The organism is Microbacterium abyssi (assembly GCF_015277895.1).
GTDB lineage: Bacteria > Actinomycetota > Actinomycetes > Actinomycetales > Microbacteriaceae > Microbacterium > Microbacterium abyssi.
In genome coordinates, this window is record NZ_CP063815.1 from 3,109,270 (window position 1) to 3,221,206 (window position 111,937).

General features: G+C 68.6%; 115 protein-coding genes, 1 tRNA gene and 1 pseudogene (2 of these 117 running past the window's edge). 44 read left to right on the plus strand and 73 right to left on the minus strand.

Translation table 11 applies throughout. The annotated features are described in order from the left end of the window. Nucleotides 1-307, minus strand: partial view of a molecular chaperone DnaK gene (gene dnaK / locus IM776_RS14965; protein ID WP_194420928.1) — the start only. The gene continues 1,553 nt to the left of window position 1, outside the view; only the first 307 of its 1,860 coding nucleotides appear in the window; it begins with the start codon at nucleotides 305-307; the stop codon falls past the left edge of the window. Nucleotides 308-490: 183 nt separating this feature from the next. On the opposite strand from dnaK, the gene IM776_RS14970 reads away from it, so the two are divergent. Continuing rightward, on the plus strand, nucleotides 491-1,108 hold the full coding sequence (locus tag IM776_RS14970) for a hypothetical protein (protein WP_194420929.1): 618 nt from the start codon (nucleotides 491-493) through the stop codon (nucleotides 1,106-1,108). Nucleotides 1,109-1,129: 21 nt separating this feature from the next. On the opposite strand, the gene IM776_RS14975 is transcribed toward IM776_RS14970, so the two are convergent. Genes IM776_RS14975 through IM776_RS14990 form a run of 4 tightly spaced genes read right to left on the minus strand, consistent with a single transcriptional unit; the run spans nucleotide 1,130 to nucleotide 3,751 of the window. Then, nucleotides 1,130-1,957 (minus strand): alpha/beta fold hydrolase, encoded by an 828-nt coding sequence (locus IM776_RS14975; protein ID WP_194420930.1) that lies wholly within the window; start codon nucleotides 1,955-1,957, stop codon nucleotides 1,130-1,132. A 17-nt stretch (nucleotides 1,958-1,974) separates the two neighbouring features. Next, entirely contained in the window at nucleotides 1,975-2,436 is a 462-nt protein-coding gene (locus IM776_RS14980) for a DUF3817 domain-containing protein (protein WP_194420931.1), read from the minus strand. 46 nt (nucleotides 2,437-2,482) lie between these two features. Beyond that, on the minus strand, nucleotides 2,483-3,055 hold the full coding sequence (locus tag IM776_RS14985) for an ATP-dependent endonuclease (RefSeq protein WP_194420932.1): 573 nt from the start codon (nucleotides 3,053-3,055) through the stop codon (nucleotides 2,483-2,485). A gap of 9 nt (nucleotides 3,056-3,064) precedes the next feature. Beyond that, nucleotides 3,065-3,751 carry a TetR family transcriptional regulator C-terminal domain-containing protein gene (locus IM776_RS14990; protein WP_194420933.1) on the minus strand — a complete coding sequence of 229 codons (687 nt, stop codon included), beginning with the start codon at nucleotides 3,749-3,751 and terminating at the stop codon, nucleotides 3,065-3,067. A 65-nt stretch (nucleotides 3,752-3,816) separates the two neighbouring features. Here IM776_RS14990 and IM776_RS14995 point away from each other — a divergent pair, with 65 nt between their 5' ends. Continuing rightward, nucleotides 3,817-4,620: an alpha/beta hydrolase gene (locus IM776_RS14995; protein ID WP_194420934.1), complete on the plus strand. Its 804-nt coding sequence runs from the start codon at nucleotides 3,817-3,819 to the stop codon at nucleotides 4,618-4,620. 75 nt (nucleotides 4,621-4,695) lie between these two features. After that, nucleotides 4,696-5,565, plus strand: coding sequence for a helix-turn-helix transcriptional regulator (locus IM776_RS15000; protein ID WP_194420935.1), 870 nt, complete (start codon nucleotides 4,696-4,698; stop codon nucleotides 5,563-5,565). Nucleotides 5,566-5,587: 22 nt separating this feature from the next. Here the strand turns inward: IM776_RS15000 and IM776_RS15005 are convergent, their stop codons facing one another. Then, nucleotides 5,588-6,778 carry an MFS transporter gene (locus IM776_RS15005; protein ID WP_194420936.1) on the minus strand — a complete coding sequence of 397 codons (1,191 nt, stop codon included), beginning with the start codon at nucleotides 6,776-6,778 and terminating at the stop codon, nucleotides 5,588-5,590. A 262-nt stretch (nucleotides 6,779-7,040) separates the two neighbouring features. Between IM776_RS15005 and IM776_RS15010 the strand changes: the two genes are divergently transcribed. Continuing rightward, complete coding sequence (locus IM776_RS15010; protein WP_194420937.1) at nucleotides 7,041-7,910, plus strand: serine protein kinase RIO; 870 nt, start codon at nucleotides 7,041-7,043, stop codon at nucleotides 7,908-7,910. Nucleotides 7,911-7,982: 72 nt separating this feature from the next. Further along, nucleotides 7,983-9,392 carry an MFS transporter gene (locus IM776_RS15015; RefSeq protein WP_194420938.1) on the plus strand — a complete coding sequence of 470 codons (1,410 nt, stop codon included), beginning with the start codon at nucleotides 7,983-7,985 and terminating at the stop codon, nucleotides 9,390-9,392. Nucleotides 9,393-9,399: 7 nt separating this feature from the next. Here IM776_RS15015 and IM776_RS15020 read toward each other — a convergent pair whose 3' ends face one another. Next, nucleotides 9,400-9,942 (minus strand): MarR family winged helix-turn-helix transcriptional regulator, encoded by a 543-nt coding sequence (locus IM776_RS15020; protein WP_228479795.1) that lies wholly within the window; start codon nucleotides 9,940-9,942, stop codon nucleotides 9,400-9,402. 89 nt (nucleotides 9,943-10,031) lie between these two features. On the opposite strand from IM776_RS15020, the gene IM776_RS15025 reads away from it, so the two are divergent. Next, complete coding sequence (locus IM776_RS15025) at nucleotides 10,032-10,787, plus strand: MarR family winged helix-turn-helix transcriptional regulator (RefSeq protein WP_194420939.1); 756 nt, start codon at nucleotides 10,032-10,034, stop codon at nucleotides 10,785-10,787. A gap of 94 nt (nucleotides 10,788-10,881) precedes the next feature. On the opposite strand, the gene IM776_RS15030 is transcribed toward IM776_RS15025, so the two are convergent. Continuing rightward, nucleotides 10,882-11,466 carry a hypothetical protein gene (locus tag IM776_RS15030; protein ID WP_194420940.1) on the minus strand — a complete coding sequence of 195 codons (585 nt, stop codon included), beginning with the start codon at nucleotides 11,464-11,466 and terminating at the stop codon, nucleotides 10,882-10,884. A gap of 40 nt (nucleotides 11,467-11,506) precedes the next feature. Next, entirely contained in the window at nucleotides 11,507-12,112 is a 606-nt protein-coding gene (gene dcd / locus IM776_RS15035) for a dCTP deaminase (protein WP_194420941.1), read from the minus strand. Between the two features lie 71 nt (nucleotides 12,113-12,183). Between dcd and IM776_RS15040 the strand changes: the two genes are divergently transcribed. After that, nucleotides 12,184-12,257 (plus strand) — tRNA-Gly (locus tag IM776_RS15040). 31 nt (nucleotides 12,258-12,288) lie between these two features. Then, nucleotides 12,289-13,902 (plus strand): acyl-CoA dehydrogenase family protein, encoded by a 1,614-nt coding sequence (locus IM776_RS15045; RefSeq protein ID WP_194420942.1) that lies wholly within the window; start codon nucleotides 12,289-12,291, stop codon nucleotides 13,900-13,902. Nucleotides 13,903-13,927: 25 nt separating this feature from the next. On the opposite strand, the gene IM776_RS15050 is transcribed toward IM776_RS15045, so the two are convergent. The 3 genes from IM776_RS15050 to IM776_RS15060 are packed head-to-tail and all read right to left on the minus strand — an operon-like array spanning nucleotide 13,928 to nucleotide 17,501. Continuing rightward, a complete protein-coding gene (locus tag IM776_RS15050; protein WP_194420943.1) occupies nucleotides 13,928-15,091 on the minus strand; it encodes a MalY/PatB family protein in 1,164 nt (387 codons plus the stop codon). Beyond that, nucleotides 15,088-15,888 (minus strand): alpha/beta fold hydrolase, encoded by an 801-nt coding sequence (locus tag IM776_RS15055; RefSeq protein ID WP_194420944.1) that lies wholly within the window; start codon nucleotides 15,886-15,888, stop codon nucleotides 15,088-15,090. Before IM776_RS15055 ends, IM776_RS15050 begins: the two co-directional genes overlap by 4 nt. A 59-nt stretch (nucleotides 15,889-15,947) precedes the next feature. Beyond that, nucleotides 15,948-17,501 (minus strand): MFS transporter, encoded by a 1,554-nt coding sequence (locus tag IM776_RS15060; RefSeq protein WP_194420945.1) that lies wholly within the window; start codon nucleotides 17,499-17,501, stop codon nucleotides 15,948-15,950. Between the two features lie 222 nt (nucleotides 17,502-17,723). On the opposite strand from IM776_RS15060, the gene IM776_RS15065 reads away from it, so the two are divergent. Further along, complete coding sequence (locus IM776_RS15065; protein ID WP_194420946.1) at nucleotides 17,724-17,888, plus strand: hypothetical protein; 165 nt, start codon at nucleotides 17,724-17,726, stop codon at nucleotides 17,886-17,888. A 62-nt stretch (nucleotides 17,889-17,950) separates the two neighbouring features. Here the strand turns inward: IM776_RS15065 and IM776_RS15070 are convergent, their stop codons facing one another. Continuing rightward, entirely contained in the window at nucleotides 17,951-18,883 is a 933-nt protein-coding gene (locus tag IM776_RS15070; protein ID WP_194420947.1) for a helix-turn-helix domain-containing protein, read from the minus strand. 186 nt (nucleotides 18,884-19,069) lie between these two features. Between IM776_RS15070 and IM776_RS15075 the strand changes: the two genes are divergently transcribed. From IM776_RS15075 to IM776_RS15120, 10 genes are all read left to right on the plus strand, one after another. Then, nucleotides 19,070-20,524 (plus strand): aldehyde dehydrogenase family protein, encoded by a 1,455-nt coding sequence (locus IM776_RS15075; protein WP_194420948.1) that lies wholly within the window; start codon nucleotides 19,070-19,072, stop codon nucleotides 20,522-20,524. Nucleotides 20,525-20,593: 69 nt separating this feature from the next. Further along, complete coding sequence (locus tag IM776_RS15080; protein ID WP_194420949.1) at nucleotides 20,594-21,733, plus strand: sugar ABC transporter substrate-binding protein; 1,140 nt, start codon at nucleotides 20,594-20,596, stop codon at nucleotides 21,731-21,733. A 27-nt stretch (nucleotides 21,734-21,760) separates the two neighbouring features. Further along, nucleotides 21,761-23,227, plus strand: a complete 1,467-nt coding sequence (locus tag IM776_RS15085; protein WP_194420950.1) for a sugar ABC transporter ATP-binding protein — start codon at nucleotides 21,761-21,763, stop codon at nucleotides 23,225-23,227. 61 nt (nucleotides 23,228-23,288) lie between these two features. Next, nucleotides 23,289-24,308: an ABC transporter permease gene (locus tag IM776_RS15090; RefSeq protein WP_194420951.1), complete on the plus strand. Its 1,020-nt coding sequence runs from the start codon at nucleotides 23,289-23,291 to the stop codon at nucleotides 24,306-24,308. 60 nt (nucleotides 24,309-24,368) lie between these two features. Beyond that, a complete protein-coding gene (locus tag IM776_RS15095; protein WP_194420952.1) occupies nucleotides 24,369-25,013 on the plus strand; it encodes a GntR family transcriptional regulator in 645 nt (214 codons plus the stop codon). 125 nt (nucleotides 25,014-25,138) lie between these two features. After that, a complete protein-coding gene (locus IM776_RS15100; protein ID WP_194420953.1) occupies nucleotides 25,139-26,113 on the plus strand; it encodes an ABC transporter substrate-binding protein in 975 nt (324 codons plus the stop codon). After that, nucleotides 26,110-26,937: an ABC transporter permease gene (locus IM776_RS15105; RefSeq protein WP_323740994.1), complete on the plus strand. Its 828-nt coding sequence runs from the start codon at nucleotides 26,110-26,112 to the stop codon at nucleotides 26,935-26,937. Before IM776_RS15100 ends, IM776_RS15105 begins: the two co-directional genes overlap by 4 nt. Next, nucleotides 26,934-27,707, plus strand: coding sequence for an ABC transporter permease (locus IM776_RS15110; protein WP_194420954.1), 774 nt, complete (start codon nucleotides 26,934-26,936; stop codon nucleotides 27,705-27,707). Before IM776_RS15105 ends, IM776_RS15110 begins: the two co-directional genes overlap by 4 nt. Further along, entirely contained in the window at nucleotides 27,697-28,530 is an 834-nt protein-coding gene (locus IM776_RS15115) for an ABC transporter ATP-binding protein (RefSeq protein ID WP_194420955.1), read from the plus strand. Before IM776_RS15110 ends, IM776_RS15115 begins: the two co-directional genes overlap by 11 nt. Before the next feature lie 95 nt (nucleotides 28,531-28,625). After that, the gene (locus IM776_RS15120) at nucleotides 28,626-29,828 is read left to right on the plus strand and encodes an MFS transporter (RefSeq protein WP_228479796.1); all 1,203 of its coding nucleotides are present in this window, start codon (nucleotides 28,626-28,628) and stop codon (nucleotides 29,826-29,828) included. 3 nt (nucleotides 29,829-29,831) lie between these two features. Here IM776_RS15120 and IM776_RS15125 read toward each other — a convergent pair whose 3' ends face one another. The 8 genes from IM776_RS15125 to IM776_RS15160 all read right to left on the minus strand — a co-directional run bounded on the left by IM776_RS15125 (nucleotide 29,832) and on the right by IM776_RS15160 (nucleotide 40,244). After that, the gene (locus tag IM776_RS15125; protein WP_194420956.1) at nucleotides 29,832-31,544 is read right to left on the minus strand and encodes a long-chain-fatty-acid--CoA ligase; all 1,713 of its coding nucleotides are present in this window, start codon (nucleotides 31,542-31,544) and stop codon (nucleotides 29,832-29,834) included. A gap of 61 nt (nucleotides 31,545-31,605) precedes the next feature. Continuing rightward, entirely contained in the window at nucleotides 31,606-33,402 is a 1,797-nt protein-coding gene (locus IM776_RS15130) for a CocE/NonD family hydrolase (protein WP_194420957.1), read from the minus strand. Continuing rightward, a complete protein-coding gene (locus tag IM776_RS15135) occupies nucleotides 33,399-34,355 on the minus strand; it encodes an MBL fold metallo-hydrolase (RefSeq protein ID WP_194420958.1) in 957 nt (318 codons plus the stop codon). Before IM776_RS15135 ends, IM776_RS15130 begins: the two co-directional genes overlap by 4 nt. Further along, a complete protein-coding gene (locus tag IM776_RS15140; RefSeq protein ID WP_194420959.1) occupies nucleotides 34,355-35,287 on the minus strand; it encodes an alpha/beta hydrolase in 933 nt (310 codons plus the stop codon). The genes IM776_RS15135 and IM776_RS15140 overlap by 1 nt, the downstream gene beginning before the upstream one ends. Before the next feature lie 12 nt (nucleotides 35,288-35,299). Next, a complete protein-coding gene (locus IM776_RS15145; protein ID WP_194420960.1) occupies nucleotides 35,300-36,436 on the minus strand; it encodes an FAD-dependent oxidoreductase in 1,137 nt (378 codons plus the stop codon). A gap of 3 nt (nucleotides 36,437-36,439) precedes the next feature. Then, a complete protein-coding gene (locus tag IM776_RS15150) occupies nucleotides 36,440-37,408 on the minus strand; it encodes a phosphotriesterase family protein (protein WP_194420961.1) in 969 nt (322 codons plus the stop codon). 1 nt (nucleotide 37,409) lies between these two features. Continuing rightward, entirely contained in the window at nucleotides 37,410-38,375 is a 966-nt protein-coding gene (locus IM776_RS15155; protein ID WP_228479797.1) for a phosphotriesterase family protein, read from the minus strand. A gap of 174 nt (nucleotides 38,376-38,549) precedes the next feature. Continuing rightward, nucleotides 38,550-40,244, minus strand: a complete 1,695-nt coding sequence (locus tag IM776_RS15160; protein WP_194420963.1) for an MFS transporter — start codon at nucleotides 40,242-40,244, stop codon at nucleotides 38,550-38,552. A 142-nt stretch (nucleotides 40,245-40,386) separates the two neighbouring features. On the opposite strand from IM776_RS15160, the gene IM776_RS15165 reads away from it, so the two are divergent. Then, entirely contained in the window at nucleotides 40,387-40,995 is a 609-nt protein-coding gene (locus IM776_RS15165; RefSeq protein ID WP_194420964.1) for a TetR/AcrR family transcriptional regulator, read from the plus strand. 42 nt (nucleotides 40,996-41,037) lie between these two features. Here IM776_RS15165 and IM776_RS15170 read toward each other — a convergent pair whose 3' ends face one another. The 11 genes from IM776_RS15170 to IM776_RS15220 all read right to left on the minus strand — a co-directional run bounded on the left by IM776_RS15170 (nucleotide 41,038) and on the right by IM776_RS15220 (nucleotide 51,326). Next, nucleotides 41,038-41,835 carry an IclR family transcriptional regulator domain-containing protein gene (locus tag IM776_RS15170; RefSeq protein ID WP_228479798.1) on the minus strand — a complete coding sequence of 266 codons (798 nt, stop codon included), beginning with the start codon at nucleotides 41,833-41,835 and terminating at the stop codon, nucleotides 41,038-41,040. Nucleotides 41,836-41,852: 17 nt separating this feature from the next. Then, nucleotides 41,853-43,022 carry a thiolase family protein gene (locus IM776_RS15175; RefSeq protein ID WP_194420965.1) on the minus strand — a complete coding sequence of 390 codons (1,170 nt, stop codon included), beginning with the start codon at nucleotides 43,020-43,022 and terminating at the stop codon, nucleotides 41,853-41,855. After that, nucleotides 43,019-43,654: a 3-oxoacid CoA-transferase subunit B gene (locus IM776_RS15180; RefSeq protein WP_323740995.1), complete on the minus strand. Its 636-nt coding sequence runs from the start codon at nucleotides 43,652-43,654 to the stop codon at nucleotides 43,019-43,021. Before IM776_RS15180 ends, IM776_RS15175 begins: the two co-directional genes overlap by 4 nt. Further along, nucleotides 43,651-44,403, minus strand: coding sequence for a 3-oxoacid CoA-transferase subunit A (locus tag IM776_RS15185; RefSeq protein WP_194420966.1), 753 nt, complete (start codon nucleotides 44,401-44,403; stop codon nucleotides 43,651-43,653). The genes IM776_RS15180 and IM776_RS15185 overlap by 4 nt, the downstream gene beginning before the upstream one ends. 155 nt (nucleotides 44,404-44,558) lie before the next feature. Further along, nucleotides 44,559-45,260 (minus strand): substrate-binding domain-containing protein, encoded by a 702-nt coding sequence (locus IM776_RS15190; RefSeq protein WP_228479799.1) that lies wholly within the window; start codon nucleotides 45,258-45,260, stop codon nucleotides 44,559-44,561. Next, the gene (locus IM776_RS15195; protein ID WP_228479800.1) at nucleotides 45,257-46,231 is read right to left on the minus strand and encodes an aldo/keto reductase; all 975 of its coding nucleotides are present in this window, start codon (nucleotides 46,229-46,231) and stop codon (nucleotides 45,257-45,259) included. Before IM776_RS15195 ends, IM776_RS15190 begins: the two co-directional genes overlap by 4 nt. Continuing rightward, nucleotides 46,228-47,181 (minus strand): Gfo/Idh/MocA family oxidoreductase, encoded by a 954-nt coding sequence (locus tag IM776_RS15200; RefSeq protein ID WP_194420967.1) that lies wholly within the window; start codon nucleotides 47,179-47,181, stop codon nucleotides 46,228-46,230. Before IM776_RS15200 ends, IM776_RS15195 begins: the two co-directional genes overlap by 4 nt. A 33-nt stretch (nucleotides 47,182-47,214) precedes the next feature. Next, nucleotides 47,215-48,621, minus strand: a complete 1,407-nt coding sequence (locus IM776_RS15205; RefSeq protein WP_194420968.1) for a protocatechuate 4,5-dioxygenase subunit alpha/beta — start codon at nucleotides 48,619-48,621, stop codon at nucleotides 47,215-47,217. A 2-nt stretch (nucleotides 48,622-48,623) separates the two neighbouring features. Continuing rightward, complete coding sequence (locus tag IM776_RS15210; RefSeq protein WP_194420969.1) at nucleotides 48,624-49,589, minus strand: amidohydrolase family protein; 966 nt, start codon at nucleotides 49,587-49,589, stop codon at nucleotides 48,624-48,626. A 2-nt stretch (nucleotides 49,590-49,591) separates the two neighbouring features. Then, nucleotides 49,592-50,284 carry a 4-carboxy-4-hydroxy-2-oxoadipate aldolase/oxaloacetate decarboxylase gene (gene ligK / locus IM776_RS15215; RefSeq protein WP_194420970.1) on the minus strand — a complete coding sequence of 231 codons (693 nt, stop codon included), beginning with the start codon at nucleotides 50,282-50,284 and terminating at the stop codon, nucleotides 49,592-49,594. A 10-nt stretch (nucleotides 50,285-50,294) separates the two neighbouring features. After that, complete coding sequence (locus IM776_RS15220) at nucleotides 50,295-51,326, minus strand: amidohydrolase family protein (protein ID WP_194420971.1); 1,032 nt, start codon at nucleotides 51,324-51,326, stop codon at nucleotides 50,295-50,297. Nucleotides 51,327-51,432: 106 nt separating this feature from the next. Here IM776_RS15220 and IM776_RS15225 point away from each other — a divergent pair, with 106 nt between their 5' ends. Then, entirely contained in the window at nucleotides 51,433-52,347 is a 915-nt protein-coding gene (locus IM776_RS15225; RefSeq protein WP_194420972.1) for a LysR family transcriptional regulator, read from the plus strand. Here IM776_RS15225 and IM776_RS15230 read toward each other — a convergent pair. The 3 genes from IM776_RS15230 to IM776_RS15240 all read right to left on the minus strand — a co-directional run bounded on the left by IM776_RS15230 (nucleotide 52,344) and on the right by IM776_RS15240 (nucleotide 55,465). Next, nucleotides 52,344-53,003 (minus strand): nucleotidyltransferase domain-containing protein, encoded by a 660-nt coding sequence (locus IM776_RS15230; protein WP_194420973.1) that lies wholly within the window; start codon nucleotides 53,001-53,003, stop codon nucleotides 52,344-52,346. The two genes, IM776_RS15225 and IM776_RS15230, sit on opposite strands and share 4 nt — an antisense overlap. 9 nt (nucleotides 53,004-53,012) lie before the next feature. Beyond that, nucleotides 53,013-53,441, minus strand: coding sequence for a MarR family winged helix-turn-helix transcriptional regulator (locus IM776_RS15235; RefSeq protein ID WP_194420974.1), 429 nt, complete (start codon nucleotides 53,439-53,441; stop codon nucleotides 53,013-53,015). Nucleotides 53,442-53,563: 122 nt separating this feature from the next. Beyond that, nucleotides 53,564-55,465 (minus strand): FAD-dependent monooxygenase, encoded by a 1,902-nt coding sequence (locus tag IM776_RS15240; RefSeq protein WP_194420975.1) that lies wholly within the window; start codon nucleotides 55,463-55,465, stop codon nucleotides 53,564-53,566. Between the two features lie 97 nt (nucleotides 55,466-55,562). Here IM776_RS15240 and IM776_RS15245 point away from each other — a divergent pair, with 97 nt between their 5' ends. The 3 genes from IM776_RS15245 (at nucleotide 55,563) to IM776_RS15255 (ending at nucleotide 58,466) form a co-directional block, all read left to right on the plus strand. Next, the gene (locus tag IM776_RS15245; RefSeq protein WP_194420976.1) at nucleotides 55,563-56,312 is read left to right on the plus strand and encodes an IclR family transcriptional regulator; all 750 of its coding nucleotides are present in this window, start codon (nucleotides 55,563-55,565) and stop codon (nucleotides 56,310-56,312) included. A gap of 95 nt (nucleotides 56,313-56,407) precedes the next feature. Then, nucleotides 56,408-57,595, plus strand: coding sequence for a 4-hydroxybenzoate 3-monooxygenase (locus IM776_RS15250; protein WP_194420977.1), 1,188 nt, complete (start codon nucleotides 56,408-56,410; stop codon nucleotides 57,593-57,595). A gap of 70 nt (nucleotides 57,596-57,665) precedes the next feature. Beyond that, nucleotides 57,666-58,466, plus strand: a complete 801-nt coding sequence (locus IM776_RS15255) for an endonuclease/exonuclease/phosphatase family protein (RefSeq protein ID WP_194420978.1) — start codon at nucleotides 57,666-57,668, stop codon at nucleotides 58,464-58,466. 15 nt (nucleotides 58,467-58,481) lie between these two features. Here the strand turns inward: IM776_RS15255 and IM776_RS15260 are convergent, their stop codons facing one another. From IM776_RS15260 to IM776_RS15280, 5 genes are read right to left on the minus strand one after another with little or no spacing between them, the layout of a single operon-like run. Continuing rightward, on the minus strand, nucleotides 58,482-59,333 hold the full coding sequence (locus IM776_RS15260) for a DUF72 domain-containing protein (protein ID WP_194420979.1): 852 nt from the start codon (nucleotides 59,331-59,333) through the stop codon (nucleotides 58,482-58,484). Next, nucleotides 59,318-60,115, minus strand: a complete 798-nt coding sequence (locus IM776_RS15265; RefSeq protein WP_194420980.1) for an SDR family oxidoreductase — start codon at nucleotides 60,113-60,115, stop codon at nucleotides 59,318-59,320. The genes IM776_RS15260 and IM776_RS15265 overlap by 16 nt, the downstream gene beginning before the upstream one ends. Before the next feature lie 4 nt (nucleotides 60,116-60,119). After that, nucleotides 60,120-60,674 (minus strand): Dps family protein, encoded by a 555-nt coding sequence (locus tag IM776_RS15270; protein ID WP_228479801.1) that lies wholly within the window; start codon nucleotides 60,672-60,674, stop codon nucleotides 60,120-60,122. After that, on the minus strand, nucleotides 60,674-61,525 hold the full coding sequence (locus IM776_RS15275; protein ID WP_194420982.1) for a tryptophan-rich sensory protein: 852 nt from the start codon (nucleotides 61,523-61,525) through the stop codon (nucleotides 60,674-60,676). Before IM776_RS15275 ends, IM776_RS15270 begins: the two co-directional genes overlap by 1 nt. A 30-nt stretch (nucleotides 61,526-61,555) precedes the next feature. Further along, on the minus strand, nucleotides 61,556-62,839 hold the full coding sequence (locus IM776_RS15280) for a serine hydrolase domain-containing protein (RefSeq protein WP_194420983.1): 1,284 nt from the start codon (nucleotides 62,837-62,839) through the stop codon (nucleotides 61,556-61,558). Nucleotides 62,840-62,935: 96 nt separating this feature from the next. On the opposite strand from IM776_RS15280, the gene IM776_RS15285 reads away from it, so the two are divergent. Both IM776_RS15285 and IM776_RS15290 read left to right on the plus strand, forming a co-directional pair. Continuing rightward, entirely contained in the window at nucleotides 62,936-63,250 is a 315-nt protein-coding gene (locus IM776_RS15285) for a DUF2470 domain-containing protein (RefSeq protein ID WP_194420984.1), read from the plus strand. A gap of 57 nt (nucleotides 63,251-63,307) precedes the next feature. Then, nucleotides 63,308-63,955 (plus strand): biliverdin-producing heme oxygenase, encoded by a 648-nt coding sequence (locus IM776_RS15290; RefSeq protein WP_194420985.1) that lies wholly within the window; start codon nucleotides 63,308-63,310, stop codon nucleotides 63,953-63,955. A gap of 3 nt (nucleotides 63,956-63,958) precedes the next feature. On the opposite strand, the gene IM776_RS15295 is transcribed toward IM776_RS15290, so the two are convergent. Beyond that, entirely contained in the window at nucleotides 63,959-65,359 is a 1,401-nt protein-coding gene (locus IM776_RS15295) for an ATP-dependent DNA helicase (RefSeq protein ID WP_422730920.1), read from the minus strand. A 63-nt stretch (nucleotides 65,360-65,422) separates the two neighbouring features. Between IM776_RS15295 and IM776_RS15300 the strand changes: the two genes are divergently transcribed. Next, nucleotides 65,423-66,481 (plus strand): hypothetical protein, encoded by a 1,059-nt coding sequence (locus IM776_RS15300; protein ID WP_194420987.1) that lies wholly within the window; start codon nucleotides 65,423-65,425, stop codon nucleotides 66,479-66,481. Nucleotide 66,482: 1 nt separating this feature from the next. On the opposite strand, the gene IM776_RS15305 is transcribed toward IM776_RS15300, so the two are convergent. The 17 genes from IM776_RS15305 to IM776_RS15385 all read right to left on the minus strand — a co-directional run bounded on the left by IM776_RS15305 (nucleotide 66,483) and on the right by IM776_RS15385 (nucleotide 82,322). Further along, nucleotides 66,483-68,423 carry a bifunctional copper resistance protein CopD/cytochrome c oxidase assembly protein gene (locus IM776_RS15305; RefSeq protein ID WP_228479998.1) on the minus strand — a complete coding sequence of 647 codons (1,941 nt, stop codon included), beginning with the start codon at nucleotides 68,421-68,423 and terminating at the stop codon, nucleotides 66,483-66,485. 168 nt (nucleotides 68,424-68,591) lie between these two features. Next, nucleotides 68,592-68,879: an HU family DNA-binding protein gene (locus IM776_RS15310; protein WP_194420988.1), complete on the minus strand. Its 288-nt coding sequence runs from the start codon at nucleotides 68,877-68,879 to the stop codon at nucleotides 68,592-68,594. A gap of 356 nt (nucleotides 68,880-69,235) precedes the next feature. Further along, nucleotides 69,236-69,541 carry a 30S ribosomal protein S14 gene (gene rpsN / locus IM776_RS15315; RefSeq protein WP_194420989.1) on the minus strand — a complete coding sequence of 102 codons (306 nt, stop codon included), beginning with the start codon at nucleotides 69,539-69,541 and terminating at the stop codon, nucleotides 69,236-69,238. Nucleotides 69,542-69,544: 3 nt separating this feature from the next. Further along, a complete protein-coding gene (rpmG, locus tag IM776_RS15320; protein ID WP_046014935.1) occupies nucleotides 69,545-69,715 on the minus strand; it encodes a 50S ribosomal protein L33 in 171 nt (56 codons plus the stop codon). Then, a complete protein-coding gene (rpmB, locus tag IM776_RS15325) occupies nucleotides 69,715-69,951 on the minus strand; it encodes a 50S ribosomal protein L28 (protein ID WP_071645079.1) in 237 nt (78 codons plus the stop codon). Before rpmB ends, rpmG begins: the two co-directional genes overlap by 1 nt. 129 nt (nucleotides 69,952-70,080) lie before the next feature. Beyond that, nucleotides 70,081-70,740: a DNA-3-methyladenine glycosylase gene (locus IM776_RS15330; protein ID WP_194422686.1), complete on the minus strand. Its 660-nt coding sequence runs from the start codon at nucleotides 70,738-70,740 to the stop codon at nucleotides 70,081-70,083. Nucleotides 70,741-70,742: 2 nt separating this feature from the next. After that, nucleotides 70,743-72,314: a hypothetical protein gene (locus tag IM776_RS15335; protein ID WP_228479802.1), complete on the minus strand. Its 1,572-nt coding sequence runs from the start codon at nucleotides 72,312-72,314 to the stop codon at nucleotides 70,743-70,745. A 127-nt stretch (nucleotides 72,315-72,441) separates the two neighbouring features. Beyond that, entirely contained in the window at nucleotides 72,442-73,224 is a 783-nt protein-coding gene (locus tag IM776_RS15340; RefSeq protein ID WP_194420990.1) for a TIGR03943 family putative permease subunit, read from the minus strand. Further along, nucleotides 73,217-74,254, minus strand: a complete 1,038-nt coding sequence (locus IM776_RS15345) for a permease (protein ID WP_194420991.1) — start codon at nucleotides 74,252-74,254, stop codon at nucleotides 73,217-73,219. The genes IM776_RS15340 and IM776_RS15345 overlap by 8 nt, the downstream gene beginning before the upstream one ends. Further along, on the minus strand, nucleotides 74,251-74,664 hold the full coding sequence (locus tag IM776_RS15350) for a Fur family transcriptional regulator (RefSeq protein WP_194420992.1): 414 nt from the start codon (nucleotides 74,662-74,664) through the stop codon (nucleotides 74,251-74,253). Before IM776_RS15350 ends, IM776_RS15345 begins: the two co-directional genes overlap by 4 nt. Nucleotides 74,665-74,673: 9 nt before the next feature. Beyond that, nucleotides 74,674-75,561 (minus strand): metal ABC transporter permease, encoded by an 888-nt coding sequence (locus IM776_RS15355; RefSeq protein ID WP_194422688.1) that lies wholly within the window; start codon nucleotides 75,559-75,561, stop codon nucleotides 74,674-74,676. Then, on the minus strand, nucleotides 75,561-76,406 hold the full coding sequence (locus IM776_RS15360; protein WP_194420993.1) for a metal ABC transporter ATP-binding protein: 846 nt from the start codon (nucleotides 76,404-76,406) through the stop codon (nucleotides 75,561-75,563). The genes IM776_RS15355 and IM776_RS15360 overlap by 1 nt, the downstream gene beginning before the upstream one ends. Further along, complete coding sequence (locus tag IM776_RS15365) at nucleotides 76,403-77,392, minus strand: metal ABC transporter solute-binding protein, Zn/Mn family (protein WP_194420994.1); 990 nt, start codon at nucleotides 77,390-77,392, stop codon at nucleotides 76,403-76,405. Before IM776_RS15365 ends, IM776_RS15360 begins: the two co-directional genes overlap by 4 nt. A gap of 223 nt (nucleotides 77,393-77,615) precedes the next feature. Further along, the gene (locus IM776_RS15370) at nucleotides 77,616-78,950 is read right to left on the minus strand and encodes a dihydrolipoamide acetyltransferase family protein (protein WP_194420995.1); all 1,335 of its coding nucleotides are present in this window, start codon (nucleotides 78,948-78,950) and stop codon (nucleotides 77,616-77,618) included. Nucleotides 78,951-79,044: 94 nt separating this feature from the next. Continuing rightward, nucleotides 79,045-80,010 carry an alpha-ketoacid dehydrogenase subunit beta gene (locus IM776_RS15375; RefSeq protein ID WP_194422689.1) on the minus strand — a complete coding sequence of 322 codons (966 nt, stop codon included), beginning with the start codon at nucleotides 80,008-80,010 and terminating at the stop codon, nucleotides 79,045-79,047. A gap of 11 nt (nucleotides 80,011-80,021) precedes the next feature. Beyond that, nucleotides 80,022-81,149 (minus strand): thiamine pyrophosphate-dependent dehydrogenase E1 component subunit alpha, encoded by a 1,128-nt coding sequence (locus IM776_RS15380; RefSeq protein WP_194420996.1) that lies wholly within the window; start codon nucleotides 81,147-81,149, stop codon nucleotides 80,022-80,024. An 84-nt stretch (nucleotides 81,150-81,233) separates the two neighbouring features. Next, nucleotides 81,234-82,322, minus strand: coding sequence for a histidinol-phosphate transaminase (locus tag IM776_RS15385; protein WP_194420997.1), 1,089 nt, complete (start codon nucleotides 82,320-82,322; stop codon nucleotides 81,234-81,236). Between the two features lie 65 nt (nucleotides 82,323-82,387). On the opposite strand from IM776_RS15385, the gene IM776_RS15390 reads away from it, so the two are divergent. Further along, nucleotides 82,388-82,789 (plus strand): phage holin family protein, encoded by a 402-nt coding sequence (locus tag IM776_RS15390; protein ID WP_194420998.1) that lies wholly within the window; start codon nucleotides 82,388-82,390, stop codon nucleotides 82,787-82,789. A 6-nt stretch (nucleotides 82,790-82,795) separates the two neighbouring features. Here the strand turns inward: IM776_RS15390 and IM776_RS15395 are convergent, their stop codons facing one another. Both IM776_RS15395 and IM776_RS15400 read right to left on the minus strand, forming a co-directional pair. Further along, entirely contained in the window at nucleotides 82,796-84,064 is a 1,269-nt protein-coding gene (locus IM776_RS15395) for a hypothetical protein (RefSeq protein ID WP_194420999.1), read from the minus strand. Then, nucleotides 84,061-84,324, minus strand: coding sequence for a hypothetical protein (locus tag IM776_RS15400; protein WP_194421000.1), 264 nt, complete (start codon nucleotides 84,322-84,324; stop codon nucleotides 84,061-84,063). The genes IM776_RS15395 and IM776_RS15400 overlap by 4 nt, the downstream gene beginning before the upstream one ends. Nucleotides 84,325-84,535: 211 nt before the next feature. Here IM776_RS15400 and IM776_RS15405 point away from each other — a divergent pair, with 211 nt between their 5' ends. Continuing rightward, the gene (locus tag IM776_RS15405) at nucleotides 84,536-85,000 is read left to right on the plus strand and encodes a low molecular weight protein-tyrosine-phosphatase (RefSeq protein WP_267237941.1); all 465 of its coding nucleotides are present in this window, start codon (nucleotides 84,536-84,538) and stop codon (nucleotides 84,998-85,000) included. Between the two features lie 24 nt (nucleotides 85,001-85,024). Continuing rightward, nucleotides 85,025-86,407, plus strand: coding sequence for an adenylosuccinate lyase (gene purB, locus IM776_RS15410; RefSeq protein ID WP_194422690.1), 1,383 nt, complete (start codon nucleotides 85,025-85,027; stop codon nucleotides 86,405-86,407). Nucleotides 86,408-86,414: 7 nt separating this feature from the next. Here purB and IM776_RS15415 read toward each other — a convergent pair whose 3' ends face one another. Further along, on the minus strand, nucleotides 86,415-86,789 hold the full coding sequence (locus IM776_RS15415; RefSeq protein WP_194421002.1) for a hypothetical protein: 375 nt from the start codon (nucleotides 86,787-86,789) through the stop codon (nucleotides 86,415-86,417). Continuing rightward, nucleotides 86,786-87,430: an acyl-CoA synthetase gene (locus IM776_RS15420; RefSeq protein ID WP_194421003.1), complete on the minus strand. Its 645-nt coding sequence runs from the start codon at nucleotides 87,428-87,430 to the stop codon at nucleotides 86,786-86,788. The genes IM776_RS15415 and IM776_RS15420 overlap by 4 nt, the downstream gene beginning before the upstream one ends. Nucleotides 87,431-87,724: 294 nt before the next feature. Between IM776_RS15420 and IM776_RS15425 the strand changes: the two genes are divergently transcribed. Further along, entirely contained in the window at nucleotides 87,725-88,636 is a 912-nt protein-coding gene (locus tag IM776_RS15425) for a hypothetical protein (RefSeq protein ID WP_194421004.1), read from the plus strand. Between the two features lie 84 nt (nucleotides 88,637-88,720). On the opposite strand, the gene IM776_RS15430 is transcribed toward IM776_RS15425, so the two are convergent. From IM776_RS15430 to IM776_RS15440, 4 genes and pseudogenes are all read right to left on the minus strand, one after another. Further along, nucleotides 88,721-89,284 carry a sulfurtransferase gene (locus IM776_RS15430; RefSeq protein ID WP_323741000.1) on the minus strand — a complete coding sequence of 188 codons (564 nt, stop codon included), beginning with the start codon at nucleotides 89,282-89,284 and terminating at the stop codon, nucleotides 88,721-88,723. A 133-nt stretch (nucleotides 89,285-89,417) separates the two neighbouring features. Further along, nucleotides 89,418-89,558: pseudogene (locus IM776_RS15930) on the minus strand (sulfurtransferase); the annotation flags it as partial. Nucleotides 89,559-89,586: 28 nt separating this feature from the next. Beyond that, a complete protein-coding gene (locus tag IM776_RS15435; RefSeq protein ID WP_323741002.1) occupies nucleotides 89,587-91,041 on the minus strand; it encodes a cell division initiation protein in 1,455 nt (484 codons plus the stop codon). Nucleotides 91,042-91,217: 176 nt separating this feature from the next. Next, a complete protein-coding gene (locus tag IM776_RS15440) occupies nucleotides 91,218-92,237 on the minus strand; it encodes a zinc-dependent alcohol dehydrogenase family protein (RefSeq protein ID WP_194421005.1) in 1,020 nt (339 codons plus the stop codon). A 201-nt stretch (nucleotides 92,238-92,438) separates the two neighbouring features. On the opposite strand from IM776_RS15440, the gene IM776_RS15445 reads away from it, so the two are divergent. Beyond that, nucleotides 92,439-92,792, plus strand: coding sequence for a helix-turn-helix domain-containing protein (locus IM776_RS15445; RefSeq protein ID WP_194421006.1), 354 nt, complete (start codon nucleotides 92,439-92,441; stop codon nucleotides 92,790-92,792). A gap of 146 nt (nucleotides 92,793-92,938) precedes the next feature. On the opposite strand, the gene IM776_RS15450 is transcribed toward IM776_RS15445, so the two are convergent. From IM776_RS15450 to IM776_RS15460, 3 genes are all read right to left on the minus strand, one after another. Next, the gene (locus IM776_RS15450; RefSeq protein WP_194421007.1) at nucleotides 92,939-93,532 is read right to left on the minus strand and encodes a ClpP family protease; all 594 of its coding nucleotides are present in this window, start codon (nucleotides 93,530-93,532) and stop codon (nucleotides 92,939-92,941) included. Next, nucleotides 93,529-94,173 (minus strand): ClpP family protease, encoded by a 645-nt coding sequence (locus IM776_RS15455; protein ID WP_194421008.1) that lies wholly within the window; start codon nucleotides 94,171-94,173, stop codon nucleotides 93,529-93,531. The genes IM776_RS15450 and IM776_RS15455 overlap by 4 nt, the downstream gene beginning before the upstream one ends. Before the next feature lie 133 nt (nucleotides 94,174-94,306). Beyond that, nucleotides 94,307-95,824, minus strand: a complete 1,518-nt coding sequence (locus tag IM776_RS15460; protein WP_194421009.1) for a hypothetical protein — start codon at nucleotides 95,822-95,824, stop codon at nucleotides 94,307-94,309. Between the two features lie 256 nt (nucleotides 95,825-96,080). Here IM776_RS15460 and IM776_RS15465 point away from each other — a divergent pair, with 256 nt between their 5' ends. From IM776_RS15465 to IM776_RS15475, 3 genes are read left to right on the plus strand one after another with little or no spacing between them, the layout of a single operon-like run. Continuing rightward, on the plus strand, nucleotides 96,081-97,013 hold the full coding sequence (locus tag IM776_RS15465) for a metal ABC transporter substrate-binding protein (protein WP_422730921.1): 933 nt from the start codon (nucleotides 96,081-96,083) through the stop codon (nucleotides 97,011-97,013). Further along, complete coding sequence (locus IM776_RS15470) at nucleotides 97,010-97,729, plus strand: metal ABC transporter ATP-binding protein (RefSeq protein WP_194421010.1); 720 nt, start codon at nucleotides 97,010-97,012, stop codon at nucleotides 97,727-97,729. The genes IM776_RS15465 and IM776_RS15470 overlap by 4 nt, the downstream gene beginning before the upstream one ends. Then, nucleotides 97,726-98,598, plus strand: coding sequence for a metal ABC transporter permease (locus tag IM776_RS15475; RefSeq protein ID WP_194421011.1), 873 nt, complete (start codon nucleotides 97,726-97,728; stop codon nucleotides 98,596-98,598). Before IM776_RS15470 ends, IM776_RS15475 begins: the two co-directional genes overlap by 4 nt. Nucleotides 98,599-98,658: 60 nt before the next feature. Here IM776_RS15475 and IM776_RS15480 read toward each other — a convergent pair whose 3' ends face one another. After that, nucleotides 98,659-99,849: a trans-sulfuration enzyme family protein gene (locus IM776_RS15480; RefSeq protein ID WP_194421012.1), complete on the minus strand. Its 1,191-nt coding sequence runs from the start codon at nucleotides 99,847-99,849 to the stop codon at nucleotides 98,659-98,661. 106 nt (nucleotides 99,850-99,955) lie between these two features. Between IM776_RS15480 and IM776_RS15485 the strand changes: the two genes are divergently transcribed. After that, nucleotides 99,956-100,429, plus strand: a complete 474-nt coding sequence (locus IM776_RS15485) for an Lrp/AsnC family transcriptional regulator (RefSeq protein WP_194421013.1) — start codon at nucleotides 99,956-99,958, stop codon at nucleotides 100,427-100,429. Nucleotides 100,430-100,456: 27 nt separating this feature from the next. Here IM776_RS15485 and IM776_RS15490 read toward each other — a convergent pair whose 3' ends face one another. Both IM776_RS15490 and IM776_RS15495 read right to left on the minus strand, forming a co-directional pair. Continuing rightward, nucleotides 100,457-101,929, minus strand: a complete 1,473-nt coding sequence (locus IM776_RS15490; RefSeq protein WP_194421014.1) for an MATE family efflux transporter — start codon at nucleotides 101,927-101,929, stop codon at nucleotides 100,457-100,459. A gap of 65 nt (nucleotides 101,930-101,994) precedes the next feature. Then, a complete protein-coding gene (locus IM776_RS15495; protein WP_194421015.1) occupies nucleotides 101,995-102,387 on the minus strand; it encodes a hypothetical protein in 393 nt (130 codons plus the stop codon). 133 nt (nucleotides 102,388-102,520) lie between these two features. Between IM776_RS15495 and IM776_RS15500 the strand changes: the two genes are divergently transcribed. From IM776_RS15500 to IM776_RS15535, 8 genes are all read left to right on the plus strand, one after another. Then, nucleotides 102,521-103,327 (plus strand): alpha/beta fold hydrolase, encoded by an 807-nt coding sequence (locus tag IM776_RS15500; RefSeq protein ID WP_194421016.1) that lies wholly within the window; start codon nucleotides 102,521-102,523, stop codon nucleotides 103,325-103,327. Nucleotides 103,328-103,367: 40 nt separating this feature from the next. Beyond that, nucleotides 103,368-104,417: an NAD(P)-dependent alcohol dehydrogenase gene (locus tag IM776_RS15505; protein WP_194421017.1), complete on the plus strand. Its 1,050-nt coding sequence runs from the start codon at nucleotides 103,368-103,370 to the stop codon at nucleotides 104,415-104,417. Nucleotides 104,418-104,628: 211 nt separating this feature from the next. After that, entirely contained in the window at nucleotides 104,629-105,651 is a 1,023-nt protein-coding gene (locus IM776_RS15510; RefSeq protein ID WP_194421018.1) for a LacI family DNA-binding transcriptional regulator, read from the plus strand. Further along, the gene (locus IM776_RS15515) at nucleotides 105,648-106,919 is read left to right on the plus strand and encodes an extracellular solute-binding protein (RefSeq protein WP_194421019.1); all 1,272 of its coding nucleotides are present in this window, start codon (nucleotides 105,648-105,650) and stop codon (nucleotides 106,917-106,919) included. Before IM776_RS15510 ends, IM776_RS15515 begins: the two co-directional genes overlap by 4 nt. Before the next feature lie 4 nt (nucleotides 106,920-106,923). Continuing rightward, nucleotides 106,924-107,820 (plus strand): carbohydrate ABC transporter permease, encoded by an 897-nt coding sequence (locus IM776_RS15520; RefSeq protein WP_228479806.1) that lies wholly within the window; start codon nucleotides 106,924-106,926, stop codon nucleotides 107,818-107,820. Next, nucleotides 107,817-108,659 (plus strand): carbohydrate ABC transporter permease, encoded by an 843-nt coding sequence (locus tag IM776_RS15525; RefSeq protein WP_194421021.1) that lies wholly within the window; start codon nucleotides 107,817-107,819, stop codon nucleotides 108,657-108,659. Before IM776_RS15520 ends, IM776_RS15525 begins: the two co-directional genes overlap by 4 nt. Before the next feature lie 15 nt (nucleotides 108,660-108,674). Next, nucleotides 108,675-109,658 (plus strand): glycoside hydrolase family 130 protein, encoded by a 984-nt coding sequence (locus IM776_RS15530; protein ID WP_194421022.1) that lies wholly within the window; start codon nucleotides 108,675-108,677, stop codon nucleotides 109,656-109,658. 6 nt (nucleotides 109,659-109,664) lie between these two features. Continuing rightward, the gene (locus IM776_RS15535; RefSeq protein WP_194421023.1) at nucleotides 109,665-111,701 is read left to right on the plus strand and encodes a hypothetical protein; all 2,037 of its coding nucleotides are present in this window, start codon (nucleotides 109,665-109,667) and stop codon (nucleotides 111,699-111,701) included. 69 nt (nucleotides 111,702-111,770) lie between these two features. Here IM776_RS15535 and msrA read toward each other — a convergent pair whose 3' ends face one another. Continuing rightward, a protein-coding gene (gene msrA / locus IM776_RS15540; RefSeq protein ID WP_194421024.1) for a peptide-methionine (S)-S-oxide reductase MsrA crosses the window boundary here: on the minus strand, nucleotides 111,771-111,937 show its end. 367 nt of this gene lie beyond the right edge of the window; 167 of the gene's 534 nt are visible here — the last part of the coding sequence; its start codon lies beyond the right edge, outside the window — the gene reads right to left on this strand; its stop codon occupies nucleotides 111,771-111,773.

Sequence of the window (111,937 nt, forward strand, 5' to 3'; positions counted from 1 at the left end):
CGTCGCGCTTGAGCTTCATGAGGATGCGCGCGGAGATCTCCTGCGGCGTCCACTTCTTGCCGTCGACGTCGAAGTTCCAGTCGGTGCCCATGTGGCGCTTGACGGATGCGACGGTGCGGTCGACGTTGGTGACGGCCTGGCGCTTGGCGGTCTCGCCGACGAGCACTTCGCCGTCCTTGGTGTACGCGACCACCGAGGGGGTCGTGCGGAAGCCCTCGGCGTTGGCGATGACCTTCGGCTCGCCACCCTCGAGGACGCTGACGACGGAGTTCGTCGTTCCGAGGTCGATTCCTACAGCACGTGCCATGCGATTCTCCTTCTGGTTGAAGTACGAGTGAGTCTGAGGGCGACCCGGGAAACCTGAGTCGCGATGGCTCAACTGTACGCCTCGGCTGCGTGCGCTGTCAAATGAACTTGATATGAACTGGCTCAACTTTGTCTTATCCACAGACCGCCCATGAGTCGCTCGACCTCAATACGCTCGCTGAGCATGAGCAATCGACTGCTTCACACCTTCGCGAGTGCGAGCGCGCTCGCACTCGGACTCGCGCTGAGCGCCTGCGCTGCAGAACAGCCGCCTGAGCCTGTTGCCGCACGCACGCCCTCTCTCGATTCGGTCTCGTTCAGCGACGGCGCCACCCTGCCGGCCGGCACTGACGTCTCTTGGGGAGACGGCTTCGCCCACGACGACGGATGGGAGGAAGTCGCCCGCATGGCTGCGCCGGGACGGTGGATGTATGAGAACGCGGATCGGACCTGTGTCGCCGCGTTCCGCGGCGGAGCGCTCGGCGACGCCGGTGACATGAACGATCTGGAGGCCACCGATGCAGTGATCGCCGCCGAACTGGGTGAGGATCCAGTCGAGCTCGCCCAGTCGGTCAGTGACGGATACTTCCTCAGGTACGGCCCCGGTGATGCCCAGGTCGCCCACCACCAGTTCTCCTTCACCGTCAACGGTGTCGGCCGCTTCATCGCCGCTCGCGCCTTCGTCGAGCTGAACTATTCCGTCCAGGTGATGATCATGTGCGAAGGTGTGGATCTGAGCGTCGCCGCCGAAGAAGTGCTGTCGAAGAACATGATCTCCATCGAGGCTCCATCACAGCCTTGACTCGGCCGGTCGAGGACAGCGCTACTGAGCGGACTGCGCATCCAGCCATCGGGAGATCTCGACAGCCAGGGCGGTGGGCGCATCGAGTTGGATGAGGTGCCCGGCACTCTCGAGGATCGAGAGCGATGAGCCAGGGATCAGCGACTGCAGGCGATGCGCTCGGTCAGCCGGGATCCAGGCGTCGTCGGCACCCCAGACGATGTGCGTCGGCTCGTCGATCGTCGGATACAGGTGCTCGATCTCGTCGGTGTAGCGCTCGTCGGCTTGCGCGATCTGCCGATAGAACGCCGGCTGGCCCAGCGATCCCGTCCACGGCTCGACGAGCATCGCGAGATCCTCGCCACGCAGTCCGAGATGGCTCGCGCCGGCGATGTATGCCTCGACCGCACCGCGATGCACGTGCGGCGGCAGCTGCGCGAAGACGTCGGCGTGCTGCTGGACGAGGGTGAAGAACGGTGAGCCCCACGGGCTGAGAGCGACCACATCGACGAGGCAGAGGGAGCGATAGCGCGTGCCGTGCAGCGTCCGCGCGCGCAACGCGACCGCGCCGCCGAAGTCGTGCGCCACGACGTGCGGCCGATCGAGCTGCCACTCCCCGAGGAGCGCGGCGAACAGCTCGCCCTGGACGCCGAGATCCACGGCGTGTGCGGCATCCATCGACGACTGGCCGTATCCGGGCATGTCCCAGAGGTGCACGGTGAATCGCGACGCCAGCGCGTCGGCCAGCGGCCGCCAGAGCGCCGACGACCACGGCGTGCCGTGGAGAAAGACAAGCGCGGGGCCGGATCCGAATCGATCCCACGCGACGGTGCGGCCGTCCCACTCGAACGTCTCGCGAAGCGTATGCATCGGCATCCGCCCCTCCATCACTTCCCGCCGGGCGGGCCGACCATCAGGAGGATCACATACAGCGCCACCACGGCCACGGCGATGAGCGCTACGAGAACCCACGGCCGACGGAGGAACCATCGCATGAGACGGTCGTACCAGGTGCGATCCTGCGGGTGGTCACTCGCTTCGAGCCGCCAATCGCCGGTGAGCCGGCCGGTGCGGTGCAGCCAGATCTCCATCGGGATCGTGGCGTAGGGGACGATCGCGCTCACGACGGCGAGGATGCCGACGCCGATCGACCAGCGCTGGTTAAACGCGACGAGGATCGCGGTGGCGCCGTAGGCGAGGAACACGAACCCGTGGATGCCCCCGCCGACGGTCACCACGATCCCGGGAGCTCCGACGGCTCGCGCGATGAGAGCGGCGATCAGGATCGTCCAGGTGATCGCCTCGGCGATCGCGAGAACACGGTACAGGCGTGCAGGGGTGCGGAACATCGCGCTCCTTGTTCGGGGTGTCCCTCAACGGTACGTGATCTGCTCGTCAGCTCCGGCGCAGCGCTGCCTGCAGGAGATCGGTGAGCGGACGAGGCATCCGCTCAAGGGGAACCACGTCGATAACATCGGCGGCGAACCGGGCCTTGCGCCCCGCGGCCGTGCCGGCGAACCGGTGCAGCTGCTGCTCGATGGAGCGTTCACGCTGCGCCGGCTGCCCCTGGAACACGCGGAACCGGGTGAGCTCGCCGCGCGCCGCGAGCGTCTCGAGGACGACCTCGGCCCCGGCCGCCCGGATCACCTCATCCTCGAGATCGCGCTCGCACCCGAAGAATCCCACGGTCCGCAGATCCACCGCATCGTCGTCGATCAGCCCGACGTCGCGCAGCACTCCGCTGACATATCGCTTCTCGGCGCCGTCGTAGAGGCCGAGCACGGAGAGCCTCCCGTCAGCGGGCAGCGTCACCAGCTGCCGGCGCAGGTTCGTGATGCCGCCGAGTTCGATGAGCTCGACAGCATCCAGGCGCACTCCCCGACGACGCGCGAGGGCGCGGAAGGCGAGACTGTCGCTCCTGCCCTCGAACAGCACGACGGGCCGTCGCGCAGCGCTGCCGACAGACATGCGTAGACCCTAGCGTCCGGTGCGCGGCCGTTCGAGCGGCGCGAGCGCAGCGGCATCCGAACCGGCCCTGAGCAGCCGGTCGCGCATGGCGACCGCGGCGATCACGTAGGGGCGGTCATCGCCGTAGAGCAGCGATCGGGCGTTCGCCTGCTCGTAGAGCGCGGGCAGCTCGAAGGCGAGCGTCTCGACGCCGACGGCATCCAGATCGAGCTCGCCGGCGTCGGCCGCGTGGCGCACCTGCGCCTCGATGTAGCCGTACCAGTCCGACATCGCAGCGCGCACGGCATCGCGCACCGGACCGGGCTTGGAATCGAAGTCGGCGCTCACGGCTGCGAAGAAGCATCCCCCGGCGAAGACGCGGGTGCGCGAATACTCGATCAGGTGATCCATCAGCGCGACGAGGCGCGGCAGCCCACGCGGCTGCTCGCGGGCCGGCTCCACCACGACCGCCATGAACACGGCACGGCCGGCATCGACGGTGGCCACCTGCAGGCCGACCTTGTTCTGGAAGAGGCCGGCGATGCTGCTCTTGCTGTATCCGGATGCCTCGGCGAGACGCCCGATGCTCAACCCGTCCAGTCCCTCCACCGACGCGAGATCCGTCGCATAGGTGAGCACCGCGCGACGAGAAGCGTCGCCGCGGGCACGGCGCCCGTCTACGGACGGCGTCTCCTCCGCGGTGATCGATTCGGACATGCCCCTAGTCTACGAACGATCGTTCAGATAGTCTATGCACGATCGTTCGTATAGATAGGAGCATCATGTCGACATCGATGAACCTCGCCGCCACGCATCATGCCGCGCGACGCGAGCTCGTCCAGGTGCGCGGGCGCGCAGCGCAGGGCTACCGCACCGTGCGGACCTACCAGTGGGGAACGGGCACGCGCGCAGCGCTCCTCATGCACGGCTGGCACGGCCGGGCATCCCAGTTCGCGACCCTCGTGCGCGACCTCGTGGCCGAGGGCTTCCGCGTCCACGCCTTCGACGCGCCCGCGCACGGCGACTCCCGCGGTGCGCGAACCGACGCCCGCGACTGGATCGCCGCCGCCCGGTTGATCGCCCGGGACGAGGGGCCGTTCGACCTCGTCGTCGGGCACTCTTTCGGCGCCTTCGCGGCGCTCGCGGCAGTGAGGGACGGCGTCGACGCCGGGCGCGTCGTGTCCATCGCCGGAGCCGGCGACGTGAATGCCTTCCACACCCAGTTCGCCCGGACGATGGGGCTGTCGGCACCGGCGCTGGCCGCGTTCGGTGCTGCTTTCTACCGCCGCCTCGGGATGACTCGCGCCGACGCGGATGCCGTCTTCGACTCGCTCGCCCACCCCCTGCCGGCCGCGACCGAACTGCTTGTGATCCACGACGAACGCGACCGCGCGCTCGATGTGGCGAACGCGCGCGCTCTGCACGCCGCGCACGGCGGGCGCTCGCGCCTGCTGCTCACACGCGGATTCGGCCACAACCGTCTCCTCGTGGCCGACGAGGTGCTCGACGCCGTGCTCGCGTTCGCCGCCGACGGGGCGCAGCCGGCCGGCATCCGCTCATCGGACGCCACCGGGCTGCGCCACTGAGCAGACCGCACGGAATAGCCGACCGCACGGAATAGCAGGGGCCGGCGCCCGGTTCCCAGAATCATGAGCCTCGTCATGTCGCCCCCCGCCGCTGCCGCGCGGGAGGATGCCCTCGAACGGCTGCTGGGCGACGTCGCCGTCAGCGTCCGCTCGCAGCACCGCATCCTCGCAACGGCCGATGAGGCGGTCGCTCTCGAACCCGGCGCGCTGTCGCTGATCTACGTGCTCGCCGGCGAGGTCCGGCTCTCCGGCGACGGCGGGCTTGCCGATGCGTTCACCACGGGAGACGCGCTGCTCAGCTCGGGACAGCGCGCGACGACGCTCCGCATCGCGGCCGGTTCGCGGGTGCTCGTGTCGCGCCTCGCCCTCGCCGCCGGCGCCGTGCACCTGGGCACACTGCTGCCTCCGATCGCGTGGATCCGCCGGTTCGACGATCTCGAGCCGGCCGCTGCCGCGCTCGCACGGCACATGGGCGTCGAGGCGCCGGACCGGCATGTCGAGCGCGACGGCGACATGGTGATCTGCCGCATGATGGCGACGATGCTCGTGCAGTCGATGATCCGGGCGTGGGCGGCGATCGGCTGCGCGCCCGAGGGCTGGCCCTCGCGCACCGGCGACCTGTTCCTCGACCGCGTCCTCGTCGCCGTCGGCGACGACCCCGGCCGCGAATGGACGGTCGAGCAGATGGCGTCGGTCGCCGCGCTCTCGCGTTCGGTGTTCGCCGCGCGCTTCCACGCCGCGCTCGGGCAGTCACCCGCGAGCTACGTCACCGAGGTTCGGATGGAATCGGCCAAGGGGATGCTGGATGCCGGCCAGTCGGTGTCGGAGACGTCCCGCCGCCTCGGCTACGGCTCGGACGAGGGGTTCAGCCGCGCGTTCCGCCGGGCGACCGGCGTGACGCCGTCGCGCTGGCGGGTGCGCGAGGCGTCTCCGGTTCCGGCCTGAGCGGCTGAGCTCCGCCCGTGCGTCAGCCGCGCGCCCGGTTCGATGCCCCGAACAGCGCGGCACCGGCCACCAGCGCGGCAGCGCCCAGCGCGTAGGACGGCTCGACCCCGATGCTGTCGACGAGGATGCCGCCGACACCTGCCGCGACCATGATCGCGGCCTGGAATCCGACGACGACGAGACTCCCGCCGGCCTCCAGACGATCCGGCATCCGATGCCCGACCCAGGTGTTGACGACGATCAGCCAGGACGCGAAGAAGAAGCCCCAGACGAACACAGCGATCCCGACTCCGGGCACCGAGTCCGACAGCAGGATGGTCGCCACGACGGTGGCGGCGATCACGGCCGGCGCGAGCACCGCGAAGAACCGGAACGACCGGTCGATGATCAGGCCGATGGTGAGGTTGCCGATCAGGCCGCCGATACCGAACAGCGCCAGCAGCATGACGATCGTGCCGGCGTCGACGTCCGGCATCCGCTCCAGCGCGAGACGGATGTAGGTGTACGCGAGGAAGTGGCCGAGCACGACCAGCACGTGGCCGGCGAGTCCGAGGCCGACGCCGGGGCGGCGGATCGTGTCGAGCAGGAGCCGGAAGCTCGATACCTGCGCGGCCGGAACCGGCGGGAGCATCGTCCGCAGCGCGATCGCCAGCACACCGGTCACGATGCCGGCGAGCGCGAACACCGCACGCCAGTCCATCGCCTCGCTCAGGATGACGCCGACCGGAACGCCGGCGACCGTCGCGAGCGACGTGCCGGCGGAGGTGAACATCACGGCCCGGCCGAGCCGCTCCGGTCCGGCGATGCGTACGGCGACCGTGATCGACATCGACCAGAACGTGCTCAGCGCCGCGCCCAGCAGAAAGCGGGCGAGGAGCACGAGGACGAGGTTCGGCGCGATCGCGACTATGAGATTGGATGCCGCGGCGGCGAGCGCCATCCACACCAGCAGCGAGCGACGGTCCAGGCGCGGGAAGACCATGCCGACCGTCGGCGCGACGATCAGCCCGACCAGCGCAGTGACGGTGACGGTCTGCCCGGCCTGGCCCGGCGTGACGCCGAGCCCGTCGGCCATCTCGGTGAGCATGCCGTTGGGGAGGAACTCGGCCGTGACGAGCAGGAAGCTCAGCATCATCACGACGATGAGCGCTCCGTACCGGATGCGTTCGGCAGGGGCCGCTGCGGCGACGGGAATGGGCGCGGTCGTTGTCATGATCCAACCCTCGCAGCCGGGCGGATGCTGCGCCCGACCACCCGTCCGCGGCATCCGACTGATCGTCCGGTGTCGACCCGGTCTGGACACGCGAGCGGCACGCGCCTAAGCTCGCTCCTGCGCCGGGACGCCCCCGGAAGAAAGTCCGCGAGAGAGGAGCTGTGACATGAACGCTGTCGTCGTCGCGCCTCTCGCCGACCACCTTCCCCTCGAGGCCACCCGCTCCTGATCCGCGTGTGGCCTCCCTTCCGGAGCAACCACCGTGACTGATCCCCTCGCGTCATTCGACGCATCCCTTTCCTTCCGCCCTTCCGTCGAGTTCGATGAGTCCATCACCTTCGCCGATGTCGAACCGGACGAAGACCAGCGCTGGTCCACGTGGCCGGCGATCACGCCGTCCGAACGAGGACCCGAGCCATGGCCCGATTGGGTCGTGACCTCCGCCGGGGCACTCGACACCGAGCTCGGCGTGCTCAAGACGGGCAAGGAGGCCGACGTCTTCCTGATCGAACGCGCCGTGCCCGGCAGTCCGACCGAGCGCACCCTGCTCGCAGCCAAGCGCTATCGCAGCCCCGAGCACCGCAGCTTCCACCGTTCTGGCGTCTATACGGAGGGTCGCGGCGTGCAGAAGTCCCGCGACGCCCGCGCCATCGCGAAGAAGACGGCGTTCGGTCGCGAGGTGGCGGCCTCCGAGTGGTCGTTCGCCGAGTTCAACGCGCTGAGCCGCATGTGGGAACTGGGTGCTCCGGTCCCCTATCCCGTTCAGGTGAACGAGACGGAGGTGCTGATGGAGTTCATCGGCACGGATGGCGCGGCCGCTCCGCGCCTCGCTCAGGAGCGCGGCGACCGGGCGGTGCTCGCGGGCTATTACGCGCAGATCGTCGAGATCATGCACATCTTCGCCGGCGCCGGCTACGCGCACGGAGACCTTTCGCCGTACAACCTTCTGGTGCAGGACGGGCGCGTGCGGGTGATCGATCTGCCGCAGATCGTCGACGTCATCGCGAACCCGCAGGGGCTCGATCTGCTGCATCGCGACTGCGTCAACGTGTGCGACTGGTTCGCCCGGCACCGCGTGGAGTGCGATGCGGAGGAGCTGTTCGCCGAGCTCATGGCGTCGTCGTACGCGTGAGGCACGGCGTCCGGCCGCGGGCACGCGGCGCGCCGCTACCTGTCGTTCACCGGATCCGGCCAGACTTCGAGCATGAGTACGTCTGATAACAGTGCGGTCCCGGTCCCCGAGGCGACCGCGAACAGCGGCGCCGTCGCCGTCGTCGGCCTCGACCTTCGCGGCGAGACCCCCGCTCCGAAGAAGCAGGTGTACTCGTGGGCGCTGTGGGACTGGGCGACGCAGCCGTTCAACACCGTCATCCTGACGTTCATCTTCACGGCGCTGTACCTGACGACCGACGTCTTCCTGCCGCCGGAGATCGCCGCGCTCGACCCCGACAGCGACGCGTACAAGGCGGCCGAGGCCGGTCTCGCCTCGGGCCTCGGGCTCGGCTCGACGATCGCGGCGTTCGCGATCCTGCTGCTCGCGCCTGTGCTCGGACAGCGCGCGGATGCCGCCGGCCGGCAGAAGCTCTGGCTCGGGATCGGCACCGGCGCGCTCATCCTCTGCATGTTCGGACTGTGGTTCGTCGAACCGACGCCGGCGCTGTTCTGGCTGGGCGTGGCCCTGATCTCGGCGGGTTCGGTGTTCGGCGAGATCGCCGCGGTGAACTCCAACGCCATGCTGATCGGGATCGCGAACCCCAAGACCGTCGGCAAGATCTCGGGCCTCGGCTGGGGCTTCGGGTACATCGGCGGCATCGTGGCGCTGGTCATCGTCGTCATCTTCTACATGACCGGGTGGTTCGGGCTCCCCGACGACGGCGGCCTTCCCTTCCGCCTGATCGCCGTCGGCTGCGCGGTGTGGGCGATCGTCTTCAGCATCCCGATCTTCCTGAACGTCCCGGAGCCCTCGCTCGGCCGACCCGATCGCAAGGTCGGCTTCTTCCGCTCGTACGTGCTGCTCACGAAGGACGTCATCAGCCTCTATCGCTCGCCCGAGACGCGTCCGACGTTCTGGTTCCTGCTCTCGAGCGCCGTGTTCCGCGACGGCCTCGGCGGCGTCTTCGCGTTCGGCGCGATCATCGCCGGTCAGGTGTTCGGCTTCGAGTTCCTCGAACTCGTGATCTTCGGCATCGCCGCGAACCTCATCGCCGGGGTCTCGACGATCCTCGCCGGCCGCCTCGACGACCGCTTCGGCCCCAAGCGGATCATCCTGGTCGCGCTGGGCTCGATGGTCGTCGCGGGCCTCGCGGTCTTCTTCCTCGTGGATGCGGGCACGGTGGTGTTCTGGATCGGCGGGCTGCTGCTGTGCGCTTTCGTCGGGCCGGCGCAGGCGGCATCCCGCTCGTTCCTGGCGCGCGTGACGCCAGCCGGACGCGAGGGCGAGATCTTCGGCCTCTACGCCACGACCGGACGCGCCGCGAGCTGGATGGCATCCGGTGCCTGGACGCTGCTGATCGTTCTCACCAGCGCGACGGCGTTCGGCATCCTCGGCATCGTGCTCGTGCTGCTGCTGGGCTTCCTGCTGCTGCTGCCGGTGAAGGCGCCCCCGGCGGCCTGACGCCGCTTCAGCCCCAGTTGTCGGCGAGCTTGCCGAGCAGGCGCGCGAGCTCGCGAGCCTCGTCGTCGGTGAACGACTCGAGCGCCTTCGAGAGCGCCTGGCGCCGCTCGCCGCGCATGCCGCGTGCGATGCGACGGCCGTCCTCGGTGAGCGCGATGCGGGTGCGGCGGGCGTCGTCGGGGTCGGCCTCGCGCTGCACGAGTCCGCGCTGGACGCCCTGCTGAACGAGCCGCGACGCGCGCGGCTGGTCCACGCCGATCGCCTCGCCGAGCGCGCTGACGCTGAGTGGTTCGGATGCCGTCGCGAGAGCATCCAGCATCCGGATCCATGCCGGCCCGCCGAGACGCCCGCCGGGTGCTGCCGGACCGCCGGCCCATGGCGGCATCCCGAATCCGGGGCGGTGACCGTGCCCGTGCACGTGCTCGCCGCGCTCGCCGTGCGGACCGCCGTGGCCATGACCGTGCGGGCCGCCGCCGGGCATCCGTCGTCCGCGCAGACGCGACAGGGCGTGCGCGATGGCTTCGGCGGGGTCGGGATTCTCGGTGCTCACGACCTCAACTTTACATGCGACTTGACATGCATTCGCATTGCATGTCACACTACATATACATGCGCAGTTACAAGCAAAGGACTTCTCTCATGAACACCACTGAGAACAACGAACAGAACCCCCGCCCCTTCGGCTACTGGCTGAAGGCGGTCGACCGCCTCATGGCCGCCGAGTTCGCCACCGCCTTCGAATCCTTCGGCGTCACGCGCCGCGAATGGCGCCTGCTGAACCGCATCGACGGCACCGTCTCGGGCGATGACCGGCCGCTGACGGTGCACAAGCTGGGCCGGCTCATCGAGCTCGGCTGGGTGACGGATGCCGATGGCAGCTGGACCCTCACCGACGAAGGTCGCGACGCCAAGCAGCGCCTCGGCGACATCGTCGACGGCATCCGCGCGAAGGTCGCCGACGCCGTCCCCGCCGAAGACCTCGCCACCACGATCGCGACGCTCGAGCAGCTCGCTCGCGCGTTCGGCTGGGACGAGAACACGCCGCTTCCGCGCGTGGGCGGACGCGGACATCGTCACGGACGTCGTGGTTTCGGACCTCGTGGCTTCGGCCGCGGGTTCGGGCGCGGTTTCGGGCACGGGCACGGCTTCGGTCATGGCTTCGACCCCCGCGGGTTCGGGCACGTCGGCCACGCTTCAGCGGACTTCGGCGATCGCGGCTTCGGCGAGCGCCGCGACTGCCGCCACGACGAGCATTCATTCGCGCATGGCGAGGAGCGCGGGCGCCACGGCCACGGCCACCACGGCCACGGCCGGGCGCGGTTCGCTCGGTTCGCGCAGGGTGCCTACGAGCGCGGCTTCGACGCCGGGTTCGGCCGCGGGCGCGGCGAGCACTGACCCCCGACATCCTTGCTGTATGAGAAGTGCCGGTTACGAGCTAGTCATAACCGGCACTTCTCATACGTGCTGAACGCGAACAAGGACTGCGCGGTCAGCCGGGCAACCCCAAGAAGACCATGAAGCCGACGGCACCGAACAGCAGCACAGCCAGTCCGGCATAGATCGCGACGGTCCAGCCGCGGTAGTTGTTCCCTTCGGTTCCGCCGGCGGCGGGGCTCACGTAATTCCGGCTCGCCTCGTCGCGAGCAGTCGCGGCGCGTGAAGCGGCCGCGCGTGACTCCGCTTTCTGCGCAGCGGTCGGGGGCACAACCTCCTGCTTGTGGGCCGATGCCGAGGTCCATGTATCGTTCGGCGCCCAGGTGCTGCGCTTGCGAAGAGCAGGAGCTTCCGGAGTGTCTGTCGCGTCAGCCGAGCCGTTCTCCGACGGCGCCGGGGGGATGACCGGCTCCGGCGCGGGGGCCGGTGGAGCTGCGCTGAACTCGGGCGGCGGCGGCACCTCGAAATCTTCGATCGCCGCTTCGGCATCGGGAGCGGCGACCGTCTCCGGCGCCGGCACGGCGAAAGCGTCGACGCCGGGGGCTGCGGATGGCGCTGACGGTTCACCGCCTGACACGGACGCATCGGTCGTGGCATCCTCGCCGGGATCTTGCGGGTTCTCCGTGTTCTCGCCGCTCATGCTCTCGATAGTACGTGTGGGTGCGGCGATCCGCTCGTGGTCAGCCGCCGACGGATCCGGTGTCGACGGTGCCGACATCGGTGCGGTGGAAGTTCTGGAACGAGCGGGATGCCGTCGGCCCCCGCTGCCCCTGATAGCGGTTGCCGTAGGGGCCGGAGCCATACGGGTTCTCGGCGGCCGAGGTGAGGCGGAAGAAACAGAGCTGCCCGATCTTCATGCCGGGCCACAGCTTGATCGGCAGCGTGGCGACGTTCGCGAGCTCGAGGGTGACGTGGCCGGTGAACCCGGGGTCGATGAAGCCCGCGGTCGAGTGGGTGATGAGTCCGAGGCGGCCGAGCGAGGACTTGCCCTCCAGGCGTGCGGCGATGTCGTCGGCCAGCGAGACCTGCTCGAACGTCGCGCCGAGCGCGAACTCTCCGGGGTGCAGGATGAACGGCTCGTCCGGCTTGACCTCGATCAGGCGGGTGAGCTCGGGCTGGTCCTCAGCGGGGTCGATGAACGGGTACTTGTGGTTGTCGAACAGACGGAAGTACCGGTCCAGGCGCACGTCGATGCTCGACGGCTGGATCATCTCCGGCTCATGCGGGTTCAGGCCGATCCGGCCGGATGCGAGTTCTGCCTTGATATCGCGGTCGCTGAGAAGCACGGGATTCAGCCTACTGTCCGGCGTGCACCGCCTCGCGCGTTTGTTATGCTGGCCAGACGCCGCAAGGCCTCGGGACTGTAGTTCAATGGTAGAACTTCTGCTTCCCAAGCAGACAGCGCGGGTTCGATTCCCGTCAGTCCCTCCACCTCATCGAACATTTCTGATTCGATGGCCTCATGCCTCACGATGTCGTGAATCAGCCATCGCCGCGCACCGACCTCGACGAGTACGCCACGAACATCGCACTGGTGGAGGGCGTCGAACGCCATGATGCCGCCTGGGCCCACCATCGACTGCATCCGACCGGGCAGCGGGTGGGGACGGCCTCCTTCCAGCGCGACGCCGAACGCGCGAACCGTCACGAGCCCGTCCTGCACACGCACGACCGCTACGGCCATCGCATCGACGAGGTCGAGTACGACGACGCGTACCACCGGGTCATCAGCGCGGCCGTCGCCGACGGCGCGCACACCAGCGCCTACGTCGAGCCGATGCCCGGCGCGAACGTCGCGAGAGCTGCGACCTTCATGCTCTACGCACAGATCGAGCCCGGGCACGCGTGCCCCGTCTCGATGACGCACGCCGTCGTTCCGGTGCTGCAGCAGCACGGTGAAGCCGAATGGCTCCGGCGCACGTTCAGCACGACGTACGACCCCGAGCTGAAGGCCGACAAGCACAGCGCCCTGTTCGGCATGGCGATGACCGAGAAGCAGGGCGGATCCGACGTCCGCACGAACACGACGACCGCCACCCCGATCGGTGACGGCCGATACCTGCTGAACGGTCACAAGTGGTTCTGCTCCGCCCCGATGTCGGACGCCTTCCTCGTGCTCGCGCAGGCGCCCGGCGGGCTGTCGTGCTTCCTACTGCCGCGCATCCTCGGCGACGGTGCGCCGGGCGGCATCCGCATCCAGCGTCTCAAGGACAAGCTCGGAAACCGGGCCAACGCGTCGAGCGAGGTCGAGTACGAGGATGCCTTCGCCACCCTCGTCGGAGACGAGGGCCGCGGTGTCCGCACAATCATCGACATGGTCGCCCGCACCCGCCTGGACTGCGTGCTCGGCTCGACCGCCGGCATGCGCCAGGCGACCGCCGAAGCCGCGTGGCACACGAGGAATCGATCGGCGTTCGGACGGATGCTGATCGACCAGCCCGCCATGATGTCGGTGCTCGCCGACCTGCAGCTCGAGACCGAGGCCGCCACCGCCACGGCGCTGCGGCTCGCCCGTGCACACGACGATGACGCCTCGGACGAGGAGATCGCGTTCCGGCGGCTGGCCACCGCCGTCGCGAAGTACTGGATCTGCAAGCGCGGGCCCGGTCACGCGTACGAGGCGCTGGAATGCCTGGGCGGCAACGGCTACACCGAGTCCTTCCCGCTCGCGATGCGCTACCGCGAGCAGCCGGTGATGGCGGTCTGGGAGGGTTCCGGCAACGTGATCGCCCTCGACGTTCTCCGCGCGCTCGGGCGCGACGGCGACTCGCTCGCGGCGTTCGACGCCGAGGTGTCGCGCGCCGCCGGCGCCGATCAACGCCTCGATGACTGGATCGCTCATATCCGCCGGCTCGCCCGCGACGTGGCACCCGACCCGCAGCCGGATGCCACTGCCCGCCGCCTCGTCGGCGCACTCGCGCTCGCGCTGCAGGGCTCGCTGCTCGTTCGCCACGCACCGCACGCCGTCGCGGATGCCTTCTGCGCGACGAGGCTGTCCGGCGATCCGTTCGGCGGTGCGCTCTACGGCGCGCTGCCGCCGGGTGTGGATACCGCGGCCATCGCCGCGCGCGCCTGAGCAGAGTATTCGAGCACGCCCCCGCTCAGCGCTCCCGCAGCGCCCGCCCCATCCGCTCCAGGGCCTCGCGCAGCACAGGCCGCGGCGTCGCGAACACGAACCTGGTGAACCCGACCGCCGCCTGCCCGCATGCCGCGCCGTCGGTCATCGCAACGCCCGCATTCTCGCGGAACCACTCGCCCAGATCTCCGGTGAGCCCGGTCGCACGGAGATCGAGGAGAGCGATGTACGTCCCCTCCGGCATGGTCACCTGAACGTCCGGCAGGTGCTCGGCGACCAGCTCGACGAGGAGCCGGCGGTTGCCGTCGAGATACTCGACGACATCGTCGAGCCAACCGCCACCCGCCGTGTACGCCGCGAGGTTCGCGACCGCGCCGGTCGTCGAGGTTCCGTGTCCGATCCAGCCGTCGTCGGCCTCCCACTTCTCCAGCGACTCGGCGTTCGAGAAGATGATCTGCGCGCATTTGAGCCCGGCGAGATTCCACGCCTTCGATGCGGATGCCGCCGTGACCGTGTGCGCGGCGGCGGCAGGCGACACCGAGGCGTACGGGATGTGCGTCGCCGGCGCATAGACCAGCGGCGCGTGGATCTCGTCCGAGAACACCCGCCCGCCGGCATCCGCCACGGTGTCGGCGATCCGCAGCAGCTCTTCTCTCGTCGCCACAGTCCCGAGCGGATTGTGCGGATTGCACAGCACGAGCAGCTCGCCGCCGTCGGCGAACGCCGCGGCGACACCTTCGTGATCCATCACCCACCGGCCGTCCACCTGGATGCTCGGCACCTCGATGACGCGCCGTCCGTGCCGCGGCGGCACCGACAGGAACGGCATGTACGCGGGCGTGGGAACGATGATCGCGGCATCCGGCTTCGTGAAGTTCTTGATCGCGAACTCCAGCGCCACGATGACGTCGGGCACGAGGCGCACCTGGTCGGGCGTGAGGCTCCAGCGGTGGTGTTCGGCGTACCGGCGCGCCGTCGCCTCCTGGAGCGCGGTGGCGAGGTGCTGCGGGAGGTATCCGGTCAGCCCGGCCTTCAGCGATTCGTCGATCGCATCGGTGATGGCGGGCGCGACGCCGAAGTCCATCTCGGCGACGAACGCGCCGATGGCGTCCGGGAACATGGTCCACTTGACGCTGCCGGCGGCATGCAGCTCGGCCGCCGTGATCGCGTCGAAGGCGTGCGCGGTCATGCCTCCAGACGCTCCGCGACGATCCGGGCGGTGGCCTCGGGATGGATGCTGTGACCCACCGACTCGGGCACCTCCAGGTACTCGGCATCCGGCATCAGCTCCGCGAGTCGAGCTGCCGCGCCGACCAGGAACGGCATCGTCTCGACGCCGCACAGGATCGTCACGGGCATCCGCACTTCGCGCATCGCCTCCGACGGCATCGAGGCGCGCTGCGTCACCAGGACGTCATAGACCGTGGACGCGCCGAGCGGTGCCGTCTCGGCGAACAGCGGCGACGTGCGGAACTGCTCGATGGCGGCATCCGGCAAGCCGACCGCCTCCCGCTGGAAGGCGACCACCGCGTCCCCCGGGCGCCCCTCATCCGCCATCGTCTGCAGGCGATCGGCGAGATCAGCGGCAGGGTCGTCCTCGCCGAAACGGAACGGCGGCTCCGAGAGGAACAGGTGCGTCATCGGCACGCCCTCACCCGCCGCGAAGAGGGCGAGCACCGCACCGGAGGAATGGCCGAGCACCGCCGCACCGCCACCGGCCTCCGTTCCGGTCTCGGATGCCGCCGCGATCACGGCCGCGAGGTCCTCGACCTCTCGTTCGGGTGCGGCCGGCCGCGTCTCACCGCTGTCACCCCGCGCGCGCCGGTCGTAGGTGATCGCACGCAAACCGGCAGCGGCCATCGCGCGCGCGATCTCCGCGGCATCCTTCGCTCGCGAGAGCGCGCCGTTCACGATGACGATGGCCGGGCCGGAGCCGACAGAGTGCGTGGCGATCGGTGTTCCGTCTGCGGAGGTGACGATGTCCATGCCACCAGGCAACACCCGAGCGGCGTACGGGGTCAACCGCAGACCGCTCGGACGCAGCGTCACACCGGTTCGGGATGCTTGCCCGATGCCGCCGGACCGGCATCCCCCAGACCCTCGGCGTCCGCCGTCCCCTCCTTCACCGGAAGGATGAGGTCCAGCGGCATCGTGCTCGTGTCGAGGAGTTCATTGCCGTCCTGTTCGGCGACGAGCTCCTCGGCCTCGGCGTTGGTCTCCACCGTCGGGAAGGAGCCCAGCAGGGGCCGCTTGGCCGTCTCCTTCATCGAGAGCATCGCGACGCCACCGAGGGCGGCGAAGAACATGATGTAGAACGCCGGCATGTAGGTGTTGCCGGTGAGGTTGATCAGCGCCTGGCTGAACAGCGGAGTCGTGCCTCCGAACAGCGACACTGCCACGTTGTAGGCGATCGCCATCGCGCCGAATCGCGAGGCGGTCGGGAACAGGGCCGGAAGAGCGGATGCTGCGATCGCCACGTAGAACGCCACGGGGATCGCGACCATCGCCAGCGCGATCATGACCGCCCATTCCTGACCGATCTGCATGATCGTGAAGGCCGGGACCATGAGCACGATCGTCGAGATGACCGCGATGCCGTACACGGGCCTGCGCCCGATCCGGTCGGAGAGCTTGCCGATGAACGGCAGGCACGCGCTCATCACGATGAGCACCGGAACCGTGGCCACGGCGGCCATCAGATTGGAGACGCCGACCTCGGTCTCGAGATACGTCGGCATGTAACTGGTCAGCGCATAGCCGGCCGTGTTCGTCGCCGACACCAGGGCGATGCCGATGAGGACCTCGCGCCAGTGATGGCGGAGGATGCCCGGGATGCCGTGCCGGCCGAGCGGATCGTCGCGGTGCCCCGCGCGGGCATCCTCGGTCTCGGCCTCGAACGCCGGGGTCTCCGGGATCCTCAGGCGGAACCAGATCGCTACTGCGCCGAGCGGGATCGCGACGAGGAACGGAATACGCCAGCCGTACTCGACCATCGCGTTCGCGCCGGAGATGCCCTCGACGATCCAGGTCGTGACGGCGACTGTCGACGCACCGGCTGCGAACCCGACGTAGGAGCCGACGTCGAGGAACGATGACCAGTAGCCGCGGGAGCGATCCGGCGAGAACTCCGACACGTACGTCGTCGCACCGGCGTACTCGCCGCCGGTCGAGAAACCCTGAACCATCTTCAGGATGTACAGCGGGACGATCGCCCACAGGCCGATGGCCGCGGACGTGGGCAGCAGGCCGATGAGCCCCGTGGCGATCGCCATCATCGTCATCGTCAGGAACAGCACGCGCTGCCGGCCGATCCTGTCGCCGAGCGGGCCGAGGATGAAGCCGCCCAGCGGCCGCACCAGGAACGAGATCGCGAACCCGAACAGGGTCAGGAGCAGACCGAGCCCGCCGGGCGCGTCGGCGGTGAACACCGTGGTCAGCGTCACTGCGAGGTAGCCGTAGATGCCGAAGTCGAACCACTCCATGAAGTTGCCGACGACGGTTCCGGATATCGCGGTGCGCAGTTTCGACTTCTTGACGACGAGGACGTCGTCGACTTCAAGCGCTCTGCGACGTGTGATGGTCTTCTTTCGGCTGGACATCTTCACTCCTCAGGGCGGATGGAACGCTTGCCGATTGAACGCGCTCAAACCTATACGCCTCATCTTGAAGAACGCGCAGGCGAGGCGGTGTTCCCCCGTGATATCGCGCGTGTCACGCGTGCTCGACGCGCGCTAGCACCGCGTGAACCCGACCGTCAACCCCACTGTCAGCGAGCACTCAGCGTGCCAGCATCGGTACATCACAACCGAAGGAGACTCCCCATGAACATCGCTCTGGTGGTCATCATCGTCGTCGCTATCGTCCTCGCGATCGTCGGCGGCCTCACCGAGGCGCTCGGCTGGCTTCTGTGGGTCGCGCTCATCGTCGGCGTCATCGCCCTGATCGCGTTCCTCTTCAGGGTGATCGGCGGACGGAACCGCGTCTGACGCAGATCATCGAAGCCGGGCCGTGACATCGATCACGGCCCGGCTTCGTGGTGCGACCGGGATCAGGCCGCGGAGCTGCTGGCGGACCGCGTCTGCCGGCGCCACTCTCGTGGTGTGACCCCGTGCGCACGCCCGAAGGCCCGGGTGAACGTGGTCACATCGCTGAAGCCGGACTCGTACCCCACCCATTCGACGGTGCGATCGGGTGCATCGCGCAGCAGACGCTCGGCGATCCGCAGCCGTTCCGCTCGAAGCACGGACGCCGGCGACAGTCCGACCATCTCGAACACCTGGTACAGCCGGCGCCTTGAGACGAAGTGCTCTCGCGCGACGGCATCCATGTCGAGTCCGCGCAGCGTCGCATTGACCCGCAGATACTCCTGCACCGCATGACGCAGCCCACGAGATGTGCGCGGAACACTGCTTCCTTCACCGAACGATGAGCGGATCATCACCGCCGCGAGATCCCGCACGGTCTCGCCGACCTCCGTCCCGGCGCCATCGGGCAGCGCATCGACGTACGAGAACAGGTTGCGGGCTGCGGGCGCACGCCACCCCCCGGGCAAGGCGAGACGTCGCATGGCGTCCTCGACCATATTGCGGGGCAATCCCAGTGAAGCGCGCGAGACCTGCACGATCAGCTGCTGCTGACCGGTAGGCGAGTAGTCCAGGTAGTACGGCCGATCGGTCGCGTACACGGTGACCGAGCCCGGCCGGACCGCGGTCGATCCCCCGCCGGCGACGACGGTTCCCGACGACGATCGCTGCAGCGACAGATGCAGGTCGTCGCTGTGCGCGCGGTGGGCCAGGCCCTCGGTCCGGTCCGCGCTGGTGCCGCTCGTGGACACCAGAGACACCGATACCGCCTCGTCCAGTCCGGTGTGCTCCATCCGTCCTTGGAAGGACGGTTCGAATCCGGCACACCGCAAAGGCACGAAGCATCCGCTGACGACGGTCTCCCATTCGTCGGCGCTCTCCACTTCGAGAACAACCACGTTCGCCTCCCAGGTGACATGGAGCCTACCCGGCTCCGCCACGGTCGGCGAGGCCGGCGGAAAGCACTGCACAAAACGCCGCATCGAGGAGTGCACACAACGCCCACCGGGGTGCACAGAACGCCGGAGAAGAACGTCGCTCCCCGGGTGAATCTGGAACTCACCACCAACGGCGACGGGAGAGACATGACGTTCTTCGCACAAGAGACCTGGCACAGCCGGGGCTACCTCGGCGGCTGGATCCGCTTCGATCGGACGGCGGACGTCGTTTCGCCCTCCACCGGCGAGACCCTCGCCGAGGTCGGCATCGGCAGCCCGGCGGAGATGACCGAGGCCATCGAGCGCGCCGACGCCGCCCAGCGAGACTGGGAAGCTCTATCCGCCGAGCGCCGCGCGACGATCATGCGCACCGCGGCGGCGCTGCTCATCGAACACGGCGAGATCCTCGCCGAGTGGCTCACCGCCGAGGGCGGCGCCGCTCACGGCAAGGCCGCGTTCGAAGTCGGCCTCGTCACCGACGAACTGCACCTCGCCGCCGCCACCGCCACGATGCCGTACGGCGAGCTGCTCACCTCATCCCACCCTCGCCTGAGCCTGTCCCGCCGGCGGCCGGTCGGCACCGTCGGCGTCATCTCGCCGTTCAACTTCCCCGCGATCCTGGCCGCGCGCTCCGTCTTCCCCGCGCTCGCGCTCGGCAACGCCGTCGTCCTCAAGCCCGACCCCCGCACCGCGGTGTGCGGCGGGCTGTTCCTCGCCGCTCTCCTCGAGGCGGCAGGCCTGCCCGAGGGCGTGTTCTCCGTGATTCCCGGCGGCGTGGAGACGGCATCCGTCCTGATCGATCACCCGGCCGTGCCGGTGATCTCGTTCACGGGCTCGACGCAGGCGGGCCGCGCCATCGGCGAGCGCGCCGGACGCAACCTCAAGCGCGCGCATCTCGAGCTCGGCGGCAACAACGCCATGATCGTGATGCCCGACGTCGACGTCGCCGCCGCGGCATCTGCCGGCGCCTGGGGGTCGTTCCTGCACCAGGGCCAGATCTGCATGACGACCGGCCGCCACCTCGTGCACGCCGACGTCTACGACGAGTACGCCGAGCGCCTGGCCGAGAAGGCGCGCGGACTCACCGCCGGCGATCCGTCGACCGGCGCGCCACTCGGCCCGATCATCGATGCCGGTCAGCGCGACCGGATCCACGAGCTCGTGACATCGACGGCAGATGCCGGCGCCACCGTACTCGCCGGAGGCGAGTACACCGACCTCTTCTACCAGCCGACCGTGCTCGGCGAGGTCCGCACCGATCACCCGGCGTATGCGCAGGAGGTGTTCGGCCCGGTAGCCCCGCTGCTGCGGTTCGAGGACCTCGATGAGGCGATCGACCTGGTCAACGCCAGCGAGTACGGCCTATCCGTCGCGATCCTCGCCGGCGACGCCTTCCGCGCCTACGAGCTGGCCGACCGCATCGACGCCGGCATCCTGCACATCAACGACCAGACCGTCGACGACGAGGCACAGGCGCCGTTCGGAGGCACCCGCAACTCCGGCACCGGCGCCCGATTCGGTGGGCACGCCGCGAACATCGAAGCGTTCACCGACACCCAGTGGGTCACGATGCAGTCCCACATCCAGCCGTACCCGTTCTGACCCACCCGGTGACACCACCCGCCCTGCAACACCACCACCCTGCAAGACCAAGAGAGAGGAAGTGCGAAGATGCACCGTTCAACCCGTACCGCCCTGCGATCCGCCGCGCTCGTCGCGGCAGGAGCACTGCTGCTGACCTCCTGTTCCGCCGCGGAGCCCGACACCTCGGACGAGCCGGCTCCGGGCGGCTCCGGCGCTGTCGAGGCGGCCGATGAGTTCCTGCAGCCCTGGCTCGGCGGCAGCGACAAGAACCTGCTGATCGACGAACCGCTCAGCGCGCCGATCGAACCCGGTACGCACGTCGTCTACCTCGACGTCGGCACCCCGGTCAGCGCCGTGATGTGGAACAACCTGCAGGCGCCGGCCGAGCTGCTCGGCCTCGAACTCGAACGCGTCGAGACCGGCCGCGACGCACAGAGCATCAACGCGGCGATGAACACCGTCGTCGAGCTCGATCCTGACGGCGTCATCAACATCACCCTCGACCCGATCTTCTTCGAGGGGCAGATCGCGCAGCTCGAAGAGGCCGGCATCCCGATGGCCAGCGGCTCGGTGATGAACACCGTCGAGTTCGGGCTTCCCGAGGCGTTCAACGGTCCCGATTGGATGACGCTGAACGGCGAGGTGCTCGGCGCTGCCGCGATCTCGCGCTCCGGCGGTGCCGAGGAGTTCGTGTTCTACAACGTGCCGGAGTTCCCGTTCTCGTCGTACGAACTCGACGGCGCCGAGTCGCGCATCGCCGAGCTGTGCCCCGAGTGCACGATGCGCGTCGTCGACATCCCGATCGCCGAGCTCGGCTCCACGGCCGCCGACCGCGTGGTCAGCGACCTGCAGGCGAACCCGCAGACCGAGTACTTCATCGCGGCGGTCGACGAGGTCCAGATCGGCCTGCCGCAGAAGCTCTCGCTCGCGGGACTCGACGTCGACGGCATCGCCATGTGGCCGGCCCCGCCGAACTACGAGCAGATCGCAGCCGGCGATCAGGACGCGACGCTGTCGGTCGATCTGAACCTGATGATGTGGACGGTGCTCGACCAGCTGCTGCGCGAGATGAACGGCGACTCCTACGAGTGGCCCGACGCGCAGACGCGCGCCTCGACCCTCACGCGCATCACGGACGATTCGAACGCCCCGGAGGACCCCGTGCTCGGCTACGTGGGCATCGACGACTACCAGGATCGCTTCGCCGCGAACTGGCTCGTCGACTGACCCTGCCCCCTCCCGAAAGGATCACTCATGACGGCTCCCCTGCTGCAGGTCGCAGGCCTGCTGAAGGCCTTCCCCGGGCTGACTGCGCTCGACCACGTCGATCTCGACGTGCACTCCGGCGAGATCGTGGCCATCGTCGGCCACAACGGCTCCGGCAAGTCGACGCTCATGAAGATCCTCGCGGGCGTGTACACCGCGGACGGCGGAACCATCGAAACCGCCCCTGGCACCGAGCTGCACTTCATCCACCAGGACCTGGCCCTGGTCGAGCAGCTCTCCGCCGCGGAGAACCTCGCGCTGCGACGGGGTGAGGGCCGCGCTGCTCTCACCCCGTACCGCACGCGTCAGGTGCAGAACCGTGCCCGCGAGCTCGTCTCACGCTTCGGGCCGCCGTTCGACGTGACCTGCCCGCTGCACCGGCTCACCCCGGCGCAGCGGGCGGTGGTCGCGATCAGCAGAGCGATGGACGGCTGGACGCACTCGCGGAACGTCCTGTTCCTCGACGAGCCGACCGAGTCGCTGCACCGCACCGAGGTCGAGGTGCTGTTCGAGGCGGTCCGCCGCCTCGCCGCGGACGGCGCCGGCATCGTCTTCGTCTCGCACCGTCTGGACGAGGTCCGATCGCTGGCGCACCGCATCGTCGGACTGCGCGACGGCCGCAAGGTCGCGGACCGCCCCGTTGACGAGATGAACGAGGGCCACCTCGTCGAAATCGTCACCGGTGTCGAGACCGCGGATGCCGCGGAGCGCGCACATCGCGAACGCGGCGAGCTCGCGCTCCAGGTGCGCGGCCTTCGCGGCGGGTCGGTCGAGTCGCTCGACCTCACGCTGTACGCCGGCGAGATCGTGGGTGTGGCCGGCACACTCGGCTCGGGGCGCGAAGCCGTGCCGGGCCTGCTGTACGGCGCGGCGGATGCCGAGGCATCCGAGTTCGCGGTCGACGGAACCGCCTACGACCGCCGCTCTCCGGCACGGAGCCTGGAACGCGGGATCACCTTCGCCCCCGCCGACCGCGGACGCCTCGCAGTGGTGCGCGACATGAGCGCACGCGAGAACTTCACCCTGCCGCACCTGGCCCGCACCACGCGCGCGTTCGCACCGATCGCGGCCGGCGGCGAGCGCGCCGAGACCACGACGGCGTTCGCGCAGTACGACGTGCGCCCGGCGCGCACCGAGCAGCGCATCTCGCTGTTCAGCGGCGGCAACCAGCAGAAGATCGTCATGGCGAAGTCGATGCACCACCGTCCGAAGGTGCTGCTCCTCGATGAGCCGACCCAGGGCGTCGACGTCGGCGCCAAGGCGGCGATCTACACCGCGATCGAGCGCGGTGCCGCGGACGGCACTGCTGTGCTGGTCAGCTCCTCCGACGCCAAGGAGCTCGCTCTGCTCTGCGATCGCGTGATCGTCATGCGCGACGGCGTCGCCGGCGCCGAGCTCAGCGGCGATGGCCTCACCGAACGCCGGCTCGTCGCCGAGGCGTACGGACTGCCCTGATCGCAGCATCCACGATCTGACCCCCTCACACCGAAAGCACTCGTCACCCGAAGGAGCTCCCGTGACCGTCACCCGAGCCGACATCGCCCACGCACTGTCGTTCCGCAGCATCAGCGCGCTGTACATCCTCGCGATCCTGTTCATCGTGTTCTCGCTGTGGATCCCCGAGAAGTTCCTGCAACCCGGCGTCTGGCGGTCGCTGCTGGATGCCGAGGCACTGACCGGGATCGCCGCGCTCGCGGCCCTCATCCCGCTCACCGCCGGCGCCCTGAACCTCGCGATCGGCGCGCAGGTCGGCTTCTGTGCGATCCTGTCCGCGTTCCTGCTCGGCAAGATGCACCTGCCGATCGCCCTGCAGCTGCCGGCCGTGATCGTCGTGGGCGGACTGATCGGGCTCGTGACGGCTCTGGTGATCGCCCGGCTGAAGGTCGAGCCGATCATCGCCACGCTCGGCATGAGCTCGATCCTGCTCGCCGGCATGGCCTGGGTCTCGAACAGCCAGCAGATCCTCGGCCTCGACCCCGCCTACCGCGAAATCGCAGCCGCCCAGTTCGCCGGGATCACGGTGCCGGTGTGGGTGCTGCTGGCCGTGGCCATCGTCAGCTGGTACGTGCTGGAGCGCACGCCGACAGGGCGACGCCTGTACGCCGTCGGCTTCAATCCCGAGTCCGCCCGCCTCGCCGGCATCGGCGTGGAGCGCCTGCAGATCGGCAGCCTCGTCGCGGGCGGCGCACTCGCCGCGCTGGCCGGCGCGCTGCTCACCAGCCGGCTCAACGCCGGCGATCCGACCGTCGGGCCGAGTTTCCTGCTCCCCGCGCTCACTGCGGTTTTCCTGGGGTCGACGCAGTTCAAGGGCGGGCGCTTCAATGTGCTCGGCACGATCGTCGCGATGTACGTGCTGGCCGTCGGAATCAAGGGGCTGCAGCTCGCCGGCTCCCCCCGATGGGTCAACGACCTGTTCTACGGGCTGTCGCTGCTCCTCGCGGTCGCGCTGTCGCAGTGGGAGAAGACCTCACGGCGCAGCTCGGCCATCGGCCGCGTGGTCGACGGACTGAAGCGGAAGCCGAAGACCCCGGCGTAGTCAGCGCGGCACAGCATGGGCTAGATTGTCGACAATCTTGCTCACCGAGAGGAACCTCGAGTGCCCGACAACTCAGACGTCCGTGACCAGCTGCGGGAGGCGATCCTGCGGGGCGCCTACGCACCGCGCCAGCGCCTGATCGAGGCCGACCTCGCCGAGGAGTACGGCGCGAGCCGCTTCACGCTGCGCAACGCCCTGATCCAGCTCGCTTCCGAAGGGCTGGTCGAATTGCAGCCCAACCGGGGGGCACGGGTCCGGGAGATCACGGCCGAAGAGGCGATCGAGATCACCGAGATCCGACAGGCCGTGGAGAGCCTGGTCGCGGCTCGCGCGGCGGAGAAGGTGACCGACGAGCAGATCGCCTTCCTCCGTCAGGTCGGCGATGACATGCGCACCGCGGTGGACCAGAACGACTTCATGCGCTACTCGGAGCTCAACTCGACGCTGCACTCGACCCTTCGCGACATCGCGGACCATTCGGCGTCCACCCGGGTTCTCGAGCAGCTTCACGGCCAGATGGTGCGACACCAGTTCCGGCTGTTCCTCGTGCCGGGTCGCCCGAGCCTGTCGCTGCCGGAGCACCTGGCGATCATCGAGGGAGTGTGCGCGCGGAATCCCGAGGCCGCCGGTGACGCGATGTCGGTTCACGTCGGAAGCGTCATCACGACGCTGCGGTCGTTCGCCGAGGCTCCCGCCGTGCGCTGAGGCGTCCAGCGCCGATTGTTATCAATCTCGCGAACATTATTGACAACGCCGCCTGATCCTCGATAGCTTCGGGCCATCGAGCGATCACGGTCGCTCGCCATACCCCTTTCACACAACGGAGTGACATGAAAAAGGCAGGCTTCTTCGCCCTCGCGGCGATCACGGCGCTGGTTCTGACCGGATGCACCGACTCGGATGCCCCCACGAGCGGAGGTTCCGGCGATGCAGACTCCGGGAGCTCGGCGGACCTGATCCCGGTCACGGTCGGCGTGATCCCGATCGCAGACACCGCCCCGATCTACGTCGGCGACGAGCAGGGCTTCTTCGAGGAAGAGGGCATCGACCTCACCATCGAGACCGCGACCGGCGGCGCGGCCATCGTTCCGGCCGTCGTCTCCGGCGACTACGAGTTCGGCTTCAGCAACCAGCTTTCGCTCATGGTCGCGGCCGACCAGGGTCTCGACATCAAGATGGTCAGCTCCGCCGTCGCCACCACCGGTGACACCTCGAAGGACATGGGCGCGGTCATCACAAAGCCCGATTCCGGCATCGCGTCGCCGGCGGATCTCGCAGGCAAGACCGTCTCGAGCAACAGCGTCGGCAACATCAACGACACCGCGGTGCGGTCGGTCGTCGACGAGGCTGGCGCGGACTCCTCCACGATCGACTTCGTCGAGGTGCCGTTCCCCGACGCGATCGCCGCCGTCGAGAACGACCAGGTGGATGCCGCGTTCGTCGTCGAGCCCTTCGTGACCGCCGCCACCGAGGCCGGCCTCGAAGTCGTCACCTACGCCTACGCCGACTTCGACCCCAAGCTCGACATCGCCGCGTACTTCGCGCTGAGCAGCGTCGACGCCGAGCTTCTCGAGAAGTTCCAGTCCGCGATGCAGAAGTCGCTCGAATTCGCCGACGCCAACCCCGACGTCGTCCGCGAGATCATGGGCACCTACACGAAGACCGACCCCGCCGTCTTGGCCGAGATCACACTGCCCAAGTACCCCACCGAATTCGACCGCGCCTCCAGCGAGAAGCTCGCCGCCGCGGCCGTGGAGTACGGCGTCCTGAAGGCCGAGCCGGACTTCGACAGCCTGCTGCCGTGACAGCCCTCCTCAACACGGTGACCGAGGTGCGGCGGCTCCGCCGCCGCACCTCCTCCGGGGCGGGAGCGTGGCTGGGCGCCGTCGGCGTGGTCGCCTTCCTCGGACTGTGGGAGACGGTCTCGCGGCTGGGCCTGGTCGACACCCGGTTCGTGCCGCCCGCCAGCGAGGTCCTCGTCCGGTTCGGGCAGTACGTCGTCGACAGGGCCTTCTGGCGCGATGTCGGCTCCACCGTGCTCAGCTGGTCGCTCGGCCTGCTCATCGCGGTCGTCGCGGCCACGGTGATCGGCTTCCTCATCGGATCCAGCCGCTTCCTCGAGCGCCTGACCCACTCGACCATCGAGTTCCTGCGCCCGGTACCGTCCGTGGCCCTGATCCCGCTGGCCGTGCTGCTGTTCGGCACGAAGATCCAGGCAGGTCTTCTCCTGATCGTCTACGCAGCGTTCTGGCAGGTGCTGATCCAGGTCATCTACGGAGCGAAGGACGTCGACCCCGTCGCGGATGCCACGGCCCGCAGCTACGGGCTCAGCAGATTCCAGCGCATCCGCCACGTCACATGGCCGACCGCGCTGCCGTACCTCATGACCGGTGTGCGCCTTGCTGCCGCCGTCGCGCTGATCCTCGCGATCACCGCCGAGCTGATCATCGGCACCCCCGGCCTCGGCAAGCAGATCGCCGAGACCCGCGAAGGCGGGGCGATCACGAGCATGTACGCCCTGATCCTCGCGACCGGCCTCATCGGCGTCGCGATCAACCTGGTCGCGCGATTCGTCGAACGCCGCGTGCTCGCGTGGCACACCTCGGTGCGAATGGATGTGGCCGGATGAAGCTCCTCACCTCCCTCTTCTTCCTGCTCGCTCTTCCGATCGTCCTGATCCTGCTGTGGTGGCTCTCGACGATCGTCAGTCCCAGCTTCTTCGTGCCGACCCCGGGCGAGCTGATCACCACGTTCTTCGACACCTGGTTCGGCGAACGCTTCACCGAGGACGTGCTGCCCAGCATCGGGCGCCTGTTCCTCGGGATCGCCGGCTCGATCATCGTCGGCGTCGGACTCGGTCTCGTGATCGGATCCTTCAAGCCGGTGCGGCAGCTGCTCGAGCCGCTGCTGGAGTTCTTCCGCGCGATCCCGCCGCCGGTGCTGCTGCCGCTGCTGATGATCATCATCGGCGTCAACTGGCGGATGCAGGTGTTCGTGATCATCTTCGGCTCGCTGTGGCCGGTGCTGCTGAACACCGTCGAGGGCGTCCGCGCCACCGACGAGGTGCAGCGTGACACGGCGCGCAGCTACGGCCTGGGCCGCATGGCGCGCCTGCGATACCTGATCCTCCCCGCGGCGGCGCCGCAGATCCTGGCGGGCATCCGCCAGTGCCTGTCGATCGCCCTGATCCTGATGGTGATCTCTGAGCTCTGGTACACCTCTGCCGGCCTCGGCTTCACCATCGTCCAATTCCAGCGCAATTTCGCCATCCCCGAGATGTGGAGCGGCATCCTGCTGCTGGGTCTGATCGGTCTCGGCCTGGCGGTCCTGTTCCGCTACACCGAGCGCTACATCCTCCGCTGGTACCACGGATTGAGAGAAGTCCAACGTGAGTCCTGAGAACACCACCACCCCCGTCCTCCTCGTCGAGGGCCTGCGCAAGATCTACCCCGCGCCGACGCCGCAGGCCGACGCCGTCGAGGCGATCCGCGATCTGACCTTCAGCATCCCCCAGGGGCAGCTGGTCTGCATCGTCGGCCCGTCCGGCGCCGGCAAGACCACGCTGCTGAAGTGCATCGCCGGTCTCCTGCCCGCCACAGCGGGGCGCCTCGAGCTCGAAGGCAAGGCCATCACCGGTCCGCCGAAGACCATGGCGGTCGTCTTCCAGGAGTACGGGCGCAGCCTGTACCCGTGGATGAGCGTGCAGGCCAACGTCGAGCTGCCGCTGAAGAGCGCCGGCATCCCGAAGGTGGAGCGCCAGCAGCGCTGCACCGAGGCCCTGGAGGCCGTCGGCCTGTCGGACGCGGCGGACAAGTATCCGTGGCAGCTGTCGGGCGGCATGCAGCAGCGCGTCGCGATCGCGCGCGCCGTGGCGTACCGGCCCCAGATCCTGCTGATGGACGAGCCCTTCGCGGCGGTCGACGCGCAGACCCGCGCCGACCTGGAGGACCTGGTCCGCAAGATCTGGAAGGAACTCGGCGTCACGGTGCTGTTCGTCACGCACGACATCGACGAATCGGTGTACCTGGGTCAGCGCGTGATCGTCCTGTCGAACCGTCCGACGGTCGTGCAGGACGACGTCACGATCGACCTCCCGGACGAGCGCGATCAGCTGTCCACCCGGTCCGACCCGCGATTCGTGGAACTGCGCCATCACATCTACGGTGAGATCCAGCGAGCGAAGAACAACGCCGGCGGTCAGGAGCAGGGCAAGAGCGCCTGACGCGCCGACGCACATTCCTCAGGTCGCAGTTTCTGCCGCTACGGCATGCTCAAAACGGCGGAAACTGCGACCTGAACCTGCGTGAGAGGACCGAGATGAGCCAGCGCGAGCGCCGACCCCTGGTCTTCGCGATCGTCGCGCTGTGCCTGGTCGCGACGCTCATGCGTCCGGCTGTGACGGCGGTCGGCCCGGTGATCGACCGGATCTCTCAGGACACCGGCATCCCGCTCGCCCTGCTGGGCTCGCTGCCGACGATCGTCCTGATCACCTGGGCGATCGTCTCGCCGTTCGCGCACGGCTTCGGACGCCGACTCGGGCTCGGCGGCGCCGTTCTGGCCGCGATGGGGCTGCTCGCCGTGGGTGCGATCGTGCGCTCCCTTCCGGGTTCCGCCGCCTGGCTGTGGATCGGCACGGCGATCATCGGCGTCGCCCTGGCGATCGGCAATGTGCTGCTGCCCGCCGTGATCAAGCGCGACTTCCCGCTGCGCGTGCCGATGATGATGGGCGTCTACTCGGCGATCCTCGGCGGTGCGGGTGCCGTGGCATCCGGCCTCGCGGTGCCGATCGCGAACGCTGCCGGCGCCGACACCGGCACCGGCTGGCGGCTGTCGCTCCTGCTGACCGGAGCCGCCGTCGCCCCACTCGCGCTTCTCGCGTGGTGGCTCGTCAGCAGGCACGAGATGCGGGCGATGCGCGCAGCAGCGCCGCTGCCGGCATCTCGTCTGGGGATCTGGCGCGACCCGATCGCCTGGCAGGTCGCCGGGTACATGGGGGTGCAGTCGACCACCTTCTACGTGCTGGTCACCTGGATCGCGACGATGTCGCTGGATGCCGGGCGCAGCGACACTCTCGCCGGCATAGACGTGATGGTCTATCAGGTCTTCTCTCTGGTCGGCTCGCTCACGGTCGCCCTCGCCATGCGCGGGCGTGGCGCGCGCCTGACGCCGGCGGCGCTCCCCCTGCTCGGCATCGCCGGGATCGCGGGTCTCATGCTCTGGCCGGATGCCATCGGCCTCTGGGTCGTGCCGCTCGGGGTGTTCTCCGGCATGTCGCTCGGCGTCTCGCTGACGCTGATGGCCGAACGCGCCCGCGATCACAGCGCATCCTCTGCACTGTCGGGGATGTCGCAGGCCGTGGGCTACGCGATCGCCGCGGTGGGGCCGGCGCTGTTCGGTGCGGTGCATGCGCTCACCGGCAGCTGGACGCTCGCGCTGGTGATCCTGCTCGTCACGATGACGCTGCAGGGGTGGATCGGCGTGTACGCCGCGCGCGACCGGTACGTGCTGGAGCCGCGCTGAGGGTCACTCCTCGGCGGCGCGGGTGGCCTTGCGGTCGGCGATCAGCGTTTCGCGCACTCTGCGGCGCAGCACCTTGCCGATGAGTGAGGTGGGCAGCTCCTCCCACACGACGTAGGCGCTGGGACGCTTGTACTCGGCGAGGTGCGCGCGTGCCGTCTCGCGGGCGGCATCCTCGTCGAAGCTCGCGCCGTCCTCGAGAACCACCACGGCCGTGACGACCTCTGCTCCGCTGCCGCGCGGCATGCCGACGACGGCGGATGCCGCGACACCGGGCACCGTCACCAACACCAGTTCGACCTCGCTGGGCGAGACGTTGAAACCGCCGGTGATGATGATCTCCTTCTTGCGGTCGACGACCGTGACGAATCCGTCGTCGTCCTGGACGACGAGATCGCCGGTGCGCAGCCAGCCGCCCTCGAGCAAGGTCGCCGCGGTCTCCTCGGGTCGGTTCCAGTACCCCTGGAACACCTGCGGCCCGTGGATGAGCAGCTCGCCCGACTCTCCGAGCGCGACCTCACGGGTCGGCTCGTTCGGATCGACGACCTTGATGTCGGTGGACGGGAACGGGATGCCGATGGCACCGATCCTGCGGTGATCGGTGAAGGGGTTCGCGAGTGCGACGGGACTCGTCTCGGTGAGCCCGTAGCCCTCGTTGAGCATGCTTTCCGCTTGGTCCTCCCAGCGCTTGACGATCGCGGGCGTGAGGGTCATCGCGCCCGAGATGGCGTAGACCACGCCCGAGAGATCGAGCTTGCCCTCCTTGGCCACACGGGCCAGCCGGTCGAACATCGGGGGCACGGCGGGCACGAAGGTCGGCGGGAACTTTTTCGCCGCCTTCTCGACCAGCTCGGGGTCGAAGGTCGGGAACAGCACGGCGCAGGAGCCGGTCTCGACCGAGTAGATGACCGAGAGCAGAACGCCGAAGGAGTGGAACATCGGCAGCAGTCCGTAGATGCGCCCATCGCCGCGGGTGAAGTCCGGCATCCACGCCGCGCCCTGACGGGCGTTCGCCCACAGGTTCGCATGCGTGATCATGGCGCCCTTCGGGGTGCCGGTGGTGCCGGAGGTGTACTGCAGGCAGGCGAGATCGCCGGCTTTCGGACGCGGATGGGACGCCGGAAGCGGTGCGCTCTTCTCGAGCTTCGCGAACGGGATCGCGCCCGGTGCGGGCGCGGTCAGCTTCGCGCGGGACTCGCGGGCCTTTGCGATGGGGAGGCTGAGCGCGAGTCGCGTGGTGAAGGGCATCGCGCGGGTGACGTCGACGGCGACGATGCGGCGCGGGCGGATGCCGTCGGGCAGTGCACGCAGCGTCGGCACGACCTTGTCCCAGGTGATGACGACGTCCGCGCCGTGGTCGCGGAACTGCACCTCGAGCTCATCGCGGGTGTAGAGCGGGTTGTGCTCGACGACGACGGCGCCCAGGCGCAGCACGGCGTAGAAGGCGATGACGTGCTGGGGAGCGTTGGGCATGATCAGCGCAACGCGGTCGCCGGCCTTCACTCCCATCTCGCGCAGGCCGTTCGCCACGCGGGAGACGCGGTCGCCGAGCTCGCGGTAGGTCAGCGTGCGATCGAAGAAGGCGATCGCGGGACGATCGGACCATTGCGCGACGCGCTCGTCGAGCAGATCGCTGAGAGAGCCTGCGACCGGTTCGATGTCGATCGGGGTGCCCGGGGCGTAGAAGCGGTTCCAGGCACGCGTCTCGTTCAGCTGCATGCGAAAAGCCTACGCGGGCGCGGCGGGCGGATGGATCGGCTTCGACTCGCCTCCGGCTCGCTCAGCCCGTTTCGTCTGCGCGGCCTGCGGCCGCTTCGCTCAACGACCCGCGGGGGCCCGTTCCTCTCACCCAGCCGCCTCCTCGCACCGTGGTGAACGGCAGGACCAGACGCGAGGGGTGCTCGGCGTCGCGGTAGACCTTGTGCGTGACGGGGCGGCCCACCGGCAGGTGGAACGCGTCGGGCGGCAGCAGCGCATTGTGCTCGTCGGCCAGCGGCTCGGCGTTCGACAGCTCCGCGATCAGCCGGTGCCCCGGCAGCAGCGTCGCCGCGAACGGATAGATCCGCAGCACGTACTCCTCGATCTTCCCCTGCTCGACTGGAACCGCACGCGTGTGCGGGTGGATCGGGCTGCCCTCCGAGCTCTGCGAGAGGTCGAGCTCGCGGTGTGACGCCTTGAGATACGCGCTCGTCAGAAGTTGCCGCTTGCCGCCCGGCGCCTCGTCCCAGAACCGCATGATCAAGTTCGTGTCGGGCTGGTCGATCTCGACGAACAGGTGCGCAGCTCCCGTGCCGATCATCTCGACCGGCTCCTCGAACACCGGCGTTGCCCAGCGCAGCACCTCGACCTTGTCTGTCACCGTGAGCGGCGCCTGGTAGAAGCCGTCCGGGGCGGCTGCGGTGGCATCCATCGTCTCGGGCTCGGACGACAGGCGACCGCGCGTGCGCAAGTAGAGCGGCTTGTACTCGACGGGCTTCGGCGGGAATGCGTCGCCCTCCGCGTACTCGCGCGTGCCCTCCACGAAGACGCTCACCGGCGGCTCATCCATCACGCCGTTGTCGATGCCCTTGATCCAGTAGTCGTACCAGCGGAACATCTTGTCGTGCTCCTCGACCCACGGCCGGGACTGCATCGGCGGGTAGGAACCGATCGTCAGCTTCTTCGGGCCGCCGAGCCGGTTGAACGTCTCGATCGTGCCGTCGATGGTCCAGCCTCGACCCTGGTCGATCTGCAGCCACACCGGCACCTCGACCTGAGAGGCCAGGTTCACGGGGTTGCGCTCCTCGTACCACTCGCCGTCGAGCTCGTTGGTGATGATGTCGAACCACGCCTCGTGGTTCGACGGGTAGTGCAGCGTGTGCACGAGGTTCGGCCACGCCTGCACGTCCGGATCGGCGAGGCGCGCGGCAACGCGGGCCTTGACGTCCTCGTCCGAGAGCGTCTCCAGCATCCGGCTCTTGACCCGATCCGTGAACGCCCATCCGCTGTCGCCGCCGCGTCCCTCGCGGGCGGCACGCGGCATGAACCACATGATGCCGCCGTGGTAGGTCGTCTCGTAGAAGTCGTAGTGCCCGCCCGAGATGAACAGCGCCTTGAGGTGCGGCGGACGCTCTGCGGCGGCCAGCAGCTGCATGGAGCCGAAGTACGAGATGCCGATCATGCCGACGCGGCCGTCGCACCAGGGCTGCGCGGCGACCCACTCGATGAAGTCGTGGGCGTCCTCACCCAGCGAGACGCCCCCGGCGTTGTAGTTGCCGATGTGCTCGCCCTCTGATCCGCCCGACCCGCGCAGGTCGCCGATCACATGCACGTACCCCTCATCGACCACCCGCGCGATGTCGCCGGCCTCGATGCAGCCGTCCCACATCGGCGAGGGGCGCCGCTGCGGCGGCATCGTCAGCGCGAGTGCCTGCAGCTCCTTGCCGTAGGGGCTCAGCGCGACGAGCGCGGGGCGGGGCTCATCGGCGGATGCGCCGTACGCGTCGGCGACGAGGGCTGCGCCGTCGCGCATGGGGACGCGCAGGTCCTTGTGGACTTCGAAGGAGCGCCCTCCGGCGGCGATGGTGCGGATGGTCATGACTGTGCTCCTGACTCGGCGGCGAGTGATTCAGCGCGGAACTGCGTGACGTACGCGTTCATGGTGGTGAAGAAGGGGGCCGGCTCCAGCGTCGGGTCGCCGGTGTAGCCGAGCTCCTCCGCGATCGTCTCGAACGGCGAGTAGGGCGACTCGGTCTCGATCAGCCCGTCCGCCAAGTGCGCCAGGACGGCGGAGCGGATCCGGGCCTCGTTATCGATCGAACCCTGGATCGCCTCGAGTGCGTCGGCGGCATCCAGCACCTCGGGGAACGGCGAGCCGTCGGCGCGCCGGTACGGGTGTCCCAGGTACAGACGCTCGGGATGGATCTCATCGCGCAGGAACTCCAGGCTCGCACGGTACCGGTCGGGGTCCTCATACCCCGGGAACCCGGATGCCGCACCGTACGCCTGCACGGCGTCGCCGACGAACACGTCGCGGGTCTGCTCGACCACGTACGCGACCGCACCGATGGTGTGACCGGGGATCGAGTGCGCGGCTACGGGGGCGCCGCCACCGAGGTCGAGCACCTCACCGCCGTCGAGGACGACAGTGGGCTCCATCTCACCCGAGATCGCCTCACGCAGCTGAGCCCCCTGCTTGGCCTCGCCCTCGGGATCGGTCAGCCAGCGGCCTCGGCCCGCGCGCCATTCCGCGACGTGCGCCTCGCGCGAGCGGAGCATCGGTGCGTCGGCCCGGTGGATGATGACCTCGGCCCTGCGCCCGGTGAGCTCCCACAGCGCATGCGCGCCGCCGACGTGGTCGATGTGCCCGTGCGTCAGGAGGATCCAGCGTACGTCCTCGATGCGGCGGCCGATGGCGTCGAGACCTGCGCGCATGCCGTCGATCGACTCTGTGACACCGGTGTCGACGATCGCCGGCTCCGGCGCGTCGATGAAGAAGCTGCGCAGGCCGAACCGGCCCCACGGAGCGACGAGCGGGTGGATGTCGACCATCACTCGCCCCGAAGGAACGCGGCGGTCTCGGCGAAGGCCGCACCGTACTCGGGCAACCAGGAGAAGTGCTGCACGAATCCGTGCCCCGCACCGTCGTATCGGTGCACGACGGTCGGCACTCCGGCATCCGCCAGCCGCTGACCGTACAGCTCGCCCTCGTCGCGCATCGGGTCGAACTCGCCGGTGAGGATGAGCGCGGGCGGCAGCCCCGACAGATCCGAGCGTTTGATCGGCGAGACGCGCGGATCGAGCGGGTCGGCGCCGCTTTCGAAGTAGAACGCGTTGAACGGCGCGATGCCCGCGGTCTCCATGCCGTAGCCGGTGGCGTTCTCGACCATCGACGGGTAGTGCTGGTCGTCGAGGTCGGCAATCAGGTCGAGGTCGACCGACGGGTAATAGAGCACCTGATGGGTGATCCGATCGATGCCGCGGTCATGCAGCAGTGATGCCACGACGGTGGCGAGCGTGCCACCCGAGCTGTCTCCGACGACCGCGAGAGTCGTACCGTCCCACCCGGCAGACTCGCCCTCTGCAAGAAGCCACTCCACGACGCCGATCACGTCATCGATCGCGGCGGGGAACGGATGCTCCGGCACCAGGCGGTATCCCACCGAGAACACCCGCAGTCCGGTGGCCGTCGCCAGCCGGCGGGCGATGTGATCGTGCGTGTCCAGGCTCCCGAGGAAGTACGCCCCGCCGTGGATGTAGACGATGGCGCCCGTCTCGGCATCCTTCTGCGCGTAGACCCGCACCGGCACGTCACCGGCGGGCGTCGGAACGACGCGCTCCGAGACGTGCGCGACCGGGTGACGATCCTCGAGCGCCGGCACCTGCTCCTCGTCACCCGCGCGCATCGCAGCGGGGTCGAGCGGTCCGGGCTCCTCATGGGGGCAGGACGCCAGGATGCTGGCGATCTCGGGGTGAAGGGGCATATGTCCGTCTCCTCAGTTGGCTGCGGCGGGCACGACGTCGCCGCGCTCGGCATCGGAGTGCTGGCCGGGGAAGCCGTCGTCGAGGGCTTCGGGGTCCCAGCCGCCGCGCGACACCTGCTGGTAGCCGTCTGTGATCGGCTTGCGTGCGGCCTGGAAGGCCGCGAGCCCCGCCCTCACCGAGGGGGCAGCAGCGAGGGCATCCGCCAGTCCCTTCGCGTCGAGGACCGCGGAGTTGGCCCCCTGGCCCTGGTGGTGGAGCATGGCGTGCGCGGCGTCGCCGACGAGCACGACCGAGTCGCTGTGCCAGGTGTCGACGGGGTCGATGTCGTAGGCCGATCGGCAGTTGATGGTGTCGATGTCGATCGATTCGGTGATCTGCTCGAAGCGCGGGTCGAAGCCCTTCAGCGACGCCACGATGATGTCGCGGGTGACCGCAGGCGACCATGTCTCGTCGTCGGAGGGAACCGTGATGTCGAACGACACCTGCCCGCGGTGACGCAGCGGCAGCAGATAGAGATGCCGATTGGTGGGGGCGTCGAAGTAGACGCGGAAGTCGTCGTCCTCGTCGAAGACGCCGGGCACCAGCGACATGTCGAACACCGCGCGGTACGCGTGCTCGTGAGCGAAGACCGGGCCCTTGTCGCTGAACAGCGCCTTGCGCACGCGCGAGCCGATGCCGTCGGCGCCGATGACGAGGTCGAAGGTCGCGCTCTCGCCGTTCTCGAAGGCGACGGTCGCCGTGTCGCCGTTGTCGACGATGGACTCCATGCGGTGGCCGAACTTGACCATGCCCTCGGGGAGCACCGACATGAGCGCGTCGATGAAGTCGCGGCGGTGGATGAGGTGCGTCGTCGTGCCGAACTGCTCCTTCTCGGGCCACTCCTCGGCGTGCACGAGCTGGTCCTGCGGGGTGAGGATGCGGATGCCGTTGCTGGCCGTGCTCACTGCGGCGATGGCGTCGAAGGCGCCCCACTCGCGGAACGCGTCCATCGAGGAAGGCCGCAGACCGATGCCCGCACCGACCTCACCCGACTGGCGTGCCTGCTCGTAGACGGTCACGTTGGCACCGCGCAGGCTCAGAGCCTTCGCGGTCGACGCGCCTGCGTATCCGGCGCCGATGATGGCGACGTTCAGTCCGTTGAGATCCATGGTTCACTCGCCTTCGAGGGGTGTGGTTGTCGTGAAGAAGTCGGCGACGTTGTCGACGAAGAGTCGGTTGATGGTGGCGTCGTCGACGCCGTCCTGCTTGAGGTCGGGAATGAGCTGCTCGAACAGGTAGTTGATGGTGTGGCCCTTGACACCGGGCCAGCCCAGCGGGCTGCAGTTGGCGTCCGCGGCGACGAGCACCTTGTCGACCTGACCCGAGCGGAGGTATCGCATGAGGTGCTGGAACCGTTCGTCGCGGTGGCGGCCCCAGAACGGCGGGTCGGGCAGCTCGAGGTCGTAGCCGAAGGTGTCGAAGCCGATGCGGCCACCGGCTGAGACGATGCCCTCCTCATCGACCTTGCCCTGGCTGACGCCGTCGTCGGCGTGGCCGAACAGCACGCGGGTGAGCGGCAGGCCTTCTTCGTCGAACACGTCGATCGCGGACTGCGCGTCGACCGCGAGGTGCGTGATGATCGGCGCGCCGGTGGCGAGCGAAGCGCGGGCCGCAGCGCGGTAGATGCGCAGGTCGAGCGGCGTCATCTTGAATCCGCGGCTGACCCCGACCTTGATGATGCCGGCCTTGCCGCCGGTGCGGCCGATCCCGACGGTCAGCTCATGGATGAACTGGTCCGCCAGGTATTCCACACTGGCGTCTGCGAAGTGCTTGAGCGCCGTGTCGCCGCCGACGAAGCCGGTCGAGGCGATGATGTTGACGCCGGTCTTGTCGGAGATCGACTGGTAGTAGTCGATGTCGCGGCCGTTGCAGATGCCGGTGGCATCCACGAAGGTCTGGCCGCCGTACTCGGCGAACTTCCGCAGTTTCGGGATCGTCTCCTCATAGCGCTGCTCTGGGGTCTTCCACCAGCGGGTGTCGAGCTCGCTGCCGGGCATCCCGTAGCCGATGTGCTCGTGGATCGAGGTGAAGCCGAGCTGCTCCACGGCGACGGCTCCTGTGACGGTGTTCACGCGGGTCATGTCAGGCCTCCTTCACGGCGAGCAGGTTGCGGGGGTTGTCGACGAGGATGCCGCGGATGCCGTCTTCGTCGAGGCCGTGAGCGGCCAGCGTCGGCACGAAGCCGGCGAGCACGGCGTCGTAGGCGACGTCGGTGCCGGGGTGCCCCTTCGCGACGCCGACGGCGCCGGAGGAGAGCACGATGCGCGAGCCGAGGCCTGCGGCGACGAGTTCGGCGACCAGCGCAGCACGGTCGTCGTCACTGATGAGGCCGGCTTCCGATTGCCCGATGTGATCGATCGCGACATAGGCGCCGCGCTCGGCGACGGCGCGGGCGGTGGCTGCGGAGCCGGCGCGATCCAGGCCCGCGACGACGATGCGGTCGGCGGAAAGACCCTCTGCGAGAACGGCCTCCAGAGCAACGATGGGATCGGCCGGGGCCGAGAACGACAGCGCGACACCGGACTGCGCGGCGGCGCGCGCGGCTCCGCGCAGCAGACTCTCGTCGGTAGGGGTGGCGCCGCCGGCGGTCTGCGTCGTGACGACGAGTCCGGCGGATGCGCGGCGCTCGACGCGCGGGAGGACCATTCCCTCGGTGGCCTCCGCGGCGAACAGCTCGGCGAAGCGCTCGGCGGGCCAGGGCGTGGGCGGGTTGGTCTGGGGGGTGAGGAAGTAGCCGCCGAGGTTCTCCTCGGGGCCCATTCCGGTGGAGGCGATGATGTGCACGCCGGTCGTGCGCGACAGCGCTTCGTACAGCGGCAGATCCCGACCGTGGGACATACCGGTGCGATCGACGATCGCGCCTCCCCCGGCCGCCTTGAACGCCTCGAGCTTGTCCCTCAGGACCTCGAAGATCTCGGCACGGTCGATCTCGATGTCGTATGCGAACTGCGCGCCCGGCACCACCGACAGCAGTGCTTCATGGATCGCGACGACGCCCAGTTCCTCGGCCGCGATCGGTCCGAGGACGGTGTTGACGGTTGTGCTCACAGGATCCCTCTCCATTGAGTCCTCACCCGAGACGCAGGACGGCGCGTCCGGGAGATGTGTCGATCCTGCCATTCGCTTTACATGTTGTCAAACGACTTTTCGGAATGGAAAGAATAGGCATCGGACAACGCAGAACCGGCCCCGGAACGATCCGGAGCCGGTTCTGGATGCGGATCACGCCGCGATGAGTTCCGCCTCTGCCCGCTTGCCGCTGGGGAGGAAGATCGTCAGCGCCGCCGACGCCAGGGCTGCGAAACCGGCCACGGCGTAGACGATGCTGAAGCCTCCGCCGAGCGACGAGCCGGCCAGGCCCATGATGTCGCCCTGGGCTGCCGTGATCGACGCGACTGCACCCTCGACAGCGTCCGCCGGCGCGCCTGCGGCCGTCATCTCGCCGGCGAGCTGGCCGACGACGCCCTCCCAGCCCGACAGCCATGCGAGCGGCGGGACGTGCGAGAGCCCTTCGACGGCCTCCGGCGGGATGCCAGTACCCTGCAGCACGCTGACGATCGGGAGCGCGAACGCCGAGGCGCCGACGCCGAACGCGATGGCTGAACCCACAACCGGGCCGAGGGTGAAGCCGAGGTCGCGCATCAGGCTCGTCGTTGCCGAAGCCATGCCGATCTGGTGCTCCGGAACGGTGTTGATCGCGACCGCCGTGATCGATCCGATCGTGAGCGCGAACCCGATGCCGAGCAGCAGCAGCGGCACGAGGAACTCGGTCCACGGGGTGCCGCCGAAGCGAGCGGGCACGCCCAGCGTGAAGGTCGACACCCAGAACCCGCTGATCGCCATCAGCGCGAAACCGCTCGTGAGCAGCCAGCGCGGCGCGACCGAGTGGATGAGACGGCCGACGATCGGCGACAGCACGAAAGCCGGCCCCTGGATGACGACGAACAGCACGCCGATCACCCAGACGGGTTCTTGAGCGAGCGCACCGACCGAGATCGACGTCGCGAAGCAGATCGCGAGGAAGGCGAACATGCCCGTGACAGCGACAATGGCGGTCGTCGAGTACGTGCGGTTGCGGAAGAGCTCGAGATGCAGCAGCGGCGACGGCGAGCGCAGCTCGATGATGACGAACGCGACCAGCAGCACGGCGCCGACGATGTAAGCGGCGATGACCTGCCAGTATCCGAACCCGTGGTCGACCGCGGTGACCGTCGCATAGAGCACGGCGATGAGACCGAGCGCGAACGTGATCTGCCCCGGCAGGTCGAGGCGACGGCCAGCCGGAGCCGAGGAGTCACGCGTGCTCGCCGAGACGGCGACGAGCACGACGGCGACCGCCGCGATGATCCAGTACGAGACGCGCCAGCCGCTGAACTCGTTGGGCGCACCCGGTTCTGCACCCGGGATCGTCAGGAACTGAGCGGTGACGCCGGCCATGACGGGTGAGATCACGGCGCCGAGCGAGAGGAACCCTGCCCACGTCGCGATGACACGGGAGCGCTTGGCCCGATCCGGCGTGAGCGCCGACACCATCGCGAGGCCGATCGGGAAGAGCAGACCCGCGCCGATGCCGATCACGGCCTGCGCGATGATCATGAACGTGATGTCGGTGGCGAGCGCCGACAACGCGGCGCCGACGACGACGAACAAGGATCCGGCGATCATCAGCTTCTTGCGGCCGAACAGGTCGCCGAGCAGGCCGAACGTCAGCTCGAATGCGACGATGCCGATCTCGAAGATCGCGGTGATCCAGGTGAGGCCCGCGCCGGTGGCGTGGAACTCGGCGGCGAAGGCGCCGTTGAGCGCGCCCGGAACCGCGTAGGCGGTCTGCGCCAGCGTCACGGAGAGGAAGGCGGCGATGAACGTCGCCCGCACTGACCCGCGCGAGGCGATGATCGTGGTGGTCTGCGTTGACATGAGGGGAACTCCTTCGTCCCGTGCTTCTCGTGCGGATGCGGTGGGGCCCGCAGTTCGGGTCTGCGGGCCTTCGCCAAGATTGGCCCTAACTTTATAGCTTGTCAAGCGAATTTACTGACTGTTATGTGGTTAGGGTTGGCGAATGGCAAACCTCCGCGAGAAGCAGAAGCAGCAGACACGACAATCGCTGCTCGACAATGCGCTGCGCCTCTTTCAGGAGCAGGGCTATGTCGCGACGACGATCGACGACATCGCGACGGCGGTCGGCACCACCCGCGTGACCTTCTACGCCCACTTCCCGAACAAGACCGAGCTCATGCGCGCGCTCTTCGGCGAGCTGAACCGGCACCTGGATCGTCGCGAGGATTCGGAGCACGGTTCCACGGCGGGGTCACTGGTGGATGCTGCGCGAGAAGGCAGCTTCGTCGCCATCCGCAGCTGGATCGGAGCGCAGGCCGCTCACTGGCCCGACATCCGCCCATACATCACCGTCGTCGAGGAGTCGGCTGCGGTCGATCCGGAGATGCGCGAGCTGCGCGACGGCTGGTTCGGCGAGGTCATCGACGACATCACCACCGGACTCGCGGCAGCGGGACGCTTCGACGAGGACACTCGGCGGTACCGCGGTTACCTCGCCATGGAACTGCTGAACAGCGCGAATCTGAGGTGGATCCGGCATCCCTGGTCTCTCGAGAGCGGTCCGGAACTCGACATCCTCGCCGTCGCCTGGACGAGCCTGCTCGGAGACTGATGTCTGGCCCGTCCGCGCCGTAGAGCAGACGCGGGTGCAACATCAGACGCGCGCAGCACGAAGCTCGGCGTCGATTCGAGACGCCGTCTCCTGCAGCGCCGGCAGCAGCTCGGCACGCACCTCCTCTGCCGTTCCACGCGCGGTGCTCGTCGAGACGTTGAGCGCCGCGGCGACCCCGGCGGAGCCGTGCAGCGGCACGGCGATCGAGCGCAGCCCTTCCTCGAGTTCGCCATCGACCATGGCCCAGCGCTGCGCGCGCACGCGGTCGAGTTCAGCAAGGAGCTCGGCACGGTCGGCGCGCGTGCGAGGCGTGTAGGCCACGAGGTCTGCGGCGTTCAGCCTCGCACCGGCGTCCGTCAGTGCCGCGAGCAGGACGCGCCCCATGCTGGTCACCGCGGCAGGCAGCCTCGTTCCGATCGTGATCCGCACGCTCATGATGCGGCGAGCGGCGGCGCGTGCGACGTAGACGATCTCGTCACCGTCCAACACGGCGACCGACACGGACTCGCCGATCCGATGCGAGAGCTCATCGAGGTGCGGCTGCACGATCTCCGGAAGCGAGAGCGATGACAGGTAGCCGTAACCGAGCTCCAGCACCCGCGGTGTCAGCCGGAATCGGGCATCCGCGGTCGCGATCACGTAACCGAGCTGCTCGAGGGTGCGAAGGAAGCGCCGCGCCGCAGCCCGCGGGATGGCTGCACGCCGAGCGACCTCGGCGAGTGACAGTTCGGCGGGGTCGCCGTCGAATGTGCGGATGACCGCAAGCCCGCGTGCGAGGGACCGCACGAAGTCCGCAGATGTTGTCGCATCAGCGACGGGCACGGCATCCGATTCGGTCACTCGAGAACCCTATCCGCTCAGCGCTCCAGAACGACGGCGAGCCCCTGGCCGACGCCGATGCAGATCGCGACGACCGCGACACCTGAGCCGCGACGTGCCAGCTCGTGCGCGGCGTGCCCGATGATCCGTCCGCCCGAGGCGCCGAGCGGATGCCCGATCGCGAGCGCGCCGCCGTGGATGTTCAGCTTCTCGGGGTCGAGCTCCGGCCAGCCGCGCAGGCAGGCCAGCGACTGGGACGCGAATGCCTCGTTCAGTTCGACGAAGTCGACCTCCGCCCAGGTGCGGCCGGCGCGGGCGAGGGCTTTGTTCGCCGCTTCGATCGGCGCGATCGGGAAGTCGTCCGGGGCGACGCCGTGCACGCCCCGGCCGGTGATCCGGGCGAGCGGCTCGGCGTCGATGGCATCCTCCGCCCCCAGCAGTACGGCGGAGGCGCCGTCGTTGATCGACGAGGAGTTCCCCGCCGTCACAGTGCCGTCCACCGCGAACAGCGCCTTCAGCCCGGCGAGCTTCTCCACCGTCGACCCGTCGCGGATGCCCTCGTCGCGGGCGAGTTCGGTATCGGGCACCTGGACGATCTCGCCGTCATAGATCCCGTCGGCCCAGGCCTTCGCCGCCAGCTCGTGCGAGCGCACGGCGAACGCGTCCTGATCCTCGCGGGTGATCCCCCATGAGGCCGCGGTCTTCTCCGCGGCCTCACCGTTCGAGATGGTCCAGGCCGTCGGCAGCGCCCGATTGGTCATGCGCCACCCGATCGCGGTGTTCCACATCGTCTGGTTCCCCGTCGCCGGGTAGGGCTTCGCGGACTTCTCCACGACGAACGGCGCCCGGCTCATCGACTCCACCCCGCCGGCGAGGATCACCTCGGCATCCCCCGACTCGATCGCTCGCGACCCCTGGATGACCGCCTCCACACTCGACGCGCACAGCCGGTTGACGGTCGTCCCGGTCACGGTCGTCGGGAAGCCTGCCAGCAGCGCGCCCATCCGGGCGACGTTGCGGTTGTCCTCGCCGGCCTGGTTCGCGTCGCCGAAGATCACATCGTCGATCCGCGCAGCATCCAGCCCCGTCCGCTCCACGCTCGCGCGCATCACAATCGCGGCGAGATCATCGGGACGGATGCCGGCGAGCGCCCCACCCGCACGGCCGAACGGAGTGCGGACGGCGTCATAGATGTAGGTCGAAGTCATTTCAGCTCCAGTCCGGTGAGGGCTTCGAGGGACTCGGCGGTGTTCTCGCCGAACGCCTCGCGCACGCGGAAGCCCTCGGGCGTCACGTCGAAGACGGCGTGGTCGGTGTAGACGCGGCTGACGCAGCCGACGCCGGTGAGAGGGTAGGCGCATTCGGCGACCAGCTTGGATGAGCCGTCCTTGGCCAGCAGGTCGGTCATCACATAGACGTCCTTGGCGCCGATCGCCAGGTCCATGGCGCCGCCGACCGCGGGGATCGCTCCGGGTGCGCCAGTGGACCAGTTGGCGAGGTCGCCGTTCTGCGCGACCTGGAAGGCCCCGAGGACGCAGACGTCGAGGTGCCCGCCGCGCATCATGGCGAACGAGTCGGCGTGGTGGAAGTACGCCGCTCCCGCGACGGCTGTGACCGCCTGCTTGCCGGCGTTGATGAGATCGGGATCGATGCGATCGGATGCCGGTGCCGACCCCATGCCGAGCAGTCCGTTCTCGGTGTGCAGGATGATCTCGAGGTTGTCGGGCAGGTAGTTCGCGACCAGGGTCGGCGCCCCGATGCCGAGGTTCACGAAGGCGCCCTCCGGGATGTCGGCTGCGATGCGTGCGGCCAGTGCATCACGGCTGATGCGCGTACTCATGATGCGATCTCCTCTGCTGCGGGATCAGACGGCCTGCCCTCCAGGTCGACGCCGCCGACGAAGCGACCCTCGTCCAACCATCCGCGCTCCCCGACCGCGACGACGCGATCCACGAAGATGCCGGGCGTCACCACCGTCTCGGGGTCGATCGCGCCGAGCGGCACGATCTCGTCGACCTGCGCGATGGTCGTCGTCGCGGCGGTCGCCATGATCGGCCCGAAGTTGCGGGCTGTCTCGCGGTAGACGAGGTTGCCCCAGCGGTCTCCCTTGAGCGCGCTGATGAGTGCGAAGTCCGCCCGGATCGGGTACTCCAGCACGTAGCGCCGTCCGTCGATCTCGCGCTCCTCCTTGCCCTCGGCGAGCTCGGTGCCGACGCCGGTCGGTGAGAAGAACGCGCCGATTCCGGCTCCCGCGGCGCGGATGCGCTCGGCCAGGTTGCCCTGCGGCACGAGCTCCAGTTCGATCTTGCCGGCACGGTACAGATCGTCGAAGACCCACGAGTCGCTCTGCCGCGGGAACGAGCACAGGATCTTGCGGACCAGCCCATTGGCGAGCAGCGCCGCAAGGCCCGTGTCACCGTTGCCGGCGTTGTTGTTCACGATCGTGAGGTCCTTCGCGCCGTGCGCGATGAGGGCATCGATGAGCTCGACGGGCTGCCCGGCGCGGCCGAATCCGCCGATCATCACTGTCGCGCCGTCGGGGATGCCGGCGACGGCGGATGCCGCATCCGCCACGGTCTTGTCGATCACTGCGCCTCCCTGCACCGTTCGCTCTGCGAACGCTTGTTCGCTCTGTGTTCATAGGGTACAGCAAGTGGGCGGCTTCGACTCGCTGGTGCTCGCTCAGCCCGTTTCGTCTCGCTGACGCTCGCTCAACGACCCGCAGTAGTCCTGGAGACGAAGCCTCAGACAGGAAGCCCGAAGGCGTGCTGAGTCTTGATGGGCGCGACCGCCGGGGACGCGAAGAAGCTCAGCACCCTACGTGCCCGGGCCTGATCGACGGATGCCGTCGCCACCGCGCCCGCGAAGACCGTGTCGATGGCGCAGCCGTCCGGCATGACGCCGAGAATGCGGACACCTGCTTGCCCCACCAGCTCACTGAGCTGCTGGAAACCGAGGTCGACGTCACCGTCTGCGAGCGAGCGGGCGACGGGGGTTCCCGGCTTCGCCTGCACGAGGCGGTCTCCGAGCTCTTCGGCGAGGCCCCAGTCCTCGATCATCTTCACGAGCGCAGTTCCGCTGGGTCCGGTGGAGTAGCCGATCCTGTCCGCGTCGCGCAGCGCATCACGCAGCCCGGCGTCGTCGGCGAAGGCCGGACCGTCCGGTCGCACAGCCTTGTCGGACGATCCGGACGGCACGGCGACCGCAACCTGCGACAGCACGAGCGGCGTGACCGTCTCAGCATCCACATGCCCTTCGGCAACGAGGCGAGACATCGCTCCGGATGCGAGAAAGACCAGGTCGAACGCCTCCCCGGCGGCGACCCGCTCAGCGGCGTCCACTCCCCCGACCGACTCGACGTCCACTCGAGCCAGTCGCTCCGCAGCAGCCGCCGCGGTCAGGTCGGCGAGCACATGCCTGGTCGCCATCGACGAGATGGCCTTCACGCGGCATCCTCGAATGTCTCGGCGTCGACCTCGGCGGCGGGCCCGGGCGCATAGCGGGGCCCCGAGACCGTGTGAGTGTCGATGAGCTGACCGGCGCGCGCCAGCAGCGCCCCGTCGACCGGCAGTGAGAGCGCGGCGAAATCCTCACGCACATGCGCGATGCTCGTGGTGCCCGGGATCGGCACCACATGCTCCCCGCGTGAAAGCAGCCAAGCCAGCGCGAGCTGCGCGGGCGTGCAACCGGCCTCTGCGGCGAGCGCACGCCATGCCGGCAGCAACGCTTCGTTCGCCGGCCAGTTGTCAGAGGAGAACCGCGGCATCGCACGGCGGATGTCCTTCTCGGCGAGACCGGACGGGTCACCGACCGAGTCGCTCAGGAACCCGCGGGCAAGGGGCGAGAACGCGACCAGCGCGATCCCGGCTTCCCGAGTAGCCGACAGCATCCCGAGCTCGGGGTTGCGGCTCCACAGCGAGTACTCGTTCTGCACGGCCGCGATCGGCGCGATGTCCTGCGCTTCGCGCAGGCGCGCGACGGATACCTCCGACAGTCCGATGGCGCCGATCTTTCCGGCATCCACGAGCGAAGCGAGCGCGCCGACGCTCTCGCCGATCGGAACCTTCTTGTCCCAGCGGTGCAGGTAGTACAGGTCGATATGGTCGACGCCGAGCCGCTCGAGCGACGCATCCACGTGCTGACGCAACGCCGAAGGCCGCCCGTCGATGACCTTCACACCATCGACGATCGCCATTCCGCCCTTGCTGGCGAGTACGACCTCGTCGCGACGCCCCTTCAGAGCGCGCCCGACCAGTTCCTCGTTGCGGCCACCACCGTAGAGCGTCGCCGTGTCGAGGTGCGTGACACCTGCGTCGAGCGCGCCCCGCAAGACGGCAAGCCCCTCCTCCGGAGAAGGCGGGATTCCGTAAGCGTGGCTGAGGTTCATGCAACCGAGTCCCATGCGGGGGAGCTTCACGCGAGCTGCTCCTCCAGCTTGCCGAGCACGCGGTAGCAGTCGATGACCTGCCGGAGCGACGAGTTCGGCTCGCGACCCTCACGGATGGCGGCGATGAACTCGCGGTCCTGCAACTCGATGCCGTTCATGCTGACGGCCACATCCGACACATCGATCTGCTCGTCCTTGCCGGTGAACAGGTCGTCGTAGCGGGCGACGTAGGTCGCGGTGTCGCCGATGTAGCGGAAGAACGTGCCGAACGGGCCCTCGTTGTTGAAGGACAGCGACAGGGTGCAGATCGCACCCGACTCGCTCTTCAACTGAATCGACATGTCCATCGCGATGCCGAGCTCCGGGTGGATCGGGCCCTGGATCGCGTTCGCCTCGACGATCCTGCCCGCCTGGTAGGCGAACAGGTCGACCGTGTGCGCGGCGTGGTGCCACAGCAGATGGTCGGTCCAGGAGCGCGCCTCGCCCTTGGCGTTCGTGTTCGTGCGGCGGAAGAAGTACGTCTGGACGTCCATCTGCTGCACGTTGAACTCGCCCGCCCGGATGCGGTCGTGCACGAGCTGGTGCGACGGGTTGAACCGGCGCGTGTGACCGACCATCGCGACACGGTCGGATGCCTCGGCCGCAGCGAGGGTGGCCTCGGCATCCGAAAGCGAGTCCGCGAGCGGGATCTCGACCTGAACATGCTTGCCGGCGGCGAGCACGGCCTGCGTCTGCGAGGAGTGCAGGCCGGTCGGGGTCGCGAGGATGACGGCATCCACGTCGTCGCGCTCGAGAACTCCCTCGAGCCCGACGACCGCGTTCGCGACACCGTACTTTGCCGCGACGGCATCCGCCTTCTCCTGCGACGTGGCGGCCACGACGGTCACCTCGGCGTCGTCGATGTTCGCAAGTCCATCCAGGTGCTTCATGCCGAAGGCACCGTTCGCGCCGACGACGGCGATGCGGATCTTGTCGCTCATTCGCTCTCCCTTTCGCGGTTCGGTATCGGGTTGTCAGGCGTTCGCCACGGCCGCGGTCTCCGCAGGCTCGGGGGCGAGCACCGACTCCACGGGCTCGATCATGTCCGCCTCGTCGGAAGCGACGGTGGTCCTGCCGACCGGGTTCGAGATGACGAGGTGCCCGACCGCGGTGTTGGATGCCGGGACGTGATAGAACCGGTGGTTCATCTCCGGCGACTCGCCGCCGAACTGGTCATCCATCGCGCCGCGGGCGATCAGCCAGTCCACCAGCTCGATGCCCTCGGAGCCCGCCTCGTCGACGTACTCCATGTGCGGCCACTCGGTCAGTCCCATCGGGTCTGCGATCAGGTGATCGAGGAAGGCGTTGTCCCACTCCTTGTTGATGAGGCCGGCGCGCGGACCCTGCAGCTGGTGGCTCATGCCGCCGGTGCCCCAGATCTGCACGTTGAGCTCTTCGCCGTCCCACTTGTCGATCGCGCGACGGAGGGCCTTGCCGAGCTCGTAGCAGCGGCGACCTGACGGAACCGGGTACTGCACGACGTTGACGGCGAGCGGGATGACCTTGACCGGCCACTGCTCGTCCGGGCCGAGTTCGCCGTAGACCAGCGACAGCGGGACGGTGAGGCCGTGGTCGACGACCATCTCGTTGACGAGGGTGAGGTCGAAGTCATCCTGGATGATCGACTGCGCGAGGTGCGCGGCGAACTCCGGGTAACCCTTGACGTCGGGCACGGGGCGTGGGCCGTAGCCCTCGTCGGCGACCGGATACTCTGCGCCCGTCCCGAGCACGAACGTGGGGATGATCGACGCGTCGAAGGCGGTGGCGTGGTCGTTGTAGACGAGGATGACGACGTCGGGCGTGTTCTCCCTCGCCCATTTGCGGGTCCACCGGTAGCCGTCGAACACCTTCTTCCAGTACGGCTCCTCGGTCTTGCCGAGGTCCATCGCAGCACCGATCGCCGGCACGTGCGAGGTGAACAGTGCCGAGGTGTACTTGGCCGGAGCGTTCGGGCGGAACGTGTCGGCCTTCTCGCCGGGCGCGGGAGGCGTCCAGCCGTCGAGATCCTTGAGGCGGTTCCCCTCGGGACGCCGTCCGCCGCCGACCATCATGTCGCGGTACGCAGCCTCGCTCATGCCGGTCATCGACCCGGCCATCTGCTGGAAGCTCAGCCCGTGGGTGGCGCCGATCTTGCTCAGGAAGTAGATGTTCCCGCCCTCGTCGATCATGGTGTTCATGTCCATGTCGAGTACGGCCTGACGCTGGACGGGGTTCAGCGGCCAGTCATCGAGGTACGCCTCCTGGTCAGCCAGGAAGCGCTCACGATTCTCCGGCTTCATCAGCGACATCGCGAACTGGTTGAGGTGATAACCCTTTCGGGCCTGCTCGGCGTCGTAGATGGTGGTGCCGGGAACGTCCTTGTACGGCTTGTCGAGTGCCATGGTCATTCTCCTTCTTGCCAATAGAGGCGACGGGGGTTCTCCACGAGGAGCTTGTGCTGCAGCTCGGGGGTCGTCGCGATCTGCGGGATGTAGTCGACCAGCAGCCCGTCATCGGGCATATGGTCCTTGAGGTTGGGGTGCGGCCAGTCGGTTCCCCAGAGCACACGGTCGGGGAACTCTTCGACCACACGTCGGGCGAACGGCACCACGTCGGTGTACGCGTGCTGCTCGCCGTCTCCGAGTTCTTCAGGGAGGGCGCGGGGCCCCGTCACGCTCAGGCGCTCGGGGCACGAGACCTTGGTCCATACGTTCGCGTTCTCGCGCATGAACCGCAGGAACAGCTCGAAATCCGGGCCGTTCGGGTCTTTGGTGACGTCGGGTCGACCCATGTGGTCGACGACGACGTCGGTCGGGATGCTGGAGAAGAAGTCGTAGAGCTCGGGAAGATCCTCAGCCTCGAAGTAGATCACCACGTGCCAGCCGAGCGGTGCGATCTTCGCGACGATCTCCTGGAGCGAGTCGGTGGGCACGCGGTCGACGAGGCGCTTGACGAAGTTGAAGCGCACGCCGCGGACGCCGGCGGCGTGCAGCGTCTTCAGCTCCTCGTCGGTGATGTCGCGACGGACCGTGGCGACGCCGCGGGCGCGACCCTCGCTGCGTCGGAGAGCGTCGACGAGCGCGCTGTTGTCGGCACCGTGGCAGGTGGCCTGCACGATCACGTTGCGGTCGAAACCGAGATGGTCGCGCAGGGCGAACAGCTGGTCTGCTGAAGCGTCGCAGGGCGTGTACTTGCGCTCTGGCGCGTAGGGGAATTCGGCACCCGGCCCGAAGACGTGACAGTGCGCGTCGACTGCGCCCTCGGGCAGCGTGAAGGTGGGCTTCGTCGGGCCGTCGTACCAGTCGAGCCAGCCCTCTGACTTGGTGAATTCACCCGTGGTGTCGCCGTGCTTTGTATTGGCCTGTGCCATCGTCAGTCCTCCACGTATTCCAGGCCGGCGGCGGCGAGCGGCTCGCGCATGCCGTAGAGGTCGAGTCCGAGTACGCCTTCACGGAACTTCTGCCGCTTGGCCTCCTCGTTGTCCTCGCGCTTCTGGCTGGCATCCGCCACGGCACCGACCAGTGCGCGCGGCACGACGACGACGCCGTCGACGTCGGCGACGACCACGTCACCCGGATTCACGAGGGCGTTCGCGGCGACGACGGGGATGTTCACCGAGCCGAGGGTGGCCTTGACCGTGCCCTTGGAGTTGATGGCGCGGGAGAAGACCGGGAAGTCCATCTTCTCGAGGTCGGCGACGTCGCGGACGCCGCCGTCGATGACCAGACCCTTGCAGCCGCGGGCGGTGAGCGACGAGGCCAGCAACTCGCCGAAGAAGCCGTCTTCGCTCTCGGTGGTGCAGCCGGCGACGATGACGTCACCGTCCTGCACCTGTTCGGCGGCGACGTGGAACATCCAGTTGTCGCCCGGCTGCAGGAGCACGGTGACGGCCGGGCCGCACAGTTTCGCACCGTTGTAGGCGGGGCGGATGTACGGGCGCATGAGGCCCACCCGGCCCATCGCCTCGTGGATGGTCGCGACGCCGAACTGTGAAAGGCGCCCGACGTCGTCGGGGTCTGGGCGCTGGATGTTCGTGCGGACGATGCCGAGATCGTTCAGTCGCATTGTGTTCCTCTCAGAGTCCACGAGCCTTGAGGGCGCGGTCGAGGCGCGGGTAGACGCGGCGGGCGTTGCCCTCGAAGACCTGCTCGCGCTGGAAGTCGCTGAGGCTGGTGGTCGCGTCGACGTAGCGCTTGGTGTCGTCGAAGTAGTGTCCGGTGCGCGGGTCGATGTCGCGCACCGCACCGATCATCTCGCTGGCGAACAGGATGTTGTCGGTCGGGATGACGTCCGTCAGCAGGTCGATGCCGGGCTGGTGGTAGACGCAGGTGTCGAAGAACACGTTGTTCAGCAGGTGCTGTTCGAGCTCGGGCTTCTTCAGCGCCATCGCCAGGCCGCGGAACCGACCCCAGTGGTACGGCACCGCGCCGCCGCCATGCGGGATGACCAGCTTCAGGTCGGGGAAGTCCTTGAAGAGGTCGCCCTTGAGCAGCTGCATGAACGCGGTCGTGTCGGCGCCGAGGTAGTGATCGCCGGTGGTGTGGAACACGTCAGGACGGCAGGTCGTGCTCACGTGCACCATCGCGGGGATCTCGTACTCGACGAGCTTCTCGTAGATCGGGTACCACGAGCGGTCGGTGAGCGCCGGGGCCGACCACTTGCCGCCGGACGGGTCGGGGTTGAGGTTCACCGTGACGGCGCCGAGCTCCTCGACGGCGCGGGTCAGCTCAGCGACCGTGGTGGCGGGGTCGACGCCGGGAGACTGCGGCAGCATCGCACCCATGAGGAAGCGGTCGGGGAACAGCTCGCTGACGCGCGCGACGAGGTCGTTGCAGATGCGCGCCCAGGTCTCGCTGACGGCGTAGTCGCCGATGTGGTGGGCCATGAACGAGGCACGCGGGCTGAAGACCGTGATGTCGCTGCCGCGCTCATTCATGAGCTTGAGCTGGTTGGCCTCGATGGTTTCGCGGATGTCGTCATCGCTGATGTGCAGGGATGCCGGGTCCGGCGCTTCGCCGTTGCCGTCGGCGAAGGCGATCTGCAGGTCACGCCAGGCGCCCAGCTGCGCAGGGGCGGTCGTGTAGTGGCCGTGGATGTCGATGATCAACGCGTGTCGTCCTTGTCACTCGGATGCTGTTGTTCACGACTCTAGGTCGGAGGATGTATATAGTCCAATAGATATGAGGGGCACCTTCCATAGAGAGGATCGATAGTTGGCGCTCACGGATCTGAACCAGCTGCGCACCTTCGTCGTGCTGTATGAACTGCGCAGCGTGACGGCTGCGGCGGAGCGGCTGCACGTGACGCAGCCGACCGTCAGCTACACGCTGAGGCGGCTGCGGGAGAAGTTCGGTGATGAGCTGTTCCGGCGGGAAGGGCGCGACATGGTGCCCACCGCGAAGGCCACCGCTCTGTTCGCACCGCTGCATGAGGCACTCGCCCAGATCGACGACACGGTGAGCGACCCCGAGGCGTTCGAGCCGGCCGGTTTCAGCGGCGAGCTCGCGCTGGGGCTCACCTCCATCGGCGAGCAGACGTTCCTCCCGCCCATCATGGCGGCGCTCTCGCGTGCGGCATCCGCCCCGCACCTGCAGGTTGCGCGACTGGACTCGGATCAGGTCGAGGACGGGTTGATCCGCGGATCGATCGACCTCGCCATGACCGTGTCGATGATCGGAAGCCCGCGGCTGTGGCGCACGCACGTGCGCGCAGTGGAATACGTCGCTCTGTCGTCAGCGCAACATCCGTTGCCCGACACCGCGCCGGACATGTTCGCGGGCCGGCGTTTCGTGCGCGTCTCCGTTCGCGGCGGCCACGTGTTCCCGCTGCAGGTGCTCACCGAGCACGGTCTCATGGCGCAGGTCGCGCTGACCGTGGAGGAGTACGCCACCGTGCCGGCCGTACTGCAGTCCACTGACCTGGTCGTGCTGCTGCCACGCCACGTCGCCGAGGTGTTCAGCGGGTGGTTCGCCGGGCTGCGGATCGCCGACCTGCCGTGGCCGGCTCAGAGCACACCGGTCTCGTTGTACACCCGCCGCGAGGCGAGCCTGTCACCGGCGCAGAAGTGGTTCCGCGCCGTGGTCCTGGATGCCGTCGCCGCCGGCGAGTACCGGCGGCGGTCCGGCTAGGACCTCTTGCGGTTCCAGCTCGCCTTCGCCGGCGCGAAGGGGCTGCGCACGTGGATCGCCCACGTCGAGTGCGGGTGGATGCGCAGCAGCGCCGTCTCATAGAACGTAGCCGCCTCCGGCGGGAGGCTGGGCAGCACGGCATCCTTGTCGACGGTGTCCTCCGCGCGCGGGCGCAATGCCTTCCACACCAGCTGCACCTCCGGCGCACCGGTCGGGATGCCGTCGAGATCGAGCACCGCGCGATCCCAGGGCAGGGTCAGGCGGGGGTCGCGCTTGTAGACCCACGCTCGCGGTGCGCCGTCCTCGACGTTGATCTGCAGCACCCACGCGCCCTTGACGTCGTCGCGGATGAGCACGGGCTGCAGGTCCGCGTCCGCGGGGGCATCGGCGAACGGGACGATCTCGTCGTCGGCATCCTCAGACGGAGCCCAGGCACTGAACCTCTCCGGGAGACTCGCGACGAGATCGGCGAGATCGGTCGCGACGACGCTCACGTCGATGTTCGAACGCTCCCGGATCGTCCGGCCCAGCCAGCGATCGAGGGCGGCTCCGCCCGAAAGCCACCAGCGCACGGATGCCGCGGCGAGCAGCTCGGCGACCGCGGACGGCTCGAGCGGCTCCCACGGCGTCGCGGAGGCGGATGCGGATGGTGCCATGGATCGAGGCTACCGCTCGAGCATTCGCCACAGCCCGCGGAACAGGGCCGCGGACTCGGCCGGGTCCAGGTGCGCCGTCAGTTCGCGCTGCACCTCGACGACCCGCGGCACCAGACGTGCATACTCTGCTGCACCGTGCTCGGTGAGGGTCACGACGTTCCGGCGCGCATCGCCTGCCGCGCGCTGCCGCGCGATGAGTCCCGACTTCTCCATGCGGCGGACGAGATCGGCGATCGTGGAACGGTCGAGGTCGACCTCGTCGCCGAGCTCACGCTGGCTCGCCTCGCCGAGTCGTTCGAGCACGGCGAGGATGCTGTACTGCGTGCTGGTGATGTCGGGATCGGCCACCCGCGCCCAGGTCGCCAGATGCAGCTGCTGCGCGCGGCGGATGAGGTTGCCGACGTGGCGCTGCGGCTCGGGGAGCTCGGCCATGGTCATCACGGCATCCATCCTCTCAGGCCGTGCAACGGCGGTACGGGCGATGCTGGATGATGTTCGCCGGTAATGGTGCACGTCAACCGACGAAACTCATCCGGGCTGGCGTACAGAATCCGCGGCTCTCAGCGTGCGGCGACCGGCGCGCTCGCAGGCAGCAGGAATCCGCCGAAGAAATCTCGCAGCTCGCCCCGCGCCGTCAGCGGCAGCACGTGCGCGATGTACTGGTCGGGCCGCACGACCACTACAGCGCCGTCGGTGGCGATCCCGCGCTCGGCGAAGATGTCGACCTGGTCGTCCGTCGCCCACGCCTTCTCCCAGTCCTGCAGTCCCAGCGGACCGGATTGCGGGAGAAGCATCGACGGCAGCGCGGTCACGTCGAAGTCATGGTGTGAGCCGCGGAAGACGCCGTGCACGTCGATCACGCTGTCGATATCGGCATCCTCGGCCGTGAAGCGGCGCACGGGCGAGTCCTCCCCCGCGGCGAGCCACGTCGCGAACTCGCGCAGTGCGACCCCATCGGCGTCGCCGAAGGCGTAGAGGCGCCACCGTCCGTCGGCGCGGTGGGAGTGGCCGAGCTCCATGCGCTTGGCATCGGCCACCCTACGCACCGGCGCGGAGTGGAACCGTGTGCCGATCTCGAACCCGCTCGCGAGCTGCTGGTGCGCGGTCGCACCGGTCAGCGCCCCCGGCGGGTACTTCGTCGCGACGCCGGCCGTGTAACGGCCCTGCCGCGCGAACTCGGCCTGCATATCGGCGGGCGTGACGCCGCCGAGTTCCGGATGCTCCGGATCGAGCGCCGGCTGCGCGATGAACGCCGACCAGTGCTTGTCGAACGCGATGAGGTCCGCGGCGATCGCCTGACGCTCCTCGGAGTAGGTGCGCAGCAGCGCGGCATCCGATCGTCCCTGCAGGACGGCGGCGAGCTTCCAGCCGAGGTTGAAGGCGTCCTGCATGGAGACATTCATGCCCTGACCGGCCTTGGCGCTGTGGGTGTGACACGCATCGCCGGTGAGGAACAGGTGCGGGGTGGCATCCGCCGGCGACTCAGGTGTCAGGTCGTCGAAGCGGTCGGCGACCCGCTGACCGACCTCGTAGACGCTCGACCAGGCGACCTGCTGCACGTCGATCGAGTAAGGGTGCAGGATCGCGTTCGCGACCTCCGCCAGCTGCGCCGCCGTCGTCTTGCGGATCTCGGCGTCGCCGGCCTCGACCACACCGAGATCGACGTAGCAGCGCACCATGTTCCCGCCCTCGCGCGGGATCATCAGCAGGCTCCCCTTCCCGGCGGACTGGACGACGTTCTTGGTGCGCCAGTCGGGAAAGTCGGTGGTGGCGAGCACGTCCATGACGCCCCAGGCGTGATTCGCGGCGTCACCCTCGAGACGGATGCCGAGCGCACGGCGCACGTTGCTGCGAGCGCCGTCGCAGCCGATGACGTACTTGGCGCGGACAGTGATCTCGGTGCCGTCGGTGCGGCGCAGCAGAGCGGTGACCGGGTGGTCGCTGTTGTTCATCTCGTAGCCGACGAACTCGATGCCGTAGTCGGCTTCGAGCCTGCTGGCGGACTTCGCGGCGTGGTCGAGCAGGAACTCCTGCATGCGCGCCTGGTTCACGATGACGTGCGGGAACTCGCTCAACCCTGCGGGGGTGTCCTCCACCCAGCCGGTGCGGACGATCTTCGAGCGGTCCTCTTCGGACGGTCCCCAGAAGCGCACCTCGTTGACCCAGTACGCCTCGCGGACCAGAGCGTCGGCGAGACCGAACGCCTGGAACATCTCGACCGTGCGGCACGCGACGCCGTCGGCCTGTCCGACCTCGAGCGGACCGGGGCGGCGCTCGACGATGCGCGTCGTGATGTCGGGGAACGCCGCCAGCTGCGCGGCGAGCACGGTGCCGGCGGGCCCCGTGCCGACGATGAGCACGTCGACGGCGTCCGGCAGTCCCGGGCTGCGGTCCTGCACCTGCGGCGCGGCCGGCAGGAGATCCGGGTCGCCGGGGCGATATCCGTCGCGGTGGAACTGCATGGGATCTCCTTCGATCACTCCGGTGCCCTGATGCTTCGCACCAGATTAGTTGGGGTGCCAACGATAGTACACGGATGCCGCATGAGAAGGTAACCCCATGGCGAACTCCCGCTCCGGCGACTCGATGACCGAGCGACTCGTGCGCGTGCTCGACACGTTCACCACGGAGCGGACCATGCAGACCGCGACCGAGATCGCCGAGCGAACGGGGCTTCCCTCTTCGACCGCCCATCGAATCGTCGGAGACCTCATCGCGGCCGGCCTCTTCGAGCGCGACGACGAGATGCGCGTCCGCCTCGGGATGCGGCTGTGGGAACTGGCTCTGCGCGGATCGAGCGCGCTGCGCCTGCGCCAGGCCGCCCTCCCTCACATGGAGTACGTGCAGACGACCATCCGCGAGCACACTCAGCTCGCCGTGCTCGAGCATGAGGAGGCGCTCTTCCTCGAGCGTCTCTCGCACCCGGACGCCGGCGCCAACATCACCCGCATCGCGGGACGCCTGCCGCTGCACGCGTCCTCGTCCGGGCTCGTCCTGCTCGCGTACGCCGACCCGGCGCTTCGAGAGCGTGTGCTGAGCCTGCCGCTCCGTACGGTTTCGCGGGAGACGGTGACGGATGCAGGGATGCTGCGGCGCCTGCTCGCCACGATCCGGCGACAGGGGTTCGTCGTGGCGCCCGGCTCGATCGAATACGTGTCAACCGGTGTCGCGGTTCCGGTGCGCGACCGCGGAGAAGTGGTGGCGGCACTCTCGGTCGTCCTGCCCCGTGACACCGCAACCGCTCCCGCCGTCGACGCGCTCCTTGCTGCCGCGAAGGCGATAGAGCGAGACCTTCGCACCAGCCGCTGAGGTGAGGAAGGGTGCCCATTCAATGGGATTCCACGCGGGAGCATCTCCGCCCGCGGCACACTGGTGCGCAGCATCCATCCGTCGAAGGAGACCTCATGAGCACCCGCAACGAGACGATCAGAACCAGGGTCGCGATCGTCGGCGCCGGCCCCGCCGGCCTCATCCTGTCCCACCTGCTCGCGGATGCAGGGATCGACTCCGTGATCATCGACCAGCGCTCACGCGAAGAGATCGAATCGACCATCCGCGCCGGCATCCTCGAGCAGGGAACCGTCGACCTGCTCACCGCGATCGATCCGCACACGCGCGTCCACACGGTCGGCCACCGGCACGACGGCATCGAACTGCGCTTCCAGGGCGAGGGGCACCGCATCGACTTCCCCGGCCTCGTCGGCCGCAGCGTCTGGCTCTACCCGCAACATGAAGTGCTGAAGGACATGCTCGCCCTGCGCCTCGCCGCAGGGCAGGACCTGCGCTTCGACGTCACGGCGTCCCGGGTCGAAGGCATCGACACCGAGCGTCCCCGCGTGATCGCCACGGACGCCGACGGCAGCGAACTCATCATCGACGCCGACTTCGTGGTCGGCGCCGACGGCTCGCGCTCCGTCGTGCGCCCCGCCATCACCGGCGACTCACGCAGCGGCTACTTCCGCGAGTACCCGTTCGCCTGGTTCGGCATCCTGTGCGAGGCCCCGCCGAGCGCTGACGAACTCATCTACAGCAACTCCGAGAACGGGTTCGCGCTGATCAGCCAGCGCAGTCCGGAGGTGCAGCGGATGTACTTCCAGTGCGCTCCCGACGCCGATCCGAACGCCATGTCGGAGGCGGAGATCTGGGAAACCCTGCAGTCGCGGGTGCCGGGCACGACGCTGCACGAGGGTCGGATCTTCCAGCGCGACGTGCTGCGCTTCCGCAGCTTCGTCGCGCACGAGCTGCGGCGCGGCCGCGCCGCGCTGGTCGGGGACGCCGCGCACACCGTGCCGCCCACCGGCGCCAAGGGCATGAACCTCGCGATCGCGGACGTCGTGCTGCTCTCCCGCGCGCTGCGCGCCCTGCTCGGCGAAGGCGACGAACGCCTGATCAACGGATACGCCGAGTTGGCACTCAAGCGCATCTGGAAGGCGCAGCACTTCTCGTGGTGGATGACGAGCATGCTCCACCGGCTTCCCGAGTCCGGCGAGTTCGACCGGCGCCGCCAGCTCGGCGAGCTGCGCTCGGTCACGGACTCCGAGGCCGGTCGCACCTACCTCGCCGAGGCCTACACGGGCTGGTCGCTGGACTGATCGCCGCGGGCGCCTGCGGCCCGCTGTCAAGGGACTGACCGCACGACGGTTGCACCATCAGCATGGCTGTATGGAGTCGATCCGCGCGATGACCTGGAACGTATGGTGGCGTTTCGGCGGGAACTGGGATCAGCGCGAACCCGGCCTCATCGCGGTCGTGCGTGACCAGCGACCCGATGTCCTGGGAGTGCAGGAATGCTGGGGCGACGCCGAGACCACGCAGGCACACGTGCTCGCTGACGCTCTGGGCGGTCACGCCGCTTTCGTCGACGTCGGCTTGCCACCGACGCCGTCTCCGCTCGAGGATCCGTCACAGGAAGGCGCGGTGATGGGGCTCGGGCTGGTCAGTCGCTGGCCGATAGCCCGAGCCGAGAAGGTGCCGATGCCCTCGTTCGGACGAGTCAATGCGGCTCTCCTGGCGAGCGTCGATCACCCGCTCGGGGAACTGCGCCTCGTCGTGGGCGCGACGAGCTGGGAGCCCGAGCGGATGGCCGAGACGACTGCACAGGTGAAGGAGCTGCGAGCTCTCACCCGGGACTCCCATGCAACCCGGGCGCTCCCCAGCATCCTGCTCGCCGATCTCAACTACGACCGCGCTCAACCGCCCCTGGCAGACATCGATCTCGAGGACGCCTGGGACGCCGCGGTCGTCGACGCCGACCCGCGAACGCTCAGCGCGACCAACCGGTTCGCCCCTCGCGAGGCGACCTCTCAGTTCGATCGCCGCATCGACCACATCCTCTACGCGCCCGGGCTCCTGGGCGCCCGGGCGACCGATGCGTGGATCGTCCGCGACGAACCAGGCGGGCTTCCTCCGTCGGACCACTATCCGCTCGTCGCGGACATCCGCGTCGGAGATCACCCTGACTGAGACGGTCGAGTGCGCTCATCGCGCGTGCTCGGTTCGTGCGGCAAGCGCGAGTGCATCGTGCGGCGCATGGCCGCGGGCGTCATTGTCGAAGTACACGTAGACGCCGTGCGAGGATTCGGCGCTCCCGGTCAGCTCGTCGATGAGCCGGGCCCACCCGTCGAGCTCCTCGGCGGTGTACCCGCTGTGATAGAGCTCCTGCGCACCGTGCAGGCGGATGTAGGCGAAGTCCGCCGTCGTCTCGTCGAAGCGCGGAAAGCGACCGGCGGTGTCCGCGGTGACCATCGCGACTCCGTGGTGGCGCAGCAGATCGCCTGCCTCGCGGAAGCTCTCGGCCCTCGGTTCCAGGGCGTATCGGATCGGACGGTCCTCATCGATCTCGAGCCAGGCGCGTCCCTCCAGCCGCTCGTCATGGCGCCGTGCGAGCTCCAGTGCGGCGCCCGTCGAGCGCGGCAGCATCCCGAGGAACTCGTCGATGATCTCGGTCTCGAACTCCTGCCGCTCCGGCAGCTGCCAGAGCACCGGACCGAGCGCCTCTCCGAGGGCGAGCACCCCGGATGCGAAGAAGTTCGCGAGCGCAGTCTCCGCGCCGCGCATCCGGAGCATGTGCGTGACGTAGCGGGAGCCCTTCACGGCGAACACGAATCCGCCCGGCACCGAGTCACGCCACCGCTGGTAACTCGACGGTCGCTGCAGCGAGTAGAACGAGCCGTTCAGCTCCACCGTGGAGAACCGTGATCCGATGTACTCGAGCTCCCTGCGCTGGGCGAGGCCGCGCGGATAGAAGTCACCGCGCCAGCTCGCGTATCTCCACCCCGACGTGCCGACGCGGACGTCGCCCGACGAAGAGGGTGTCAGACTGTGCGCCATTCGTCGCTCGTGAGATCGGCACCCGCTTGCGGCCCCATCTGCAGCATCCCGCCGTCGATGACGACGGACGCTCCGGAGATGTATGCCGCCTTCGGCGACGCAAGGAAGGCGATCAGCGCCGCGACCTCGCGGGCATCGCCCGGGCGCCCCAGAGGGATGCCGGGGCGACGCACGGCGTTCGGGTCGACATCCTCGTTTCCCGTCATGGGAGTGGCGATCTCCCCGGGCGCCACGCTGACCGCGGAGATGCCGCTGCTGCCGAGCTCGAGGGCGATGTTCTTCATCAGCCCGCTCAGCCCGTGCTTCGCCGCGTCGTAGGCGCTCGAGCCGACCATCGGCTGATGAGCGTGCACACTCGTGACGGCGATCAGACGACCGCCCCTTCCTGCGGCGACCATGTGGCGCGCGGCACGCTGGAGACAGACGAACGCTCCGGTCAGGTCGACATCGAGCACGTGCCGCCACTGGTCGATCTCGACGTCGAGGAACGGCGTCTTGATGCCGGTGCCGGCGTTGTTGACGAAGACGTCCAGTCCGCCGAGCTGCTCGATGAGGCCGTCCACGACATCGCCGCAGGCCGGGATGTCCGCGACATCGAGGCGCGCGACCACAGCCCGCACGCCGTGCTCTCGCACCTCGGCAGCGGTGGCCTCGGCACCCGCCTCATCCGAATGCCAGGTGATTCCGACGTCGAACCCGTCTGCGGCGAGCGCGACGGCCGCGGCCCGGCCGATGCCGGAGTCCGCGGCCGTGACGATCGCCCTGCGATCGGTGCTGACCATCGGCTCAGCTGCGCGCAGCGGGCTTGCGGTTCTCGGCGCTGACCATCCAGGCGAACTGCTCGAGCTTCTCGATGATCGCGTGGAGGATGTCGGCGCTGGTCGGATCCTCGTCGTCGACCGCGTCGTGCACTTCGCGCATGGTTCCGACGACAGCCTCGAGACGAACCGTGATCAGGTCGACGGTCTCAGTCGTGTCGATCTCGCCCTGCGGATACTCCGGGAGCGTCGTCGTGGATGCCACGGTGTCGCTGCGTCCGTCCGGAATGGCGTGCAGCGCCCGCATCCGCTCCGCAACGGTGTCGCTGAACTCGCGCGTCGCCTCGATGATCTCGTCGAGCTGCTTGTGCGTGTCGCGGAAGTTTCGCCCGATCACATTCCAGTGCGCCTGCTTGCCCTGCATCGCGAGCTCGAGCAGATCGACCAGCACGGCCTGCAGGTTCTCACCGAGCTGCTTCGATGCGACGAAGCCCTTCTCGGCATTCTGCCGCCGCGTGCTCTTCTCTCCGGTGCCGCCCCGTGCCGAGCGGCGGGTCGTCGTGGTTGCCTTAGTCGTTGCCATCATGACCTCCTGGCCGCCACGGTATCGGCGTCGCCGCCGTCGGCGGCAAGGGCTTGACTATCGCGACTGCGCGTGCGAAACCAGAACCGCCAGGCGGTCAGGACGAGCACCATGGCGGCGAGCACGACGGCCGTCGAGGCGACCGTCGGCGCAGCCGGATCCTCTGCCCAGCGGCCGATCGCGATCCACACCAGCCCCCAGGATGTCGCGATCGCCGGCGTCCACCGCCCTCCGCGCCAGGCGGTGAACAGGGCGACGAGACCGGTACCGATCAGCGTGATCGTGCCGGGCACTCCCGGTGCTTCCGACCACGCTGCGATACCGACGTCGGCCAGCCAGGCGGCGAGGTTCGCGGCTGCGGCGACGGTCACCCAGCCCAGGTACAGCCCGATCACGCCGTCGATGAGCACGATCTCCGCCACGGTGCCGCGCCGTGGCCGCCGGCAGACGCGGACGAAGGTCACCAGCAGCACGCCCAGCAGGATCATGATGATGACGAACGATTCGGCGATCCGCCATGCCAGCACGCACATGATCCACACGGCGTTGAGCAGAGCGGATGCCGCGACCCCGTAGCCGACCGCACGATGCCGCGGCTTCGCCGCCTGCGCCGGCACGAACTGCCAGATCGCGTACCCCACGAGGCCGAGGTAGATGACCGACCAGATCGAGAATGCGAAGCCGGCGGGGGCGAGCACTGTGGCATCAGCGGCGAACGCGCCGCCCGCGGCATCCGAGATTCCCGCACCGCCGAACAGACCGGAGCCGAACACTGCGGCGACGATCGATCCGGCCACCGTGAGCAGGACGACGATCCGGCGGACGCGATCAGACTTCTCCGTCTGGGACATGCCCCCACAGTAGAGGGGCGTCCCGCGGGCTCACTCCGCTGCGGGCGGCGTGGCGCAGATGCTGAGCGCCGAGATCTTCTCGTGGTACTGCTCTGCGGTGAAGGGCAGGCCGAACTCCGGCGCCGTCTGGCCGTCGGCCGCCGGTGCCTTCGAGGCGATGGCCGCGAGTTCCCAGGCGAGGTAGGCGGCCACCCCGGATCCTGCCGTGGAATTGTTGAGCACCACGGCGACGGTGAAGCCGGTCTCGGGGTCGGAGTATGCGCCCGTCACGTAACCGGGGGTCCAACCGTGCTGACCGATCAGCGGACCGACCTGGTATGCGCCACCGGTCGCCTGGTACCAGGACGCCGACGTCGCGGACCTCGGCAGCGGGGCGCCGAACTGGTCGGGTTCTGCGCCTTCTTCGCGGAGTGCCTGACGCGCGGACGCCTGGACGAACCGGCCGAGATCCTGGATGGTCGAGACGGCGCCCGAGTCGGTGAATCCCGTGCTCGACGACAGCTTGGTGATGTCGACGGGAGCCGTGCAGTCGTAGCCGCCCTCAGTCCGCTTCAGATAGTTGCCGTTGAGCGGGTCATCGCCGGGCTCGGCGGCGGACGGCCCCGGCAACGAGGTGTTCTCGAGGTCGAGGGGATTCGATATGTACCTGTCGATGAGGTCGGACGCGCTCATGCCCGAGGCCCGCTCGAGCGCGAGCCCGAGCAGCAGGTACCCGGCGTCGGAGTCGTGATACGTGGTGCCCGGCTCCGCCGGCGTCTTCCCGAGCCCGAAGGACGCCAGCTCCAGCGGCGCCCACACCCGCTCCGGGGTGTTCAGCCATGCACTCTTGACAGATGCCTCGGAGGATCCAGCGCCGCTCGTGCCGTTGCAGAGGTCGAGCAGAGTGACCCCGTCCATCTGGGCGACGCCGGACGCGTGCTCCGTCACGGGGTCGTCGAGCTCGACGACCCCGTCGTCGGCGAGCGCGTACAGCACGTCACAGGTCATGAGGCGCGTGACATCGGCGACCCGGAAGGACATGTCGGTGGTGACGGCGGTCTGGTCCTCGACGGACTGCGTGCCGAGCCCGCTGACCCAAGTGCCGCTCCACGGCACCCACACGGCGGCGATCGCGCCGGTCGCGCCGGTGTTGGCCATGGCATGCTCGACGGCGGCCTGCAGCTGTGCCGCAGTCTCCTCCGGCAGCGCCTGGTCGACCTGCTCGGGCGGCGTGTACGAGAACGACTCCTCAGACGAGCATCCGGTCAGGACGAGGGCGAGAGCGGCGGCGCCCGCGGCGACGGCGCGCCAGCGTCGGGGCGAGAGAAGATGCATGAAGGAAGCTCCAGGTGGTCTGTCAGACGAGTCTATGGTGCGCCATCGCAAACATCGTGCGCTTCGCCCCGCTCCCGGCAGACGTACAGTGATGCCATGCCCCACATCTTCGACCCCGAGGTGGTCTCGGCCATCCTCCGCCACATGAACGGCGACCACGCGGACGACAACATCCTCATCGCGCGCGCGTTCGCGACGGCATCGGCCCTGCCGATCACGGATGCCGTGATGACCGACCTCGACGGCGACGGCGGCGTGTGGCAGATCACCCGCGCGGGCGTCGCGGAGGAGCTCCGCGTGCCATGGCCCGGCGGCCCCATCGACGAGCGTCCCGCCGTACGGCGTGAGGTCGTGGCCGTCTACGACGCCGCGTGCGAGAAGCTCGGCATCGAGCCACGCCCGCACGCCTGAGGCTCGACGAGCCGGAGAGGCTTCCGAATTAGGTAAGGATGCCCTTACACTGGGGCCATGGCTGAAATCCTCTCCTTCTCCGCTGCACTCCGAGAGCGCTCGTCCGGGTCGCACTCGCGCAGTGAGCACGCCGGCTTCATGGCCGACCTGCTCAAGGGCGAGGGCTCCCGCGAGGACTACATCGCCCTCGTGTCGCAGCACTACTTCATCTACGAAGCACTCGAGTCCGCCGGCGAGCGGATGCGCCGCGATCCTGTGGCCTCGGTGTTCATCAGCGAAAAGCTCACCCGGCTGCCGGCGCTGGAGGCCGACCTGGCGTTCCTCCTCGGTCCGGACTGGCGCGAGATCATCACGCCGCTGCCGACGACGCGACGCTACGTCGAGCGGATCAACGAGGTCGGCGCCACCTGGGCCGGCGGCTTCGTCGCGCACCACTACACGCGCTACCTCGGCGACCTCTCCGGCGGCATCTTCATCGGCCGCGTCATGCAGCGCCGATTCGGCTTCGAGACCAATGGCGTCGGCTTCTACCTGTTCGACGACATCGCCGACCCGAACGCTTTCAAGGACGTCTACCGCGAGCAGCTGGATGCCGCCCCCTGGGATGATGCGGAACGAGAGCGCGTGATCGACGAGGTTCTGCTGGCCTACCGCTTCAACACCGAGCTCTTCGAGGACCTCGACAGGGCCCGCGTCGCGGCCTGACCTTCAGCCGCCGGACACCTCGGGCGTGGACGAGTGCCGCGTCTCCCACGCCTCGCGCATGAATCGGCGCACGTCCTGATCGACCCGGATGTCGCTGGGGCGCAACGGCCGTGACAGGTAGAGGCCGTCGAGCGAGGTGAGCCGCGACAGCGCCACATACGTCTGACCGGGGGCGAACGCCCCGCCGCCGAGGTCGATGATCGCACGGTCGTAGGTCTTCCCCTGCGACTTGTGGATCGTCACTGCCCACGCGAGCCGCAACGGGAACTGCATGAACTCCGCGATCACGTCGCGACTGAGGGTCTTCGAGTTCGCGTCGTACGAGTAGCGGAATCGCTCCCAGACGGCCGGCTCGACGTCGACGTCCTCGCCGTCGATCTCGACCTTCACGGATCCGCCGAGGATGCGCTTGACGGTGCCGATCGTGCCGTTCACCCACCGCGACGGCTCCCCGGTCATCGACACGTCGTTGCGGAGGAACATCACCTGCGCCCCCACCTTGAGCTTCAGCTCGGCATCCGCGGGGTAGTTGCCGTCGCCCCGCCCGAAATCGCCGTTGATCTCGGCCCTGGCGGTCTGCTCCTTGCCCGCGAGAGCGGCGAGATGACGGCGGTTGATGTTGTTGACGATGTCATTGCGCGTGGCGAGCGTGATCATCGGAATCTCGCCGGGCTCGTGATCGGGCGGGGTGCGGGTGCCCTGACGATTGAGCACCTCGGCGATCTCGGCCGTGACCCGCCCATACCGCACGGCGTTCAGCATCGACTTGAACCCGTCGTCGGACTGGCGGTGGATCTGCACGAGCTCGCGCACGTGCAGCGGTGCGCCGTGTCGGCCGAGATCGATCAGGCCGTCGGACGCGCCCATCGTCGCACCTGCCCAGACCTTCGCGTCGAAGAACCAGAACGACCGGTAGTGGTCCTGCACGTAACGCAGCTCGTCGCCGCGCGGCGGCACCGGCGCCAGCTGGTACGGATCGCCGAACATCACGACCTGCACACCGCCGAACGGTTCGGCCCGGCGCCCGCGCGCCTGGCGCAGGGCGCGGTCCATACCGTCCATGAGATCGGCGTTCACCATGGACACCTCGTCGATCACGAGCGCGTCGATGGCGTTCAGGATGCGGCGGGTGGCGTCGTTCTGCTCGATCTCGCTCTCGGCGATCAGGCCGATCGGAAGGCGGAACAGGGAGTGGATCGTCTGTCCCTCGACGTTGAGAGCGGCGACGCCGGTGGGTGCGCAGATCGCGATCTGCTTCTGCGTGTTCCAGGCGAAGTACTGCAGCAGCGTCGACTTGCCCGTGCCGGCGCGGCCGGTGATGAAGACGTGCTCCCTGGTGTCCTCGATGAGACGGAACAGCTCCTGCTGTTCGTCGGAGAGGGCGGGAAAAGACACGACACTCATGGTACGTCGCCGTCCCGCATCGCGCTCGGCAGTGTCACAGGCCGGCCCTCCTAGACTGGCGCCATGGATCAGCCCTCGACGACGCCCAGGCGCCGCCGATTGTGGTTCGATCTGACGGCACTGGCTGTCGTCGGAGTCCTCCTGGTGGCAGCCCTCGGCGCCGGCGTGACGGTGCTTTACAAGGAGTTCTACGGGCCCTCCGCCTTCGTCGGACGGTACCTCGATCTGCTCTCGACGGGCCGCGCGGCCGACGCGCTGCGGATCCCCGGGGTATCGATCGACCACAGCACGCTCGAGGAGTCGGGCATCGCGGCGACGGCATCCGAGGCGCTACTGCGTCAGGCGGCGCTCGCACCGCTCGCCGACGTCGAGATCGTCGCTGAGAAGACCGAGGGTGACGTCACATCCGTGACGGTGTCCTACGTCGTGGGCTCCCACCCGGGCACCAGCACCTTCCAGGTGACGCAGGACGGCTGGGCCGGTGTGACCCCGAACTGGCGTTTCACCCAGTCGCCGCTGGCTGCTGTCTCGCTCACGGTGCTCGGCGCAGACCGGTTCGCCGTGAACGGCTTCGAGGTCGATCGGCGTCAGGTGTCATCTGCCGGCGTCGAGGCGGCCCCCGCCGACCCTCTTCCGCTGCTGGTGTTCACCCCGGGGCTGTACTCGGTCACGGTCGACACCGCGATCTCGGAGTCGCCCGGCGTCAGCATCCTCGCCGATTCGCCGCTCACGCAGACGCCGGTCGAGCTGCAGACCCTTCCGACCGAGGAGTTCGTCGACGTCGTGCAGACGCGGGTCGAAGAGTTCCTCACCGAATGCACGACGCAGCAGGTGCTGCAGCCGACCGCGTGCCCGTTCGGGCTCGAGGTGGACAACCGCCTCGTCGAGCCGCCGGTGTGGTCGATCTCCGCTCAGCCCGTCGTGTCCGTCGAGCCCGACGGCACGCAGTGGATGATCCCTCCGACCGACGCGGTCGCGCACATCGAGGCGGATATCCGGTCATTGTTCGACGGCTCGATCGAGCACGTCTCGGAGGACGTTCCGTTCCGCGTGAACGGCACGATCTCGATCCTCCCCGACGGGTCGGCGTCGATAAGGGTGGGCTCGCCCGGCGAGAGCTGACTCAGCGCGCCGAACGCTGATCGCGTTCGGCGATGGCGGCGAGCTTGGCGTTGTACTCCTCGAGCTCGGCATCCCCCGTGCGATCGGCGTGGCGGTCGCGACGGCGCTGCACCTTCGTGTCGTCACGACTCCACTGGATCGCCACCGTGATCGCGAGGATGAGCGTCGGGATCTCACCGACCGACCAGGCGATGCCGCCGCCGATGTACTGGTCGTCCATCGGGGTCGGGCCCCAGGTGCGCCCCATCGATCCGAACCACTCGGCGACCATCAACCCCTCCTGCATCATGATCGCCATGCCGAAGAACGCGTGCATCGCCATGACGGCGATGAGAGTGATCAGGCGCCCCGGGTAGGGCAGCCGGTACGGCACGGGGTCGATGCCGACCAGGCTCATCACGAACAGGTAGCCCGAGATGAGGAAGTGGATGATCATCCACTCGTGGCCGAGGTGCTCGTACATCGACCAGCGCACCAGGTCGGTGAAGTAGAACGCCCACAGCGATCCGACGAAGATACCGGCCGCGACGAACGGGTGGGTCACGACGCGGGAGAACGGCGAGTGCACCGCCCACAGGATCCATTCGCGACCGCCGCGCGTGCCGTCGTCACGCTTGTGGATGCCGCGCAGGGCCAGCGTGATCGGCGCCGCGGAGACCAGCAGCAGCGGGATCGCCATCGACAGGATCATGTGGCCCAGCATGTGGACGCTGAACAGGTATTCCTGGTACAGGTTGATCGGGCCGCAGGTCACCCAGACCAGCAGCAGGAGACCGAGCATCCAGAACACGGTGCGCTGGATCGGCCAGCGGTCGCCGCGCTTGTGCAGGCGCCAGACTCCGGCGAGGTAGAAGAACGCGCCGAGGGCTGCGGCCAGAGCCCAGAGGATGTCGTAGTCCCACCCGGTGAACCACTTGTCGAGCGTGAACTCGGGCGGCAGCGGTGAGCGGGTGAGGATCTCTGCGGGCGTCTGGCGTTCTGCGGCCGCGTCCCCGGTAGGCGGGGGTGTGCGTGCCAGCGCGGCGGCGGCGCCGGATGCCAGTCCCATCAGTGCGACCTCGCAGAGGATCAGCATCCAGAACCAGCGCGAAGCGCGCTCGCCGCGCATCCGCGGGATCAGGCGCACGCGGTACCAGGCGCCGAGCAGGCCGATCCCGCAAAGGAGCACGCCCTTCGCGATGATGATGATGCCGTACGGCGACCAGAGCCCGTCCCAGCCGCCGAGGCCGACGGTCGAGCGGACGATGCCGGACAGCGCTACGACGAAGAATGCGGCGATCGCGATGCTGGAGTACCGGCGGACGAGAGCCTGTTCGTCGAAGCCCTTGGTGAAGTGCAGGACCACGAGCAGCATGACACCGCCGAGCCAGACGGCCGCTCCGATCGTGTGCAGCAGGATCGAGTTCACCGCGATCACGTGCCCGGAGAGCTCGCCCGAGTGCCCCTGCTGGGCCATCGGCAGGAGGGCGGCGAGGGCGATGATCGCCGTGATGAGCGTGGGCGTCCAGCTGCGCCAGGCGAAGGCGAGGATGGTGACGACCGCGCCCATGATCGTGGTGATGAGCCAGGCCTGGCCGAGCGGGAGTTCGAGCAGGTACCGGCCGAGTTGCTCGCCGAACTGGTCCTCCAGGCTGATCTGCGGGTTGAACGCGGCGAGGAAGGTCAGGAATGCGGTGGCCGCGGACGAGATCGTGAACAGCGCGGCTCCGATGGATGCCGTGTCCATCGCCGTCTCGAACGGCTTCTCGCCGGCACGCAGAGCGAACAGGGCGAGCACCATGGGCCCGATCATGAGAGCGGCGCTGAGGTTGTTGATCAGGCGCGCGACCGGAAGGCTCCAGCGGATCACGTCGCCCGGGTCGCCGATCAGGAGCGGTGCGGCCGCACCGCCGAAGACGAGAGCGGCAACGAGCGCGATCGCCGCGCTCGTGCCCAGAATCAGGATGCCGGCAGCACGGTACGACGACGAGAGGGCGCCACCTGCGCTCGTCGAATGCGCGGTGCGCGCGCCGGGAGAACTCACCCCTCAAGCCTAAGCTCGCATCTGCGGCGCCAGCGCCACGCACGAAGGCCGCCCCGGATGGGACGGCCTTCGTGAAGGGAAGCGGTCTTACTTGACGGCAGCCTTGAGCTTGGAGCCAGCGGTGACCTTGACGCGCTTGCCGGCCGGGATCTTGATCTCGGCGCCGGTCTGCGGGTTGCGGCCGGTGCGGGCAGCGGTGTCGACCTGCTCGAACGAGATCCAGCCCGGGATCGAGACCTTGCTGCCCTTGGCAACAGCGTCAGAGACCGTGCCGAAGAGCGAGTCGAGGACGCCCGAGACGGTGGCCTGGCTCTGGCCGGTGGCGGAAGCGATGCTCGCGACGAGCTCGGTCTTGGTGATGGACTTGTCAGCCATGTCATCCTCCAGCGACGAAGTTCACGTCGCATCAGTTGTGGTGCGGGTGGCGGATGCCGCCCGTTGGTCGATCGACCGCCTCGAATGTATCAACCGAAGCCCGTATTTCCGCGTCATTTCGCGGGTTTTGGGGTTTTCCTCCGCGTGTCGAGTCACATCAGTCACTCCAGTCACAGATTTCAGGCCGTGCCGGATGCCGACGCCGCCGTTCGTACGTCCGCGCCAGGCTGGATGATTTGTGCCGGCTCTGCGCGCGCGAGACCGGCATAAGTCATACGCCATGGGCGCCGACGGGATGCCGCGGGAACGCGAAAGGGGCGAGGATCCGAAGATCCTCGCCCCTTTCCAAGCGATGCTTACCAGCTCGACTTGGTCACACCGGGCAGCTCGCCACGGTGGGCCATGTCGCGGAAGCGCACGCGCGAGATGCCGAACTTCGTCAGCATTCCGCGGGGGCGTCCGTCGATGGCGTCGCGCGAACGCACGCGCACCGGCGATGCGTTGCGCGGCAGCTTCTGCAGGCCGACGCGAGCGGCCTCGCGGGCCTCGTCGGTGGCGTTCGGGTCGACGAGCGTCTTCTTCAGCTCGGCGCGACGCTCGGCGTAGCGCTCGACGATGACCTTGCGCTGCTCGTTGCGAGCGATCTTGCTCTTCTTAGCCATGGATCAACGCTCCTCTCGGAATTCGACGTGCTTGCGGACGACCGGGTCGTACTTCTTCAGCACGAGACGGTCGGGGGTGTTGCGACGGTTCTTCTTGGTCACGTAGGTGTAACCGGTGCCCGCCGTCGAACGGAGCTTGATGATCGGACGGACGTCCTGAGCCTTCTTGGCCATTAGAGCTTCACACCCTTCGCCTTGAGGTCTGCGACGACCTTCTCGATGCCGCGCGCGTCGATCACCTTGATGCCCTTGGCGGACACGTTCAGGGTGACCTTACGACCGAGCGAGGGCACGTAGTAGGTCTTCTTCTGCACGTTCGGGTCGAAGCGGCGCTTCGTCCGGCGGTGTGAGTGCGAGATGTTGTGACCGAAGCCGGGAACAGCTCCTGTCACCTGGCACACTGCTGCCATGTGATTACTCCTTCATTACCGTGAGACCGGACGGCCTCACCCAAGATCCCTTGTCTGCGCGCCTGATCCGGAGACGAACTCTGGATCACAGCACACGAACTGCGCACAGGAGTGTGCACAGACAAGGAGTCAGTCTAGCATGGCCTGCGCTTCTGCAGCGCCGCGACCCCAGCGGAACGGTGAGACGGTCCGCTCCCCCTCTATCCAGAAGCGCCACGGGAAGGCATCCGTCCCGGCGATGCCCGCGACGCCGACGCGCGGGCCTGACACGATGCCGGCAGGTTCGGACCCCCACCACAGCTCGGCACGGGCGCCGTTCAGCTCCGATCCGGTGACGGCGTCGACCCCGTCGTGCAGCGCATGCCGAAGACCTGACACCTGCCCCAATCGACCGGGGCCTCGCGCGAGGTCGCGGCCGGCGCGACCCGAGCGCAGTGCCGCGGCATCCGCCCCTCCGATCACCGAACCGGCGCGCAGCAGCACACCGCCGGCGGTGCCCTCCGGCCCGCAGACGACGTTCACGCACGAGTGGATTCCGTGGCTCAGGTACACGTAGAGGTGACCCGGCTCGCCCCACATCGTGGCGTTGCGCGCCGTGCGGCCCATGCGCGCGTGCGACCCGGGATCGGGCACGTCGCCCGTCCCCTGGCCGTGATACGCCTCGACCTCGGTGATGCGCAGCCGCACCCGGACGTCGTCGACGACGGTGCGCAGCTCAGCGCCGAGCAGGCGCGGAGCGACCTCGAGCGGCAGCCCCTCGAGCTCGCTCCTGGTGGCACGGCGCAGCATCATCAGAACGACGGAGCCATCTGGCACCACGACACGTCGAAGCCGGTCAGGGCGACGAGCTCCTCGCCGCTTCTCAGGTCGAACAGGTGCGTCTCGAGGGTCTTCGGCAGCGGAACGAGCATGTCGTCGTAGGTGTTCTCGGTCAGGTTCGGGGCCACCGTCACAGCGGCGTACTGCCCGCTCGGCGACGCGCAGGCCTGGAGGATCGCGTTGCCGGACTCGACTTCCATCAGCGGCTCGGCTTTGCCCTCGTCGTCGACGCGGATGATCGCCTGCCCGGTCGGCAGCCCGTCCGCATCGCGGGCGACGACGTGGCGCAGCGTGCCGCCGGGGAACGGCGTGATCTCGGTCGCGCCACCGTAGTCGGGATCGGATGCCGCGAGCGGCGTCTCCGAGCCGTCGGCGAGATTCAGTTCCACGATGCTCTGATCGACGCGCTCGACGACGGCGGTGTACGTGCCGCGTGAGACACCGAGCAGGCGCATCGCGAGCCCCATGTTCTGCGCACCGGCCTCGCCGGAGCGGTCATCGAGCGAGAGCGTGCCGGCGAAGTCGATGAAGAGCACGGCCGCCGAGTCCGGCACGAACTGCCACTCGGCGATGCTCGCCTCTTCATCGCCGACCGTGACGATCTGCGGCTCGCCTTCGCCGCTGAGCGGCTGCGTCACGAGCACGCTGGCCCGACCGCTGTCCTCGGTGAGGTCCTTGTCGGAGTAGGTGTACCCGACCAGTCCCCCGCGCTCGGACACCTGTACCGAGCTCACGAAGCCGTCGCCTGGAAGCGGCATTTCGCGCATGTTGTCGCCGTCGTGATCCATGACGAGGATGCGGGAGCTGTCACCGTCCTCGACCGCGACGATCAGGGAGGTGGACGTCGCACGGTAGTCGTTGATGCGTGCGTGGGTGAAGACCGGCACGGCCTTCTCGCCGGTGAGGTCGGTGCGGAAGATCGAATCGTCCTCGTCGGATCGATTCAGCAGGAAGATCTCGGATGCCGGCGTCGTGAAAGTGGTCGTGAGGTCGGACGTCGGCCCGCCGCCGTTGCCGGCGACACCGGCGACTTTCACCGTGTAATCGGTCGCGTCGTCGAGTGGGACGGTGAAGCGGATGCCGATGCTGCGCCCCGCGGCGTCGATGGTGAACGGCGCCGCAGGCTCGACCGTGACCTGGGACTCGTCGATCTCCTGCAGCGACTGGTTCGCGGTGAGGATGACGCGACTGCCGGAGACCTGGATCGCCTCGGCGGGGTCGACCTGCACCTCGCTGATCCGCGGCCCCTGGAACAGGCTGACGGCGCCGAGCCCCACGACCACGACGGTGAGCACGCCCACGACGGCGAGGATCGTGTACAGGAACCGGCGGTCCTTGGCCTTCGACCGGTCGTTGAGCGGAGGCTGCGAGGACGGCTCCTGCTGCGGCGCGTTGAGCGGAGGCTGCGCAGCAGCCGGAGACGAAACGGGCTGAGCGACCGCAGGGAGTCGAAGCCGCTCGCCCTCAGGGGCACGCGGGATCTCAGGAGGTTTCGACTCGCCTTCGGCTCGCTCAACCCGTTTCGTCTCGCTCCGCTCGCTCAACGACCCGCGTAAAGATCCTCCCGCCCTACTCTCCCCCCACGGGGCCTCCGCAGCCTCACGCTCCGCGGCCTCGCGCGCAGCGCGCGCCTCGGCGCGGGTCCGCGGCGGCTCCGCCCCGGACTGATCCTCAGTACTCATACGGATCCCCGGGCTCATCGATCTGGACGACCGAGGTCGGAAGCACGCGCAGCGACCCGTCGGCATCCGCCTTGACCGTGCCGGTGACCTCGATCCACTGGCCCGTCCCGTACTCCGCGGCATCCATCGTCACCGGAACCGCGGCGGGCTGCGCGTCGATCACGCAGTGCGTGATGATCATGCGGGTGAGGTTGACGGCATCCGCTTCGCCCGGCGTGACGAACCCGACCAGCGTGACCGGCGACCCGTCGTACGCCTCGGGACGCGACGCGGTCGCGAACACGCTCGACCACTCCCCGACCCCGAAGGTCGTGGTGTCGGCGACGCCGAGCGTGGGAGTGTCTGCGCCGGCGAACAGGGTCGGGTCGGCGTCCGCGCGTGACATCGCGAGTTCCACCGACAGCGACGCGGGCGGCAGCACGAGCGCTGCGGCCACGACTCCGGTCGCGACGACGCCGGCCGAGACGGTGCCGACGGCGGTGAGCGTGCGACGGCGGGATGCCGCGGCATCCGCATCTTCATCGTGCGCGTCCCCGTGATCGTGCCCGTGATCGGTTTCCGCACCCAGCGGCAGCGTGAACGACCAGATCGCTCCGAGGAGCACGACGACCGCTCCCGCGCAGGCGAACCAGATGGATTCGGGACTGATGTACAGCGTGAGCTGGCCGGAGAAGCCCAGGCCGAGCGTGACGACCGCGATGACCGCGGCGAGGCCGATGCCCAGCCAGCGCGTGCCGACGGCGGACCAGCGGGGGGTGCGCGACTCAGCCAAAGACGTTCACCCCGATCCCGATCGCGAACGCGCTCATCAGTACGACGGCGACGACGCCCGCCAGGGTGCGCGCGGTGAAGGTGGTGCGCAGCAGCGCGAGCATCTTGATGTCGACGAGCGGCCCGACGAGCAGGAACGCGATCAGCGCCCCGGACGAGAACGTCGAGGCGAACGACAGCGCGAAGAACGCGTCGACGTTCGAGCAGATCGCGACGGTCATCGCCAGCGCCATCATCGCGACGATCGACAGCACGGGGTTCGACCCGATCGCCAGCAGCATGTCGCGCGGGACGAGCACCTGCACGGCTCCGGCGAGCGCCGAGCCGATCACGAGCGCCGGCATCACCGCGCGCAGCTCGATGACGAACTGGCTCAGGCTCCGGCGGGTCGGGGTGCCGTGCTCGTGCGTGACCCGCTCGCAGGTCTCGGTGAACCGCCGGGTGAGCATGGCGTCCGGGTCGGGGTGACGACTGTAGATCCAGCCGATGAGGTTCGCGATCAGGTAGCCGCCGATGAGGCGGATGACGAGGATGCCGCCATCGAACCCGAACGCGGCGTGAGTGGTGATGATCACGATCGGGTTCACGATCGGGGCGGCGATGAGGAACGTCATCGCCTCGGCCGGCGCGAGGCCGCGCATCATCAGGCCGCGCGCGAAGGGGACGTTTCCGCACTCGCAGACCGGGATCAGCATCCCGAGCAGCGACAGCACCGCACGTCGTGCCCATCCGGCCTTCGGCAGCCAGCGCTGAATGAGATCCGGCGGCAGCCACACCTGCACGACGATCGAGAGCACGACGCCGAGCACCACGAACGGCAGCGCCTCGATGAGGACGCTCAGCGCGAGCGTGAGACCGTCCTGCATCCGCGTCGGCAGCGAATCGTGGAAGAGAGCGGGCGCGAACCGGTCGATGAGGAACAGCACGGCGATGGCGGCGACGCCGACCGCCACGCCGATCCACGGCGAGCGCTTCTGCGGTGCGCGACTCGTCTGCGGACGGGAGCTGCGCGCCGAGGTCGCAGTGCTCACGCGGACCCTTCGGTGGCCGCCCGCAGCTTGGCGCACGGGGTGCACAGCCCGAAGATGTCGACGACGTGCTCTGCCTCGCTGAATCCGTGCAGGGCGGCGGTCCGCTGCGCCCAGGCCTCGACGTCCTTCGCCTCGATCTCCACGGTGAGCCCGCACGAGCGGCAGATCAGGTGGTGATGGTGGCCTTCGGTCGAGCACGCGCGGTAGAGCGCCTCGCCCTCGGGGCTCTGCAGCGAGTCGGCATCGCCGGATGCCGCAAGACCGGACAGCGCGCGATAGACCGTGGCGAGCCCGATGCCGGTGTTCTCCTCACGGAGAGTGGCGTGCAGGCTCTGCGCGCTGACGAATCCGCGCGCGTCGGCGAGCGCTTCGCGCACGCGTTCGCGCTGCCAGGTGTTCCGCTGAGCCATGCCCTGATTCTAGGCCGGAAGCGTTGTGCCCGGCCTGGAAGCAGCGGTCCGTCGCACGCGATTCCTGATTCGCTGTGCGATCCAGCATCCGACATAGATCAGGAACGAGATCGTGGTGATGTACGGACTCACCGGAAGGGTGCCGGCGAGCGCGAGCAGGATGCCGCCGACGGCGGAGACGAAGCCGAACAGTGCCGCCAGCAGTGGCACGGCAAGCGGCCCTGCGCTGACGCGCATCGCGGCCGCCGCCGGCGTCACCAGCAGCGCCATCACGAGCAGCGCGCCGATGATGTGCACGCTGACGGCGACGATGAGGCCGAGCAGCACCATGAACGCCAGGCTCACGAAGCGGGTGGGGATGCCACGGGCGGATGCCGCGACCGGGTCGAGCGAGTCGAACCGCAGCGGATTCCACATCAGCAGGAGTCCGACGAGCACGAACGCGCTGATGCCGATGAGCCAGCCGAGATCCGGACTGGACACCGACACGATCTGACCGGTGAGCAGACTGAACCTGTTCGCACTGCGGCCGTCGTAGAGCGAGAGGAACAGGATGCCGAGACCGAGGCCGAACGGCATGAGCACGCCGACGATCGAGTTGCGGTCGCGTGCCTTCGAGCCGAGGATGCCGATGAGGATGGCCGCGACCAGCGCGCCGCCGATCGAGCCGGCCACCACGCTGCCGCCGAACAGCAGCGCCGCGGCTGCGCCCGCGAAGGACAGCTCGCTCACACCGTGCACGGCGAACGCGAGGTCGCGTTGCATGACGAACACGCCGATGAGTCCGCCGACGATACCGAGCACGGCGCCGGCGACGATCGAGTTGGCGAGCAGCGCGACGAGCGCGCCGTAGTCCTGGAACGAGAAGACGTCGCCCCAGTCGAGCAGCGGTGCCATCATCCGTTGTCCTCATGGTCGTCGTCGTGCTCGTGATGCGCTTCGGCATCCGGGGCGCCGACCACCACCAGCCGGTCACCGGCGCGCAGCACGAACACGGGCGTGCCGTAGAGATCGGTGAGCACGCGGCTCTGCAGCACCTCGTCCGGAGTTCCCAGCACGAAGCGGCCGCCGGCGATGTAGAGGATGCGGTCGACGCGGCCGAGGATCGGGTTGATGTCGTGCGTGACGAACAGCACGGCGGCGTCGCGTTCACGGCGCTGCCGGTCGATGATCTCGGTGATCCCGACCTGGTTCGCGAGGTCGAGGTTCGACAGCGGTTCATCGCACAGCAGGAGGGTCGGCTCGTCGGCGAGCGCCTGCCCCACCCGCAGCCGTTGCTGCTCTCCGCCCGACAGCAGGCCCACGCGTCGGTCGGCGAAGTGCGATGCGCCCACTCCTTCGAGCAGGGCGTCGACGCGCTCCCGGTCGCCGCGACGTGGGATCGGCAAGCCGAAACGGGTGCCGCTCACGCCGAGTGCGACGACGTCACGGGCGCGCATGCTCGTGTCGGGCGGCAGGGGCCGCTGCTGCGGGATGTACCCGATCCGCGGATTCCCGCGCTGCACGGCGTGACCGGCGACCCGGATGCTGCCCGCGCTCAGCGGCTGCAGTCCGAGGATCGCGCGCAGCAGAGTGGTCTTGCCGGAACCGGACGGCCCGAGCACCGCGATGAACTCACCTGGTTCGACGGTCAGGTCAAGCCCGGACCACAGCTCGCGATCGCCGCGCTGAAGTGCCGCGCCCTCGATCTCGAGGACAACGGCCTCCGCCGGTTCCTGAGCCTGTGGAAGGGCCGCACTCACGAACGGAGTGCGTCGGCGAGGCTCTGAATCGCGTCGTGCATCCACTCAGAGTACGACGATCCGTCCTCGAGCAGCTCGGTGAATGCCACGACCGGGATGCCGGCGGCCTCGGCGGCGGCCTCGACGCGCTCCGTCTCGGCGCCGCCCGTCTGCGCATTGGTGAGCAGCACCTCCACATCACCGCTCTCGATGACCTCGAGCGCCTCGAGGAGGGTGGCCGGTGCGACGTCGCTGCCCTCTTCGACGGATTCGGCGAAGCCCTCGGGGGTGAGGTCGGTGAGCCCCGCGGCCGCGGCGATGTACCCGGGGAGCGGCTCGGTCATGAACACTCCCGCGCCGTCCGCCTCCGTCTTGATGGTCTCGAGCTCGGCCTCTGCGCTCTCGAGGTCGGCCACGATCTCGTCCGCGGCGGCCGTGAAGTCGGCGGCGCCGTCGGGGTCGAGCTCGCCGAGCTCCCCAGCGAGGCCTTCGACTACGTGGATCATCGTGTGCGGGTCGAACCACACGTGCTCGTTGAATCCCTCGATGTGGTCGTGGCCCTCGTGGCCTTCCTCTTCGGCGTGGTCGCCTTCTTCGGCGTGGTCGTGGGCATCGGCATCCTCGGCCGCTTCCTCGTCGTGGCCGGCATTGCCGGGGTAGTCGTGCGAGAACTCGGCCGCGGTGAAGATGTGCGCGCCGGAGCCGTCTAGCAGTGTGTCGATGAAGGCGTCGTAGCCTCCGCCGTTCCCCACGATCAGGTCGGAGTCCTGTACGGCGAGGCGGTCGCGGGCCGTGGCCTCGTACGAGTGCGGGTCCTGCGTGGCTGAGGTGATGATCGTGGTCACGTCGACCCGGTCGCCGCCGATCTGCTCGACCAGCGATCCGTAGACATTCGTGCTCGCGGTGACGTGGACGAGACCGTCGTCGGCATTGCCGCTCGACGTCGAGCATCCGGCCAGGACGAGAGCGGATGCGGCGAGGAGTGCGACGGCATGGATCTTCTGCATGCATCGATACTACACGCTAATGATAACCATTCTCAACACGAGGGGGCAGGGCTTCGCGACTTCGACTCGCTCTGCTCGCTCAGCCCGTTTCGTCTGCGGGCTTCGCCCTCCGCTCAACGACCCGCAACCCCAGCTCGTCGGGGGCGTTGGGCGAGCGCAGCGAGACGAAACGGCTTGAGCGAGAAGCGAAGCGTCGAGTCGAGTCGAGTCGAAAGCTATGACATCAGTCGACGAGCAGTGCGGGCTCCTCGAGGATCGCGGCGACGTCCGCGATGAATCGGCTCATGCCGTCGCCATCGACGACGCGGTGGTCGAACGACCCGGCGACCGTGGTGACGTAACGAGGACGCACCTCGCCGTCGACCACCCACGGCTTCTGGCTGATCGTGCCCATCGCGAGGATGCCGGCCTCGCCGGGGTTGATGATCGGGGTTCCGGCATCCATCCCGAAGACGCCGATGTTGGTGATCGTGAACGTGCCGCCCTGCTGGTCGGCCGGTGGCGTCTTGCCATCACGGGCCGTGATGGTGAGGCGGTTCAGGGCGCGGGCGAGTTCCTTCATGCTGAGCTCATGCGCATCCTTGATGTTCGGCACGAGCAGTCCGCGCGGCGTCGCCGCGGCGATGCCGAGGTTGACGTAGTGGCGGACGGCGATCTCGGCGCCCCCGTCGGTCTCGACCCAGGCGGCGTTGACCATGGGGTTGCGGCGCACTGCCCAGATCACGGCGCGCGCGACGATCAGCAGCGGCGACACCTTGATGTCCGCGTAGTCCGGCGAGGCCTTGAGACGCTTGACGAGCTCCATCGTGCGCGTCGCGTCGACCTCCTTCCACACCGTGACGTGCGGCGCTGTATAGGCGCTGCGCACCATCCCCGCCGCCGTCACCTTGCGCACGCCCTTGACGGGGATGGACTCGGTGCGCTCAGGGTCGGCGCCAGGCTGGCTGGGAGCAGAGCCTCGCGACAGGCCGATCGGTGCGAGCGAGGCGGGCACCGTCTCGTCGCGCACGTCGCCCCACTCGGGCGTCTCGATGTTGCGGAACACGCTCGCCTGCGAGGCGTGCTTCACGACGTCGTCGCGAGTGACCTCACCGTCCGCGCCCGTCGGCGTGACCGATGACAGATCGACCCCGAGGTCGCGGGCGAGCTTGCGGATCGGGGGCTTCGCGATCACGCCGACCGAGGAACGGACCGGGCGCACAGCGGGGCGGCTGCGTCGCGACGTCGCGCCGGCGCCGGTTCCGTAGCCGACGAGGACCGATCCTCCGGTCTCCTCGCCTGCCGGCGCGGGGTTCGGCGGAGTGGCAGCGGGCCCGGCATCCGACACGAAGCTGATGATGGGCGAGCCGACCTCGACGGTCGTCCCCTCGCTGACCAGCAGCTCGCCGACAACACCGGCGTGCGGCGAGGGGAGCTCGACGAGTGACTTGGCCGTCTCGATCTCGACGAGCACATCGTTGATCGCGACGGTGTCGCCGGGGGCGACCTTCCACGCCACGATCTCGGCCTCGGTCAGCCCTTCGCCGACATCGGGGAGGTTGAAGTTCTGCGTTGTCATTGCGGTGTGCCCTTCGATCAGACGAGTCGTTTCGACTCGCTTCGCTCGCTCAATGCGTTTCGTCTCGCCTTCGGCTCGCTCAACGACCCGCGCGTCAGTAGGCCATGGATCGGTCGACGGCTTCGAGGATGCGGTCGGCATCCGGGAGGAAGGTTCCCTCGAGCTTCGCAGGCGGGAACGGGGTGTCGTACCCCGACACCCGGAGCACGGGAGCCTCCAGCGCGTAGAACGCGCGTTCCATGACAGTCGCGGCGATCTCGCTGCCGACGCTGGCATGACCGGAGGCCTCCTGCGCGTAGACCATCCGGCCGGTCTTGCGCACCGAGTCGAGAATCGGACCGTAGTCGACGGGCGACAGCGACCGCACGTCGACGACCTCGCAGCTCGTCCCCTCGCCCTCCGCGATCGCCGCGGCCTGCAGCAGCACCGTGACCATCGCGCCGTGGCCGACCAGGGTGATGTCGGTGCCGGTGCGCACCACCCGTGACGCGTGCAGCGGTACGGCGGACTGCGCGACGTCGACTTCGCCCTTCTGCCAGTAACGGCTCTTGGGCTCCATGAAGATCACGGGGTCGTTGGAGGCGATCGCCTCCTGGATCATCCAGTACGCGTCGTTCGGCGTCGACGGGGCCACGACCCGCAGACCGGGCGTGTGCGCGAAGTACGCCTCCGGGCTCTCCTGGTGGTGCTCGACGGCGCCGATGTGCCCGCCGTAGGGGATGCGGATCACGATCGGCATCGACACGGTGCCCTCGTGGCGGTTCGTGAGCTTCGCCAGCTGCGTCGTGATCTGGTCGAACGCGGGGAAGACGAAGCCGTCGAACTGGATCTCGATCACCGGCCGGAAGCCGGCCATCGCCAGTCCGATCGCGGTGCCGACGATGCCGGACTCGGCGAGAGGGGTGTCGAGCACCCGTTGCTCGCCGAAGTCGCGCTGCAGGTGCTCGGTGATGCGGAACACTCCCCCGAGGCGGCCGATGTCCTCGCCCATGAGCAGGACCTTCGCGTCATCCTCCATGGCCTTGCGCAGCCCGGCGTTCAGGGCCTTCGCGAAGGGCATTGTCTCGAGAGTCACTGCGGGCCTCCTTCGTACGATGCCTCATACCGCTCGCGCCAGGCGCGCTGCTCGTCCATCAGCGGATGCGACTCGCTGTAGACATGGTCGAAGATCCTGGTCGCGGGCGGAGGACCGAGCTCGAGGGTGCGCACGCGCAGGTCGTCCGCGGCGGCCGCGGCCTCGGCATCCACGTCTTCGAAGAGGGATGCCGCGGCGCCCCTGCCCTCGAGGAACGCCCGCATGCGGGCGATCGGGTCGCGCTGCTCCCAGGACTGCTCCTCGTCGCTGGTGCGGTACTTCGTCGGGTCGTCGCTGGTCGTGTGCGCGCCCAGCCGGTACGTCTCCGCCTCGATCGCGCGCGGGCCCTTGCCTGCACGCGCCTCTTCGAGCGCGACGCGCGAGACCGCGTAGCTGGCGAGGACGTCGTTGCCGTCGACTCGGACGCTCGGGATGCCGTAGCCACTGCTGCGCTGCGCAAAAGGCACCCGGGTCTGGGTCGAGACGGGCACCGAGATCGCCCACTGGTTGTTCTGCAGGAAGAACACCGTCGGCGCCTGATAGCTCGCCGCGAAGACCATCGCCTCGTGCACGTCGCCCTGGCTGGAGGCGCCGTCGCCGTAGTAGACGATCACGGCCTCATCGCGCTCAGGGTCGCCGGTGCCGGAGCGGCCGTCGAAGTTCAGACCCATGGCGTAGCCGGTGGCGTGCAGCGTCTGCGAGCCGAGCACCAGCGTGTACAGACGGGTGTTGCCGTTGACCGGATCGGTCGGGTTCCAGCCGCCGTGCGAGACGCCGCGCATCAGCTTGATGATCCCCAGCGTGTCGACACCGCGGATGCGGGTGACGGCGTGCTCGCGATACGACGGGAAGAGCGTGTCCTGTGCGCGGGCGGCTCTGGCCGACCCGACCTGCGCGGCCTCCTGACCGCGGCTCGGCGGCCACAGTGCGAGCTGGCCCTGACGCTGCAGGTTGGTCGCCTGGTTGTCGATGGCGCGGATCACCACCATGTCGCGGTAGAACTGCTCGAGCTCCGCATCGCTGATCGCTTCGATCAGCGGCAGGTACTGCTCGGCGGCGGCATTCGGCGCATAGCGGCCGTCCGCCTCCAGGACGCGGACGAATTCGGTCTCTGACGAGGTCACCGTTCTACGCTAGCCGCCTTCGCATGCCCGGTCACGTATAGCTAGGACGCCCTCGCAAGTGCCAGGAATGCGGAGATGTGGGGTTCAGGGGCGCGCTGCCGAGGCGACGCGCAGGACCTTCTCGATCGATGCCTCCTCGCCGACGGAGATGCGGATGCCGTCTCCCGAGAACGGCCTGACCACGATGTCCGCGGCGCGGAAGGCGTCGGCGATCTCGTCCGTGCGCTCACCGGCGGGCAGCCACACGAAGTTGGACTGGCTGTCCGGCACGGTCCAGCCCTGAGTGCGAAGACCGCCGAGCAGCGCCGTGCGTCGTTCGACGAGCACGGCGACGCGCTCGAGCAATTCTGCTTCGGCGTCGAGGCTCGCGATCGCCGCGACCTCGGCGGCCGACGTCACCGAGAGCGGGATGCCGGTGGACCGGGCGGCATCGAGCACCTTCGCGTGCCCGATCGCATAGCCGACCCGGAGTCCTGCGAGACCGTAGGCCTTGGAGAAGGTGCGCAGCACCACGACGTTCGGGTGCTTCTCGAACACGCGTTCGCCCAGGCCGTCGACGGCACCCCCGGCGGTCACGAACTCGGCGTAGGCCTCATCGAGGACGATGAGCACATCGGAGGGGACGCGGGTCGCGAACGCCGCGAACTCCGCGCTCGTCACGATCGGGCCGGTGGGGTTGTTCGGCGTGCAGACGATGATCGCACGGGTGCGGTCGGTGACGGCATCCGCCATCGCGTCGAGGTCGTGACGGCCGGTGCTGGCGAGGTCATCGGATTCGATGAGCGGCACCTGCACACCGGTCGCGCCGGAGACGAGCACGAGCCCCGGGTAGGCCTCGAAGGATCGCCACGCGTAGATCACCTCGTCGCCGACGGATGCCGCGGCCTGCACGAGCTGGTACAGGATCGCGACGCTGCCGCTGGCGACGTGCACCTCGTCGAGGTCGACGCCGTAGCGCGCGGCGAGGCGCTCGCGCAGGCGTGTGGCCGTCGCATCCGGGTAGCGGTTGATCGGCGTCGTGCCCTGCAGCGCCTCGAGCACCGAGGGAAGAGGCTCGAACGGGTTCTCGTTGCTGGAGAGCTTGAACGCGTCGGGACCGGCCTGCTTGCCCTGCCGGTACGGCGCGAGGGCGGCGATCTCGGGGCGGATGCGGGGAAGGATCGGCTCGGTCACGAGTCCGAGTCTACGAGCGCCGAGCCTGGTGTCGACGATGCTGGTCGTGCCAGACTGAGTGCACCATGCGCTTCATCATCCGAGTCGTCGTCAACGCCTTCGCCATCTGGGTGGTCACGCTCATCCCTGCCCTGCAGGTGGAGATCCGGCCGTTCGCCCCTGGCGAGACGTTGCAGCTCGTGCTGACGCTGCTCGCGGTCGCGGCGATCTTCGCCCTGGTGAACACGATCATCGGAACCGTCATCAAGATCGTCGCGTTCCCGCTGTACATCCTCACGCTCGGCCTCATCGGCTTGATCATCAACGGGTTCCTGCTGTGGCTGACCGCGTGGATCACCTCCGGGTTCGGCTGGGGCCTGACCGTCGAGTCGTTCTGGTGGGGCGTGCTCGCGGCGATCATCATCACGATCATCAACGCCGTGTTCGGAGCCATCCTGCGCCCTCAGAAGCGCAAGCGTCGCGACTGACATCGGTCACTCCCGCTTCGCGACGTACTCCGTCGACTCGATCGACACCGCCTCATTGAGCTCCCTCGCCTTGTCCCGCCACGCCTCGAGCCGGACGTCGCCCGACGCGTCGAGCATCTCGGCCGTCTCGATGTAGTTGCCGAGCATGTGGGCCGGAAGCCCGAGATCGATCGCGCTCCCGTCGCGCGTGGCGACGATGCTGTCCGGTGAGCTGGAACCGCCAGGCAGACCACCGCCGGCGAGCGTGTTGACGATGTCGTCCGGGTGCCGCAGTTCGATCAACAGCTGATCTCCATCGAGCGTCGGGTGAAGCGGGCTTCCGGCGGTCACCTGGACCGAGACGTCGAACTCGCTCTGCGTCGACAGATAAGCGGCGTTCATCGCACCCTGCGAGTGGGCGTACACCTGGACCTCGTCGCCCGGTTCTGCACCTGACTGCTCCAGCGCTTCGATGGTGGCCGCGTACGACGCCGACTCCTTCCCGAAGTACGCGTCGACGTTTGAGGCCATGTCGAACGGCTCGTTCGATCCGAGGATCTGCGTGCCTTTCGAATACAGCACGAACCGACGGGATCCATCGGACATCGAGTACTTCTCGACTCTGAGCTGCCCCGCCGATGCATCCAGACGCCGCAGTCCCTCAGCCAGGCTCGTCGGGGGTGCGATCGGGACCGTTGTCCTGACCGGACTCACCGAAACCGGCCCCGAGCGTCCGGACAGCGCCGCGTTCGGCGGGAGCCTGCCGAACCCCTTGGCGCCCGCGAAAGCGGCAGCCGCGAAGAACGCAGCGATGCCCGGGCCGGATTGCATCCCTTCCAGATCGAACTGTTGATCCAGGCCCTCGAACCGATTCGCCTCCCACTCGGCGATCAGCCACTTCTCCATCTCGACGACGCGAGGGTCGGATGCCTCGAGCTCGGTGATCCGATCGACGAGAGCATCCGACGGCGTCAGTCCCTGAATCTGGAGCGCGTCGAGCTCCACCCGGCGTTCGACCAGCTCGTACACGTCGGCCATCAGCCGCGTGTTCTCCCCGGCCACGCGGCACTCCGCATGCAGCGCGTCTGCGCGCTCGGCGCTGCCCCACATCGCGACCGTGTCGATCCCAGCCGAGGTCGTGGAGATGGCTGCGAGGTGCCCGTGCGCAAGACGCGCAGCGGCGGCGGCATCCGCGAATCGCGGGGCGAGTGCGACCAGCGCGTCCGCCACGGCACGCAGCGCCGCGGGATCGACGGCGATCGCGCCGCCGTGCGTGACCTCGAGTCCGTCGCTCATGACGCCACCAGCGCGTCGATCTCCCAGAGCCGGTTTTCCAGCTCACCGACCTCCGAGGCCGTCCGCGCCCTCAATTCGACGATGAGCTCGTGCAGGGCCATGACGCCCTTGGCGTGCCACTCGCTGTCAGCGACCAGCGGCAACAGTGCGGCGCCGGCGTCCTCCAGCGCGGCGAGCGCGTCCTGCAGCGCACGGCGGCCGGCGTACCAGGACCAGAGGGCGTCGGAGCTCCATGCCTCGGCGGCGACAAAGTTCAGCATGCGCCCAGAATGCTCCGTCGCGGATGCGTCCGATCGCGGCAGAACCGCGAACCGTGCAGAGCCGCCGCCGGGCCCGAGATGTGCAGAACAAGACGTGACCGCGCACTCGGAGGTGTGCACCGGCGGCCGTGAGCGGCAGAATGGACGAGTGTCCCCGACAGATCCCTTCCGTGTCATCTTCGTGTGCACGGGGAACATCTGCCGCTCCCCGATGGCCGCGGCGATTTTCCGTGATCTGGCCGAGCACCAGGGGCTGGGGCCGCTCATCACCTCGAGCAGTGCGGGCACGGGTGAGTGGCATGTCGGCGAGCGTGCCGACGAGCGCACGCTCGAGGCGCTGAGCCGCCGGGGCTACGACGGTTCGAAGCATCGTGCGAGGCAGTTCACCGCGGCATCGTTCGAGGAGAACGATCTCGTCGTCGCCCTCGACCGCACCCACGAGCGGATCCTCCGCCAGTGGGCGCGCGACGAGGATCAGGAGGGCAAGGTCACGCTGCTGCTCGCCTACGATCGCGACGCCGACGGGCTGGACGTCCCCGACCCGTACTACGCCGACACCGCGATGTTCGACGCGGTGCTGGCTATGATTGAGACCGCGACCCGAGGCCTGTTCCGCCAGCTCGAACCCGCGCTTCGTCAGAGCCGTACGACGCCCCGCACGACGCCCCAGAACTGACGGGGCCCGATCAGGAGGATTCCCCTGACTTCCCCGAACGTCTTCCCCGTCCAGCCGCTCAGCCCCCTCGACGGACGCTACCGCCCCGCCGTCGCTCCGCTCGGCGACTACCTCTCCGAGTCGGGTTTGAACCGCGCTCGCGTCGAGGTCGAGGTCGAATGGCTCATCGCGCTGACCGACCGGTCGCTGTTCGGCACCGCGCCGCTCGCCGACGCTGACAAGGGCCGTCTGCGCGACCTGTATCGCGATTTCGGTCAATCCGAGATCGACTGGCTGGCTGAGAGGGAAGCCGTCACCCGTCACGACGTCAAAGCCGTCGAGTACCTCGTACGAGACCGTCTCTCCGCGCTGGGGCTGGATGCCATCGCCGAGCTCACCCACTTCGCCTGCACGAGCGAGGACATCAACTCGGTGTCCTACGCGCTGACCGTCAAGCGAGCGGTGGAGAACGTCTGGCTGCCGGCGCTGGACGCCGTGATCGCGAAGCTGCGCGAACTCGGCCTGGAGCATGCGGATGCCGCGATGCTCTCCCGCACGCACGGTCAGCCCGCGACCCCATCGACCATGGGCAAGGAGATCGCGGTGTTCGCGTGGCGCCTGGAGCGCGTGCGTGCGCAGATCGCGGCATCCGACTATCTCGCGAAGTTCTCCGGCGCGACCGGAACCTGGTCGGCGCACCTCGCGGCCGACCCCGACGCGGACTGGCCCACCATCGCGCGCGAGTACGTCGAGGGTCTGGGCCTGGGCTTCAACGTGCTCACGACGCAGATCGAGTCGCACGACTGGCAGGTCGAGCTCTACGACCGGGTGCGTCATGCCGGCGGCATCCTGCACAACCTCGCGACCGACATCTGGACGTACATCTCGATCGGCTACTTCACGCAGATCCCGGTGGCGGGCGCGACCGGGTCGTCGACGATGCCGCACAAGATCAATCCGATCCGGTTCGAGAATGCCGAGGCGAACCTCGAGCTTTCCGCCGCCCTGCTCGGGTCACTGTCGCAGACGCTCGTCACCTCGCGGATGCAGCGCGACCTCACGGACTCGACCACGCAGCGCAACATCGGCGTCGCGTTCGGGCACTCGCTGCTCGCGCTGGACAACCTGCGCCGCGGACTGAACGAGATCTCCCTCGCCCGCGACGTGCTGCTCGCCGATCTCGACGTGAACTGGGAAGTTCTCGCCGAGGCGATCCAGACCGTCATCCGCGCCGAGGTCGTCGCCGGCCGTTCGACGATCAGCGACCCGTACGCCCTGCTGAAGGAGCTCACGCGCGGACACCGCGTCGGGGCTGCGGAACTGGCCGAGTTCGTCGAGGGCCTCGAGATCGGGGATGCCGCGAAACAGCGCCTGCTCTCCCTGACCCCCGCGAGCTACACGGGTCTCGCCGAGCGCCTCGCGCGCTAGCGGCCGGTCAGGACGCCGAAGACCCGGTCCCTGCGGAACCCTGGCGCTTGGCCTCGAAGGACGGCGCGTCGCCCGGCTCCTCGTCGAACAGGACGGGGCGCTCGAGCGTCTTCTGCTCGTATTCGCGCGGGTCGACGGCGAGGATCAGCATCGACATGATGAGCAGCGTCACGATGAACGCGCCTCCGCCGACGACGAGGCCCAGGCCGACCGGCGTCAGCCCCTGATACGTGCCGCTGGCGATCGCGTTGTTGACGCGCGCCGTGAACGCGCCCGTCGAGACGAGAGTCACGACCGCGGCGAAGACGCCAGCGGCCAGGGCGATGCCGAGCAGGTGCAGCGGACGCAGCAGCTCCCGGCGGGTGGACTTCTTCTCGCTCACGCAGCGCCTCCCGTGTCGACCGATTCGCTCGCAGCGTCGGCGGCCTCAGCATCCCTCACCGACGCGGTGCGGCGCGGTGAGAATCCCGCGATCGCGAGGAAGACCGCGACGATCGCCGAGTATCCGCCGAACATGCCGACGGCGAGGATGATCCCGGAAAGCGTCAGTGCTTCCGGACCGACCGAGTACTGCAGCGCGTAATCGGCCGGGATGAGCAGGAGGACGACGGCCAGCAGCAGACCCAGAGCACCGACCGTGATGGCATCCTTCGCGGCCTGATCGGTGCGTCGTGCGCGAAGGCCCGCGATGAGCTCTACCAGGCCGGTCGCGGCGGCCCAGACGATCACGACGATGAAGAAGGCGCCGTCCGTACGCCAGGTCGGGATGCCGCTCACGATCGCCGCGGCGAGGTCGACGGCGGCCAGGAGGATGAAGGGCCAGCGATTGCCGGCGGATGCCACGACCCAGGCTGCCAGGATCAGGATGAACCCGCTCGCGGCAGTGAATCCGCCGAAGACGGAGAATCCGATGGCGGCGGAGTGATCCGGCGAGAACGTGATCATGAGCGCCGCCGCCGCCGCGAAGAGCGCGCGCAGCAATTGGACGTGGCGCACGGTGAACGCGCGAGCTGGGGCAGACATGACGATTCCTCGGTCCTGGGTGTCCCTCCAGTCTACGCGGGGCGCGAGCACGGGAGCACCGGGGCGCCCGCGCGCACATGCGGGGCTCAGCGGATGCGTCCCCAGAACGATCCGCGAACCCCGCATTGCGCGCAGGAGGGCACTGCGTCGGTCGAGGCGTATGCAGAAGCGGGCCCCAGCTGCCACGATCCGACCACTCGACCGGCGCAGGACGCCTCGGGCCCGAGGCGTCCTGGTCTGGTCGTATGCTCGAAGATACTTCGTTGTCCGTCACATACCCGGGGAGGGGCTGTGATGCAGGCTGAGCACACCGCGTCGACCGCGGCTCGTCCGGATTTCTCGGCGACCCTGCGTGCGGCGATCGACGCGCGCCGTGTCACGCTGACCTGGTTGCGCGAACGTCTCGCGGCGAGCGGCAACCCGGTGTCTGCCGCCACGCTCAGCTATTGGCGATCCGGTGCCCGCCGTCCTGAGGGCCCGCAGTCCCTTGCCGCGGTCGAGCATCTTGAGATGCTGCTCGAGCTCGACTCCGGCATCCTGCTCTCGCAGATCGGTCCGAACCAGCGCGTCGGGCCGATCGGAACGCCGCAGTACCCGCTCGAGCAGGCCCGCCTCGAACAGGCGACGACGGAGACCTTCATCGCACTCGGCGCTCCTGCTATGGATCCCGGCCGGGACGTGTCGACGACAGCGGTGACCGAGGTCGCCGCCGACGGCAGCGTGACCTCGCGCACTACCCGCACCCTGCTGCAATGCACCTCGGGCACCATAACGAACGTGCCCTACCTGGACCTCACACCCGGCATCCGCACGCCCGCTCCGATCTTCAGCGTGGTGTCGGGCGGGCAGATCTCGCGCCGCCATTCACATCCGAGCGGCGAGGTGCACGGCGCGATGTTCGAGCTCGAGCGCCCGCTGGGCCCGGCGCAGACGACCATGCTGGAGTGGAAGCTCGAGTTTCCGCCTGACTACCCGCCCACCAGAGAAACCGGGCACGGTGTCGCACGTCGGGCACGTGAACTGGTGCTGTGGACCCGGTTCCACCCCGACGCGCTGCCCGCATGGATGGACGAGGTCGAGGAGACGCCTTCCGGCACGACCGTGACGCCGATCGAACTCGACGGGGCGACGTCGATCCACCAGGTGCGCCAGAACTGGGGTCCTGGAATGCTCGTGCTGCGCTGGGGGTTCGGCGAGCGCGAGTGAGGCGCCGCCCGCTCCGCCGCGGTGACCGCGGTGAAAGGAGGAAAGTGTCGGCCTCGCGCGCCGAGAACCGGCACTTTCCTCCTTTCACGTCCTGGCGACGGGGCGGCCGGGGGTGTTCGACCACTGGCTCCAGGAGCCGTGGAAGATCTTCGCGTGGATGCCCGCCTCGGCCAGGACCAGCGCGGTGTGGGCGGCGGTGATCCCCGACCCGCAGTACGCGGCGACCGGGGTGCCGTCGCCGATGCCGGCATCCGCGATGTTCGTCTGGAGCGTCTCGAGATCGAGCAGGGTGCCGTCGTCCGCGACGTGTCTGGTGGTCGGCAGATTCACCGCTCCTGGAATGTGCCCTGCGATCGGATCGAGCGGCTCGGTCTCGCCGCGGAAGCGCTCCGGTGCCCGCACATCCAGCAGCACACCGGATGCCGGGAAAGCCGCCGCCTCATCGATGCTGAGGCTGTCGCCCGAGACATCGGCCAGCGTCACCGTGCCCGGGACCGGCGTCACCTCGCCCGTCTCGATCTCACCGCCGGCATCGATCCAGGCGCGCCATCCTCCGTCGAGCACCCGCACGTCGACGCCGCCCTGGCGCAGCAGCCACCAGGCGCGCGCCGCGGGGAGCCCGCCCGCATCGTCGTAGGCGACGACCACGTCGCCGTCGTTCAGCCCCCACCGGCGCGGCGTCCTGCACCTGCGAGGTCGACGGCAGCGGGTGTCTTCCCTCATCGGGCCGGCCGTGCCGGGTCAGCTCGCGCTCGAGATCGACGAACACCGCACCGGGCACGTGTCCCCGAAGGTATTCCTCGCGACCATCCGGCTGCGTGCGGCCACCCGGGACGCTCAGACGCCAGCGCACATCGACGACGCGCACGGCACCGTCGCGCACCAGATCGGCCAGGTCGTTCGCGCTCACCAGATGGGACATGGTCTCAGGCTACGACCTCGTTCCGGCGTCAGCCCTTGGCAGCGTCCTCGTCGGCGTCGTCCTCGTCGGCGTCGTCGATGTCTTCGTCGAGTACATCCTCGTCGCTCTCGGGCGCGAGCTCGATGACCTCATCGCCCTCCTCGAGCACGTCGACGTCATCCGCGTCCTCTGAGTCTGCGGCATCCGTGCCGATGACGCCCTCGGGACGGATCAGCTCTCGCACCTCGGCCATGAAGCTGTTCAGCTGCTGCTGCTGCCAGCGCAGCTGACGGGTGCGGTCCTCGGCGTCGCGGAGCACGTCGGTGGTATGACCCGTTACGCTGCTGACGATCTTCTGCGCCTTCTGGCGTGCGCGATCAAGGGTCTCGCGGGCGCGCACCTGCGCGTCGGCCTCGATGGCCTGCGCCTGCGAGCGCATGAGCCGCTCGTAATCATCGGCCTTCGCCGAGATGCGCTTGGAGTGCTCCAGCGACGAGGTGACCTGCTCGTTCGCGTCGGCCGTGATGCGCTCGGCGTGGGCGACGGCCTGATTGTGCAGCAGCAGGAACTCCTGCTGCGCGTCGTCCTGCCGGCGGGTGAGGGTCTCTTCGAACTCGAGCACGCGCGCGTTCATCTCACGGACCTCGCGTTCGGCATCCGCGCGCTGCTGCGTCGTCTCGCGGGTGACCATCGAGCGGAGCGCGGCCGCGCCCTTCTCGGCCTCGGTCCGGATGGTCGCGGCCTCCTGCTCGGCCTGGTTGACCTTCTCGGCGGCGTGCGCGCCCTCGCGCTGTATCCGCGCCTCGTGCGCGGTGTACTCGGTGTCGATGCGCAGGCGCACCTGGTCGGCATCGTGCTGGGCCTGGGCGGTGACCCGATCGACCTCGGCGGCGAGCTCGGCGCGACGACCGTCGGCCTCTTCGCGCGCGGCCTCCAGCAGACGCTCGGCCTGGACGGCGGCGTTCTGGATCAGGACGGAGGCCTGCTCCTCGGCGACCCGAAGAACGGCCTCGAACTGCAGTCGGGACCCCTCGGTGTCCTCTTCGCTGCGCGGGGCGTCGACGAGCTCGTTCGACAGAGCGGTGACCTGCTGCTCCGCCTCATCGACCTGTGCACGGGCGGCGGCGAGATCCGCCTCGAGGGCCGCGATGCGCTTCTCGTCCTCGGCACGGGCCTCGTCGATGCGCTCCTGCTGCTGCTTCTCGATCTCGGCGATCCGTGCCTCGCTCTCGGCGATCCGCTCCTCGCCCTCCGAGCGGACGGCTTCGACCTCCGACCGCACGGCCTCGACGTCGCGGTTGACGCCGGCGCGGGCCTCGGCGAGTTCGGCGTCGGCCCGCTGCACCTGCATGCGCAGGCCCGCGATCGCGGCATCCACCTCTCCGCGGTCGTACCCGCGGAAGCCGATCGTGAAGCTGCCCTGCTCGCGGGGCTGCCCCTGGGCGAGCTGGTCGAAGAAGTCCGCGCCCTGCTCGTCGGTGCGGTTCTCGCCGGAATCGTTCACTGGAACACCTTTCGGAGCGCTGCTCGCCGCACGACCCCCGCAACACCGGGTATCGGTGCAGGAGGACGGGTCCGCAGGGAAATGGGAAGACGAGGGTGCGAATCTCGTCTTCCAGCCTAACCAGTCCGGCCATCCGCCGGAACCTGTTCGGGTGGATGGACCGATCCGGCGGTCAGTCAGACGGTCAGCAGCACCTTGGTGGCACGTCGCTCGTCCATCGCCTTGTAGCCCTCTGCTGCGTCCTCGAGCGGGAGTGTCAGGTCGAACACCGCTCCGGCATCGATCTTGCGGTCCCAGATGAGCTGGATGAGCTCGGGGAGGAAGCGGCGCACCGGAGCGGGTCCGCCGTGCAGGTGCACGCCGGAGAAGAACAGCTCATCGCCGGGCAGTGCGACGTCGTGCGAGACGCCGACGTAGCCGACGTGACCGCCGGCACGCGTCGAGCGGATAGCCTGCATCATCGACTCCTGGGTGCCGACGGCCTCGATCACGGAATGGGCGCCGAGTCCGTCGGTGAGCTCCTTGATCCTCGCCACGCCCTCATCGCCGCGCTCCTCGACGATGTCGGTCGCGCCGAACCTCCGCGCCAGCTCCTGGCGGTCGGCGTGCCGGCTCATCGCGATGATCCGCTCTGCGCCGAGTTCCCTGGATGCGAGGATGCCGAGGAGTCCGACTGCCCCGTCGCCGACGACCGCGACGGTCTTGCCCGGACCGACCTCGGCGGCGACGGCGGCGAACCAGCCGGTGCCGAGCACGTCGGATGCGGCCAGCAGTGCAGGTACCAGATCGGCGTCCGGCTGACCGGGGGTCGCCACGAGCGTGCCGTCGGCGTGCGGGACGAGGGTGTATTCGGCCTGCGTGCCGTACCGCCCCATCGGCACGACGTGCACGCAGCGCGACTGGTACCCAGCCCGGCAGATCTCGCAGGTGTTGTCGGATGCCATGAACGATCCCACGACGAAGTCGCCGACCTCGATGTTCTTGACCTCGGCGCCGATCTCCTCGACCACGCCGACGTATTCGTGGCCCATCGGCGCCTCGTGCACAGTGTCGGTGCCGCGGTAGGGCCACAGATCCGAACCGCAGATGCAGGTCGCGGCGATCTTGATGACGGCATCCGTCGGACGGGTGATGGTCGGCTTCTCGCGCTCCTCGACCCGGACATCGCCGGGCCCGTGCATGACTACTCCGCGCATGTGATGTTCTCCTTCTCTGTGAGTGATTACAGTCAACGCCCTCGCACCGCCGCGAGGGAAGGCACGTGATCGGCAGCGCGGCGAGCGGACCGCCGACACTCTGGGGGTCCGGGGCCGGCCCCCGAAGTGTCGACCGCGCAGGCCATTCTGCTCTGAGCAGAACGGCTGTCGCGGCAACCGATCAGGGGGTTAGCGTGAGGCATGGCCGAGATCGTCCGATTCCCCCGCCCGCAGCATCCGCGGCTCCGTCCGCAGAACGGGCCCGAGCCGCTTTGGCGCCACCTGCTCGGGGATCAGCTCCGACGCCGTCGGCACGAGCGCGCGGAGACGCTCACCGAGACGGCCGAGCAGGCCGGCGTCTCTCCCCAGTACCTCTCCGAGGTCGAGCGCGGGCTGAAGGAGCCGTCCAGCGAGATGATCGCCGCGATCGCGGGTGCGCTCGACACCTCGCTCATCGAGCTCACGAGCGACGTGGCCGACGAGCTGCGCACGGCCGCGGCTCCCGCATCCGCCATGGTCTCGGCCGGCCGCGGGGCGCTCGCTCTCGCGGCTTGATCCGATCCCGAACCGGCCTCGCGCGTGACCGCGCCGACACTTTCGCGCGTGACCGCGCCGACACTTCGGGGCCTCGAGCACGGACGTCGGACGGAGGCCGTGAATAGGTCCGACGTCCGTGCATCCGGCCCCCAGAATGTCGACTATCAGGCCGCCCGCTCCCCCAGCACGGTGTCGATCAGGCCATAGTCCAGGGCAGCGGAGGCCGTGAACACCCGATCCCGGTCGGTGTCGGCGCGCAGAGTCTCGACTGTGCGACCGGTGTGCCGGGCCAGGATCGACTCCAGATCGGAGCGCACCCGCACGACTTCGTCGGCGGCGATGATCAGGTCGGGGATCGCGCCGCGCGACTGTCCGGCCGGCTGGTGCAGCACGATTCGCGCGTGCGTGAGCGCCGCTCGCTGCCCCGTCGTCCCGGCCGCCACGAGAAGCGCTGCCGGCCCGATCGCCTGGCCGACGACGGTCGTCGCGACCGCCGGGCGGATGTGCTGCATCGTGTCGTAGATCGCCAGCGCTGCGCCGGGATCGCCACCCTCGCTGTTGATGTAGAACTGGATGCCGGTGTCCGGGCTGTCGGCATCCAGATGCAGCAGCTGCGCGATCAGCGCGTTCGCGACTCCCGCGTCGATGCCGGTGCCGAGGTAGATCACGCGTTCGGCGAGCAGGTGCGAGTAGACGTCCATGACGCGCTCGCCCCTGGGATGCTGCGCGATGACGTTCGGGATCGTGTAGCTGCTCACGACTTCGCTCCTTCCTGCGCGGATGCCCCGGCATCCGCCCCCAATCCGACCCGCGCGCGGCGGCGGGGCATGACGTCGGCGATCGATGTGACGATCTCGTCGATGAATCCGTACTGCTTCGCCTCATCGGCCGTGTACCAGCGGTCGTGCAGCGAGTCCTCGAAGATGCGCTCCACCGGCTGACCGGTGTCATCGGAGATGAGTCCGAGGACGGTGTCGCGCATCTGTCGCAGGTCGTCGGCCTGCACCTCGATCTCGACGGCGGAGCCGCCGATGCCCGCCGATCCCTGATGCATGAGTATGCGCGCGTGAGGCAGCGCGCGGCGCTTGCCCTTCGTGCCTCCGGAGAGCAGGAACTGCCCTGCGCTGGCGGCGACTCCCAGTGCGAGGGTGGCGACATCGTTGGGGACCAGGTTCATGATGTCGCGGATCGCCAGCATCGACGGCACAGAGCCGCCCGGGGAGTGGATCCACAGGGCGATATCGGCGATGGGGTCTTCGGCCGACAGCGTCAGCAGCTGGGTCATCAGCAGCGTTCCGTTGTCGTCGTCGAGGGCGCCGTCGAGCACCAGGATGCGGTCGTGGAACAGGGCGCGTCTGGCCTCGGGGCCGAACTGCGGGATGGGGTTCTCTTCATTCATGCGTTCAGCCTGCGCCTACCCGCACGCCCCCGCGTCGGAATCTGCTCAGAGCCGTTCTGCCGTGGGCAGAGCGGCAGAAGCGAACGGTCCGCAGGCCGGGCGGTGCACCCCGTCCTGCGGACCGCTGGTTCAACTATGCGAGCGCGAGAGCCCTCCGGTGGCTGATGCGGTGACCGATCCAGAAGCCGATGGCGATCAGACCGGCCAGCGCGGTGCCCAGCATCCAGGGAAGCATCGACGGTGCGGCGCCCGCGGTCGCCGTCGCCAGCGTGCCCGACCCGTCGGCGATGAGACCGTTGCCGGCCGCGAGGTCTGCGGCGCCCGCGGCGAGCGTCCCGCCTCCCTCGGCGAGTGCGCCCGATCCTTCGGATACCGTCGCCGCCCCCTCGGCCAGCGTGCCGATGCCGGTGTCGAGATCGGCGGCTCCGCGCTGCAGAGTGGCGGTCCCTTCGGCGAGCCTCGCCGCACCGTCGTCGAGGCTCGCGGCGCCCGAGTTCAGTCGTGCGGAACCTGCGTGCAGCGTCGACGCGCCCTCGGAGAGATCCGACAGTCCGCCCGTGAGCGTGGCTGCCCCAGATGCGAGCTCGGCCGTCCCTGTCTTCAGCGGCTGCAGGCCCGTGGCGAGCTGTTCGGCGCCTGAGGACAGCTTGGCCGTGCCCGCCTTCAGCGTCTTGGCGCCCTTGAGCAGCGCCGGTGCCCCCTTCTCGGTGTCGACCAGTGCGACGGTGCCCGGCCAGCCCTTCGAGGCATCGCCGGTCACGATCGCGTTCACCGCTCCCGCGACCTGCTGTGCGCCACCCGCCGCAGCGATCGTGCCTTTCGCGAGCTGCGGTGCAGTCTTGGCCGCCCCTGCGATGCCGTCCACTTGAGCATCGACTTCGGCGGCGAGCGTGGCGAGTCGCTGCAGCTGCGCATCTGCGGGGTTCGCAGCGGCGAGGTCGGCGAGATCGGCGGCCAGCTGCTGTGAGTTCGCCGGGGCGCCGGTCGCCGCTGCTGTGATCGCCGCAGCTGCACCGTCGCTGGCGAGGGTCTGCAGCTCAGGGGTAACGGCGTCCGAGAGCTGCGCGCTGAATCCGCTTGCCGCCCCGAGCACAGCGCTGGCGTACTGGTGTGCTCCGGCAACTCCTGCCGAGAGGCCCGTGACACCATCGAGAACCTGCTCGGCACCGGCATCCACGTCCTGCGCGCCGCCGGAGACCTTCTGCGCGCCATCGATCGCCGACCGGGCGCCAACATCAGCCTGCAACAGGCCCGAGGTCAGCCGCTGCGCCCCGGCCGCTACGGACCGCGCCCCCTCGCTCACCCGGCTCGCCCCCGATTCAGCACTGGATGCACCGACGGCGAGAGTGTCTGCCCCCGCCGCAAGAGACGCCGCGCCGGTCGAAGCGCTGAGCGCACCGTCGGCGACTTTCTGCGAACCGTCATGGGCACTCGCTGCACCTTCGGCGAGCTCCTCCGTGCCGGCGGCGAGCTTGTCGGCACCCGTCGTGAGGTCCGCCGCACCGGCGGCCAGATCGGACGAGCCGTCCTTCGCCGCGACGGTGCCATCGGACAGTTCAGCCGCACCCGCGGCGATCTTGCCTGTGGTCACGAAGAAGAGGATGACCATCGCCGCAAGCAGGATGCTGAGGACGATTGCGGTGATGCGCATGCCGTTTCCGTGCGCGTGGGATGTAGAACTCGTCATTGAGGACTCCAAGGGTCGGTGGCGTCGTCGCCATCGGTGAGCGTATGGCCGTCCTGCTCGCACGCCCCGGACTTTGCGCATGGAAACCAGGTTTCTCTTCAGGTGGTACTCAGTTTTATGTCGCTAGTCCACAAACGTGGTTGACCTGCGGTCAACAGCGCATGACCGCCGCGCGCGGCGTCGCCTTGTTTTCGGCACGCCTAAAAGCTAGATTTTCGGTGTGCCTAAAAGTGTTCCTCGGGGGCTCGCGCTCGTCGCGGTGGCAGCCGCCGCTCTCACCGGGTGCACGGGCCCGGATCCCGCGTCGCCCGACGACCGTCCTGTCGTTCTGACGACCTTCACGGTGCTCGCCGACATCGCGCAGAACGTCGCCGGCGATCACCTGCGCGTGGAGTCGATCACCAAGGCCGGCGCCGAGATCCACGGGTATGAGCCGACCCCCGGCGACGTGCGCCAGGCCACCGACGCCGAACTGATCCTGGACAACGGCCTGAATCTGGAGGCCTGGTTCGCGCAGTTCGTCGACTCGGTGCACGTGCCGCACGTCGTCGTCTCGGACGGCGTCGAGGTGATGGACATCACGGAGGACGCGTACGCCGGCACGCCCAACCCGCACGCCTGGATGAGTCCACTGAACGTGCAGCTATACGTCGACAACATCGCCACCGCGTTCGCCGAGCTCGACCCATCGCACGCCGAGGAGTTCGCCGCGAACGCCGACGCGTACAAGAGCGAACTACAGCAGGTGCAGGACGATCTGGTCGCCGAACTGGCCGTGCTGCCGCAGAGCCAGCGAGCACTGGTGACGTGCGAGGGTGCGTTCTCGTACCTCGCACGCGACGCCGATCTCGCAGAGGCGTACATCTGGCCCGTGAACGCCGAGCAGCAGGCGACGCCGCGGCAGATCGCCGCGACCATCGAGTTCGTGAACGACAACGACGTGCCGGCGGTGTTCTGCGAGTCGACCGTGTCGGATCGTGCCATGCAGCAGGTGGTCGAGGCAACCGGCGCCGACTTCGGCGGCATCCTCTACGTCGACTCGCTGTCGACGCCCGACGGCCCGGTGCCCACTTACCTCGACCTGCTCCGGCACGACGCCGACGCGATCGTCGCCGGCCTCACCGCGCGAGCGGACGGGGCAAGCGGATCATGAGCAGCATCGAGGTCGCGGGCGCGACCGTCCGGTACGGCGACGTCCTCGCGCTCGAGGATGTGTCCCTGACGGTCGAGCCCGGTCGCGTCACCGGGCTGATCGGCATGAACGGCTCCGGAAAGTCGACGCTGTTCAAGACGATTCTGGGGCTGGTGCATCCGGCATCCGGAACCGTCTCGATCGACGGCGGCGACCCGGCATCCGCTCGCAGGCGCGGCCGCATCGGGTACGTGCCGCAGAGCGAGGATGTCGACTGGGCGTTCCCCGTCTCGGTCCGCGACGTCGTCATGATGGGCCGGTACGGGCGGCAGGGTTTCCTGCGACGCGCGCGACCAGCGGATCGGGATGCCGTCGCCGACGCCCTCGAGCGCGTCGAGCTCACGGATCTCGCCGACCGGCAGATCGGGCAGCTGTCCGGCGGACAGCGCAAACGCGCGTTCGTCGCGCGCGGCATCGCCCAGGGTGCCGGCATCCTGCTGCTCGACGAGCCGTTCGCGGGCGTCGACAAGCGCAGTGAGGCGACGATCGTCCGGCTGCTCCGCGAGCTCGCCGCGGCGGGCAGCACCGTGCTGGTGTCGACGCATGATCTGCACGCGCTGCCCTCGCTCGCCGACGAGGCCGTGCTGCTGCTGCGGCGGGTGCTGTTCCACGGATCGGTGGATGAGGCGCTGGAGCCTTCGCAGCTCGCGCGGGCCTTCGGGTTGGAGGCGCCATGATCCTCGACTGGATTCTCGAACCGCTGCAGTACGACTTCATGGTGCGGGCGCTGGTGACGACGGTGATCGCGGCGATCGTCTGCGCGCTGCTGTCATGCTGGCTGGTGCTGGTCGGCTGGTCGCTGATGGGCGACGCCGTCTCGCACGCGGTGCTGCCGGGCGTCGTTCTCGCCTACGTGCTCGGGGCGCCGTTCGCGATCGGCGCACTCGTGTTCGGGCTGCTGGCGGTCGCGCTGATCGGGCTGATCCGCGGCACGAGCCGGGTGAAGGAGGATGCCGCGATCGGCATCGTGTTCAGCACCCTGTTCGCCCTCGGACTGGTGATGATCTCGATGACGCCCAGTCAGACCGATCTGAATCACATCATCTTCGGGAACATCCTCGGCGTATCGGATGCCGACCTCGTGCAGATCGGCATCCTCGCGGCGGTCGCGTTCACCGTGCTCATCGTCAAGCGCCGCGACCTCACGCTGTACGCGTTCGATCCGACGCACGCGTTCGCGATCGGCCTGTCGCCGCGAATGCTGGGCGCGCTGCTGCTCGGAGTGCTGGCGCTGACCGCGGTCGTCGCGCTGCAGGTGGTCGGCGTCGTGCTCGTGGTGGCGATGCTCATCATCCCCGGTGCGACGGCGTATCTGCTGACGGATCGGTTCGGGCGGATGCTGGTGATCGCACCCGTCCTCTCGGCGGTGTGCAGCGTCGTGGGGATCTATCTCAGCTACTGGATCGACGCGGCATCCGGCGGACTCGTCGTCGTCGTGCAGGGGTGCGTGTTCGCGCTCGTGTACCTGTTCTCGCCGCGGCAGGGAGTGATCGGGAAGCGCTGGCGCGCGCGGCGGGCTGCGGCTTCAGTGGCTTCGACTCGCTGACGTTCACTCACCCTGTTTCGTCTGCGGCGGCTGCCCACCTCCGCTCAACGACCCGCTGTTTCAGCCCTGCCGGACGGTTTCGACGTCCACGCGGGCGAAGGCCTGGGCGAGATCGGCGATGAGATCCGCCGGATTCTCCAGACCGATCGAGAGACGCAGCACGTCGGCATCCGGTCGTGCATCCGCGGGCACCGGACGATGCGTGAGCGCCGCTGGGTGCTGGATGAGCGAGTCCACGCCGCCCAGCGAGACCGCGTGGGTGAACAGCTCCACCGCGGACGCCACCGCACTCGCCGACGCGTACCCTCCCCGCATCCGCATGGCGATCATCGCTCCCGTCCCGCGCATCTGCCGATCGAGGATCCCGAGCGGGTCACCGTCGAGCCCGGGGAAGAACACCTCGTCGATCTCGGGCCGATCGATCAGCCACTGCACGAGCTGCCGCGCGTTCTCCTGCTGCTGACGCATCCGCACCGGCAACGTCGTGAGACCGCGGTGCAGCAGGTACGCGCCGAGCGGGTGCAGCAGGCCGCCGGTCACGGCACGCACCCTGCGCAGCGCCTCGGCGATCTCCTCGCTGCAGGCGACGACGCCGGCGATCACGTCACCGTGCCCGCCGAGGTACTTCGTCGCACTGTGCAGCGACATCGCCGCGCCGTGGTCGAGCGGGTTCTGCAGGACCGGCGTCGCGAACGTGTTGTCGACGACGACCGGCACGCCTCCCGCCGCCGTGACGACAGCGGCGATGTCGACGAGGTCGAGCGTCGGGTTCGCGGGGGTCTCCATGACGACGAGACCGGTGTCGTGGCGGATGCTGACGCCCACCTCCGACGGGTGGCAGAAGGTCGTCTCGGTGCCGAGCAGCCCCGTGCCCAGCAGATGATCGGTGCCGCCGTAGAGCGGTCGCACCGCGACGACGTGTCGCCTGCCGGTCGCGGATGTCATCGCAAGGATCACCGCGGTCATCGCGGCCATGCCCGACGAGAACGCGACTGCGGCCTCGGCATGCTCCATCTCGGCGAGCGCGTCCTCGAACCGCGCGACGGTGGGATTCCACAGCCGCGCATAGACCAGGCTGCCGTCCTCGATCGGACGGCCGCCGCCCGCCATCGCCTCGTACGAATCACCGCCGCGCTCGACATCTGGCAGCGGATTCGTGGTGGACAGATCTATCGGCAGGGCGTGCACGCCGAGTGCGGCGAGGTCGCCGCGTCCGCTGTGCACGGCGACGGTGTCGGGATGCAGACTCATACCCCCACGTTGCCGGAATCCCAATGACGATGGGAGAATTCGACAGCATCCGCCGCTAACGCGGCCTGAATGGCGTTCTTCAGCAAAGATGCGCACCATGGAGGCGATGAGGTTGGCGAAAGCACAACTCGACGAGCTCGACCTGGAGATCCTCGCCGCGCTCAGCGCGCGCGCCGACCTCACCAACAAGGCGCTCGCGCAGCAGCTCGGGCTCGCGGAATCCACCTGCGCGCACCGCGTGCGGGGTCTGCGCGATCGTGGCATCATCCGCGACAGCCGCATCCGGCTCGATGCGACGGCGCTCGGCTACCCGCTGGAGGCGATCATCAAGGTGCGGCTTGCCAACCACACCGGCGAGAAGGTCAACGCGCTGTTCGACGCGCTCGTCGCGACGCCGAGGGTGCTGCAGGTGTTCCACGTCGCCGGGGTCGACGATTTCCTCGTGCACGTCGCCGTGCAGGATGCCGCGGCCCTCCGCGACATCGTCCTGGAGCACATCACGGTGCATCCGGTGGTCCGCGGCACCGAGACCCAGCTGGTGTTCGAACTGCGCGACGGCCGCGGGATGCTGAACAGCTGAGGCGGCTTCGACTCCCTGAAACGACCCTCAGCGACGGAGCAGCTTCTTCCACCTCCGCTGCACGACCACCGGCACGGCCTGCGTGACCACGGCATCCACGTTCAGCGAGCTGTTGTCAGGGCCCACGAGGGCGATCGGCGTAGTGAGGGTCGGCTCGAGCGGATCGACCGGCATCTTCGCCAGCGCCCGATGCGCGCGCACGTACGCCGGGATGAGGATCACGACAGCGCCGACCCAGGCCAGCGGGTTGCTCATCGCGACGCCGGCGAAGCTGAGCACTGCGCCGAGCACGACGGCTGCACCCACGCGCATGAACAGTTCGACGACGCCGGTGATGGTCGGGATCATCGCCTGCCCGAGGCCCTGCAGCGCACCGCGAAGCACGAACAGCACGCCGAGCAGCGCGTAGGTCGATCCGTTGATGATGAGCATCAGGTGCGCGAGCTCGACGACCTCGTCCGAGCCTTCGCCCACGAACAGCCGCACCAGGTGCGTGCCGAACGCGATGAGCACGACGCCGAGCAGGAGCGAGGCGATGATGGCCATCACGGTGGCCTGCTTCACTCCGGTGCGGATGCGGTCAGGACGCCTGCCGCCGAAGTTCTGCGCCACGTACATCGAGACGGCGAGGCCGAGGGACGCGAGGAGCGCCGTGGCAAGGCTGTCCACGCGTGACGCGGTCGTGTACGCCGCGACGGCTTCCGCGCCGAGGACGTTGAGCGCCACCTGCACGACGAGTGTTCCGATCGCGATGATGGAGGCCTGGAATCCCATCGGCAGTCCGAGTCGCAGATGGTCGGCGATGTCGTTCTTGGTGACCTTCCAGTCGGCGCGCCGCACGTGCAGAACCGGCATCCGGCGCCTGACGAACTCGAGGCACAGCAGCACCGACACCGCCTGCGCGACCACCGTCGCCAGGGCTGCCCCCGCGACTCCCCAGCCGACGGGCCCGACCAGCACGATGACGAGCACGACGTTCAGCGCGCAGGCGATCGTCAGGAAGATCAGCGGCGTCTTCGAGTCGCCGATAGCGCGGATGATCGCGGACAGATAGTTGAAGAACATGGTCGCGCCGCCTCCGAGGAAGCTCACCTGCGTGAACAGGGTCGCCTCGGCGAGCAGCTCAGGGGGTGTGCGCATGAGCACGAGGACCGGTTCGGCGAGCAGCGGGCCGCCGACCGTGATGAGGATGCTGGCGACCGCCGAGAGCAGCGTGCCGGTGGCGACCGAGCGGCGGACTGCCGCGGCATCCTTCGCACCGAACGCCTGCGCAGTCGGAATGGCGAAACCGCTCGTCATGCCCCACGCGAAGCCGAGCAGCAGGAACAGCAGGCTGCCGGTGGCACCGACGGCGGCGAGAGAGTTCACGCCGAGCTCACGCCCGACCACGATCGTGTCGACGACCTGGTAGAGCTGCTGCACGACGTTGCCGATGAGCAGCGGCACGGAGAATGCGAGGATGACGCGCCAGGGGCGGCCCGTGGTGAGGGAGGTGGCCATACGGGGAAAGGGCTTCCGGAACGAAGATCGGGGGATCGGACGCCGGCGACCGGCGGGCGATCAGTCTATCGAATCGATTCGGGGCCAACAGTGCGGACGCCGCCGATTCGCCGGGGCGCCGTGGGTGCCGCAGGAGCCGCTGCGGCGGCCACCGGTTCGGACTTGGGGCGCGCCTCGAATCTGCGGACCACGGGGCGCGCGAAGGCTCCCAGCAGAAGCGCCGCAACGAGACCGCCGGCTGCGACGAGCGCCGGAATCCACTGTCCGGAGAAGCCGGACGTCAGGCTCAGCATCGCTGCCCCGATCCACACCGCCGCCGCTCCGCCGGCCACGCCCGGGGCTCCGACTGCGAGCGCGACGACCACGACGATCGCGCACATCAGGGCGAGTCCTGCTCCCGCGAGTCCGATCCACAGGAAGACCTCTGCAAGGTCGCGCACCACACCGATCGTTGACATTCTGACCCCCCGGTCGCCTCCGTCACTCTCAAGGTACGTACTTCGCGACGCCCCCGCATCAGCCGAAAGGATGATGTTACGGAAACGGGTCCGAGAAGCCGCCGCAGCGCGCGCAGGAGGCCATGATGGAGGGGTGGCCGCACCTCTCTCCGAACTGTCGCGGATGCCGGATCCGCAGCTCGTCTACGCCGCCGACGGAACGCGCCTGGCGACCTACACCTGGGGCGCGTTCGATGCGCCCGTGGTCGTCATCGTGCACGGCTTCGCCTCGAACGTGCGCGACAACTGGGTGCTCACCGGCTGGGTGCGCGAGCTGACCAAGGCCGGCTACCGCGTGCTCGCGCTCGACCAGCGCGGCCACGGCGCCAGTGACAAGCCGCACGAGCCGGGCGCCTATGCGATCCGCACGCTCGTGGGCGATGTCGAGACCGTGATGGACACGTATCTCGTCGAGGAGGCGTTCTACGTCGGGTACTCGCTCGGGTCGCGGGTTGGCTGGGAGGTCGTGCGCGACCTTCCGCAGCGCATCGAGCGAGCCGTGCTGGGCGGAGTGCCCGACGGCATCCCGCTCGAAAGACTCGATCTCGACCAGGTGCGCGCGTACGTCGCGGACGGCACGCCGGTCACCGACCGGACCACTCAGAACTACATCACGCTCACGGAGCGCGTGCCCGGCAACGACCTGCGCTCTCTGCTCGCCCTCGCAGAGGGCATGCGGACGACGCGCACCGTCGACCCCGACCCGGCGAACGCCCCGACCCGGCCGATCCTGTTCGCGACGGGATCCGAGGATGCCATCATCGAGGGCTCGCGAACCCTCTCGAGCGCCGCACCTAACGGGCAGTTCTTCGAGATCCCCGGCCGTCACCACTTCAACGCTCCGGGTTCGCGGGCGTTCAAGGAGGCCGCACTGGAGTTCCTCGGCACCACCGAGGCCTGACGGACGTGCCGGGTGCCGGCATCCGGTCTACGCTCGGAACATGCCCACCGAGATTCCCGCCATCGTCGCGCCCTCCGCCACCGAGCCGCTGTTCACCGGCACCGTCGAGCGCCGCGATATCGGCACGAAGGACGTGCGGATCGACATCCGCTGGGCGGGCATCTGCCATTCCGACATCCACACCGTGCAAGGCGACTGGGGTCCGCAGCCGTATCCGCTGACCGTCGGGCACGAGATCGTCGGCACCGTCGCCGAGGTGGGCGCCGAGGTCACGAGATTCGCCGTGGGCGACCGCGTCGGCGTCGGATGCCTGGTGAACTCGTGCGGCGAGTGCGCCAGCTGCGCAGCGGGCGAGGAGCAGTACTGCGAGAACGGCGCGACCGGCACATATGCCGCGAAGGATGTCGACGGCACGATCACGCAGGGCGGGTATGCCACCTCCGTGGTCGTCACCGAAGGTTTCGTGCTGCGTGTGCCGGACGAGATCCCGTTCGAGAAGGCGGCGCCCCTGCTGTGCGCCGGCATCACCACGTACTCGCCTCTGCGGCACTGGAACGCAGGACCGGGCAAGAAGGTCGCGGTGATCGGTCTGGGCGGGCTCGGCCACATGGCCGTCAAGATCGCTCACGCGATGGGGGCAGAGGTCACGGTGCTGTCGCGCTCGGAGGCGAAGCGGGATGACGCGCTCAACCTCGGCGCCGACCACTACTTCGCGACGGAGGATCCCGACACGCTCCGCACCCTCCGCAACGAGTTCGACCTCATCATCAACTCGGTGTCCGCCGCGATCGACATCAATGCCCACCTGAAGCTGCTGGCCCTGGACGGCACGCTGGTCAACGTCGGCGCACCGTCCGAGCCGATGCCGGTCAGCGCCGGCACGCTGATCGGCCGTCGCCGCTCGTTCGCGGGTTCCAACATCGGCGGCATCGCCGAGACCCAGGAGATGCTCGACTTCTGCGCCGAGCACGGCATCGCGCCCGAGGTCGAGATCACCTCGGCCGACCAGGTCAACGAGGCCTGGGCTCGAGTGCTGGCATCCGACGTCCGCTACCGCTTCGTCATCGACATCGAGACGCTGAAGGGCTGACGCCCTCGCTCGGCCGGGGTTCAGGTCGCGATCGATGCCGTTCTGAGCGGCTCGCAACGGCGATTTCTGCGACCTGAGCGCCCCGAGCCTCGGGGCATCGGAAAGCCGGAACCCGTTGACACCCTGAGTCAAACCGGTTTACAGTTCCGTCAAACCGGTTCACACGTGACAGTTCGTCGCGTGCGCTCGGCAGCAGCTACGAGGAGGTGGCATGACTCGCACGACGATCGCCGATGTGGCCCGCGAGGCCGGCGTCACGAAAGCGACGGTCTCGCACGCCCTCAGCGGCAACCGGCCGATCTCCGATGAGACCCGCAGCAAGGTGCTCGCGGCGGCGGAGCGGCTGAACTGGGTGCCGAGTCAGAGCGCGCGAGCATTGGCGACCAGTCGCGCGAACGCGATCGCGGTGGTGCTCGCCCGCAACCCCGACGTCATCGCCAACGACTCGTTCTTCCCGGCGTTCATCGCCGGAGTCGAATCCGTGCTCGCTCCGACTGAGACGGCGCTGGTTCTCCAGGTCGTCCCGGACCGCGCCGCCGAGGAACGCGCGTACCGCACCCTCCGGCACGGCCGCGCGGACGGCGCGCTGCTTCTCGACCTGCGCACCGACGATTGGCGCATCCCGTTCCTCGACGATCTCGGCCTGCCCGCAGTGCTCGTCGGCGCATACGATCAGGCCACCAGATTCTCGTGCGTCCGCACCGACGATGCCGCGCCGGTCCGCGAGATCATTGCACGCCTCCGCGCCGACGGGCACGAGCGCATCGCCCACGTCTCCGGCCCGCTCGACTACGTGCACTCGAACGCGCGCGCGAAGGCGTACATCGATGCCATCGGCAGTGACGAACTGCTTCGCGAGGGTGACTTCACGGCCGCGAGCGGCCGCACGCGCACTGCCGAGCTGCTCGGCCTTCGCGACCGCCCGACAGCCGTCCTGTACTCGAACGACACCATGGCGATCGCCGGTCTCTCTTACGCACGCTCGCAGGGCCTGGTGATCCCGAGAGACCTCGCCATCTCGGGTTTCGACGACGATCACCTGTCCGCCCACCTCTCGCCGGCGCTGACGAGCGTCTCGTCCGATCCCGCTGCGCGTGGTCGCGCGGCAGCCCGCCTTCTGCGGGCAGACATCCTCGGCGCGCAGCCGCGAACCGAGGTCGTCGACTGCAACGTCGTGCACTTCCGCGAGAGCACGGCATCCCCATCACCAACAGTGTCAAGGAGGACATCATGAAGAAGATCCGTGCAGCAGCGCTCATCGGCGCCGTCGCGCTCGTCGCCACCGGATGCTCAGCGGGCGGTGGCGGAGGCGGCGGCGAGGGCTCCGCCGAGGGCACCGGCGCCATCGACGTCTGGCTCTCGAACAACGAGCAGGAGGTCGCCTGGGGCACCGCCGTCGTCGACGCCTGGAACGCCGAGCACCCCGACGAACAGGTGAACGCGCAGGAGATCCCCGCCGGTTCGTCCTCGGAAGAGGCCATCACGGCCGCCATCACAGCAGGCACAGCTCCCTGCCTCGTTTACAACGTGGCCCCCGCGGCGGTGTCGGGCTGGGTGAAGCAGGGCGGGCTCGTCGACCTCGGCTCGATCGAGGGCGGCAGCGATTACATCGCCGAGCGCGGCGGCGATGTCGACGCTTACGCGACCGACGGCAGCTTCTACCAGCTGCCGTGGAAGTCGAACCCCGTCATGGTGATGTACAACAAGGCGCTGTTCGAGGCCGCGGGAATCGACCCTGAGGACCCGCAGATGAACACCCACGAGGCGTTCCTCGAGGGCTCCCGCGCGATCGTCGACTCGGGTGTGCAGAGCGCCATCTGGCCATCGCCCACGAGCGAGTTCTTCCAGCCGTGGTTCGACTTCTACCCGCTCTACCTCGCCGAGACCGACGGCACCATGCTCGTCGAGGACGGCAAGTCCACCTTCGACTCGGATGCCGGTCGCACCGTCGCCGAGTTCTGGGCCACGTTCTACGAGGAGAAGCTCTCCCCGAACGAGGCGGCCACCGACGACGCGATGTCGGCGGGCACCACCGCGATGCAGCTCGCGGGTCCGTGGGCGATCCCGTCGTACGCCGACACCGTCGACGTCGGCTTCATGCCGGTCCCGACCAGCGACGGCCGCGACAACCCGACGACCTTCGCCGACTCCAAGAGCGTGTCGATGTTCACCGCCTGCGAGAACCAGGGCACCGCATGGGAGTTCCTCAAGTTCTCGACGAGCGTCGACAGTGACGGACAGCTCCTGGAGCTGACCGGACAGATGCCGATGCGCACCGGGCTCACCGACACCTACGGCGATTATTTCGCCGAGAACCCGAACTACGTGGCGTTCGCCGAGCAGGCGGAGGCCACCGCCGATGTCCCCAGCATCCCGAACTCGGTGGAGGCATGGCAGGCGTTCCGCGACGAGTATTCCGCGGCCGTGATCTTCGGCAAGGAGTCGATCGACGACTTCCTCGGAAACGCGGCATCGAAGATCGATGACCTCGTCGCCGAGTGAGGCCATGACCGAGAAGCGGCGGCTGCGCACCAGGTGGTTCGGTGCGCAGCCCGTCGGTGGCCTGTTCGCGCTGCCGTACTTCGTGTTCGTGATCGCGATCTTCGCGTATCCGCTCGCGTTCGCCGTCTACATCGCTTTCCACGATTACTTCTTCACGGCACCCGGCATCGATGTCGAACGTCCCTTCGTGGGCTTCGACAACTTCGTAGCGGTGCTCACCGATCCACGCGTGCTGGGCTCATTCCGCAACACCCTGATCTTCCTGGTCATCAATGTGCCGCTCACGGCCGTACTGGCGCTGGTGCTCGCTGCGGCGCTGAACACCGGCATCCGGTGGGTCGCGGCGTACCGCGTCGCGTTCTACGTACCGTACCTGACGGCGAGCGTCTCGCTCGTCGGCGTCTGGATGCTGCTGTTCTCCGGAAACGGTCTCGTCAACACCATTCTCGGCCCGCTCGCCCCCGACCCGTCCTGGCTCGTGAACAGCGGGCTCGCGATGCCGATGATCGCGTTGTACGTCACGTGGAAGCAGCTCGGGTTCTACATCCTGCTGTACCTGGCGGCGCTGCAGAACGTACCGAAGGAGCTCTACGAGTCGGCAGAGACCGACGGGGCCGGCACCTTCTCGCGGTTCTGGAACGTCACGATCCCCGGCGTGCGCAGCGCCACGACTCTCGTGCTGATCCTCTCGATCATCACCGGCGCGAACCTCTTCACCGAACCGTACCTGCTGACCAACGGCGGCGGCCCGGACGGCGCATCGACCACTCCGGTGCTCCTGATCTATCAGCTTGGTATCCAGCAGCAGAATCCCGACACCGCCGCGGCGATCGGCATGATCCTCGTGGTCCTCGTCGGTCTGCTGTCCCTCGCCGCAGGCCGAGCCAACAGGGAGCGATGATGACTCGAAAGCGTTCACTGCCCCGCATCCTGAGCATCATCCTGCTCACGGTCGCAGCCATCGGCTTCGCCTTCCCGTTCTATTTCATGCTTGTCGGAGCGTTCCAGGAGAGCCCGACGAACTCTCCCAGTCAGCTCTTCCCCACCAGCGGGTGGACCGTCGACAACTTCATCGCGATCGACTCGCGGATCGACCTGGTCGGCTCTCTGCTGAACTCGCTCATCTTCACGGCGGGCGTGCTGCTGGGGACCGTCGTGTTCGGCCTGCTCGCCGGGTACGCGATCGCCCGCCTCGACTTCCGCGGTCGCGGCGTCATCTGGGTGCTCATGCTGCTCGTGCAGATGGTGCCGTTCCAGCTGCTGATGATCCCGCTCTACGTGCAGATCACACGCAACTACGGCCTTGGCGACTCGTACATGGGGATGATCCTGCCGTTCCTCATCAACACCACGGCGGTGTTCATATTCGTGCAGTTCTTCAAGGCGCTGCCGGTGGAGATCTTCGAGGCGGCGCGGATCGACGGCGCAGGCGAGATCCGTCTGCTGACGTCGGTCGCCATCCCGCTCATCCGGCCGGTGCTGGTGACCGTGATCCTGGTCACCTTCATCGGCCCGTGGAACGAGTTCCTCTGGCCGTTCCTCATCACGAAGGACGCCTCGCTGCAGCCGCTCGCGGTGTCACTGGCGAACTACATCAGCAACGTCGCACAGTCCACCGCCAACCCGAACGGCGCGATCCTGGCCGGCGCCACAGCGCTCGCCTTCCCCGTCGTGATCCTGTTCGTCGTCTTCCAGCGCTTCTTCAAAGCCACCGACCTCGGCGCAGCCGTCAAGGGCTAGCCAGAAAGGGCATCCATGTTCACCGAAGCCACCTTCCCCCTCGGACCGTTCACCCCGTACGAGCGCAACCCCATCCTTCGCCCTCGTGGCGACAGCTGGGAATCGTCGAATCTCTACAACCCGGCTGCGCTCATCGACGGCGATGAAGTCGTTCTCCTGTACCGTGCACACGCCGACGACATCGTGTCGCACATCGGCATGGCGCGCTCCCGCGACGGCGTGAACTTCACCCGCGAGGATGCCCCGATCCTCTCTCCGTCAGAGGACTACGAGCGCTTCGGCTGCGAAGATCCTCGGATCGCGCTGATCGACGGCACGTACTACCTGACCTACACCGGCTGGGACCGCCACAGCGCCCAGCTGTGCCTCGCCACGTCGACGGACCTGCGCACGTGGACGAAGCACGGCCCTCTGTTCGACGACTTCGACACCTTCAAGACCATGGACCCGCGCGGGTTCAACTGGTCCAAGGCCGGGGTGATCGTGCCGCAGCAGATGCACGGAAAGTGGTGGATGTACTTCGGCGAGGGAGCGATCTACTGGGCGACCAGCGATGACCTGATCCACTGGACGCCCGGCGCGCCGGACACCGAACCGATGTACTCCCCGACGCCGGGAACCTGGGACGAGGCGCTCGTCGAGATCGGCACCTCGCCCGTGCTCTCGGACAACGGCCTGCTCGTGTTCCTCACGAACGGCGCGACGCGCCTCGTCCACGAGGACGGCTCGGTCGACGTCGACTACCGCTGCGGTCAGATCGCGATCGACCCCGATGAGCCGACGAAGGTGATCGCTCGCCTGCAGGAACCCTGGCTGCGCCCGCAGACGTTCGAGGACATGAACGGGCTCGTCTCGAACGTCACGTTCGTCGAGGGACTCGTGAAGTTCCACGGCAGGTGGTTCGCGTACTACGGGCAGTCCGACACCACCCTCGCCGTCGCCATCCACGACCCCGCTGAGCCGTGGGGTCGCGCGCTGCGCGCGGAGCGGGAAGCGTGAGCTGACATGGATGCCTCACGGAGAGTGTTCCTGACGCTGTGCGCGGCCGCACCGGCACTGGCGCTGCTGCCGGCCGACGTCGCCTTCGGAGGGACCCCCGGGTCTGCTTCGACCGGGCGGGGCGGCGGTCACGGCAGTGGGCGCCGGCTGACCAACCTCGCCCATCTCCGGTTCCTGCTGGCTGAGGTCCCGGTCGCGGCGAGCGCTGCGCACACGACGTTCGGCATCGAAACGCAGCCGACGGTACTGGCACCGTGGACCTATGCCGACGCCGACGGTGCGGGCGGGTTCCGTCGCATCGGGGGCGGGACTCTCGATCCGGCGACGGGTCACTGGAGTCAGGGGGCGTACAACGCCGATGACATCGCCCGTGCCGCGGTCGTCTTCCTTCGCGACTGGAAGGCGACCGGCGACAGGCAGAGCCGCGATGAGGCCAGGGGCCTGCTCCGCTCACTCGCTTTCCTGCAGACGGCGAGCGGACCGAATGCCGGTCGCGTGGTGCTGTGGCAGCAGGACGACGGCGCGCTCAACCCCAGCGCGATCCCGGTGGAGCTCCCCGACCCGTCCGACTCGGCCGAGTCGTACTGGCTGGCCCGCACCGTGTGGGCGCTCGGCGAGGGGTACGCGGCGTTCCGCGGCGTGGATCGCGCTCTCGCCGCGTTCCTCCTCGAGCGGCTGCACCTGTGCCTGGACGCACTGGAGCAGGACTCGCTCTCACGGGTCGGACAGTTCGTCACGAGCGACGGGGTCCCGCTGCCGGACTGGTTGATCGTGGGAGGTGCGGATGCCACGGCCGAGGCGATGCTCGGGCTCAGCGCCGCACTGACCGCGGCGCCCCGCGACTCCCGCATCCGTCGCGCGCTTCAGGCGTACGGCAACGCCGTGGCGGCGATGGCGACAGATGCCGATAAGGGATGGCCGTTCGGTGCGGTGCTCCCGTGGACCGGATCGCTGGGATTCTGGCATGCGTGGGGCGCGGCAGCGCCCGAGGCGCTCGGGAGAGCCGGGGCGCTGCTCGGAGAGCGTACGTGGACCGATGCGGCGATTACGGATGCAGGCCGGTTCACGCCGCTCGTCCTCGCGAACGGCGGGCCGCACAACGCGTGGGCGCCGCTGCCGGCGGAGGCGCAGATCGCGTACGGAGCGCACGGCAGGGTGGCCGGCGCGCTGCAGGCGTCGGAGTCGGGTGGTACCGGGCTGCGGGTGCTGGCCGGTCTCGCAGCCGGTTGGTTCTTCGGCGCGAACGCCGCGGGCGAGCCCGCCTACGACCCGGCGACGGGCGTCACGTTCGACGGCATCGAGACCGACGGCCGCGTGAACCGCAACTCCGGGGCGGAGTCCACGATCCACGGCCTTCTCACGATGCTGCTCCTGGACGCGCATCGTGACATCGCGAGGATCGCGACATCCGTCACCGGGTTGCGCTCGCACCATGGTCTGCGAGCGATCGACGCGGAATCCGCGCGGATGTCGCCGGGCTGCACGATCGAGAAGCCCGAGGGCGGATCGTGGACCGGCGAGGGAAATCTCTCCGGCGGCAGGTTTGTGCGCGTTCCGGACGGCGAGTGGGTGGAGTTCGACATCACCGAGCCCGGCGGCATCCTGCATGCGCTGATCTGGCGTCGCGCCGAGGATGCCGGCGATGCCGAGTGGAGCTTCCTGGCCGAGGATCGCAGCTGGACGACGATCACGCCGGCGGGAGGCAGCGGGGCGGCGGGTCTCACCGAGGCCGAGGGGATGCTGGTCCCGCAGCGACTGGACGGCGCGCTGGGCGACGGCGCGACCGTCGTGCGGTGCACGAGCCGCGGAGATGTGCGCCTGGACGCGCTCCTGATCCAGCCGCAGGTGGCCAGCGCGGTCTACGAGACGACAGCGGGGGCGGCCGTCCTGTACGCCAACGGCACCCGGGAGGATCTGCGGGTGCCGCCCCTCGCGTCCGGCGACGGCCGCACCTACGACGCTGCGGGCGCCCCGCGCGGGCAGGCCACCCGCAGCGGCAGAGTCCGCCTGCGGGGATCGCGGTTCACGGTCACCGGGGTGTAGCCGCTGCGGTTCGGGTCGCAGAAGTCGCCGCTAACAGCGTGCCGCAACGGCAGATTCTGCGACCTGGGCTCAGGCCTTGCGCTTCGGCAGCACCCAGCCCGCACGCGGAAAGTGACAGGTGTAGCCGTTCGGGATCCGCAGCAGGTAGTCCTGGTGCTCGGGCTCGGCCTCCCAGAACGGGCCTTCGGGCTCGATCGCGGTGACGGCCTTGGCAGGCCAAAGGCCTGAGGCGTCGA

Coding starts and splice junctions, on each gene's coding strand:
- rpsN (WP_194420989.1), bottom strand. CDS start 69,541: ATGGCTAAGAAGAGCAAGATCGCTCGCAACGAGCAGCGCAAGGTCATC.
- rpmB (WP_071645079.1), bottom strand. CDS start 69,951: ATGGCAGCAGTGTGCCAGGTGACAGGAGCTGTTCCCGGCTTCGGTCAC.
- IM776_RS15455 (WP_194421008.1), bottom strand. CDS start 94,173: ATGAATGAAGAGAACCCCATCCCGCAGTTCGGCCCCGAGGCCAGACGC.
- IM776_RS15400 (WP_194421000.1), bottom strand. CDS start 84,324: ATGCTGAACTTTGTCGCCGCCGAGGCATGGAGCTCCGACGCCCTCTGG.
- IM776_RS15110 (WP_194420954.1), top strand. CDS start 26,934: ATGAAGCTCCTCACCTCCCTCTTCTTCCTGCTCGCTCTTCCGATCGTC.
- IM776_RS15485 (WP_194421013.1), top strand. CDS start 99,956: ATGAGGTTGGCGAAAGCACAACTCGACGAGCTCGACCTGGAGATCCTC.
- IM776_RS15100 (WP_194420953.1), top strand. CDS start 25,139: ATGAAAAAGGCAGGCTTCTTCGCCCTCGCGGCGATCACGGCGCTGGTT.
- IM776_RS15420 (WP_194421003.1), bottom strand. CDS start 87,430: ATGTCTGCCCCAGCTCGCGCGTTCACCGTGCGCCACGTCCAATTGCTG.
- IM776_RS15270 (WP_228479801.1), bottom strand. CDS start 60,674: ATGGCAACGACTAAGGCAACCACGACGACCCGCCGCTCGGCACGGGGC.
- IM776_RS15530 (WP_194421022.1), top strand. CDS start 108,675: ATGTTCACCGAAGCCACCTTCCCCCTCGGACCGTTCACCCCGTACGAG.
- IM776_RS15150 (WP_194420961.1), bottom strand. CDS start 37,408: ATGACCCGCGTGAACACCGTCACAGGAGCCGTCGCCGTGGAGCAGCTC.
- IM776_RS15330 (WP_194422686.1), bottom strand. CDS start 70,740: ATGCTGCGCCGTGCCACCAGGAGCGAGCTCGAGGGGCTGCCGCTCGAG.
- IM776_RS15050 (WP_194420943.1), bottom strand. CDS start 15,091: ATGACCGCGCACGCCTTCGACGCGATCACGGCGGCCGAGCTGCATGCC.
- IM776_RS15030 (WP_194420940.1), bottom strand. CDS start 11,466: ATGAGCGGCGAGAACACGGAGAACCCGCAAGATCCCGGCGAGGATGCC.
- IM776_RS15130 (WP_194420957.1), bottom strand. CDS start 33,402: ATGACCATCCGCACCATCGCCGCCGGAGGGCGCTCCTTCGAAGTCCAC.
- IM776_RS15535 (WP_194421023.1), top strand. CDS start 109,665: ATGGATGCCTCACGGAGAGTGTTCCTGACGCTGTGCGCGGCCGCACCG.
- IM776_RS15290 (WP_194420985.1), top strand. CDS start 63,308: ATGGCTGAAATCCTCTCCTTCTCCGCTGCACTCCGAGAGCGCTCGTCC.
- IM776_RS15120 (WP_228479796.1), top strand. CDS start 28,626: ATGAGCCAGCGCGAGCGCCGACCCCTGGTCTTCGCGATCGTCGCGCTG.
- IM776_RS15425 (WP_194421004.1), top strand. CDS start 87,725: ATGCAGGCTGAGCACACCGCGTCGACCGCGGCTCGTCCGGATTTCTCG.
- IM776_RS15235 (WP_194420974.1), bottom strand. CDS start 53,441: ATGACCATGGCCGAGCTCCCCGAGCCGCAGCGCCACGTCGGCAACCTC.
- IM776_RS15205 (WP_194420968.1), bottom strand. CDS start 48,621: ATGGCACTCGACAAGCCGTACAAGGACGTTCCCGGCACCACCATCTAC.
- IM776_RS15250 (WP_194420977.1), top strand. CDS start 56,408: ATGAGCACCCGCAACGAGACGATCAGAACCAGGGTCGCGATCGTCGGC.
- IM776_RS15210 (WP_194420969.1), bottom strand. CDS start 49,589: ATGGCACAGGCCAATACAAAGCACGGCGACACCACGGGTGAATTCACC.
- IM776_RS15080 (WP_194420949.1), top strand. CDS start 20,594: ATGCACCGTTCAACCCGTACCGCCCTGCGATCCGCCGCGCTCGTCGCG.
- IM776_RS15065 (WP_194420946.1), top strand. CDS start 17,724: ATGAACATCGCTCTGGTGGTCATCATCGTCGTCGCTATCGTCCTCGCG.
- IM776_RS15000 (WP_194420935.1), top strand. CDS start 4,696: ATGTCGCCCCCCGCCGCTGCCGCGCGGGAGGATGCCCTCGAACGGCTG.
- IM776_RS15355 (WP_194422688.1), bottom strand. CDS start 75,561: ATGGCACCGCTGCTCGACTGGGGCGACGTCTTCTCGTTCCAGGACTAC.
- IM776_RS15370 (WP_194420995.1), bottom strand. CDS start 78,950: ATGACAACGCAGAACTTCAACCTCCCCGATGTCGGCGAAGGGCTGACC.
- IM776_RS15125 (WP_194420956.1), bottom strand. CDS start 31,544: ATGCAGCTGAACGAGACGCGTGCCTGGAACCGCTTCTACGCCCCGGGC.
- IM776_RS15260 (WP_194420979.1), bottom strand. CDS start 59,333: ATGGCGCACAGTCTGACACCCTCTTCGTCGGGCGACGTCCGCGTCGGC.
- IM776_RS15005 (WP_194420936.1), bottom strand. CDS start 6,778: ATGACAACGACCGCGCCCATTCCCGTCGCCGCAGCGGCCCCTGCCGAA.
- IM776_RS15365 (WP_194420994.1), bottom strand. CDS start 77,392: ATGCAGAAGATCCATGCCGTCGCACTCCTCGCCGCATCCGCTCTCGTC.
- IM776_RS15350 (WP_194420992.1), bottom strand. CDS start 74,664: ATGGCTCAGCGGAACACCTGGCAGCGCGAACGCGTGCGCGAAGCGCTC.
- IM776_RS15525 (WP_194421021.1), top strand. CDS start 107,817: ATGATGACTCGAAAGCGTTCACTGCCCCGCATCCTGAGCATCATCCTG.
- IM776_RS15245 (WP_194420976.1), top strand. CDS start 55,563: ATGGCGAACTCCCGCTCCGGCGACTCGATGACCGAGCGACTCGTGCGC.
- IM776_RS15240 (WP_194420975.1), bottom strand. CDS start 55,465: ATGCAGTTCCACCGCGACGGATATCGCCCCGGCGACCCGGATCTCCTG.
- IM776_RS15445 (WP_194421006.1), top strand. CDS start 92,439: ATGGCCGAGATCGTCCGATTCCCCCGCCCGCAGCATCCGCGGCTCCGT.
- IM776_RS15285 (WP_194420984.1), top strand. CDS start 62,936: ATGCCCCACATCTTCGACCCCGAGGTGGTCTCGGCCATCCTCCGCCAC.
- IM776_RS15085 (WP_194420950.1), top strand. CDS start 21,761: ATGACGGCTCCCCTGCTGCAGGTCGCAGGCCTGCTGAAGGCCTTCCCC.
- IM776_RS15160 (WP_194420963.1), bottom strand. CDS start 40,244: ATGTCAACGCAGACCACCACGATCATCGCCTCGCGCGGGTCAGTGCGG.
- IM776_RS15480 (WP_194421012.1), bottom strand. CDS start 99,849: ATGAGTCTGCATCCCGACACCGTCGCCGTGCACAGCGGACGCGGCGAC.
- IM776_RS15175 (WP_194420965.1), bottom strand. CDS start 43,022: ATGACTTCGACCTACATCTATGACGCCGTCCGCACTCCGTTCGGCCGT.
- IM776_RS14970 (WP_194420929.1), top strand. CDS start 491: ATGAGCAATCGACTGCTTCACACCTTCGCGAGTGCGAGCGCGCTCGCA.
- IM776_RS15230 (WP_194420973.1), bottom strand. CDS start 53,003: ATGGCACCATCCGCATCCGCCTCCGCGACGCCGTGGGAGCCGCTCGAG.
- IM776_RS15200 (WP_194420967.1), bottom strand. CDS start 47,181: ATGAGCGACAAGATCCGCATCGCCGTCGTCGGCGCGAACGGTGCCTTC.
- ligK (WP_194420970.1), bottom strand. CDS start 50,284: ATGCGACTGAACGATCTCGGCATCGTCCGCACGAACATCCAGCGCCCA.
- IM776_RS15405 (WP_267237941.1), top strand. CDS start 84,536: ATGGCCGCGGCGATTTTCCGTGATCTGGCCGAGCACCAGGGGCTGGGG.
- IM776_RS15075 (WP_194420948.1), top strand. CDS start 19,070: ATGACGTTCTTCGCACAAGAGACCTGGCACAGCCGGGGCTACCTCGGC.
- IM776_RS15295 (WP_422730920.1), bottom strand. CDS start 65,359: ATGAGTGTCGTGTCTTTTCCCGCCCTCTCCGACGAACAGCAGGAGCTG.
- IM776_RS15165 (WP_194420964.1), top strand. CDS start 40,387: ATGGCAAACCTCCGCGAGAAGCAGAAGCAGCAGACACGACAATCGCTG.
- IM776_RS15470 (WP_194421010.1), top strand. CDS start 97,010: ATGAGCAGCATCGAGGTCGCGGGCGCGACCGTCCGGTACGGCGACGTC.
- IM776_RS15460 (WP_194421009.1), bottom strand. CDS start 95,824: ATGCGCATCACCGCAATCGTCCTCAGCATCCTGCTTGCGGCGATGGTC.
- IM776_RS14990 (WP_194420933.1), bottom strand. CDS start 3,751: ATGTCCGAATCGATCACCGCGGAGGAGACGCCGTCCGTAGACGGGCGC.
- IM776_RS14985 (WP_194420932.1), bottom strand. CDS start 3,055: ATGTCTGTCGGCAGCGCTGCGCGACGGCCCGTCGTGCTGTTCGAGGGC.
- IM776_RS15505 (WP_194421017.1), top strand. CDS start 103,368: ATGCCCACCGAGATTCCCGCCATCGTCGCGCCCTCCGCCACCGAGCCG.
- IM776_RS15280 (WP_194420983.1), bottom strand. CDS start 62,839: ATGCATCTTCTCTCGCCCCGACGCTGGCGCGCCGTCGCCGCGGGCGCC.
- IM776_RS15265 (WP_194420980.1), bottom strand. CDS start 60,115: ATGGTCAGCACCGATCGCAGGGCGATCGTCACGGCCGCGGACTCCGGC.
- IM776_RS15390 (WP_194420998.1), top strand. CDS start 82,388: ATGCGCTTCATCATCCGAGTCGTCGTCAACGCCTTCGCCATCTGGGTG.
- IM776_RS15475 (WP_194421011.1), top strand. CDS start 97,726: ATGATCCTCGACTGGATTCTCGAACCGCTGCAGTACGACTTCATGGTG.
- IM776_RS15015 (WP_194420938.1), top strand. CDS start 7,983: ATGAGTACGTCTGATAACAGTGCGGTCCCGGTCCCCGAGGCGACCGCG.
- IM776_RS15490 (WP_194421014.1), bottom strand. CDS start 101,929: ATGGCCACCTCCCTCACCACGGGCCGCCCCTGGCGCGTCATCCTCGCA.
- IM776_RS15145 (WP_194420960.1), bottom strand. CDS start 36,436: ATGGATCTCAACGGACTGAACGTCGCCATCATCGGCGCCGGATACGCA.
- IM776_RS15060 (WP_194420945.1), bottom strand. CDS start 17,501: ATGTCCAGCCGAAAGAAGACCATCACACGTCGCAGAGCGCTTGAAGTC.
- IM776_RS15310 (WP_194420988.1), bottom strand. CDS start 68,879: ATGGCTGACAAGTCCATCACCAAGACCGAGCTCGTCGCGAGCATCGCT.
- IM776_RS15140 (WP_194420959.1), bottom strand. CDS start 35,287: ATGCCCCTTCACCCCGAGATCGCCAGCATCCTGGCGTCCTGCCCCCAT.
- IM776_RS15515 (WP_194421019.1), top strand. CDS start 105,648: ATGAAGAAGATCCGTGCAGCAGCGCTCATCGGCGCCGTCGCGCTCGTC.
- rpmG (WP_046014935.1), bottom strand. CDS start 69,715: ATGGCCAAGAAGGCTCAGGACGTCCGTCCGATCATCAAGCTCCGTTCG.
- IM776_RS15300 (WP_194420987.1), top strand. CDS start 65,423: ATGGATCAGCCCTCGACGACGCCCAGGCGCCGCCGATTGTGGTTCGAT.
- IM776_RS15375 (WP_194422689.1), bottom strand. CDS start 80,010: ATGCCCTTCGCGAAGGCCCTGAACGCCGGGCTGCGCAAGGCCATGGAG.
- IM776_RS14975 (WP_194420930.1), bottom strand. CDS start 1,957: ATGCATACGCTTCGCGAGACGTTCGAGTGGGACGGCCGCACCGTCGCG.
- IM776_RS14980 (WP_194420931.1), bottom strand. CDS start 2,436: ATGTTCCGCACCCCTGCACGCCTGTACCGTGTTCTCGCGATCGCCGAG.
- IM776_RS15045 (WP_194420942.1), top strand. CDS start 12,289: ATGCCTCACGATGTCGTGAATCAGCCATCGCCGCGCACCGACCTCGAC.
- IM776_RS15180 (WP_323740995.1), bottom strand. CDS start 43,654: ATGAGTACGCGCATCAGCCGTGATGCACTGGCCGCACGCATCGCAGCC.
- IM776_RS15135 (WP_194420958.1), bottom strand. CDS start 34,355: ATGGTCGACATCCACCCGCTCGTCGCTCCGTGGGGCCGGTTCGGCCTG.
- IM776_RS15510 (WP_194421018.1), top strand. CDS start 104,629: ATGACTCGCACGACGATCGCCGATGTGGCCCGCGAGGCCGGCGTCACG.
- IM776_RS15395 (WP_194420999.1), bottom strand. CDS start 84,064: ATGAGCGACGGACTCGAGGTCACGCACGGCGGCGCGATCGCCGTCGAT.
- IM776_RS15025 (WP_194420939.1), top strand. CDS start 10,032: ATGAACACCACTGAGAACAACGAACAGAACCCCCGCCCCTTCGGCTAC.
- IM776_RS14995 (WP_194420934.1), top strand. CDS start 3,817: ATGTCGACATCGATGAACCTCGCCGCCACGCATCATGCCGCGCGACGC.
- IM776_RS15440 (WP_194421005.1), bottom strand. CDS start 92,237: ATGCGCGGAGTAGTCATGCACGGGCCCGGCGATGTCCGGGTCGAGGAG.
- IM776_RS15275 (WP_194420982.1), bottom strand. CDS start 61,525: ATGTCCCAGACGGAGAAGTCTGATCGCGTCCGCCGGATCGTCGTCCTG.
- IM776_RS15520 (WP_228479806.1), top strand. CDS start 106,924: ATGACCGAGAAGCGGCGGCTGCGCACCAGGTGGTTCGGTGCGCAGCCC.
- IM776_RS15255 (WP_194420978.1), top strand. CDS start 57,666: ATGGAGTCGATCCGCGCGATGACCTGGAACGTATGGTGGCGTTTCGGC.
- IM776_RS15055 (WP_194420944.1), bottom strand. CDS start 15,888: ATGGACATCGTCACCTCCGCAGACGGAACACCGATCGCCACGCACTCT.
- IM776_RS15495 (WP_194421015.1), bottom strand. CDS start 102,387: ATGTCAACGATCGGTGTGGTGCGCGACCTTGCAGAGGTCTTCCTGTGG.